General features: G+C 64.2%; 95 protein-coding genes, 4 tRNA genes, 3 rRNA genes, 6 pseudogenes and 1 riboswitch (2 of these 109 running past the window's edge). Of the genes and pseudogenes, 56 read left to right on the forward strand and 52 right to left on the reverse strand.

The window, feature by feature from the left end; all coding sequences use genetic code 11:
• From AB870_RS16880 to AB870_RS26460, 5 genes and pseudogenes are all read left to right on the forward strand, one after another.
• Positions 1-294, forward strand: partial view of an acyl-CoA thioesterase/bile acid-CoA:amino acid N-acyltransferase family protein gene (locus AB870_RS16880; protein WP_047905600.1) — the final stretch only. It extends 1,098 nt beyond the left edge of the window; 294 of the gene's 1,392 nt are visible here — the last part of the coding sequence; its start codon lies beyond the left edge, outside the window; the stop codon is at positions 292-294.
• Positions 291-827 carry a CMD domain-containing protein gene (locus AB870_RS16885; RefSeq protein WP_047905601.1) on the forward strand — a complete coding sequence of 179 codons (537 nt, stop codon included), beginning with the start codon at positions 291-293 and terminating at the stop codon, positions 825-827. The genes AB870_RS16880 and AB870_RS16885 overlap by 4 nt, the downstream gene beginning before the upstream one ends.
• Positions 824-1,420: a peroxidase-related enzyme gene (locus AB870_RS16890; protein ID WP_047905602.1), complete on the forward strand. Its 597-nt coding sequence runs from the start codon at positions 824-826 to the stop codon at positions 1,418-1,420. The genes AB870_RS16885 and AB870_RS16890 overlap by 4 nt, the downstream gene beginning before the upstream one ends.
• A gap of 295 nt (positions 1,421-1,715) precedes the next feature.
• The gene (gene aac(6') / locus AB870_RS16895) at positions 1,716-2,192 is read left to right on the forward strand and encodes an aminoglycoside 6'-N-acetyltransferase (RefSeq protein WP_047905603.1); all 477 of its coding nucleotides are present in this window, start codon (positions 1,716-1,718) and stop codon (positions 2,190-2,192) included.
• Positions 2,193-2,390: 198 nt separating this feature from the next.
• Positions 2,391-2,644 (forward strand): annotated as a pseudogene (locus tag AB870_RS26460) (integrase core domain-containing protein); the annotation flags it as partial.
• Positions 2,645-2,976: 332 nt separating this feature from the next.
• Here AB870_RS26460 and rrf read toward each other — a convergent pair.
• The 5 genes from rrf to AB870_RS16925 form a co-directional block, all read right to left on the reverse strand.
• Positions 2,977-3,089: ribosomal RNA gene (rrf, locus tag AB870_RS16905) — 5S ribosomal RNA — on the reverse strand.
• Positions 3,090-3,216: 127 nt separating this feature from the next.
• Positions 3,217-6,094: ribosomal RNA gene (locus AB870_RS16910) — 23S ribosomal RNA — on the reverse strand.
• 300 nt (positions 6,095-6,394) lie between these two features.
• Positions 6,395-6,470: transfer RNA gene (locus tag AB870_RS16915), tRNA-Ala, on the reverse strand.
• 111 nt (positions 6,471-6,581) lie between these two features.
• A tRNA-Ile gene (locus tag AB870_RS16920) sits at positions 6,582-6,658 on the reverse strand.
• A 64-nt stretch (positions 6,659-6,722) separates the two neighbouring features.
• Positions 6,723-8,255: ribosomal RNA gene (locus tag AB870_RS16925) — 16S ribosomal RNA — on the reverse strand.
• The 16S, 23S and 5S rRNA genes sit together here with 2 tRNA genes alongside, the layout of an rRNA operon.
• A gap of 622 nt (positions 8,256-8,877) precedes the next feature.
• On the opposite strand from AB870_RS16925, the gene AB870_RS16930 reads away from it, so the two are divergent.
• Positions 8,878-9,888 (forward strand): serine/threonine protein kinase, encoded by a 1,011-nt coding sequence (locus tag AB870_RS16930; RefSeq protein WP_047905604.1) that lies wholly within the window; start codon positions 8,878-8,880, stop codon positions 9,886-9,888.
• Positions 9,889-9,975: 87 nt separating this feature from the next.
• Here the strand turns inward: AB870_RS16930 and AB870_RS16935 are convergent, their stop codons facing one another.
• Entirely contained in the window at positions 9,976-10,386 is a 411-nt protein-coding gene (locus tag AB870_RS16935; RefSeq protein WP_237169969.1) for a metal-dependent hydrolase, read from the reverse strand.
• Positions 10,387-10,796: 410 nt separating this feature from the next.
• Here AB870_RS16935 and AB870_RS16940 point away from each other — a divergent pair, with 410 nt between their 5' ends.
• From AB870_RS16940 to AB870_RS16960, 5 genes and pseudogenes are all read left to right on the forward strand, one after another.
• Positions 10,797-11,525 (forward strand): transporter, encoded by a 729-nt coding sequence (locus AB870_RS16940; RefSeq protein ID WP_047905605.1) that lies wholly within the window; start codon positions 10,797-10,799, stop codon positions 11,523-11,525.
• Between the two features lie 186 nt (positions 11,526-11,711).
• A tRNA-Met gene (locus AB870_RS16945) sits at positions 11,712-11,788 on the forward strand.
• A 277-nt stretch (positions 11,789-12,065) separates the two neighbouring features.
• Positions 12,066-13,085, forward strand: coding sequence for an IS110 family RNA-guided transposase (locus AB870_RS16950; RefSeq protein ID WP_047905322.1), 1,020 nt, complete (start codon positions 12,066-12,068; stop codon positions 13,083-13,085).
• 288 nt (positions 13,086-13,373) lie between these two features.
• A pseudogene (locus tag AB870_RS16955) lies at positions 13,374-14,200 on the forward strand (class I SAM-dependent methyltransferase).
• Positions 14,201-14,488: 288 nt separating this feature from the next.
• On the forward strand, positions 14,489-15,028 hold the full coding sequence (locus AB870_RS16960; RefSeq protein ID WP_047908333.1) for a cysteine hydrolase family protein: 540 nt from the start codon (positions 14,489-14,491) through the stop codon (positions 15,026-15,028).
• On the opposite strand, the gene AB870_RS16965 is transcribed toward AB870_RS16960, so the two are convergent.
• Both AB870_RS16965 and AB870_RS16970 read right to left on the reverse strand, forming a co-directional pair.
• Positions 15,002-16,018 carry a bifunctional helix-turn-helix transcriptional regulator/GNAT family N-acetyltransferase gene (locus tag AB870_RS16965; protein ID WP_047905606.1) on the reverse strand — a complete coding sequence of 339 codons (1,017 nt, stop codon included), beginning with the start codon at positions 16,016-16,018 and terminating at the stop codon, positions 15,002-15,004. The two genes, AB870_RS16960 and AB870_RS16965, sit on opposite strands and share 27 nt — an antisense overlap.
• A gap of 163 nt (positions 16,019-16,181) precedes the next feature.
• On the reverse strand, positions 16,182-17,546 hold the full coding sequence (locus AB870_RS16970; RefSeq protein WP_047905607.1) for an aminotransferase-like domain-containing protein: 1,365 nt from the start codon (positions 17,544-17,546) through the stop codon (positions 16,182-16,184).
• Positions 17,547-17,660: 114 nt separating this feature from the next.
• Between AB870_RS16970 and AB870_RS16975 the strand changes: the two genes are divergently transcribed.
• The gene (locus AB870_RS16975; RefSeq protein WP_047905608.1) at positions 17,661-18,140 is read left to right on the forward strand and encodes a PaaI family thioesterase; all 480 of its coding nucleotides are present in this window, start codon (positions 17,661-17,663) and stop codon (positions 18,138-18,140) included.
• 65 nt (positions 18,141-18,205) lie between these two features.
• On the opposite strand, the pseudogene AB870_RS16980 reads toward AB870_RS16975, so the two are convergent.
• Together AB870_RS16980 and AB870_RS16985 are read right to left on the reverse strand one after the other, a co-directional pair.
• Positions 18,206-18,769: pseudogene (locus AB870_RS16980) on the reverse strand (autotransporter outer membrane beta-barrel domain-containing protein); the annotation flags it as partial.
• An 8-nt stretch (positions 18,770-18,777) separates the two neighbouring features.
• Positions 18,778-19,110 (reverse strand): hypothetical protein, encoded by a 333-nt coding sequence (locus AB870_RS16985; protein ID WP_237170141.1) that lies wholly within the window; start codon positions 19,108-19,110, stop codon positions 18,778-18,780.
• A 308-nt stretch (positions 19,111-19,418) separates the two neighbouring features.
• On the opposite strand from AB870_RS16985, the gene AB870_RS16990 reads away from it, so the two are divergent.
• Together AB870_RS16990 and AB870_RS16995 are read left to right on the forward strand one after the other, a co-directional pair.
• A complete protein-coding gene (locus AB870_RS16990) occupies positions 19,419-19,760 on the forward strand; it encodes a zinc ribbon domain-containing protein YjdM (RefSeq protein WP_047905611.1) in 342 nt (113 codons plus the stop codon).
• Between the two features lie 262 nt (positions 19,761-20,022).
• Positions 20,023-20,283 (forward strand): hypothetical protein, encoded by a 261-nt coding sequence (locus tag AB870_RS16995; protein ID WP_047905612.1) that lies wholly within the window; start codon positions 20,023-20,025, stop codon positions 20,281-20,283.
• Between the two features lie 43 nt (positions 20,284-20,326).
• On the opposite strand, the gene AB870_RS17000 is transcribed toward AB870_RS16995, so the two are convergent.
• The 7 genes from AB870_RS17000 to AB870_RS17030 form a co-directional block, all read right to left on the reverse strand.
• Positions 20,327-21,493, reverse strand: a complete 1,167-nt coding sequence (locus AB870_RS17000; protein WP_047905613.1) for a CmpA/NrtA family ABC transporter substrate-binding protein — start codon at positions 21,491-21,493, stop codon at positions 20,327-20,329.
• Between the two features lie 57 nt (positions 21,494-21,550).
• The gene (locus AB870_RS17005) at positions 21,551-22,177 is read right to left on the reverse strand and encodes an ANTAR domain-containing response regulator (RefSeq protein ID WP_157112370.1); all 627 of its coding nucleotides are present in this window, start codon (positions 22,175-22,177) and stop codon (positions 21,551-21,553) included.
• Positions 22,178-22,375: 198 nt separating this feature from the next.
• Positions 22,376-23,143, reverse strand: a complete 768-nt coding sequence (gene cobA / locus AB870_RS17010; RefSeq protein ID WP_047905614.1) for a uroporphyrinogen-III C-methyltransferase — start codon at positions 23,141-23,143, stop codon at positions 22,376-22,378.
• A 48-nt stretch (positions 23,144-23,191) separates the two neighbouring features.
• Positions 23,192-25,921 carry a nitrate reductase gene (locus AB870_RS17015; RefSeq protein WP_047905615.1) on the reverse strand — a complete coding sequence of 910 codons (2,730 nt, stop codon included), beginning with the start codon at positions 25,919-25,921 and terminating at the stop codon, positions 23,192-23,194.
• Positions 25,922-25,958: 37 nt separating this feature from the next.
• Positions 25,959-26,330 carry a nitrite reductase small subunit NirD gene (gene nirD / locus AB870_RS17020; protein ID WP_047905616.1) on the reverse strand — a complete coding sequence of 124 codons (372 nt, stop codon included), beginning with the start codon at positions 26,328-26,330 and terminating at the stop codon, positions 25,959-25,961.
• 10 nt (positions 26,331-26,340) lie between these two features.
• Positions 26,341-28,800, reverse strand: coding sequence for a nitrite reductase large subunit NirB (gene nirB / locus AB870_RS17025; RefSeq protein WP_047905617.1), 2,460 nt, complete (start codon positions 28,798-28,800; stop codon positions 26,341-26,343).
• A 334-nt stretch (positions 28,801-29,134) separates the two neighbouring features.
• Complete coding sequence (locus AB870_RS17030) at positions 29,135-30,304, reverse strand: acyl-CoA dehydrogenase family protein (RefSeq protein ID WP_047905618.1); 1,170 nt, start codon at positions 30,302-30,304, stop codon at positions 29,135-29,137.
• A 211-nt stretch (positions 30,305-30,515) separates the two neighbouring features.
• On the opposite strand from AB870_RS17030, the gene AB870_RS17035 reads away from it, so the two are divergent.
• From AB870_RS17035 to AB870_RS17055, 5 genes are read left to right on the forward strand one after another with little or no spacing between them, the layout of a single operon-like run.
• Positions 30,516-30,989, forward strand: coding sequence for a MarR family winged helix-turn-helix transcriptional regulator (locus AB870_RS17035; protein WP_047905619.1), 474 nt, complete (start codon positions 30,516-30,518; stop codon positions 30,987-30,989).
• Between the two features lie 3 nt (positions 30,990-30,992).
• Positions 30,993-32,996 (forward strand): FUSC family protein, encoded by a 2,004-nt coding sequence (locus AB870_RS17040; RefSeq protein ID WP_047905620.1) that lies wholly within the window; start codon positions 30,993-30,995, stop codon positions 32,994-32,996.
• The gene (locus AB870_RS17045) at positions 32,993-33,202 is read left to right on the forward strand and encodes a DUF1656 domain-containing protein (RefSeq protein WP_047905621.1); all 210 of its coding nucleotides are present in this window, start codon (positions 32,993-32,995) and stop codon (positions 33,200-33,202) included. The genes AB870_RS17040 and AB870_RS17045 overlap by 4 nt, the downstream gene beginning before the upstream one ends.
• Positions 33,199-34,188, forward strand: a complete 990-nt coding sequence (locus AB870_RS17050; protein WP_047905622.1) for an efflux RND transporter periplasmic adaptor subunit — start codon at positions 33,199-33,201, stop codon at positions 34,186-34,188. Before AB870_RS17045 ends, AB870_RS17050 begins: the two co-directional genes overlap by 4 nt.
• Positions 34,189-34,205: 17 nt before the next feature.
• Complete coding sequence (locus AB870_RS17055) at positions 34,206-35,693, forward strand: efflux transporter outer membrane subunit (RefSeq protein ID WP_047905623.1); 1,488 nt, start codon at positions 34,206-34,208, stop codon at positions 35,691-35,693.
• Positions 35,694-35,964: 271 nt separating this feature from the next.
• On the opposite strand, the gene AB870_RS17060 is transcribed toward AB870_RS17055, so the two are convergent.
• The 4 genes from AB870_RS17060 to AB870_RS17075 all read right to left on the reverse strand — a co-directional run bounded on the left by AB870_RS17060 (position 35,965) and on the right by AB870_RS17075 (position 39,616).
• Positions 35,965-36,228, reverse strand: a complete 264-nt coding sequence (locus AB870_RS17060; protein ID WP_047905624.1) for a DUF4148 domain-containing protein — start codon at positions 36,226-36,228, stop codon at positions 35,965-35,967.
• 409 nt (positions 36,229-36,637) lie between these two features.
• The gene (locus tag AB870_RS17065) at positions 36,638-37,546 is read right to left on the reverse strand and encodes an autoinducer binding domain-containing protein (protein ID WP_084663811.1); all 909 of its coding nucleotides are present in this window, start codon (positions 37,544-37,546) and stop codon (positions 36,638-36,640) included.
• A gap of 6 nt (positions 37,547-37,552) precedes the next feature.
• On the reverse strand, positions 37,553-38,446 hold the full coding sequence (locus AB870_RS17070) for a LysR family transcriptional regulator (RefSeq protein WP_047905626.1): 894 nt from the start codon (positions 38,444-38,446) through the stop codon (positions 37,553-37,555).
• Positions 38,447-38,662: 216 nt separating this feature from the next.
• Complete coding sequence (locus AB870_RS17075) at positions 38,663-39,616, reverse strand: LysR family transcriptional regulator (RefSeq protein ID WP_047905627.1); 954 nt, start codon at positions 39,614-39,616, stop codon at positions 38,663-38,665.
• Between the two features lie 201 nt (positions 39,617-39,817).
• Here AB870_RS17075 and AB870_RS17080 point away from each other — a divergent pair, with 201 nt between their 5' ends.
• Positions 39,818-40,417, forward strand: coding sequence for a nitroreductase family protein (locus AB870_RS17080; protein ID WP_047905628.1), 600 nt, complete (start codon positions 39,818-39,820; stop codon positions 40,415-40,417).
• 100 nt (positions 40,418-40,517) lie between these two features.
• Here AB870_RS17080 and AB870_RS17085 read toward each other — a convergent pair whose 3' ends face one another.
• The 3 genes and pseudogenes from AB870_RS17085 to AB870_RS17095 form a co-directional block, all read right to left on the reverse strand.
• Positions 40,518-41,981 (reverse strand): efflux transporter outer membrane subunit, encoded by a 1,464-nt coding sequence (locus tag AB870_RS17085; RefSeq protein WP_084663813.1) that lies wholly within the window; start codon positions 41,979-41,981, stop codon positions 40,518-40,520.
• 143 nt (positions 41,982-42,124) lie between these two features.
• Positions 42,125-45,223: pseudogene (locus tag AB870_RS17090) on the reverse strand (multidrug efflux RND transporter permease subunit); the annotation flags it as partial.
• Between the two features lie 2 nt (positions 45,224-45,225).
• On the reverse strand, positions 45,226-46,563 hold the full coding sequence (locus tag AB870_RS17095) for an efflux RND transporter periplasmic adaptor subunit (protein WP_237169971.1): 1,338 nt from the start codon (positions 46,561-46,563) through the stop codon (positions 45,226-45,228).
• 177 nt (positions 46,564-46,740) lie between these two features.
• Between AB870_RS17095 and AB870_RS17100 the strand changes: the two genes are divergently transcribed.
• Positions 46,741-47,613: a LysR family transcriptional regulator gene (locus tag AB870_RS17100; protein ID WP_047905630.1), complete on the forward strand. Its 873-nt coding sequence runs from the start codon at positions 46,741-46,743 to the stop codon at positions 47,611-47,613.
• 169 nt (positions 47,614-47,782) lie between these two features.
• Positions 47,783-48,454, forward strand: coding sequence for an ankyrin repeat domain-containing protein (locus AB870_RS17105; protein ID WP_047905631.1), 672 nt, complete (start codon positions 47,783-47,785; stop codon positions 48,452-48,454).
• On the opposite strand, the gene cobF is transcribed toward AB870_RS17105, so the two are convergent.
• The 4 genes from cobF to AB870_RS17125 are packed head-to-tail and all read right to left on the reverse strand — an operon-like array spanning position 48,424 to position 52,012.
• Positions 48,424-49,194 carry a precorrin-6A synthase (deacetylating) gene (cobF, locus tag AB870_RS17110; protein ID WP_047905632.1) on the reverse strand — a complete coding sequence of 257 codons (771 nt, stop codon included), beginning with the start codon at positions 49,192-49,194 and terminating at the stop codon, positions 48,424-48,426. The genes AB870_RS17105 and cobF overlap by 31 nt on opposite strands.
• A complete protein-coding gene (gene cobM, locus AB870_RS17115; protein ID WP_047905633.1) occupies positions 49,191-49,937 on the reverse strand; it encodes a precorrin-4 C(11)-methyltransferase in 747 nt (248 codons plus the stop codon). Before cobM ends, cobF begins: the two co-directional genes overlap by 4 nt.
• A 33-nt stretch (positions 49,938-49,970) precedes the next feature.
• Complete coding sequence (locus AB870_RS17120; protein WP_084663819.1) at positions 49,971-50,783, reverse strand: cobalt-precorrin-6A reductase; 813 nt, start codon at positions 50,781-50,783, stop codon at positions 49,971-49,973.
• Positions 50,780-52,012 carry a bifunctional cobalt-precorrin-7 (C(5))-methyltransferase/cobalt-precorrin-6B (C(15))-methyltransferase gene (locus AB870_RS17125; protein ID WP_047908337.1) on the reverse strand — a complete coding sequence of 411 codons (1,233 nt, stop codon included), beginning with the start codon at positions 52,010-52,012 and terminating at the stop codon, positions 50,780-50,782. Before AB870_RS17125 ends, AB870_RS17120 begins: the two co-directional genes overlap by 4 nt.
• A 347-nt stretch (positions 52,013-52,359) precedes the next feature.
• Here AB870_RS17125 and cobG point away from each other — a divergent pair, with 347 nt between their 5' ends.
• The 4 genes from cobG to cobJ are packed head-to-tail and all read left to right on the forward strand — an operon-like array spanning position 52,360 to position 56,829.
• Positions 52,360-53,751, forward strand: coding sequence for a precorrin-3B synthase (gene cobG / locus AB870_RS17130; RefSeq protein WP_237169972.1), 1,392 nt, complete (start codon positions 52,360-52,362; stop codon positions 53,749-53,751).
• Positions 53,748-54,374: a precorrin-8X methylmutase gene (locus tag AB870_RS17135; RefSeq protein WP_047905635.1), complete on the forward strand. Its 627-nt coding sequence runs from the start codon at positions 53,748-53,750 to the stop codon at positions 54,372-54,374. Before cobG ends, AB870_RS17135 begins: the two co-directional genes overlap by 4 nt.
• Positions 54,374-55,105, forward strand: coding sequence for a precorrin-2 C(20)-methyltransferase (locus tag AB870_RS17140; RefSeq protein WP_047905636.1), 732 nt, complete (start codon positions 54,374-54,376; stop codon positions 55,103-55,105). Before AB870_RS17135 ends, AB870_RS17140 begins: the two co-directional genes overlap by 1 nt.
• On the forward strand, positions 55,102-56,829 hold the full coding sequence (gene cobJ / locus AB870_RS17145) for a precorrin-3B C(17)-methyltransferase (RefSeq protein WP_237169973.1): 1,728 nt from the start codon (positions 55,102-55,104) through the stop codon (positions 56,827-56,829). The genes AB870_RS17140 and cobJ overlap by 4 nt, the downstream gene beginning before the upstream one ends.
• 114 nt (positions 56,830-56,943) lie before the next feature.
• Here the strand turns inward: cobJ and AB870_RS17150 are convergent, their stop codons facing one another.
• The 4 genes from AB870_RS17150 to cobW all read right to left on the reverse strand — a co-directional run bounded on the left by AB870_RS17150 (position 56,944) and on the right by cobW (position 63,729).
• Positions 56,944-57,501: a vWA domain-containing protein gene (locus AB870_RS17150; RefSeq protein WP_237169974.1), complete on the reverse strand. Its 558-nt coding sequence runs from the start codon at positions 57,499-57,501 to the stop codon at positions 56,944-56,946.
• A gap of 131 nt (positions 57,502-57,632) precedes the next feature.
• Positions 57,633-58,718, reverse strand: a complete 1,086-nt coding sequence (locus tag AB870_RS17155; protein WP_047908340.1) for a magnesium chelatase ATPase subunit I — start codon at positions 58,716-58,718, stop codon at positions 57,633-57,635.
• Between the two features lie 59 nt (positions 58,719-58,777).
• Complete coding sequence (gene cobN / locus AB870_RS17160) at positions 58,778-62,581, reverse strand: cobaltochelatase subunit CobN (protein WP_047905637.1); 3,804 nt, start codon at positions 62,579-62,581, stop codon at positions 58,778-58,780.
• Positions 62,582-62,607: 26 nt separating this feature from the next.
• Complete coding sequence (gene cobW / locus AB870_RS17165; protein WP_047905638.1) at positions 62,608-63,729, reverse strand: cobalamin biosynthesis protein CobW; 1,122 nt, start codon at positions 63,727-63,729, stop codon at positions 62,608-62,610.
• 164 nt (positions 63,730-63,893) lie between these two features.
• Positions 63,894-64,190, reverse strand: a riboswitch (cobalamin riboswitch).
• A 220-nt stretch (positions 64,191-64,410) separates the two neighbouring features.
• On the opposite strand from cobW, the pseudogene cobA (AB870_RS27460) reads away from it, so the two are divergent.
• The 5 genes and pseudogenes from cobA (AB870_RS27460) to bluB form a co-directional block, all read left to right on the forward strand.
• Positions 64,411-65,136, forward strand: a pseudogene (gene cobA / locus AB870_RS27460) (uroporphyrinogen-III C-methyltransferase); the annotation flags it as partial.
• A 129-nt stretch (positions 65,137-65,265) separates the two neighbouring features.
• Positions 65,266-65,610, forward strand: a complete 345-nt coding sequence (locus AB870_RS27465) for a cobalamin biosynthesis protein (RefSeq protein WP_335645737.1) — start codon at positions 65,266-65,268, stop codon at positions 65,608-65,610.
• Positions 65,597-66,199: a cob(I)yrinic acid a,c-diamide adenosyltransferase gene (gene cobO / locus AB870_RS17175; RefSeq protein WP_047905639.1), complete on the forward strand. Its 603-nt coding sequence runs from the start codon at positions 65,597-65,599 to the stop codon at positions 66,197-66,199. Before AB870_RS27465 ends, cobO begins: the two co-directional genes overlap by 14 nt.
• Before the next feature lie 2 nt (positions 66,200-66,201).
• Positions 66,202-67,509: a cobyrinate a,c-diamide synthase gene (locus AB870_RS17180; RefSeq protein WP_047905640.1), complete on the forward strand. Its 1,308-nt coding sequence runs from the start codon at positions 66,202-66,204 to the stop codon at positions 67,507-67,509.
• On the forward strand, positions 67,493-68,146 hold the full coding sequence (gene bluB, locus AB870_RS17185; RefSeq protein WP_047905641.1) for a 5,6-dimethylbenzimidazole synthase: 654 nt from the start codon (positions 67,493-67,495) through the stop codon (positions 68,144-68,146). Before AB870_RS17180 ends, bluB begins: the two co-directional genes overlap by 17 nt.
• A gap of 47 nt (positions 68,147-68,193) precedes the next feature.
• Here the strand turns inward: bluB and AB870_RS17190 are convergent, their stop codons facing one another.
• A complete protein-coding gene (locus AB870_RS17190) occupies positions 68,194-69,468 on the reverse strand; it encodes an MFS transporter (protein ID WP_047905642.1) in 1,275 nt (424 codons plus the stop codon).
• A 382-nt stretch (positions 69,469-69,850) separates the two neighbouring features.
• Here AB870_RS17190 and AB870_RS17195 point away from each other — a divergent pair, with 382 nt between their 5' ends.
• Positions 69,851-70,330, forward strand: coding sequence for a carboxymuconolactone decarboxylase family protein (locus AB870_RS17195; RefSeq protein WP_047908342.1), 480 nt, complete (start codon positions 69,851-69,853; stop codon positions 70,328-70,330).
• Here AB870_RS17195 and AB870_RS17200 read toward each other — a convergent pair.
• From AB870_RS17200 to AB870_RS17210, 3 genes are all read right to left on the reverse strand, one after another.
• The gene (locus AB870_RS17200) at positions 70,323-71,336 is read right to left on the reverse strand and encodes a LysR family transcriptional regulator (protein WP_047908343.1); all 1,014 of its coding nucleotides are present in this window, start codon (positions 71,334-71,336) and stop codon (positions 70,323-70,325) included. The genes AB870_RS17195 and AB870_RS17200 overlap by 8 nt on opposite strands.
• A gap of 89 nt (positions 71,337-71,425) precedes the next feature.
• The gene (locus AB870_RS17205; RefSeq protein WP_047905643.1) at positions 71,426-72,304 is read right to left on the reverse strand and encodes an RNA polymerase sigma-70 factor; all 879 of its coding nucleotides are present in this window, start codon (positions 72,302-72,304) and stop codon (positions 71,426-71,428) included.
• A gap of 51 nt (positions 72,305-72,355) precedes the next feature.
• A tRNA-Arg gene (locus AB870_RS17210) sits at positions 72,356-72,432 on the reverse strand.
• A 196-nt stretch (positions 72,433-72,628) separates the two neighbouring features.
• Between AB870_RS17210 and rocD the strand changes: the two genes are divergently transcribed.
• Complete coding sequence (rocD, locus tag AB870_RS17215) at positions 72,629-73,846, forward strand: ornithine--oxo-acid transaminase (RefSeq protein ID WP_047905644.1); 1,218 nt, start codon at positions 72,629-72,631, stop codon at positions 73,844-73,846.
• A gap of 32 nt (positions 73,847-73,878) precedes the next feature.
• On the opposite strand, the gene AB870_RS17220 is transcribed toward rocD, so the two are convergent.
• Entirely contained in the window at positions 73,879-74,208 is a 330-nt protein-coding gene (locus AB870_RS17220; protein WP_047908344.1) for a DMT family transporter, read from the reverse strand.
• Positions 74,209-74,441: 233 nt separating this feature from the next.
• Between AB870_RS17220 and alaC the strand changes: the two genes are divergently transcribed.
• Complete coding sequence (gene alaC / locus AB870_RS17225) at positions 74,442-75,659, forward strand: alanine transaminase (RefSeq protein WP_047908345.1); 1,218 nt, start codon at positions 74,442-74,444, stop codon at positions 75,657-75,659.
• Between the two features lie 79 nt (positions 75,660-75,738).
• On the opposite strand, the gene AB870_RS17230 is transcribed toward alaC, so the two are convergent.
• From AB870_RS17230 to AB870_RS17245, 4 genes are read right to left on the reverse strand one after another with little or no spacing between them, the layout of a single operon-like run.
• Positions 75,739-76,152 carry a PPC domain-containing DNA-binding protein gene (locus AB870_RS17230; protein ID WP_047905645.1) on the reverse strand — a complete coding sequence of 138 codons (414 nt, stop codon included), beginning with the start codon at positions 76,150-76,152 and terminating at the stop codon, positions 75,739-75,741.
• Positions 76,149-76,685, reverse strand: a complete 537-nt coding sequence (locus AB870_RS17235; protein WP_047905646.1) for a PPC domain-containing DNA-binding protein — start codon at positions 76,683-76,685, stop codon at positions 76,149-76,151. Before AB870_RS17235 ends, AB870_RS17230 begins: the two co-directional genes overlap by 4 nt.
• Positions 76,682-78,259 (reverse strand): acyl-CoA synthetase, encoded by a 1,578-nt coding sequence (locus AB870_RS17240; RefSeq protein WP_157112371.1) that lies wholly within the window; start codon positions 78,257-78,259, stop codon positions 76,682-76,684. Before AB870_RS17240 ends, AB870_RS17235 begins: the two co-directional genes overlap by 4 nt.
• 20 nt (positions 78,260-78,279) lie before the next feature.
• A complete protein-coding gene (locus AB870_RS17245; protein WP_047905648.1) occupies positions 78,280-79,446 on the reverse strand; it encodes an acetyl-CoA acetyltransferase in 1,167 nt (388 codons plus the stop codon).
• Positions 79,447-80,175: 729 nt separating this feature from the next.
• Here AB870_RS17245 and AB870_RS17250 point away from each other — a divergent pair.
• From AB870_RS17250 to AB870_RS17260, 3 genes are all read left to right on the forward strand, one after another.
• A complete protein-coding gene (locus AB870_RS17250; RefSeq protein ID WP_047905649.1) occupies positions 80,176-81,195 on the forward strand; it encodes a TRAP transporter substrate-binding protein in 1,020 nt (339 codons plus the stop codon).
• A gap of 15 nt (positions 81,196-81,210) precedes the next feature.
• A complete protein-coding gene (locus AB870_RS17255) occupies positions 81,211-83,073 on the forward strand; it encodes a TRAP transporter large permease (protein ID WP_047908346.1) in 1,863 nt (620 codons plus the stop codon).
• Positions 83,074-83,167: 94 nt separating this feature from the next.
• Positions 83,168-83,923, forward strand: a complete 756-nt coding sequence (locus AB870_RS17260) for an SDR family NAD(P)-dependent oxidoreductase (RefSeq protein WP_047905650.1) — start codon at positions 83,168-83,170, stop codon at positions 83,921-83,923.
• 87 nt (positions 83,924-84,010) lie between these two features.
• On the opposite strand, the gene AB870_RS17265 is transcribed toward AB870_RS17260, so the two are convergent.
• Complete coding sequence (locus AB870_RS17265; RefSeq protein WP_047905651.1) at positions 84,011-84,955, reverse strand: LysR family transcriptional regulator; 945 nt, start codon at positions 84,953-84,955, stop codon at positions 84,011-84,013.
• 182 nt (positions 84,956-85,137) lie between these two features.
• Between AB870_RS17265 and AB870_RS17270 the strand changes: the two genes are divergently transcribed.
• Together AB870_RS17270 and AB870_RS17275 are read left to right on the forward strand one after the other, a co-directional pair.
• Positions 85,138-86,457, forward strand: coding sequence for a sigma-54-dependent Fis family transcriptional regulator (locus tag AB870_RS17270; protein ID WP_237169976.1), 1,320 nt, complete (start codon positions 85,138-85,140; stop codon positions 86,455-86,457).
• A 1,005-nt stretch (positions 86,458-87,462) separates the two neighbouring features.
• Positions 87,463-88,626 (forward strand): porin, encoded by a 1,164-nt coding sequence (locus AB870_RS17275; RefSeq protein WP_047905652.1) that lies wholly within the window; start codon positions 87,463-87,465, stop codon positions 88,624-88,626.
• Between the two features lie 143 nt (positions 88,627-88,769).
• On the opposite strand, the gene AB870_RS17280 is transcribed toward AB870_RS17275, so the two are convergent.
• Positions 88,770-90,293, reverse strand: coding sequence for a type 1 glutamine amidotransferase (locus AB870_RS17280; RefSeq protein WP_047908348.1), 1,524 nt, complete (start codon positions 90,291-90,293; stop codon positions 88,770-88,772).
• Positions 90,294-90,700: 407 nt separating this feature from the next.
• On the opposite strand from AB870_RS17280, the gene AB870_RS17285 reads away from it, so the two are divergent.
• On the forward strand, positions 90,701-90,982 hold the full coding sequence (locus tag AB870_RS17285) for a YkvA family protein (protein WP_047905653.1): 282 nt from the start codon (positions 90,701-90,703) through the stop codon (positions 90,980-90,982).
• 77 nt (positions 90,983-91,059) lie between these two features.
• On the opposite strand, the pseudogene AB870_RS17290 reads toward AB870_RS17285, so the two are convergent.
• The 3 genes and pseudogenes from AB870_RS17290 to AB870_RS17300 all read right to left on the reverse strand — a co-directional run bounded on the left by AB870_RS17290 (position 91,060) and on the right by AB870_RS17300 (position 93,352).
• Positions 91,060-92,033: pseudogene (locus tag AB870_RS17290) on the reverse strand (quinone oxidoreductase family protein).
• A 34-nt stretch (positions 92,034-92,067) separates the two neighbouring features.
• Positions 92,068-92,511 carry a methylglyoxal synthase gene (locus tag AB870_RS17295; protein ID WP_237169977.1) on the reverse strand — a complete coding sequence of 148 codons (444 nt, stop codon included), beginning with the start codon at positions 92,509-92,511 and terminating at the stop codon, positions 92,068-92,070.
• A gap of 61 nt (positions 92,512-92,572) precedes the next feature.
• The gene (locus tag AB870_RS17300; protein WP_047905654.1) at positions 92,573-93,352 is read right to left on the reverse strand and encodes an SDR family oxidoreductase; all 780 of its coding nucleotides are present in this window, start codon (positions 93,350-93,352) and stop codon (positions 92,573-92,575) included.
• A 215-nt stretch (positions 93,353-93,567) separates the two neighbouring features.
• On the opposite strand from AB870_RS17300, the gene upp reads away from it, so the two are divergent.
• Positions 93,568-94,218 carry a uracil phosphoribosyltransferase gene (upp, locus tag AB870_RS17305; RefSeq protein WP_047905655.1) on the forward strand — a complete coding sequence of 217 codons (651 nt, stop codon included), beginning with the start codon at positions 93,568-93,570 and terminating at the stop codon, positions 94,216-94,218.
• 41 nt (positions 94,219-94,259) lie between these two features.
• Here upp and AB870_RS17310 read toward each other — a convergent pair whose 3' ends face one another.
• Both AB870_RS17310 and AB870_RS17315 read right to left on the reverse strand, forming a co-directional pair.
• Positions 94,260-95,177: a DMT family transporter gene (locus AB870_RS17310; RefSeq protein ID WP_047905656.1), complete on the reverse strand. Its 918-nt coding sequence runs from the start codon at positions 95,175-95,177 to the stop codon at positions 94,260-94,262.
• A 115-nt stretch (positions 95,178-95,292) separates the two neighbouring features.
• Positions 95,293-96,765 carry a helicase HerA-like domain-containing protein gene (locus tag AB870_RS17315; RefSeq protein ID WP_047908350.1) on the reverse strand — a complete coding sequence of 491 codons (1,473 nt, stop codon included), beginning with the start codon at positions 96,763-96,765 and terminating at the stop codon, positions 95,293-95,295.
• Positions 96,766-97,284: 519 nt separating this feature from the next.
• Between AB870_RS17315 and AB870_RS17320 the strand changes: the two genes are divergently transcribed.
• The 15 genes from AB870_RS17320 (at position 97,285) to AB870_RS17390 (ending at position 112,389) form a co-directional block, all read left to right on the forward strand.
• Positions 97,285-98,010, forward strand: coding sequence for a YebC/PmpR family DNA-binding transcriptional regulator (locus AB870_RS17320; protein WP_047905657.1), 726 nt, complete (start codon positions 97,285-97,287; stop codon positions 98,008-98,010).
• A 1-nt stretch (position 98,011) separates the two neighbouring features.
• Positions 98,012-99,289 (forward strand): phosphoribosylamine--glycine ligase, encoded by a 1,278-nt coding sequence (gene purD, locus AB870_RS17325; RefSeq protein ID WP_047905658.1) that lies wholly within the window; start codon positions 98,012-98,014, stop codon positions 99,287-99,289.
• Positions 99,290-99,583: 294 nt separating this feature from the next.
• Positions 99,584-100,492 carry a mechanosensitive ion channel family protein gene (locus AB870_RS17330; protein WP_047905659.1) on the forward strand — a complete coding sequence of 303 codons (909 nt, stop codon included), beginning with the start codon at positions 99,584-99,586 and terminating at the stop codon, positions 100,490-100,492.
• A 188-nt stretch (positions 100,493-100,680) separates the two neighbouring features.
• Complete coding sequence (hemF, locus tag AB870_RS17335; RefSeq protein ID WP_047905660.1) at positions 100,681-101,616, forward strand: oxygen-dependent coproporphyrinogen oxidase; 936 nt, start codon at positions 100,681-100,683, stop codon at positions 101,614-101,616.
• A 13-nt stretch (positions 101,617-101,629) separates the two neighbouring features.
• Positions 101,630-102,379 carry a nicotinate-nucleotide adenylyltransferase gene (locus AB870_RS17340; RefSeq protein ID WP_047905661.1) on the forward strand — a complete coding sequence of 250 codons (750 nt, stop codon included), beginning with the start codon at positions 101,630-101,632 and terminating at the stop codon, positions 102,377-102,379.
• 63 nt (positions 102,380-102,442) lie between these two features.
• Positions 102,443-102,904 (forward strand): ribosome silencing factor, encoded by a 462-nt coding sequence (gene rsfS, locus AB870_RS17345; RefSeq protein WP_047905662.1) that lies wholly within the window; start codon positions 102,443-102,445, stop codon positions 102,902-102,904.
• A 23-nt stretch (positions 102,905-102,927) separates the two neighbouring features.
• The gene (gene rlmH, locus AB870_RS17350) at positions 102,928-103,398 is read left to right on the forward strand and encodes a 23S rRNA (pseudouridine(1915)-N(3))-methyltransferase RlmH (protein ID WP_047905663.1); all 471 of its coding nucleotides are present in this window, start codon (positions 102,928-102,930) and stop codon (positions 103,396-103,398) included.
• A gap of 229 nt (positions 103,399-103,627) precedes the next feature.
• Positions 103,628-104,959, forward strand: a complete 1,332-nt coding sequence (ugpB, locus tag AB870_RS17355; protein ID WP_047905664.1) for a sn-glycerol-3-phosphate ABC transporter substrate-binding protein UgpB — start codon at positions 103,628-103,630, stop codon at positions 104,957-104,959.
• A 136-nt stretch (positions 104,960-105,095) separates the two neighbouring features.
• The gene (gene ugpA, locus AB870_RS17360; RefSeq protein WP_047905665.1) at positions 105,096-105,992 is read left to right on the forward strand and encodes a sn-glycerol-3-phosphate ABC transporter permease UgpA; all 897 of its coding nucleotides are present in this window, start codon (positions 105,096-105,098) and stop codon (positions 105,990-105,992) included.
• Positions 105,989-106,834: a sn-glycerol-3-phosphate ABC transporter permease UgpE gene (gene ugpE, locus AB870_RS17365; protein ID WP_047905666.1), complete on the forward strand. Its 846-nt coding sequence runs from the start codon at positions 105,989-105,991 to the stop codon at positions 106,832-106,834. The genes ugpA and ugpE overlap by 4 nt, the downstream gene beginning before the upstream one ends.
• Before the next feature lie 2 nt (positions 106,835-106,836).
• On the forward strand, positions 106,837-107,931 hold the full coding sequence (locus AB870_RS17370; RefSeq protein ID WP_047905667.1) for a sn-glycerol-3-phosphate import ATP-binding protein UgpC: 1,095 nt from the start codon (positions 106,837-106,839) through the stop codon (positions 107,929-107,931).
• 4 nt (positions 107,932-107,935) lie between these two features.
• Positions 107,936-108,721 (forward strand): glycerophosphodiester phosphodiesterase, encoded by a 786-nt coding sequence (ugpQ, locus tag AB870_RS17375; protein WP_047905668.1) that lies wholly within the window; start codon positions 107,936-107,938, stop codon positions 108,719-108,721.
• Positions 108,722-108,892: 171 nt separating this feature from the next.
• Positions 108,893-109,537: a Maf family protein gene (locus AB870_RS17380; RefSeq protein ID WP_237169978.1), complete on the forward strand. Its 645-nt coding sequence runs from the start codon at positions 108,893-108,895 to the stop codon at positions 109,535-109,537.
• A gap of 43 nt (positions 109,538-109,580) precedes the next feature.
• Entirely contained in the window at positions 109,581-111,050 is a 1,470-nt protein-coding gene (rng, locus tag AB870_RS17385; protein ID WP_047905670.1) for a ribonuclease G, read from the forward strand.
• 25 nt (positions 111,051-111,075) lie between these two features.
• The gene (locus AB870_RS17390; RefSeq protein ID WP_047905671.1) at positions 111,076-112,389 is read left to right on the forward strand and encodes a cation diffusion facilitator family transporter; all 1,314 of its coding nucleotides are present in this window, start codon (positions 111,076-111,078) and stop codon (positions 112,387-112,389) included.
• Between the two features lie 93 nt (positions 112,390-112,482).
• Here AB870_RS17390 and rfbC read toward each other — a convergent pair whose 3' ends face one another.
• The 4 genes from rfbC to AB870_RS17410 form a co-directional block, all read right to left on the reverse strand.
• The gene (rfbC, locus tag AB870_RS17395) at positions 112,483-113,031 is read right to left on the reverse strand and encodes a dTDP-4-dehydrorhamnose 3,5-epimerase (RefSeq protein ID WP_047905672.1); all 549 of its coding nucleotides are present in this window, start codon (positions 113,029-113,031) and stop codon (positions 112,483-112,485) included.
• 61 nt (positions 113,032-113,092) lie between these two features.
• Positions 113,093-113,980 (reverse strand): glucose-1-phosphate thymidylyltransferase RfbA, encoded by an 888-nt coding sequence (rfbA, locus tag AB870_RS17400; protein ID WP_047905673.1) that lies wholly within the window; start codon positions 113,978-113,980, stop codon positions 113,093-113,095.
• Positions 113,977-115,071: a dTDP-glucose 4,6-dehydratase gene (gene rfbB / locus AB870_RS17405; protein ID WP_047905674.1), complete on the reverse strand. Its 1,095-nt coding sequence runs from the start codon at positions 115,069-115,071 to the stop codon at positions 113,977-113,979. The genes rfbA and rfbB overlap by 4 nt, the downstream gene beginning before the upstream one ends.
• Before the next feature lie 29 nt (positions 115,072-115,100).
• Positions 115,101-115,343 carry the end of a peroxidase-related enzyme gene (locus AB870_RS17410; protein ID WP_084663827.1) on the reverse strand. Its footprint extends 339 nt past the window's final position, so only the last 243 of its 582 coding nucleotides appear in the window; the start codon falls outside the window, past its right edge — the gene reads right to left on this strand; its stop codon occupies positions 115,101-115,103.

Consider the following 115,343-nt stretch of genomic DNA (forward strand, 5'->3'; position numbering starts at 1 on the left):
GATGGCTCGTGGCCATCGAGCCTTTACTCGCGAATGGTGACGGAGCGGCTCGCGGCGCATGGACATCCGCACGCGGTCGAGCATCTCGACTTCGACCATGCGGGGCATGCCATCGTGTTCCCGTACGTGCCCACGACGCAGCTCGTGTATGCCCATCCCGTCTCCGGCAAGATCAGCACCGGCGGCGGCGAACCGGACGCCAACGCCTTTGCCGACGAGCGTTCGTGGGCGGCGGTGCAGGCATTCCTCGCGCAGGCTGTCGCCGCGCGCGCCCCATCACAAGGACAATCATGACCGTCAGTACTCAATACGATATCGCCAACGATCTCGTCGACCGTGTCGCTGGTTTGGCGCCGGGCTCGGCAACGCATACGTTGCGTCACGCGCGCGACAAGGTTGCCGCCGCCACGCAGGGAAGCTACGAAGGGCTGTTCGATCCAGCGCTGGAGGGTATTACGCTCGTGGAGCGTTTGCTCGTCGCGTTGTACGCGAGCCGGTTGACGCCGTCTGCGTCTCTCGTCGCGCACTATCGCGCGGCGTTGGCCGAGCATGACGTCGACGCTGTGCAGTTGAAGGCTGTCGAATCCGGTTCGCCGGAGGATGTGGCCGATGCGCGGTTGCGCGCAATCCTGACGTTTACGAAGACGCTGATCGAGAACCCGGTGGCTGGCGACAAGGCCGCGTTGCACAAGCTACCGGCCGCGGGTCTGACGACACCGGCGGTCGTCGCATTGGCGCAACTGATTGCGTTCCTGTCGTATCAGACGCGTCTGGTCGCGGGTCTGCAAGCCCTAAAACAACTGGCGCCTCGGGAGGTGACGGCATGAGCGAAATCATCCGTTCGCATGGATTCACCAACGAATCGCTCGACTGGGATGCCTGGCTCGACGTGGTCGAACTCGACAAGGCGACGCCGGAGCAGGTAGCGGTGCTGGAGGAGAGTCATCCGAAAGCGAAGACGTCGGATTATTACCTCTTCCTCGTGCATCAGCCCGAGATCCTTCGTCAACGCTCGGCGGCGTTCAACGCAATCATGTATGCGCCGGGTGGCATGCCGCGTGCGGAGCGCGAGCTGTCGACGACGGTTGTGTCGCGAATCAATGGGTGCGTGTATTGCGCGTCGGTGCATGCGCAACGTTTCGAGCAATTGGCCAAGCGCAACGACGTGATCCGCGAAGTGTTCGACGATCCGCGCACGGCCGGTACGACGCCGCGTGAGAAAGCCATTGCGCAGTTCTCGATTGCGTTGACGGAGACACCTGGCGAGGTACGTCCGGCGCAATTGCAGACGCTGCGCGACGTTGGACTGACGGACGCGGAAATCCTCGATCTGATTCATTCCATCGCCATTTTCGCCTGGGCGAATCGGTTGATGCTCAATCTCGGGGAGCCAGTGTTTCCCGGGACCGTGGCAGCCTGATGCCGGGTCCATCAGAAGTGGCAAACGTTGGCCGGCATTGCCGTTGATCGCACGGATGCATTGAAGAGAAAAGCGCGGCCTGCCTGGACCGCGCTTTTTTCATTCATCGGTCTGCGCGCCGTGCTTCGATGCGCGGAGAGTTTGCGAATCGCCCCGGTCCCGGAGTCGACGGGAACGGGATATCGGCGGCAAGGCCCGTTTGAAGCCACGTGAATCGTCTGCGCGATTCCCCGAACACATCCAAACCGATGGTGTACGCTTGAGCGGGTTCGCCCGATCCCGGTAGATATCTGAAATGACGCTCAATTCGGTCACCATCCATCCTGTCGAATCCCGTGATGTAGCCCGTTGGGGCTCGCTCAGGCACCGCCTCTGGCCCCACGCGTCGCCGACCGAACATGAACGGGAGATCATGGAGATGCTGTCGGAGCCGAATCGCTATGCGGCGTTCATCGCGATCTCGCAGGAAGGTCGGACGGTGGGATTTGCCGAGGCATCGATACGACGCGATTACGTCAACGGGTGCGACACGTCGCCGGTGCTGTTTCTTGAAGGCGTTTACGTCGCACCCGATGCTCGCCGTCGGGGCATCGCGAAGGCGCTATTCAAAAGGGTCGAGCACTGGGGCACCCTGCGTGGATGCGAAGAATTCGCCTCGGATACCGATGTGGCCAACACTGACGTCCAAGCATTGCACCGGGCACTCGGCTTCGAGGAGACCGAACGCGTGGTGTTCTTCCGAAAGCGCACGCTAAAAAGTACGTCCGCTTGAGTCAGTGGGACGCCGCCCGCCTGACCTTGTCGTGCGTCTGCCAGTCAACCGAATGTTTGCGTGCATGACCAGCATGACAAAAGCATGCTACCCACGCTGAAGCCGAAGAGGAACGACGTCGACGGCTTAAACGCGAGGCATCACTCACTGCCTCCGAAAGCGCGTGTGCTCGGGCAGTTGCGGCAACGAGGACGATGTCCCAATCTGATTCAGGGGAATAACGGACCGGAGTTCGTCAGCAAGGCGCTCGATGCCTGGGCGCACGAACATGGCGTCAAGCTGCAGTTCATTCGTCTAGGCAAGCCAGTGAAAACGCGCACATCGAAAGCTTCAACGGCCGACTGCGCGAAGAATGTTTGAACCAGCATGCGTTCGTCGGTCTCGACGATGCACGCAAGCGAATCGAAGCCTGGCGCACTGACTACAACTCGGTGCGCCCACATAGCGCTTAGGGCAACTGGCGCCGGACCAATTCCGGCAACTGCATCAACTGACAACCGGTGAGCCCACTAACTTACGAATGGCATACTCGAAGGGGTAAGGTCAGCGCCGGACCAATTCCGGCAATTGCATCAACCGACAACCGGTGAGCCCACTAACTTACGAATGGCGTACTCGAAGGGGGAAGGTCACCGGACTCTAAAGCCCAACGCTACTGAAGACGGGGGGATGTCGCCCTCATGACGCCCCCCCAACAACAGGCGCCTAGCGATGACGTAAGAGGAAGGGATGTCGCAAAGCAAAAACCCCTTGCTACGGGAGTAGCAAGGGGTTTTTAAGGGGAGCCTGACGATTACCTACTTTCACACGGGAATCCGCACTATCATCGGCGTGGAGTCGTTTCACGGTCCTGTTCGGGATGGGAAGGGGTGGTTCCAACTCGCTATGGTCATCAGGCATAACTTGTATGTTCTGCTGGCCTGGGGCCAACAAAACCAATTCGGAAGAAGCGTAGTACAACACATGTGGGTTGTGAGTTGTATCGGCACATCGATACTCACACCAGGAAAAACACACTGGTTATAGGATCAAGCCTCACGGGCAATTAGTATCAGTTAGCTTAACGCATTACTGCGCTTCCACACCTGACCTATCAACGTCCTGGTCTTGAACGACCCTTAAGGGGAATCGAGTTCCCAGGGAAGTCTCATCTTAAGGCGAGTTTCCCGCTTAGATGCTTTCAGCGGTTATCTCTTCCGAACATAGCTACCCGGCGATGCCACTGGCGTGACAACCGGTACACCAGAGGTTCGTCCACTCCGGTCCTCTCGTACTAGGAGCAGCCCCCTTCAAACTTCCAACGCCCACGGCAGATAGGGACCAAACTGTCTCACGACGTTTTAAACCCAGCTCACGTACCTCTTTAAATGGCGAACAGCCATACCCTTGGGACCGGCTACAGCCCCAGGATGAGATGAGCCGACATCGAGGTGCCAAACACCGCCGTCGATATGAACTCTTGGGCGGTATCAGCCTGTTATCCCCAGAGTACCTTTTATCCGTTGAGCGATGGCCCTTCCATACAGAACCACCGGATCACTATGACCTGCTTTCGCACCTGCTCGACTTGTCAGTCTCGCAGTTAAGCACGCTTTTGCCATTGCACTATCAGCACGATTTCCGACCGTACCTAGCGTACCTTCGTACTCCTCCGTTACACTTTGGGAGGAGACCGCCCCAGTCAAACTGCCTACCATGCACTGTCCCCGATCCGGATTACGGACCTAGGTTAGAACCTCAAACAAGCCAGGGTGGTATTTCAAGGACGGCTCCACAGAAACTAGCGTTCCTGCTTCAAAGCCTCCCACCTATCCTACACAGACCGGTTCAAAGTCCAATGCAAAGCTACAGTAAAGGTTCATGGGGTCTTTCCGTCTAGCCGCGGGTAGATTGCATCATCACAAACACTTCAACTTCGCTGAGTCTCGGGAGGAGACAGTGTGGCCATCGTTACGCCATTCGTGCAGGTCGGAACTTACCCGACAAGGAATTTCGCTACCTTAGGACCGTTATAGTTACGGCCGCCGTTTACCGGGACTTCAATCAAGAGCTTGCACCCCATCATTTAATCTTCCGGCACCGGGCAGGCGTCACACCCTATACGTCCACTTTCGTGTTTGCAGAGTGCTGTGTTTTTATTAAACAGTCGCAGCCACCAGTTTATTGCAACCCCTTCACCCTTCTGGCGCAGGCCAGTCAAGCTACAAGGGCGTACCTTATCCCGAAGTTACGGTACCAATTTGCCGAGTTCCTTCTCCCGAGTTCTCTCAAGCGCCTTAGAATACTCATCTCGCCCACCTGTGTCGGTTTGCGGTACGGTCTCGTATGACTGAAGCTTAGAGGCTTTTCTTGGAACCACTTCCAATTGCTTCGCGAACAAGTTCGCTCGCCCCACAGCCTTGAATTACGCGCCCGGATTTGCCTAAGCGCCTTCTCCACTGCAGGGACCGGGACTTCCAACACCCGGACAACCTTCCGCGATCCGTCCCCCCATCGCATCATACGACGGTGCAGGAATATTAACCTGCTTCCCATCAGCTACGCATCTCTGCCTCGCCTTAGGGGCCGACTCACCCTACGCCGATGAACGTTGCGTAGGAAACCTTGGGCTTACGGCGAGGGGGCCTTTCACCCCCTTTATCGCTACTCATGTCAGCATTCGCACTTCTGATACCTCCAGCATCCTTTACAAGACACCTTCACAGGCTTACAGAACGCTCTCCTACCATGCGAGCAAGCTCGCATCCGCAGCTTCGGTATATTGCTTAGCCCCGTTACATCTTCCGCGCAGGACGACTCGATCAGTGAGCTATTACGCTTTCTTTAAAGGGTGGCTGCTTCTAAGCCAACCTCCTGACTGTTTTAGCCTTCCCACTTCGTTTCCCACTTAGCAATATTTAGGGACCTTAGCTGGCGGTCTGGGTTGTTTCCCTCTTGACACCGGACGTTAGCACCCGATGTCTGTCTCCCGTGATTGCACTCTTCGGTATTCGGAGTTTGCTATGGCGAGGTAATCCGCAATGGACCCCTCAACCATGACAGTGCTCTACCCCCGAAGGTGATACACGAGGCACTACCTAAATAGTTTTCGGAGAGAACCAGCTATTTCCAAGTTTGTTTAGCCTTTCACCCCTATCCACAGCTCATCCCCTAACTTTTCAACGTTAGTGGGTTCGGTCCTCCAGTACGTGTTACCGCACCTTCAACCTGGCCATGGATAGATCACTTGGTTTCGGGTCTACACCCAGCGACTGGACGCCCTATTCGGACTCGCTTTCGCTACGCCTTCCCTATTCGGTTAAGCTCGCCACTGAATGTAAGTCGCTGACCCATTATACAAAAGGTACGCCGTCACCCCTTACGAGGCTCCGACTGTTTGTATGCATGCGGTTTCAGGATCTATTTCACTCCCCTCCCGGGGTTCTTTTCGCCTTTCCCTCACGGTACTGGTTCACTATCGGTCGATTACGAGTATTTAGCCTTGGAGGATGGTCCCCCCATCTTCAGACAGGATTTCACGTGTCCCGCCCTACTTTTCTCAAGCTTAGTTCCACACCAGGGTTTTCTCATACGGGGCTATCACCCACTATGGCCGGACTTTCCATTCCGTTCTGATAACACCGGTGCTAAATCTTGAAGGCTGGTCCCATTTCGCTCGCCACTACTTTGGGAATCTCGGTTGATTTCTTTTCCTGCAGCTACTTAGATGTTTCAGTTCGCCGCGTTCGCTTCGCTAGACCTATGGATTCAGTCTAGGATGACCTAAAAGGCCGGGTTTCCCCATTCGGACATTTGTGGATCAATGCTTATTTGCCAGCTCCCCACAACTTTTCGCAGGCTATCGCGTCCTTCATCGCCTGTAATCGCCAAGGCATCCACCACATGCACTTATTCGCTTGACCCTATAACGAGTGCGTCTCTCGACACATCCTTCATAGGTTGAGTATTCGCGTTGTGCCGTATTCCAAGTCATCTTTCGATCACTTTAAATACTGGTTGATACAATCACAACCCGTACAATTTCCACGCGCCATCTCTAACGCGCTTCCGTTGTACTACTTCTTCTTCCAAATTGTTAAAGAACAAATACTGCATGACATTGCTGTCATTCAAAAGCATTCACAGAACGCGTACTCACCACAGGGGGATTGACTACAGACGTAAAGCGCTTTTGACTGACATCGATGTGAGATCCAAGGTGTTGGTGGAGGCAGACGGGATCGAACCGACGACCCCCTGCTTGCAAAGCAGGTGCTCTCCCAGCTGAGCTATGCCCCCCAAATCAGTCTGATGCGGCGTTACAAAAAACCTTGCATACCGGTGTATGCCGCGGCTTTTTGTGCCTTGCCTCAGCCAGATTTCTTTCTACCAGACATCGGTGGAAAGAGTTGGTGGGTCTGGAAGGACTTGAACCTTCGACCCCCGCCTTATCAAGACGGTGCTCTAACCACCTGAGCTACAGACCCGACTTAGATCTACGCAGTCAACAACCGATAAGCGTGAGCACTCAACTTCCAGTGCATGCTCTAGAAAGGAGGTGATCCAGCCGCAGGTTCCCCTACGGCTACCTTGTTACGACTTCACCCCAGTCATGAATCCTGCCGTGGTAAGCGCCCTCCTTGCGGTTAGGCTACCTACTTCTGGCAAAACCCACTCCCATGGTGTGACGGGCGGTGTGTACAAGACCCGGGAACGTATTCACCGCGACATGCTGATCCGCGATTACTAGCGATTCCAGCTTCACGCAGTCGAGTTGCAGACTGCGATCCGGACTACGATCGGTTTTCTGGGGTTAGCTCCACCTCGCGGTTTGGCAGCCCTCTGTACCGACCATTGTATGACGTGTGAAGCCCTACCCATAAGGGCCATGAGGACTTGACGTCATCCCCACCTTCCTCCGGTTTGTCACCGGCAGTCTCCTTAGAGTGCTCTTGCGTAGCAACTAAGGACAAGGGTTGCGCTCGTTGCGGGACTTAACCCAACATCTCACGACACGAGCTGACGACAGCCATGCAGCACCTGTGTTACGGCTCTCTTTCGAGCACTCCCGCCTCTCAGCAGGATTCCGTACATGTCAAGGGTAGGTAAGGTTTTTCGCGTTGCATCGAATTAATCCACATCATCCACCGCTTGTGCGGGTCCCCGTCAATTCCTTTGAGTTTTAATCTTGCGACCGTACTCCCCAGGCGGTCAACTTCACGCGTTAGCTACGTTACTAAGGAAATGAATCCCCAACAACTAGTTGACATCGTTTAGGGCGTGGACTACCAGGGTATCTAATCCTGTTTGCTCCCCACGCTTTCGTGCATGAGCGTCAGTATTGGCCCAGGGGGCTGCCTTCGCCATCGGTATTCCTCCACATCTCTACGCATTTCACTGCTACACGTGGAATTCTACCCCCCTCTGCCATACTCTAGCCTTGCAGTCACGAATGCAGTTCCCAGGTTGAGCCCGGGGATTTCACATCCGTCTTACAAAACCGCCTGCGCACGCTTTACGCCCAGTAATTCCGATTAACGCTCGCACCCTACGTATTACCGCGGCTGCTGGCACGTAGTTAGCCGGTGCTTATTCTTCCGGTACCGTCATCCCCCCGAGGTATTAACCCAGAGGATTTCTTTCCGGACAAAAGTGCTTTACAACCCGAAGGCCTTCTTCACACACGCGGCATTGCTGGATCAGGCTTGCGCCCATTGTCCAAAATTCCCCACTGCTGCCTCCCGTAGGAGTCTGGGCCGTGTCTCAGTCCCAGTGTGGCTGGTCGTCCTCTCAGACCAGCTACAGATCGTCGCCTTGGTGAGCTTTTACCTCACCAACTAGCTAATCTGATATCGGCCGCTCTTGTAGCGCGAGGCCCAAAGGTCCCCCGCTTTCCTCCTCAGAGCGTATGCGGTATTAATCCGGCTTTCGCCGAGCTATCCCCCACTACAAGGTACGTTCCGATATGTTACTCACCCGTTCGCCACTCGCCACCAGGTGCAAGCACCCGTGCTGCCGTTCGACTTGCATGTGTAAGGCATGCCGCCAGCGTTCAATCTGAGCCAGGATCAAACTCTTCAGTTTAAACCTGTTACTGTTTTCGGTCTTTCGCGATACATCGCTAGAACCGGTCGCTCTCAAAGTATGCTGACAAGTTAATTTCTTAACTTACCTATTACTATGTGAGCCTCAATAAATTTAAAGCTTATCTGCCGAAGCAGACGCACCATTCATCGAGTGCCCACACTTATCGGTTGTTCAATTTTTAAAGATCAATCGCATCGAACTTCGCTTCGTCGCCGACTTACCGCGCCGTCGCTTCGTTTTCTGCGTCGCTGCATCAGCAGCAGAGAAGTGAGATTATGTCGCAGCCTCTCGTCGTCGTCAACAGTTTTTTTCGCCTTCATCGCTCGTCGCTCTCGCAACTCACCAGCCCCAAAACCGCCAACCACCGGGCTTTTCGGCCCGTCGCATCAACCTCGCCGCCGCTTTCGCTGCGTCGCCGTCGTTGCGAGAGACGAGATATTAATGACCTTCGCCCCATCGCGCAAGTCCTTTGTGAAACTATTTTGACGATGCCGCATTTTCTCGCGCTCCGGGCCGCGCAGTGGCAGGTCTCTATAGAAGAGGGAAAAAGCGCCGCCGCGCTTTCGCTGCCGTGCACATCTCCACACCGGCATCGCCGCCTTTGGGCACAATAGCGCGCATGAACACAGATCTGCCTCACGACGCCTCCGAGCAAGCACATCCCTTCGCCGCTCTGCTGCCCGACACGGTCATCTCTGCCGTCGAGCAACTGGGAAGCTATAGCGACGGTCGCCTGCTCGCGCTCAACAGTTACGAGAACCGCGTCTATCAGATAGGAATGGAAGACGGTCACCCACTGATCGCCAAGTTCTATCGCCCCGAGCGCTGGACCGATGACGCCATCCTCGAAGAACACGCATTCACGCAGTCTCTCGCGCACAACGAGATCCCTGTCGTCGCCCCACTGGAAATCAACGGCCGAACGCTGCACCACTTCAACGGCTTCCGCTTCGCCCTCTTCCCACGACGCGGCGGCCGCGCGCCCGAGCTTCAGGATCCGGACACGCTCAACTGGCTCGGCCGCTTTCTGGGGCGCATCCATGCACAGGGTGCCATCCAGCCGTTCCGCCATCGCCTCACACTGGACATCGATACCTATGGTCGGGCGGCGGTCGACTATCTGTGGACGAACGACTTCATCCCGGTCGACTTGCGCGACGCCTGGCGCAGCATCGCCGACCTTGCCCTTACCGGCATTGCGCGCGCATACGAACGAGCGGGGGATGTCCGGCAACTGCGCGTTCACGGCGACTGTCACGGCGGCAACGTGTTGTGGACCGACGCCGGGCCGCATTTCGTCGACTTCGACGACACTTGCATGGCCCCCGCGATGCAAGACCTCTGGATGCTGCTCTCCGGCACACGCGCCGAGATGACTGTCCAATTGGACGAAGTCCTCTCCGGTTACGAAGACTTCGCCGACTTCAATCCGCGAGAACTCCATCTGACGGAAGCATTGCGCACGTTGCGCCTGCTGCATTACAGCGCCTGGCTCGCGCGACGCTGGGACGACCCGGCGTTCCCCGCCGCCTTCCCCTGGTTCAACACACAGCGCTATTGGCAGGACCGTATCCTGGAACTACGCGAGCAGGTTGCGCTAATGGACGAACCGCCGCTCGCCTGGCGCTGAAAGCCTTTCGCCCGGGGGCGGTATGTCGACGACGCTACGCCAATCGGGGACGTCGGCCCCGAGCAAGCCAGGCGCCCCTTAGCCCTCTCACCACCATCGCCACATCGCGAACGCAAGCGCCGCCGCCACGCACCACTCGGCGGCGGACCCTGTCGTGACATGAAGCGGCGAGCGAAAGCGAGTCCGAAGAGGCCAGCACAGCGGCACACCGGAGGGCGTCAGCCAGTCCGCCAGCAAGTGCGACAGGTATCCGGCACACAGCGCGAGCATCCAGGGCGGCACGCGACCCCATCCGTAAAGACACGCGACGATCGCAAACGCCGGTAATAACAGGGAATGCGTCAGGCCGCGGTGCCCGAAGACATGGGATATCGCAAGCGACAGAGGCGCCACGCGCCGCCCCAGCATACTTTTCGGATGATCGATATCGGGCAGCAACGCGCCAACCAGCGTCAACGGCCATGCGTGAACGCTCGCGGCCCAACCGGTACGATGCATCAGCCAAGTCGCGCCGATACCGAATATGAGATGACTTCTGGCTTGCATGGAAAGATACGAGTCGACGCGCGAAGACATTCGAATCCGCACAAAAGGGGGCGAAGTCTACCACCGCATATCGAACGCGGCTCGCGCGCAGCCATCGGGCATCACCACATCAAAAACAAATCCGCAACGCCCTTTGCGCAGCACCGCGAGCACAGAGGCAAATACGACGCCAATACAACGCCAATACAACGCCAATACGACACGTTCGCCCGCCCTCGTCCCGCCTTTCGACATGATTCGATTGACGGCGTCATATGCGAACTTTACGATCCGCCCGACCGGTCCATAGCGTCGCGATTCCCCGTTCGTTCGCCGCGAGACGAGCCGAGGTCGACAAGCAAAAAATCCCGCAGGAGTTTTCGATGAAGAAGTTTCTGATGTTGGCCGCAGCGATTATGCCGCTCGCCGCGCATGCTACGAATCCGCTCGTCACGGATGACACGGGCACGCAGGATACGGGCAACTGGCAGTTGGAACTCAATAGCGAATGGATAACGCTGCCGACATCGCGACAGCAGCAATGGACCAACACACTGACCTATGGGGTACTGCCCGCGCTCGACGTGGCCATTCAGGCGCCCTACCAACGCAGCCGTCCGGACGGCGACGGCTGGACCAGTGGCTTCACCGACCTCCAGCTGCAGGCCAAATGGCGCTTTCTCGAAGGCGAGCAATGGAGTCTCGGCCTGAAACCATTCGTCACGCTCCCGACGGCAAGCCAGGATCGCGGCCTCGGCAACGGGCGCGCCACGACCGGCGCCAACCTGTTGATGCAATATACGCTCGATCGCTGGACGTTCCTCGCCAACGCCGGCTACACCTGGAACAACAACAGCACGGGCAACCGGCAGAGCCTGTGGAATGTATCAACGGCCATGCTTTTCAGCGTGACGGAGGAATTGCGGCTCGTCGGCGATATCGGCATGGCAACGAACCCCGACAGCACCACGCAGACCAAGCCCGCGTATGCGCTCGTCGGCGCCATTTACAGTCCGACGAAGGACCTCGATCTGGACGTCGGCTACAAGCGCGGCCTGAATCCCGCCTCCCTCACGCATTCGGTTCAGGCCGGGGTAACGATTCGCTGGTAAGCGTCGCCCGCCCTGTCGCCGGAAGTGGGAGCCAACGACAGGCCGGGACGTACGCAGCGCGTTGCGACCCGCGCGGGACGCGAGAAATACGCACACGACGCGCATGAATTTCGAGCACCCCTTAAATTTAATGTCATAAATTCTTGACACGATGCGCAGAATACCCGTATTATTCTTCTTCTCAGACGCGGGGTGGAGCAGTCTGGCAGCTCGTCGGGCTCATAACCCGAAGGTCACAGGTTCAAATCCTGTCCCCGCAACCAAATACGGAAAGCCCGTTGATCGCAAGGTCAACGGGCTTTTGTCATTCCCGGCGCCATTCGGTGTCCCTGATTACGCGCCGTTCGGTACACGTCACGAAGTCTCTCCCAGCATCTAGAATTCAGGAAGCGTCGTCGCGGCCTTTGACAGGGAGAATGAAATGAACGCGTCCCACCCCGTGACCGAGTGAGCAAAGGAAGGTGGATCCTCACGGGCCAACGGCATCGATGTGCCCAAAGTGGAAAATACGAAGTTTTCCAAAGCAACCGGAGGATCCGAGTGAATTGTACGGCAGTGGGTGTAGACATCGCGAAAAGTGTGTTCCAAGTGCATTACGTCGATCAGGAAACTGGCGAGATCGTGAACAAGCCGATCAAGCGGGCAAAGTTCCTTGAGCATTTTGCGAACCGAGCGCCGTGCCTGATCGGGATGGAAGCGTGCGGTGGTGCGCACCACTGGGCCCGGCAACTCGCGAAGCTGGGCCACGAGGTGAAGCTGATGCCGGGGGAGTTCGTAAAGGCTTTCAACATCAGGAACAAGAGCGATGCGGCTGATGCGAAGGCGATCTGGCTGGCCGTGCAGCAGCCGGGCAAGCCGGTCGCAGTAAAGACCGAAATGCAGCAAGCCATGCTGGGGCTGCACCGGATGAGACAGCAACTGATCAAATTTCGCACGATGCAGATTAATGCTCTGCGAGGGCTGCTAACGGAATACGGTGAAGTGATGGGCAAGAGTCGGGCGAAGCTCGATAAGGAAATACCCGCTGTGCTCGAACGGATTGCGGAGCGTTTGCCTGCCGTGCTGATCGATACGTTTCGCGCGCAGTGGAACGGACTGGAGAAGCTTGATGAGCAGATCGCTGAGATCGAGCGTCGGATGCGCGAGTGGAAGAAAGAGGATAAGGCGGTCAAGGCCATCAGCGAGATTCCCGGTGTTGGATTACTGACGGCAACAGCAGCTGTCGCGATGATGGGAGATGCGAAAGCGTTCAGTTCGGGACGAGAGTTTGCCGCGTGGGTTGGGATCGTGCCGAAGCAGACGGGTTCGGGCGGCAAGGTGAACTTGCATGGCATATCAAAGCGCGGCGACACATATCTGCGCACCCTGCTGATTCACGGTGCACGATCTGTGCTGACGCATGCGAAAGAGCCCGGTGAGTGGGTCGAACAAATCCAGAAGCGGCGGCCAAAAAATGTCGTAATCGTCGCGTTAGCCAACAAGATGGCGCGAACGATCTGGGCAGTTCTTGCCCATGACCGGCAGTACCAGAAGGGATACGTGAGCGTGAAACCCGTCTAAACGGGCAGCGCTTGCGTAGAGGATTAACGTTTAAACACAGGGTGAACGTCGAAAGGTTGCGCAGCAATCGAGTGTGATGACAAGCCAGGTAGGACCGGGACTCGCTAAACCTGAATGATGCCTCGAGCTTTGAGCTCGCCGGGAGAATGAGGTGCGAGTCAGCGAATTTCATAGGGGCCCGCAGCGACTGTACCGACTGCATCGAGGCCGGATATAGAGCTGCAGCCCATCCTGTCTATCAAAACACGCGAAAACTGTTGCAAACGGGACGCGTTCATATAGCGCATCATGTCCGACCACGACAAGGTATTCGCCGGTTCGATCCCGAAGTGTTACGACACGCTGATGGTGCCGCTGATCTTCGAGTCATACGCCGAAGAATACGCCGAAGACACGGCAAAACTGATCGCCGCGAGTTCGCCCGCCGCAGTGCTGGAGACGGCCGCCGGCAGCGGTGCCGTTACCCGCGCGCTCGCGCCCCGGCTCCCGGCGCATACGCGTTATGTCGTTACCGATCTCAACGCGCCGATGCTTGACTACGCCGCGAGCCGCCAACCTGCCGACGAACGCATCGAATGGCGGCAGGCCGACGCGCTTGCCATTTTCCCTTCGATGCGGCGTCCTTCGACCTCGTCGTCTGCCAATTCGGCGCCATGTTCTTCCCCGACCGAACGCAAGGCTTCGCACAGGCGCGTCGTGTGCTGAAGCCCGGTGGACGTTTCGTCTTCAGCGTCTGGGATCGCATCGAGGAAAACGAGTTTGCGGACGAAGTCGCTCGCGCCGTCGCCGCGTTGTTCCCCGACGATCCTCCGCAATTTCTCGCCCGCACGCCGCATGGCTATCACGACGTCGAGCGCATCCGTGAGGATCTGACGCGCGCCGGATTCTCCGACATCCACATCGAGACACACGCCAGAACAAGTCTTGCCGCTTCGGCGCGCGATGCGGCCATCGCATACTGTCACGGCACGCCGCTGCGCAATGGAATCGAAGCGCGCGATGCCGGGTCGTTGCCCGCAGCGACGCACAGCGCAACGCAAGCGATTGCGGCACGTCACGGCAACGGCCCAGTGAGCGGGAAAATACAGGCGCATGTCGTTGTGGCGGCAGGATAGCCAGGGTGCGTACGCCCTGACACAGTGGCCAGACAAAGCCCGGCAGACTTCAATGCAGATGCGAGATGCCGAATACCGAATGCAAACGGCGAACGCCGGACAGCGAATCCGGTAACCGCGCCCATGCTAGAGTCGCCCCATGCAGGTCCAGCGTCCCGCTCCCTGAACCTTCCGCTACTGCACCCGCTTATGTCCGCTTTCCCCGAAGGCAGCACCGCAGATTCGAACGCCCGCCAATACGACGCGCCCGGCACAGCGATCCTCCCGGCGAAAACCGCATTGATCGTCATGCATTACCAGACGGATATCCTCGCGTTGTTTCCGAGCGCCGCACCAGCGCTGCTGGCCAATACCCGTGCGCTATGCGACGCCGCCCGTCTCAGCGACATCGGCGTCTACTTCGTCAAATTTCACTTCAGCGCAGGTTATCCGGAGATCAGTCCGATGAACCGGAACGGACAGGGTGTCAAACGCCTCGGGCGCTTCGTCGACGACTGCATCTCGCCGGAACTCGGCCAACGGGCGGACGAGCCGCTCATTCTCGCTCACCGCGCCAGCGCATTCTTCGGCACGGATCTGGAGGTGCGGCTTTCCGGCAAAGGTATCGACACGCTCATCATGGCCGGCATTGCATCGACGGGCGTGATGCTTTCGACCGTGGCCTACGCGAGCGACGCCGACTATCGGCTATTCACCGTCAAGGATTGTTGCTACGACCCCGATCCGGTCGTTCACGATCGGCTGTTCGCGACGGCGTTCGACTCGCGCACAACGGTGCTCACGCTGGCCGACGCGTTGGCGCTAGTCGGCCGACGCGACACGCAGTGAGTCCTCGACGCCGGGCTCGCCCCTCCCTCTGAGACGGCAAAACCGCTGCTCCGTGACTTTCGTCCCCCATTGCTCGCCCTCGAATGCTTCCGCGAGGCGGAAGCCGAACGATTCGTACAGGTGGCGTGCCGCATCGAGTCCTTTGAACGTCCAGAGGTACGTCTCATGAAACCGCGCATCGACGAACGCCATGGCGTTGGACATGAGACGTCGCCCGACGCCCGTGCCGCGCAACACGTCATCGACGATGAACCATCGCAGATGAGCGACTCCCGTCTCGAGATTCCCGTCGATGGCCAGCGACGCGAGGGTGCGATCGTTCTCGACGTAAAGCCATAACGCCTTGCCCTCGGCCGGCAAAGCACCGGCAAATTCCGCCAGCCCCATGGCAACCTTTTTCTCGAAGAACGCACCGAAGCCCCAGTGCTGCGCGTAGTAGCGCGCATGAAGACTCGCGATGTCCCCGATACAGCCGGGCCGATAGCCCTGCGTGATCTGCGACGCGATCTGCGCATCGGTATCGCGCTTCGAAGCGTTGTCCTGCGCGAGCGCGTCCGCATATAACGCCAGGGAACGGACCAACGCCGCCTGATCGGCGGGCACGATGCGCCGCAACGCGCTGGACACCTGATCCGTGGCGTAACGGTCGATCTTTTGGCGCAGCTTTTGTCCCTCCTCGGTCAGATAAAGCTCGGAGGCGCGGGCATCGTCGTTCGCTGTCACGCGCCGCACGAGCCCGCTGGCTTCGAGCTTCGCGATCTGGCGGCTCGTATTGGATTTATCGAGACGCAGGATATGGCCGAGGTCCTTGGCACCGATGCCGGGCGCGGCGCCGATTTCGATGATGGCGTGCACGGCGGACGGCGCAAGATCGCTATCGGCCAACGTGGTACGCATGAAGCCGAGTTCGCGCACCAACCGGCGGGAGAAGTCGCGGAGTTCCAGAATCTCTGCGTCACGGGGCTTACCGGGGATGTCGACAAAATCCATAGGTCATCTCACAGGAGGTGTACCGGTCACGCGGAGAGCGAAGACTGCACGCGTCGGCCAGCCGGGTATCAGTTGCGACACAAAATGCTAGTTGCGGCACGCAACCAATATAGTTGCGATTCGCAACTTAGGCAAGCACCGCGTTGCCTCGTCATTGCCCCGGTCACTCCACAGGAAACCGTTCGATCACCTCACGAACCGCCGTCAATACGGGCTCGACCTGCTCGTCGGTCATCGAACTGAGCCCGAGACGAAGCGCATGCGGCGCGTGGCGTGTCGTGGCATACGCCTGCGCCTTCGACACGGCGATACCACTTGCGGCAAGGGCAGATGCCACCCGATCCATGCGCAGGCCTTCCGGTAGGGGCAACCACAGAAACAACGACGAGGGATGCGCCACCACCTCCATACCGCGCAACACCTTCCGCGCGACGGCCTGGCGCCGTTTCGCGCTCTCGCGCTGGCGCTCCTCCTGACGCACGATGTCCCCGCCCGCCATCCATCGCGTGGCGATGGCCGTCACCAGGCTCGGCAGACTCCAGTACGTCGCGCGAATCACCCGCATGAGCGCCCCTGCGTGGCTCGCCGGCGTCACGACATGGCCGAACCGCAGCCCCGTCGCCACACTCTTCGAAATGCTCGCCACGTGAAATGTCCGCTCCGGCGCGAGTGTCACGACCGATGCCGGCGCATCGTCCACCAGATAGGCATACGTTGCGTCTTCGACGATCAGGCAGTCGTAGCGACGTGCGATATCTACCAGACGCCGACGCTGCGCCTCGTTCAACACCCCGCCGAGCGGATTGTGCAAGGTCGGCATCGTGTAGATCGCGCGCACCGCGTGATGACGACACGTCGCTTCCAGGGCATCGAGATCCGGGACGCCCTCTGCGAAGGGCACCGGCTTTAACGTCAGTCCCGCGAGCGACGCCGTCATTCGGAAGCCGGGATACGTCAACGCGTCGACGGCCACCGCATCGCCGGGGCGCAGCGCCGCTCGGACCACGACATCGAGTCCCTGTTGCGCGCCGCCCACGAGGAAAACGCGCTCGCCGGGCACGTCGATTCCCCGCGTGTCGCGCAAGTACGCCGCGACGATCTCGCGCTCGTGCCGGCGCCCGCCGGGCGGCTGCTGATGCAGCAACGCACTGAGATCGCCCGCCGTCGTGAGTTCGCGCAACGTCGAGCGCAGCAGTTCGCTGCGATCGGGCCACGACGGATGGTTGAACGACAGGTCCACCGCACTGGAACTCAGCCGCGCCTCGTCGTCGACGTCCCACTCGCGCTGCATCGGACGGTCGCGCACGAACGTCCCCCGCCCGGTTTCCCCGACGACCAGTCCGAGATCGCGCAGCTTCGCGTAGACCTTCGTGGCCGAGGCGACGGCGATGCCATATTGCGCCGCGAGCTTGCGGTGTGTCGGCAGCGCCATGCCCGGCGGGAACGCACCGCTGCGAATGTCGTCGGACAAACGCGCGACGAGCGCGGCCACAGGCGACGTGGAGGAGGCTGACGAGGTGGGCGACATCGACGAAAGGGGCGAAGGGACGAAGGGACGAAAGAACTGTACCTAGGACAATTTCTTGATTGTCCGATTCTAGGCGACGACACTGAGCGGAGCAAATAACCACCGAGGCCTGCCATGTCCGCCACCCCACTCCCGGTCCTGAACTACCTGCGAAGCCAGCTCGACGGCACACTGCGCGGCGACGAGACGATCCACATGCGTTACCCGACGGCAATCTCGCGATTCCTGGGCTTTCGCATCGTGGAGATCGGTGAAGCATCGGCGGTCATCGAATTGCACGCACGCACCGACCTCCACGGCAACCAGCAGGGCACCGTGCACGGCGGCCTGCTCTGCGAGCTTGCAGATGCCGCCATCGGCACCGCACATTCCACGCTCATGGTCGAGGGCGAAACCTTCACCAGCATCGACCTGAAGGCCACGTTCCTGCGTCCCGTGTGGGAATCGCGTCTGCTCGCGCACGCATGGGCAACGCACCGCGGGCGCACCGTCTCCCACTATCAATGCGACATCGAGCGCGACGACGGCAAAGTCGTTGCACGCGTGGACAGCGCCGTCATGACCTTGCGCGGCGACCACGCCAAGGGCCGATAAGCCACCATGCCCGGCGACCTTGCGATCGACGGGCCATGACGTTGACCTTCCGGTCGGACGCCGACTCAGAACGGCGCAGTCAATGTCAGGCGCAAACCCTGTTGCAAGCCGCCCATGCCCGTCGGCACGCTGTCGTCCAGGCCGAACAAGAACCCCCCGGTACGCAGCTTCGTGCCGGCACCGACCTGCACACGGTCGCTGCCGTACGGGCTGCCCGGCACGAAATACACCGGTCCGCTCGCCGCGATATCGGCATACGCCAGCCCGGCGAGGCTCTGTCCGTTGAAGTCGTGCTGCAACTCAACGCGGAGGTAGGGAGAGAACGTGCCGAGGCGTGTCGCCTTCGCAAAGCCCGCGCGCACGCCCAGGGTTCCGGAAAGCGTGTTCACGTTCTGCTTGAAGTACGTGAGCGCGTTGAGTCCCGCGCCGGTCTCGCTGTACTGATCGAGTGTGGAGCGTGAGGCCGTCAGGCGTCCGTAGGGCGAGAACAGCCAGTCGTCTGTGCGGTATTCGTAACCGGCGGACAACGAACCGAAGCACTGCTGGCCGTTGCGCTTGCCGCGCGCGAAGTCGTTCGCGTCGGTTACCCAGCGGCGCGAATCGAAACCGAGCGTACCGAAGCCTGCGACGGCAAGGGTCAGATACCTCCGAGCAAGTCGTGGGAATCGAGAATCGCGTACGCGATTTCGGGACGCGCATCGAGGCAGCGCCGGATGGCGGCGGGAATCGCGGAGCGGGTCTTCCGGCAGAGTCCCGGCTGTGCGTCGAGTTGGATGATGATGCCGCGCAGCGTTTTGACTTCGTTCGGGCCGGGCGAAATTCGCAACCGGATGCCGAGTTGCGCGTGCATCAGGCCGATGACGCGATTCAGGTCGGCGTAACTGGAAATCGCTTCGATCCGTGCAATCAGCCGCTTCTCCTCCGTCTGCGTGAGCCTCAGGATGCGGCGGTCGCCATGCGGATCCTGCATGAGACTTTCCCGCTCGCAAGTGCAGGCACCGGGCGGGCATTCCGTACGGATGACAATCTGGATCTCGGCGGCCATGACGAGAACAGCGATGGAGTTGGAGGTCGTTTGGGAGGAGCGCACAGGTGCTCACACAGGCGGTCATTGTCGCCCCGGGCAGTATCGCCTGAGCGACGCCGCCGTTCCATTAGGGATTTCAACCGAGGCCGGCGGCCGCCCCCGGCGCCTGAGCCAACGCAAACGGGACCCGCGCGCCGGGCGTTATACTCTCGCGCTCTTAACGCCTTTGCTTCCCCCGAGGAACATGCCAGATGAGCACACTGCCCCCTTGCCCGAAATGCCATTCCGAATTCACGTATGAAGACGCCGGCATGTACATTTGCCCGGAATGCGGCAACGAATGGTCGGCGCAGGCCGAAGCGTCCGCCGAGCCGGCCGCGCGTGTCTACCGCGATTCGACCGGTGCGATCCTGCAAAACGGCGACACCGTCACCGTCATCAAGGACCTGAAACTCAAAGGCGGCGGCGGCACGATCAAGATGGGCACCAAGGTAAAGAACATCCGCCTCGTCGACAGCGACCACGACATCGATTGCAAGATCGACGGTTTCGGCGCCATGAGCCTGAAGACGGAGTTCGTCAGGAAGGTGTGATCCGGTCTGTCCCGTCGCGGGACGTTTCCCCCGATTCCTCCCACTTTGCGCAAGAAACGCTTTCCGTTTCGCGCGTTTATCGAATGGCGGCCGGTCCCTACACTGTCACGCATGCAGTGAGACGGGAGGAGACGCCCGCCAACAAGGAAAAACCGGCGCACATCGGTGCGCCGGCGCACATCGGTGCGCCGGCTTCCGTGAAGCCCCCCAACCGTCTCCAGCAGGTGCGTGCTCACCCACGCCCTATCCACACCCGACGGCCATGAAAAAGAAGATTGCTTTAGCGGCGTTTCTCGCAGTGCCCGGATCGTTTGCGATCCTGGCGCTCGCCTGTCTGCACCCCGTTCTGCGCCGCGAACTGGCGCGCGCCGCCGGTCTCGAGCCCGTCTTTGCCAACGTCTCGCGCCAGGTCGTGCTGCTCGCCCTCGTCTATCACCTGAACCTGCATCATCGCCATCGTGAACATGCCCTGCGCGCCTGCCTCGCGGGCGGCGGCACGGACTGCGACGCCTTCGCGCAGTAAGCACGCGGCACGTTCATCGCGGTCATCACGCCTATCACGCCCATCACGCCCGAATGGCGAACCCGTCGACGTAAGCCCGCAGATCCGCGGCGCTCGCGGTGTTCCAGATCCTGCCGTCGCACAACGTTTCACTCCCGGGCGGCGGTGCGACCGGCACGCCCTCGGCCCGCGCCGCCGCCTCGAACAATGCCGTGTGATTGACCGCGGCCGCCGTGTGCGCAGCCTGCGCGAGCGCGTCGTCCCCGACCATCCCCCAACGACGATACTGCGAGATGAACCACATGCCGTCGGCGGGATGCGGGTAATTCACCGCACCGTCGTCGAAGAAGCTCACCGGCAGCAATGCATGCCGCCCCCGCAAGCGCCCGAAATCGCCCAGCAATCGCGCCGCGATGAGATCGCGCGGCGCACCGACCCATGCCGGTTCGGCCAGCCAGCCAGCCGCCTCCGCCCGGTGCCCCGGCATGTCGAGCCAGCGGCAGGCGCTCAGCAGGGTGCGCACCAACGCCAGCGCCGTCTTCGGATAACGCAGGACGAAATCCCGCCGGCAAGCCAGCACCTTCTCCGGATGGTTCGGCCAGATGTCGCTGGACACCGCGACCGTGCGTCCGAGTCCGCGTGCCTGCGCAACGGCATGCCACGGCTCACCGCAGCAAAAGCCGTCGAGCCCGCCCTCCTCCATCGCCGCCACCATGTGGGCGGGCGGAATCACAATGCTGGTAATGTCCGTGAGCGGGTCGATGCCCTGCGCCGCAAACCAGTAGTTCATGAACATCGCGTGCGTGCCCGTGGGGAAGGTCTGCGCGAAGACCGGTCTACGACCGAGCGAGGCCAGGGCAGCGCGCAGGTCTGCGGTATCGGCCAGCGCGCCGGCCAGCGACGGCGTCACCGTCACCGCCTGTCCGTTGCGATTCAGCACCATGAGCACCGCCATGTCCTCGCGTGGGCCGCCGATCCCCAGCTGCACGCCATAGACCAGCCCGTAGAGGGAATGCGCCGCGTCGAGTTCGCCGGTGAGCAGCTTGTCGCGAATGGCCGCCCACGACGACTCCCGGCTCAGCTCCAGCGTGAGGCCATGCTCGTGCCCAAGCTCCAGACGCTTCGCCACGACCAGTGGCGCCGCGTCCGATAGCGCGACGAACCCCACGCGCAAGTGACGCTTCTCCGGCGCCTCATACGCCTCATGCGTCTCGTGCGCCTCGTGCAACATACGCTCCGGCAACGGCGCGCCGGAAGCCAACCATGATGACGTCGACATGAGCAGTGTCTATCCCAGTAATTCGGCAATCGAGACGAGCTGACGCGCCACCTCGACGAGCTTCTCGCCCTGATCCATCGCCCGCTTGCGCAGAATGGCATACGCCTCCTGCTCGGAAATCCTGCGCCGGTCCATGAGCAGCCGCTTCGCACGGTCGATCAGCTTGCGGTCGGCCAGTTCGCTCTCGGCCTTCGCCAGCCGGGCCCGCAGTTTCTCCTCGTGGGCGAAACGCGCCAGCGCGACTTCGAGAATCGGTGCGAGCCGGTCGGCTGCCAGCCCTTCGACAGAGTACGCCGTCACGCCCGCATCCACGGCCGCGCGAATGAGCGACTGATTACCGTCGGCAGAGAACATCAGCACCGGGCGCGGCGCCGCCGCGTTCATGACCGCCAGTTGCTCCAGCGTGTCTCGCGACGGCGATTCGGTATCGATGATGACCACATCGGGCCGCTCGCTCTCGACCACACGCGGCAAGGCCTGCGGTTTGGCGACTTCGGCGAGCATCTCGCAGCCCAGACGCGCGAGCGCCGCGCGCAATTCGCCGATCGGTTTGTCGGTGTCCGTGACGAGGAGCACGCGCAGCACGCCCGAAGCGTGAGCCGGACGCGATGCGCCCGCCGCGGCGGGCGTGGCCATAACAGGCTCGGCGGCGACCGGTGTCGCCGAAGCCGTTGTCTTGCGGGAAGGAGCGGCCGGTGGATCGATCTCCCCGGCATCCGGTGTTTTCGGCAAGTTTGGTGAGGGCCGACACAGTCGGCCAGTCGGTGAAGAATCCGTTCTCGAAGCGCCTGGCGCTCAGTATAGGCACTGAATAGGTACTGCCGATACAACGCGTCAGGCCGCCCGCGCGATGACATCCTCGCGTTGTTGTCGCGTCGTTGCAGCGTCCATCGCCGCTTCAGCGACCGCGCCGCCCACGAGGAGGATGGCAGGACTGGCGAAGCCGCCCGCCCGCACATCGGCGGCCAGCCGGCCCAGCGACGTCACCATGCGGCGTTCCTGCGGCGTGCCCGCCCACTGGACAATGCCCGCCGGCGTGTGGGCATCGAGATGCGCGAGCAGCGCAGCGCTCAGTGCCTCGACCCGATGCAGTCCCATGTAGATCGCCAGCGTGGTACCGGTCGCGGCGAGCGCCGCCCAGTTCGGCGCACTGCCGTCCTGCCGGTGCGCGGTGACGAAGGTCACGCCCGCACAATGATCGCGATGCGTCAGCGACATGCCGAGGCCGGCCGCCGCCGCAAAGGCTGCCGACACGCCGTTGACGATCTCCACCGGCACGCCCGCGCGCCGCAGTGCCGTCATCTCCTCGCCCGCCCGGCCGAACATCAGTGCGTCGCCGCCCTTGACCCGCACCACATGCGCGCCGCATTTCGCGAACCGGCACATCATTCGTTCGATGAAAGCCTGCGGCGTGGAACGGCACCCGCCGCGCTTGCCCACGGCAATCACGCGTGCCTGCGGCGCGAGCGTGGCGATCTCCGGATTCGCCAGATCGTCGATGAGCAGCACATCGGCCTCGCCGAGCACGCGCGCCGCGCGTAACGTGAGCAGATCGAGTGCGCCGGGGCCGGCACTGAGCAGCGTGACTTTGCCTTGCTTCATGATCGTTCTCCCTTGATTCCTCAATGCTTCCGGTGTCGCCCATGCCGGTCATGCCGCGCCTGTCACTGCCGGCGTCGCCGCACTCGTTTGTGCAGCCATCGCCATCGCGTTGCACATGCGCTGCAACTCCGGCACGCACGAGCCGCACACCGTGCCGCAGCCAAGCGTCGCCTTGAGTTGCGCGACGTCCGCGCCCGCCGCGATAGCTGCGTCGATGCTCGATGCCGCCACCGCCTTGCACTGGCACACCGTCCGGTCGCGCGGCGCGGCCGGGCCGCTATCGGCCACGAAGACCGCGTGGCGCGCGCGCGTCCACGGCAACGCTGCGCTCACCCGCGCCAGCAGCGACATCGATCCCGCCACATCCGCTTCGCTGCCCGCGACCAGCACACCGTCGATGAGCGCCCCGCGCCAGGCCACGCGCTTGGTCGTCGCCCGACGCGCATCGCGGTACTCCAGCAGCGACGCATCGCGCGGCAGCGCCAACGCCGTATGCAACCGTTCGAGCCAGTGGGCATCGGCTTCGACGTCGGCGGCCGTCACGACGATACGGTCGTCGCCCTCCAGACGTACCGCCGCGAACCTGCGCCCGGCAAGCAGCGGCTGCACCGCGGCGTGCAAGGCAAGCGCATCGCCGCGTCGCACTGCCGCCACGCGCCAGGGCAGTGTGAGCGGATCGACCCGCACCGCCGCGTGCTTCAGCTCCGGCTGTCTCGAATACGGATCGACGGCATTCGTCGTGGTGTCGTTCACGCCACCGCCGCCGAGAAACTGGCCGCTCCAATGCATCGGGACGAAGACCGTGCCCGACGCGACCTCGTCGTTCACCGTCAGCGTCAGCACGCGCTCCGCGCGCCGGCTCGACAACCGCACGAGGTCCCCCGCGCGCAGACCACGACGCGCCGCGTCCGCCGGGTGCATCGTCACGGCCGGCTCCGGTGCGTGCTCGAACAACTGTCCTACGCGGCCCGTGCGGCTCATGCCATGCCACTGATCGCGCAGGCGCCCGGTAATCAGACGCAGCGGATGCCGCGCACTGATCGGCTCGGCGACCGGCTGGTAATCGAAGGCGTGGAATTTGGCGCGGCCGTGCGCGGTAGCGAACACACCATCCTCATAACGACGGGCGGCGCCGTGTGCCGCCCCCGCCGGGAATGGCCACTGCTGCGGCCCGCTCGCGTCGAGCAACGCATAGTCGATGCCGCCGATATCGAGATCGCGGCCGAGCGTGAGCGAGCGATGCTCGTCGAAGATCGCCTCGATGGACGTAAACGCGAACGGCTCGGGCGGCACACCTAGCTTCGGCGCAAGACGCCGCGCCACTTCGCCGGCGATCCACCAGTCCGCGCGCGCGTCGCCCGGGGGCGCGAGCGCCGCACGCACGCGCGAAATCCGCCGCTCCGAATTCGTGACCGTGCCCGCCTTCTCACCCCAGCTGGCAGCGGGCAGCAGCACGTCGGCGTACGGCACCGTGTCCGTCTGGTGAAACGCTTCCTGCACGACAACGAACTCCGCGTTCGCGAGCGCCTCGCGCACCCGCGCGCTGTCGGGCATCGAGTGGACCGGGTTCGTGCACACGATCCAGATGGCCTTGACGCGTGCGTCGCGCACGGCATCGAACATTTCCACGGCCGGCAGGCCGGGCGTGTCCGAGAGTCCCTGCACGCCCCAAAGCTGCTCGACCTGTGCACGGTGCGCCGCGTTGCCGATTTCGCGATGTGCGGCGAGCATGGTGGCAAGACCGCCGACCTCGCGTCCGCCCATGGCGTTCGGTTGCCCGGTGAGCGAGAACGGTCCCGCGCCGGCACGTCCGATTTGCCCCGTCGCCAGATGCAGATGGATGAGTGCGAGGTTCTTCTGCGTGCCATGGCTCGACTGGTTCAGCCCCATGCAGTAGAGCGACAGCGCCGCCGGACTCTCGCCGAACCAGTCGGCGGCCTGCCGTAACGCAGACTCCTCGATACCGCAAATGTCCGCAACGAGTTGGGGCGGGTAGGCGCGCAGTGTCTGCTTGAGCGCGTCGAATCCCTCGGTGTGAGCATCGATGTAGCGACGGTCGATGCGCCCTTCCCAGATCAGGTGATGCAGCATGCCGTGAAACAGCGCGACATCGGTGCCCGGCACGATAGGCAGATGCAGGTCGGCCATCGCGGCGGTATCGGTACGGCGCGGATCGATCACGATCCAGCGAATCGACGGATCGGCCGCCCTGGCCGCCTCCAGACGGCGGAACAGCACCGGATGCGCATACGCCATATTGCTGCCCGCGAAGATCACCGTGCGGGCGGCTTCGAGATCTTCGTAGCACGTGGGCGGGCCGTCCGCGCCGAACGCCATCTTGTACGCGCTCACCGCGCTCGACATGCACAGGCGGGAGTTGGTATCGATGTTGTTGGTGCGCACCAGCCCTTTGGCGAGCTTGTTGAAGACGTAGTAGTCCTCGGTGAGCAACTGACCCGATACGTAAAACGCCACCGCGTCGGGCCCATGGCGGCGGATGACCTCGGCAAAGCGCGACGCCACGGTGTCGAGAGCGGCGTCCCACGTCGCGGGCGTGCGCCCGGCATCTCGCGAGACGCGTATCTCGGGCGTCAGCACACGACCGGCAAGCGACTGCGCGGTGAGCGGCAAGGTCATGCCCTTGCTGCACAGCCGCCCGTAATTCGCCGGATGCGCCGGGTCGCCCCGCACACCGACGATGCGCTCGCCGTCGCTCTCGACGAGCATGCCGCAACCGACGCCGCAGTAACAGCAGGTGGTTTGCGTGATGGTTGTCATGGGCAGGCTCCGGCCGGATTCGATCGGCTGACGCCAGTCAGGCAGTCACGCCGCCGAGCGTCTCGGCGGCACCGCTGCCCGTCGTCTCGTCGAACGACAGGTACACCTCACCGGCGTCGATCCGCACCGGAAAGCGCCGCGCGCAGCCGATATCCGGCGCACACGCTTCGCCCGTCGTCAGACCGATGTTCCAGGCGTGCAGCGGACACGTCACCTTCTCGCCGTGCACAATGCCTTGCGAGAGCGCGCCGCCCTTGTGCGGGCACCTGTCGCGTAACGCGAAGACGCTGTCGCTCTCGGTGCGAAACAGGGCGATGTCGCCGCCCGCATGCGTCAGCACGCGCGTGCCCAGACGCGGAATCGCATTCACGGCGCACACATGCAGCCAGATCGGTTGGGTTGGGGCCATGACGGTCTCCTCAGGCAGTCGTGATTTCGGCAGCCGGCGCACTCGCCACCGTAAGCGGGCGGTACTCGTTGGCCTGCGTGCCGTCGATGCGCGCCTGCCACGGGTCGGGCAGGCCATCGAGCGAGAACAGCAGGCGCTCGTACAGCGCACGGCGATTCGCCGCATCGCTCACCACCTTCTGCTTCACGTAGTCAAGGCCCACACGGTCGATGTAGTGCACGGTACGGTCGAGGTAGTAGGCCTCCTCGCGATACAACTGGAGGAATGCGCCCGTGTATTCCTTGACCTCCTCTGCCGTCTTCACCTTGACGAGGAACTGCGCCACTTCGGTCTTGATGCCGCCGTTGCCGCCGACGTACAACTCCCAGCCCGATTCGACCGCGATGACGCCGACATCCTTGATGCCGGCTTCGGCGCAGTTGCGCGGGCAACCCGACACCGCCAGCTTCACCTTGTGCGGCGACCACATGTTCGCGAGCATGGTCTCCAGGTCGATGCCCATCTGCGTGCTGTTCTGCGTGCCGAAGCGGCAGAACTCGCTGCCCACACACGTCTTCACCGTACGGATCGATTTGCCGTAAGCGTGACCGGACGGCATGCCCAGATCGCGCCAGACGTTCACGAGGTCCTCCTTCTTCACCCCGAGCAAGTCGATACGCTGACCGCCCGTGACCTTGACCATCGGAATCCGGTACTTGTCGGCCACATCCGCGATACGGCGCAGTTCGCTCGCATTCGTCACGCCGCCCTTCATCTGCGGAATGACGGAGAACGTGTTGTCCTTCTGGATGTTGGCGTGCACGCGTTCGTTGACGAAGCGGCTTTGCGGGTCGTCAACGGCCTCCTTCGGCCACGTGCTGAGCATGTAGTAATTGAGTGCCGGACGGCACGTCGCACAGCCGTTCGGCGTGCGCCATTCGAGGAAGTCGAAAGCGGCACGGTGCGTAGTCAGGCGGTGCTCGCGCACGGCGCGGCGCACGTCGGCATGCGACAGGCCGGTGCAGCCGCACACGGCCTTCTCTTTCGGCGCCGCATCGTAAGTCGAACCGAGCGTGCTCATCAGAATCTGTTCGCACAGGCCGGCGCACGAACCGCACGAGCTGGCAGCCTTGGTGTGCTTCTTCACCTCGTCGAGCGTGAACAGGCCCTTCCCGGTGATCGCCTTGACGATGGTGCCCTTGCACACGCCGTTGCAGCCGCAGACTTCGTCGGTATCGGCCATGGCGGATGCGCGGTTCTGCCCCTGCGTGCCGACGTCGCCCACGCTCGACTCGCCGAACATGATGCGCTCACGCAGTTCGCCCAGCGTGCGCCCTTCTCGCAGCAGCTTGAAGTACCACGCGCCATCGGCCGTATCGCCATACAGGCAAGCGCCGACGAGCTTGTCGTCGCGAATCACAAGCTTCTTGTAGACGCCGCTGGCCGGGTCCGAGAGCACGATCTCCTCGGTGCCTTCGCCGCCGAGAAAGTCGCCTGCGGAAAACAGGTCGATGCCGGTGACCTTGAGCTTCGTCGAGAGCACCGAACCTCGATAGCTGCCGATGCCCATGAGCGCGAGGTGGTTCGCGCACACCCTGGCCTGCTCGAAGAGCGGCGCGACGAGACCGTATGCCACACCGCGATGGCTTACGCACTCGCCCACGGCGTAGATGCGCGGGTCGTAGGTTTGCAGCGTGTCGGACACGACGATGCCGCGCGCGCAGTGCAGGCCGGCGGCTTCGGCGAGCGCGGTGTTCGGGCGGATGCCGGCCGCCATCACCACGAGATCCGCCGCGATTTCCTCGCCGTTACCGAACTTCACGGCACGCGCGCGGCCGTGTTCGTCGCCGAGAATCTCCGAGGTCTGATGCGACAACCGGAAGGCCAGTCCGCGCGCTTCGAGCGACTGTTGCAGCAGCTTGCCCGCGGTGCAGTCGAGCTGACGTTCGAGCAGCGTGGACGCCAGATGCACGACGGTGACATCCATGCCGCGCAGCTTCAGGCCGTTGGCCGCTTCCAGCCCGAGCAGTCCGCCGCCGATCACCACCGCGTGACGCTTGACCTTCGCCGTCTCGATCATGATCTCGGTGTCGCGAATGTCGCGATAGCTGATGACACCGTCGAGATCCCGGCCCGGCACCGGGAGGATGAACGGAGTGGAACCGGTGGCGATGAGCAGACGGTCGTACGGCGCTTCGGTGCCGTCGGCACAACGCACGACGCGGCGCGGGCGGTCGATCTGCGTGACCTCCTTGCCCAGATGCAGCGTGATGCCCTTTTGCGCGTACCAATCGAGCGGATTGAGCACGATGTCCTTGAAGGACTGCTCGCCCGCGAGCACCGGCGAGAGCAGGATGCGGTTGTAGTTCGGGTGCGGCTCCGCGCCGAATACGGTGATGTCGTATTGGTCCGGCGCGATCTCAAGCAACTCTTCGAGCGTGCGGATGCCGGCCATGCCGTTGCCGATGACGACCAGACGAGGTTTGCCCATGCTGTCTTCTCCTGTTGCACCGCCCGAATCGCGCGCGGCGCCCGAAAAACAAAACGGCGTCCGTCCATGCCGAAGCACGGAGGGACGCCGTTGTCCTGAGGGTGCGTTGCGGGCGCTCCCGCCCGACGCCGCACCTGAATTCGTTGCCGGCGACGCCTTTGCCGCTGGCGTTATTGCTAACGCAACAAGCGTGCCAGGCAGGGCATTACCCCGGGCAAGGCGTTGCCGGACAAGGAGAAGACGGAAATTTGTCTATGGGAATCGTCCGAGAGTGGAACGAAATCTGCCGCACCGCACCAGTGCACGACGTGACGCCATCGCGCCACGCGCACCATCATGAGGCCTGCATCAGGGCGCGCCCGATGATGAGTTGCTGAATCTGCGTGGTGCCTTCATACAGCCGCAGCAGACGCACGTCGCGATAAAAGCGCTCGACCTTGTACTCGTTGATGTAGCCCGCGCCGCCGTGCACCTGCACGCCACGGTCGGCCACGCGCCCGGCCATCTCCGTACAGAAGAGCTTCGCACAGGAAGCGCGCATGCTGACGTCGGCATCGCGCGTGCCCGCGGGCTTCGCGTCGTAGCGCGCGGCGCAGTCCTGCACCATCGACCATCCGGCATAGAGTTCGGCCTGACTGTCGGCGAGCATCGCCTGCACCAGCTGAAAGTCGCCGATGCGCTGGCCGAACTGCTTGCGCTCGCGCGCGTACGCCACCGACTCGTCGAGAATGCGCTGCGCCATGCCGCACGCGAGCGCCGCCACGTGCAGACGCCCGCGGTCGAGCACCTTCATGGCCGTCTTGAAGCCTTGGCCTGCCACGCCGCCGATCACGTTCGCCGCCGGCACGCGCGCGCCTTGCAGCACGACGTCGCAAGTCCTGGTGCCGCGTTGCCCCATCTTCCGGTCCGGTTTTCCCAGCGACAGGCCCGGCGTGTCGGCCGGCACGATGAACGCGGAGATGCCCCCCGCGCCCTCGCCTCCGGTGCGCGCCATCAACGTGAACGCCCCGGCGCGCGGCGCGTTGGTGATGAAACGCTTCACGCCGTCGATGACATAGGTGTCGCCGTCGAGCACGGCCCGCGTCTTGAGCGCGGCGGGGTCGGACCCGGCATCGGGCTCCGTGAGCGCGAAGGACATGATCAGTTCGCCGCTCGCCACGCGCGGCAGCAGATCGCGTTTCTGCGCGTCGGTGCCGTCCATCAGAATGCCCTGCGAGCCGATTCCCACGTTCGTGCCGAACACCGAGCGAAACGCCAGCGACGTCTGCCCGAACTCGTAGGCCACGCGCACTTCCTGAGCCATCGACAGGCCGATGCCGCCGAACGCTTCGGGAATCGACAGACCGAACAATCCCATTTCCTTCATGTCGTCGACGATGGCGGCGGGCACGTCGTCGTTCGCTTCCACGTCGTCCTCGGCGGGCACCAGCCGCTCGCGGATAAAGCGTTGCACGGCGGCGAGCAGCAATTCGAACGATTCGCGATCCAGTCCCTTCGATGTCATCGGGCGTCCCTTGAAATATGTCGTAACACTTGTCTGCCAGGCGGCCGTCGGCCGCGCGAGTCTCGCTATCTTACCCGCGCACCCCGGCGCCAGGCGCGCCGCGCATGGCTGCGCACGATTTTCCGCGCGCATCCTTCCCATCATTTCCGCGCGTTGGGCAACAGTCCATTAACTAGCATCCTAATTATTAGTTAACATATAATCTTTCACCATGACCTCCTTGGAATCGCTCCGCTTCGTGTTCACCAGCCATTTGTTGCTGGCGGGCAAACAGTGGCGTCAGTTATCGCAGGGCGCGATCGTCGAATACGGAATTTCCGCGGCGAGCGCAGGCCCGTTGTTGTTCATCCGCCGTCTTGGCCAGGGTGTGCGTCAGGTCGAGCTTGCCGAGTATGTCGGTCTCGAAGGCGCGTCGCTCGTGCGCCTGCTCGATCAGTTGTGCGCCGCCGGGCTGGTGGTGCGTGAAGTCGATGCCAGCGACCGCCGTGCCAACGCGCTGCGTCTGACCGCGGCCGGCGATGCGCTCGCCGGGAAGCTCGAACTCGAACTCAGTCAATTGCGCGCCAAGGTATTCGCGAACATCCCCCGGGAAGATTTCGAGGCGGTGTTGCGCGTGTTCGATACGCTCAACCGCGCGGCCGACCCGGAGGGGTCCATGCTCGCGATGGAGCTTCCCAAGAAGTAAACCGTGCTTACCTGGCCATCCTCACGCGACTGGATTTTTTCGATCAAGGCGTTCCTCGCCTCGATGCTGGCGCTCTACATCGCGCTCGCTCTCGGCCTGCCGCGCCCTTACTGGGCGATGGCAACGGTCTACATCGTTTCGCATCCGCTCACCGGCGCGACGCGCTCCAAGGCGCTGTATCGCGTTCTCGGCACGCTGCTTGGCGCCGCCGCCGCCATCGCCTTCGTGCCCGCGCTCGTCGATACCCCCGAACTGCTGATGGCCGCCGTCGGCGTCTGGACGGGCACGCTGCTCTATATCTCGTTACTGCATCGCTCGCCGCGCAGCTATGTGTTTCTGCTCGCGTCGTACACGCTGCCGCTGATCGCCTTGCCTGCGGTGAATACGCCGTCGGGCATTTTCGATATCGCCATTGCGCGCGCCGAAGAGATCATTCTCGGTATCGTGTGCGCGAGCGTGGTCGGCGCCGTGATCCTGCCCACGAGCGTGGCCAAAGTGTTGCACGACCGCTCGTCGCGCTGGCTCGTCGACGCCGCGCGCTGGACCACCGACATGCTCTCCGCGGATCCGGAAGGCAAGGCCACGCGCCACATGAGCCGTCACCGCATGGCGGCCGACATCCTCGCGCTCGACCAGCTGATCAGCCAGTTGTCCTACGACGCCGACACGTCCGAGCGGGTGCGCGACGCGCAGGAACTGCGCGGACGCATGACGATGATGATGCCGGTGCTCTCGACGGTGGCCTCGCTCGTACACGCGCTGCGCCGACACCCGAAGGGCGCGCCCGAAGCGCTCGAAGCGAAGATGGCCGAGGTCGTGGCATGGCTGCGTCGCGGCGCCCCCTCGCCCGCGCCCGCCCACCTGCTCAAGCCGCCGCATTCCGCCGGCGAGGCCTCGGACTGGTACGGCGCACTGGTCGCGGCAACGGAAGACCGTCTACGCTCGCTGGTGCAGCTCTGGCAGGATTGCGCCTCGCTGCAACGCCGGTTCGGTCAGCCGGACGGCGCCCCCGAATGGGTCCCCGCCTTCCCATACTGGCAACTGGGCGGCGCGCGCCACTACGATCACGGCCTGTTGTTGTTCTCGACCGTCTCCGCCGCGCTATGCACGTTCCTCATGGGCATGGCCTGGGTCTACACCGGCTGGAACGACGGCGCATCCGCCGTCTCGCTCGGCGCAGTCGCCTGTTGCTTCTTCGCGGCGATGGACGAGCCCGCACCGTTCATCCGCTCGTTTTTCTGGGCGACGGCGGTGTGCGTGGTGTTCGCGGCCGTCTATGTCTTCTTCATTCTGACGAACGCGCACGACTTCGGTCTGCTCGTCGCTCTCTTCGCCGTGCCGTATCTGCTGCTCGGCACCTTCATTCCGCAGCCGCGCTTCACCATGGTTGCGATGCTCGTGGCCGTGAACACTGCGAGTTTCGTCGGCATTCAGGGCGGATACAGCGCCGACTTCCCGGCTTTCTTCAACAGCAACCTTGCAGGTCTCGCCGGGGTGCTGTTCGCCCTGCTGTGGACGTTGCAGACGCGCCCGTTCGGCACGCGCGTGGCCATGCGCCGCCTGATCCATTCGAGCTGGCGCGACATTGCGAAGAATGCGGTGGGACGCTCGGTCAGCGAGCACAACCGCCTGCGTGCGCGCCTGCTCGACCGGCTGGGGCAACTGGTGCCGCGTCTGGCGGCAAGCGAGAGCGAGACATCGAGCGACGGCTTCACGGAAGTGCGCGTCGAGCTCTCGGCCCTCGCATTGCAACGCGAACTGCCGCATCTGAATCCATCGCAGCGCCATGCCGTCGAGGCCGCGCTTACCGACGTGGCGCGCTTCTATCAGGCGCGTCTCGACGACCCGGCGCGCCAACCGGACGCCACCACGCTGCAAGACAAACTGCTGGGCGCGGTGCGCTCGCTTGTGGCCCATAGCGATCAGACTTCGCGCAGTGCGCGCGCGTCGCTCATGGACATCCACGTCGCGCTGTTCCCCGCCACCACAACCGGGAGTGCTCAATGAGCGGCGAAATCGACATCTACGGCGTCTTCGTTCCGATGCTGCTGGCCCTGATGGTCGTGGCCTTCGTGCTCACGGGCGCGTTGCGCTTCGTACTCGCACGCATCGGCTTTTACAAGCTCGTCTGGCACCGTTCGTTATTCAACCTTGCTGTGTACATCATCGCGCTGGGCGGCATCGTCGCCATTGCGCGCGCCTGTCAACCATGAAACTGAAACTTCGCTCTCTGGGCCCCGTCGTCCTGACGCTTGCCGTCTCCTGCGTCGCGATCTACGTGCTGCTGCATCTGTGGGACTACTACACCGTCGCCCCGTGGACGCGTGACGGCCGCATTCGTGCCGACATCGTGCAGGTCGCGCCCGACGTGTCCGGTCTCATTACCGATGTCGAAGTCAAGGACAACCAGCAGGTCCACCGTGGCGATCTGCTGTTCGTCATCGACCGCGATCGGTACACGCTCGCGGTGCAGCAGGCCGAAGCCAACGCCGCCGCGCAACGCGCCTCGCTCGCGCAGGCGCGTCGTGAGAACGCGCGCAATCGTCAGTTGACGGAAGTCGTCGCGAAGGAAGTCGTCGAAGCCGGTCAGGCGAAAGTCGAGTCTCTCGAAGCCGCCGTCGCGCAGGCCGACGCCGCCGTGCGCCTCGCCAGACTCAACCTCGAACGCACGCGTGTGCTCGCACCGGCAGACGGCTACCTGAACGATCGGCTGCCGCGCGTGGGCGACTACGTGAGCACGGGCCGTCCGGTACTGTCGATGGTCGATGCCAACTCGCTGCATGTCGAAGGGTACTTCGAGGAAACGAAGATGCGCGGCATCCATATCGGCGACAAGGTGGAGATTCGCCTGATGGGCGAGCACCATGTGCTGCACGGCCACGTGCAAAGCATCGTGGCCGGCATCGAAGACCGCGACCGCACCAGCGGCGCGTCGATGCTTCCGAACATCAACCCGACGTTCAACTGGGTACGTCTCGCCCAGCGCATTCCGGTGCGTATCGCGCTCGACGACGTGCCCAAGGACATGCGCCTCGTTGCCGGCCGCACGGCGACGGTGAGCGTCGTGCAGGACAAAGACCCGAGCGGCAAGCCGAAAGCGGCATCGCAATCCGGCGGCGCAACGCCCGCGAAGGCAACGTCGCTGGCCGCCGGGCCGCAAGGCGACGCGCGCACTGCACAGGCGGGAGAGCGCCAGTGAAGCCGCGTTTTCTCCTGATGAGCGCCGTGGCCGCCGCTGCCGCGCTCGTCGCCGGATGCACGACGGTCGGCCCCGATTATCACCTGCCGGATCGCGCGGCGATGCGTTCACCCGAGGCGAATGGCGCACTTGTCGACGGCTCGCAACAAGCCGTGGCGAACGCCGTCTCCATCGAGGCGGTGCCCGAAGACTGGTGGAAACTGTACGACGATCCCAAGCTCGACGCGCTCGTGAGGCAGGCGCTCGCCGCCAACACGAACGTGCGGGTGGCGCTTGCGAACGTGCAGCGCGCCGTGGCGATGTATCACGAAGTGGAATCGGAGAATCTGCCGCAGGGCGGCGTGCAGGCCGAGGCGCTGCGCGCCCAGATTTCGGGCGAGAGTCTTCTGCAGGAAGAGAAACTGCCGGTGGCCAACCTCGCGGTCGCCACGCTCGGTATTTCGTATCAGATCGATTTCTTTGGCAAGCTCGCACGTGCCGACGAAGCGGCACTCGCTGCCGCGCAGGCAAGTCAGGCCGCGCTGGACGTCGCCCGTGTGAGCGTGGCGGCCGAAACCGTGCGCGCATACCTGCAAGGCTGCGCCGCCAATCATGAATACGACATCGCCAACGAACAACTGAAGTTGCAGGAGCGCAGTGTCGCCATTACCCGCAAGCTCGTCGACGCCGGTCGCAACCAGCCGACCGATCTGCTGAGGGCACAGGCGCAGGCGGACACGCTGCGCGCCGCGCTTCCCCACTTCCGCGCGCAGCACGAAGCCGCTGCCTATCGGCTCGCCGTGATGCTCGGCAAGGTGCCCGGCACGCTCGACGCCGACGCGGCGCAATGCCGTCGCATCCCCCAACTCGCGCAACCGCTGCCGCTCGGCGACGGCACCGCGCTACTCAAGCGCCGCCCCGACGTGCGCCAGGCCGAACGCGAACTGGCGTCGGCCACGGCCAGGATCGGTGTGGCAACCGCGGATCTTTACCCGTCGATCCGTATTGGTGCGTCGATTGGCGCGAACGGGTTGCTGGAACACTTCGGGCAAGGGCGTACGGAACAGTGGACGCTCGGGCCGATGATCTCGTGGTCGCTACCGACCAACGGCGTGCGTGCGCACATCAAGGGTATGGAAGCCGGTGCGGACGCCGCGCTCGCGCATTTCGACGGCGTCGTGCTCAAGGCAGTACAGGAAACGAAAACGTCGCTCTCCGCTTACCTGCGCGAATTGCAGCGTGACGCGGCGTTGCGCGATGCTCGCGACAAATCGCGCGCCGCCGCCGAGCAGAATCACAAGCTCTATCAGGCAGGACGCGCGCCATATCTGACCAGCCTCGACGCCGAACGCACGCACGCGAGTGCGCAAGCGGCCCTGGCAGCGTCGGAGACGCAGGTCGCGATGGATCAGGTGAACCTGTTCCTGGCACTGGGAGGCGGATGGCAATCGAGCCATTCCGGTGCGGGCGCGCATGACGACGTGCCGAACGAATCCCACGCCGAGAGCGCCACGCACCCACATTGAAATTGGGCCGACGGCGTCTTCGTGACGCTGGCCCTCCAGAAACACACAAGCCCCGTCGGGAGGGAATCCTCGGGCGGGGCTGTGGCAAATGATGCACGCGGGCATCGTGGGAACCGTCGCCACGATAGGCGCGGCGCGGGCAGATTCATGACGGAATCCGGCGGGGCCAGCGCGAATCGGGGTGCGGTTTGGGTACAGCTTGAATACGACCTGGGTACAACTCGAACAACGGCATCGACAATCCGGCAGGCTTGCCGAACGTCAGACTGCCTTAGTTTGCCATCGGGGCCTGCGGAACAGCGGCGTGCCGCGCAGCTTCAATTTCGGCCGTACGTTTTTGCAACTGCACCGACTGCTCATAGGTGTACGGGAAATTGAATTCCGTCACCGGCGAAAGACCAAGCTCGCGTGCGGCTTGCAATTCGGCACGCACATGTTCACGGGTCACACCACTCGATTGATCGGCAGCAAAAGCCGAGGCGGCGACAGCGCTCAGGCCAACCAGCGCAACGGCAGCCAACAGGTTCTTGTTCATGGAAAACTCCTTTTATCGTTCATGTCTTGGTCAGGGAAGCGAAAACCGCTAACCAATCAGTTTTCGCCCTGAGTAAATTATAGTTTTCCCCTAGAAATGAACCAGCCGCAAAGCGACAACACACTGTTTCGGAAATGGTGTGAAATCGGCTGAATCCGGCATCGAAATGTCTCGAAAACGATGCAAAGCAGGCCTGAAGCGAACCCGGCGCAAATTGTGAAATAGCGCAGCGCGCCCGATGATTCCGCTATTTCATCTGGTGAGAATCGACGAAGCGTCGCGGGTGAAAAACGAGTATGCCGGCCATCGAAAATCGCAAGCAAACAGCAGCGCGTGAGCGCTAATCAAAAGCGCTCACGGCCAACCGATGAATCGCGGAAATTTCGAGAGGAAAACCCCGAACGGAACGTCAGGGCGAAATCAGGCCGGTGCTGATCGCGGCGGCAATCGCCTGATGCCGGTTGACGGCGCCCAGTTTGCGCTTGGCGTTATTGATGTGAAACGTCACGGTGTGCTCGGAGATTTTCAGAATCAAACCGATTTCCCAGGCCGTTTTGCCGCGTGCCGCCCACAGCAGACTTTCGATCTCGCGCGGACTGAGCTTGCCGGTGCTTCGGCTCGCCACCCATTGCATGTCCAGTTGCTGAATCGCCTGATGGAAATATAACGCCGTCAGATAGATCTCCCCGATCATGCGTGCTTCGAGTTCGGCCGATTCCTCCGGCGATTTCCCCGTCGCGGCGCTGAATATCGCGCGCTCGCCCGCCGCCCCATAGATCGGAATCGACACCCCGCAGCCCAGTCCGTGCGCACGTGCGTCCGCGAAGATCGGATGGGGGCGCTTTTGCGTCAGGAACGTTCGCCAAAGGATCGGCAGCGGCGACAGATTCGCCGCCACGAGCACCGGGTCCACTTCGGCGTATCCCGCACTCTGATAACGCTCGATCCAGGCCGGCGGAAATGTCGTGAAGATATGACGGCTCGGCAAACCTTGCGCGGAAATGAACTGATCGTCCATCTGAAACGCAGCGGCCTCGCGTTCACGGCGCGGCAATAGCGGGGCATAGAACAACGCATCGTATTCCAGCGTTTGCGTCAGTTTCTGAAACTCGGCGTCCAGCGCCTCGACCGACCGGGCACCTAGCAGCCCCTCGTATCGATAAAGATTGTGATGCATTGCGAGTTGCACGTTCTCAATAATTGCCGGTGGAATGCCGATATTCGCGCATTGTAGTCTGAGCTTTGCCCTTTGCGGGGAGTAAATTTGCCCAATAAAACAACAATGCCATTTCACGTGGAGTGCGAATGATTTTCGCATTGAATTTCACACGTCGCAGCCCAATGCCTCCAATGCCGACAGGACTTTTCGCAATCCCGGCGTAAGCGGTTTATCTTTCCGCACGACGATCGCCAGCGTTCTGGATAATGCCGGCGTCAGTGCAGATATACGCAATCCGCGGCGGCAATGAACCGCGTTGACCGACATGCGCGGCACGATGCCATAGCCCAGGCCGGCAGCCACCATCTCCTTAATAGCCTCGATACTGCCCAACGCCATCACGGGGCGCACGCGCAGTCCCGCCTGCAGGAACCACTCGTCGATCAGCAGCCGCGTGCTGCTGCCGGCTTCGAACGCGACCATGGGCGCGGCGGCCAGCGCGTGCGGTGAGAGTTCCTGCGCCCATTCGCGATCGCCCGCCGGTGCGATGGCAACGAAGTCGTCGCGCAAGACCGGTTTGACGTGCAGGCTGCGCCCAGCAGCGGGCAGCGTGACCAGACCGATGTCGAGCCGGTTCTCCGTCACGGCGCTCACGACGTCGTCCGTGTTGCCGGTGCTCACGCGAATGTCGAGCGACGGGTAGCGTTTGCGCATGGCGCGCAGCATCGGCGGCAGCAAATGGATGCACGCGGTGGCGCCCGTGCCGATTGCGACTTCGCCCGCAACGCCGCGTGCGTGGCTCGTGAGCGCCTGCATGGTGTCTTCGACGGCGGCGTCGATGCGGCGCGCATGCTCCAGCAAGCTCTGCCCCGCCGAGGTCGGCTTGAGCCGCTTGCCGACACGCTCGATGAGTCTGACGTTCAGGCGCTGCTCCAACTGGCGGACTTGAAGGCTCACGGCGGGCTGCGACAAATCGAGGCGAGCGGCGGCCGCGGAGAAACTGCCCGCGTCGATCACCTCGGAAAATGTGTGAAGCTGATCCAGATTCAGGCGACGCATCCCAAAGTTTTCCTTATGAACCGGATAAGATGCCAAGACTTTACCAAGAGATGGACCCGGCCCACCATGCAGCTGCGTTGCCAACGCGCGACGCCTATGCACACGCGCTCGGCACGTTGCTCACGCCGGCATTTGCGCTCGCGGCCGTCGCGGCGGGGGGATACACCGTGGCACGCGAGCGTTTGGGCAACAACGCGATTTTGGGCGTTTCGCTGGTTATCGGCCTGCTGATTGCGGTAGCTGCGCTATCGCCGCGGCGTCTGGCGCCGCGAGCACCTGCTCGACAAACGCCCGGAGAAACTCGATCCACGTCTTGACCTTCGCATCGAGATAGCGTCGCGAGGCGTAGAGTGCATACACGTCCGTTCCCTGCAATTCGTATTCGGGCAGCACACGAACGAGCGAGCCGTTGCGCAATGCCGCCAGCGCGGAAAGCAGGGGCACCGGGGCCACGCCGCAACCGCTCACAAGCGCCGCCGTCAGCGAGTCCGCGGTATTGACTCGCAGGCGCGCCTGCGGAATCGGCAACTTCACCGGGCCGCCCGGCCCGTCGAAAAGCCAACGCTCCACGGTGTAGTGCGGCGCGTTCAGCCTGACGCGCGTGTGCTGCGCCAGAGCGTCGAGCGAGGCGGGCGTTCCGTGCTCCGCAAGGTATTGCGGCGAGGCGCACAATACCGACGCCATGCGGCAAATACGCGCCGATACCAGTCCGGAGTCCGGCAGTTGCGACGCCGCCAGACGCAGCGAGACGTCGATGTTCTCCTCCAGCAGGTCGGGTACGCGCGAGGACAACAGCAGGTCCGCCTCGACGTCCGGGTACTGCTCCAGAAAACGCGCCAGCGCGGGAACCACGAATACCTGTCCGAAGCTCGCGGGCGCGTGCAGGCGCAGTGTGCCGCTTGGTGCGGCGCTCGCGGCGCCGGCCTCGGCCTCCGAGACATCCACCAACGCGATGATGTCCCGGCAGCGGGCCAGATAGCGCCTGCCCGCGTCAGTGAGCGCAAGCTTGCGCGTCGTGCGATGCAGCAAGCGGGTTCGCAGGTGCGCTTCAAGCTCGGAAATGGCCTTCGATACTTGAGGCGTGGTCATGTCGAGCGCGCGGGCGGCCCCGGCAAAGCTGGCGCCGTCGGCCACGCGCACGAAGATCCGCATGTTCTTCAATGTGTTCATGACCCCGGATGATATCGCCAGGTGATATGGACATGCGCCGATATTGGTTGGGATCGGGCCGCGCACACGGTATCCTAGCGGCCCGCTCAGGCTCAACCGGGCGCTTATTCGACGACACTCCGCGGAACACCGCCGTACCCGCCGGAGACCGTCGCAGGTTTCCGTATCCCGTATCTTGCCATTTGCCCACGAGACATTCGCATGACCGATATCAACACCCGTCAGGCCGACCACCCGATCGACCCGCAGTTCGTCGCCCGCTGGTCGCCCCGTGCATTCAAGGATGAAACGATTCCCGAAGCCACGCTGCTGTCGTTCTTCGAAGCGGCCCGCTGGGCCCCGTCCGCCTACAACGCGCAGCCGTGGCGCTTCGTGTTCGCCCGCCGCGGCACGCCGCATTGGGAACAATTCGTCGGCTTTCTCAACGAGTTCAATCAGAGTTGGGCAAAACATGCCGCCGCCATCGTCCTCGTGATTTCGAAGTCGACACTCACGCCCCCGGGCAGCGACAAGGAAGTGCCCGCCTCGACCCATAGCTTCGATGCGGGCGCCGCGTGGGGTTACCTCGCGCTGCAAGCCTCGCTCTCGGGCTGGGCGACGCACGGTCTGGCCGGCATCGAGCACGACAAGATCCGCAACGAACTCGATCTGCCGTCGAAGTACAAGATCGAAGCGGCCATCGCCATCGGACGTCCGGGCGGCGACGTGAACGCCCTGCCCGAAGGTCTGCGCGCCCGCGAAGTGCCGAGCCCGCGCGAGCCGCTCGCCAGGATCGCATCGGAAGGCCGCTTTGCGTTCTGAGCCCGTTCGCATGACGTAAGCGCCAGCGCATGAAAAAACCCCGCCGGGTCGCTCGATCCGGCGGGGTTTCATTTGGTGCCCGACACGCGGCGATGCGGCCTCAGGACGCCTCGGTCTGCGGTGTCCAGCCGCCCCCCAGCGCGCGGTACAGCGCCACGTGGTTGATCAGCACACGCTGCTTCACGTCGATCAACTGCTGCGCCGCCTGGAACTCGCTGCGTTGCGCGTCGAGCAATTCCAGATAGCTCGCCACGCCGTTCGCATAGCGACGTTGCGCCAGGTGCAGCCGCTCGCGCTCGCCGTCCGACACCCGCTTCTGCGCTTCGAGCTGGCGGGCGAGCAGTTGCTGCGCCGCGAGCGCGTCGTTGACTTCGGTGAAGGCCGTCTGAATGGCGCGCTCATACGAGACCACCGCCATTTCCTTGCGCACGTTCGCCAGATTCAGCCCCTGAATGTTGCGTCCGCCTTCGAAGATCGGCACGGTGATCTGTGGCAGAAACGACCACACTCCGGTGCCCGCACCGAACAAGTCGGAAAAGCGTGAACTGGCCGTGCCAATCTCCGTCGTCAGCTTGATGGACGGGAAGAACGCCGCGCGAGCTGCGCCGATGTTGGCATTCGCGCCGCGCAGCCTGGCTTCGGCCAGACGAATATCCGGACGGCGCATCAGCAGCGACGACGGCAGCCCGGCGGCGACCGGCACGACGAACGCGCTGTCGAGCGACGTCTGCGTGTACGGCCGCGTGGCCACGTCGCCGGTCAGCACCTGCAACACGTGCACGATCTCGCTGCGTTGACGCTCACGCTCGGCAAACGCGGCGCGCGCTACCTCGACCTGCGTCGTCTCCGTGTTGAGATCGAGACCGTCGATCAGTCCGCGCTCGGCGCGCAGACGAATCACCTTCATGCCCGCCTCGCGCGCTGCCAGCACCTTGAGCGCGTAAGCGCTCTGCTCGTTGGCGGCAATCAGACCGATGTACGCTGTCGCGACTTCCGCCACGAGGCTGACCTGCGCGGCGCGTTGCGCCTCTTCGCTCGCCAGATACTCCTGCAATGCGGCGTCACGCAGACTGCGCACGCGCCCGAAGAAGTCGAGCTCGAACGCGCTCACGCCCACGATCGCCCGCACGTCGTTCGCGACATATCCGCCCGGCATACTGCTCGTGCCCTCGGGCAGTCCGGCCGAGCCGGAGTAGCGCTGACGGGAGAACGCGCCGCCCGCCTGCACGCCCGGCAGCAGATTCGCACCTTCGATGCCATACAACGCCCGAGCCTCCTGCACGCGCAACGACGCGAGACGCAGATCGCGATTCTGTGCAAGCGCCTTGCGAATCAGCCCCTGCAATTGCGGATCGGTGAAGACCTCCGCCCAGTCCGCCTGCGCCGAAAGCGGGGCGGCGAGCGCGAGTTGTGCGTCGCCGCGCGGCGGCACGGCTTCGTAGGTTGTGGGCACCGGCGCCGCCGGACGCTCGTAAGTCGGCGCGAGCGTACATCCGCCAAGCAGTGCAAAGAAGCACGCCGCGCCAATGGTCATCCCGCGCAGGCGGGCTCGAAACTTCGTCATACCTTCCCCTCGACAGCCGGTGCAGCGTCACGCGGCGCATGGTGACCCTCACCGCCCCGATCACCGTCCTTGCCGTCCTTGCCGTCCTTGCCGTCCTTGCCGTCCTTGCCGTTCCTTCCATGCACTCCATCCCGCCCCGGGTTGCCGCGCTTGTGCGGGCGACGCACGAAGCGGCCGACGATCAGGAAGAACAGCGGCACCAGAAAAATCGCCAGCACAGTGGCCGTCACGATCCCGCCGAGCACCGCGACACCGATGGCGCGCTGCGCCCCCGAGGCCGGCCCCGACGCAATGGCCAGCGGCACCACGCCGAAGCCGAACGCCAGCGAGGTCATGACGATGGGACGCAGACGCAGGCGAGCCGCTTGCACCGCGGCCTCAAGCCACCCCATGCCCTGCTTCGTCAGATCATTGGCGACTTCCACGATCAGAATGGCGTTCTTCGCCGACAGACCGATGGTCGCGATCAGCCCCACCTTGAAATAGATGTCGTTGGGCATGCCGAGCAGACTGACCGCACCAAGCGCGCCGATCACGCCCAGCGGCACGACCATGATGACCGCCGCCGGGATCGCCCAGCTCTCATAGAGCGCCGCGAGCGCGAGGAACACAACCAGCACCGACAATGCGAACAGCATCGGAGCCTGCGCGCCCGAGTCACGCTCTTCGAGCGACTGACCGCTCCACTCGTAACCGATGCCGGCCGGCATCGCGGCCATCAAGCGCTCCATGCGGGCCATGGCCTCGCCACTGCTCCTGCCAGGCGCGGCTTCGCCCTGAATCGTGAACGAGGGATAGCCGTTGTAGCGCTTGAGCTGCGGCGAGCCGAGCTTCCACTGGAGCGTGACGAAGGCCGAGAGCGGCACCATCTCGCCATTGGCGTTGCGCACGCGCAGATTGCCGACATCTTCCGGACTCACGCGCTGACGCCCATCCGACTGCACCAGCACGCGGCGATTTTCCGCACCCAGCATGAAGTCGCCCACGTAATCCGAGCCGAACATCGTCGCGAGCGTGGTATTCACGTCGTCCATGCCGACCTGGAGCGCTTCCATTTTGCGGCGGTCGATGCTCACGTCGACCTGCGGCACGTCGCCCTGGCCGGCGAAAATCACGTTCTTGAGCACAGGGTCCTTCGCCGCCTCGCGCAGCAGGTCGTCACGCGCCGCAGTGAACACCTCCTTGCCCACCCCCGCGCGATCCTGCAAACGCAGGTTGAAGCCGTTCGACGAGCCGAGTTCCGGCAGCGCCGGGCTGTTCATCGCAATCATCATGCGATCGGGCTGACCGGCAAACTTCTCGTTGACGCGATCGACAATGGCATTCACGCCGTCATGCGTGGACGTGCGTTCGCGCCAGTCCTTGAGCGTGACGTACAGCATGCCGCCGCCCGGCCCCGCGCCGAACTCGTTCCATCCGCCCAGCACGAACACGTGTTTGACCGGCTCGTTCTGCATCAAATAGTGCTCGATGCGCTTGAGCGCCGTCATCGCTTCGGGCAACGTGGCCCCCTGCGGCTCCGACGCCATCACCATGAAGCTGCCTGTGTCCTCCTCCGGAATGAAGGCGGACGGCAGGCGCATGAACGCCAGGGGCACTGCGACCAGCACCAGACCGTACACCAGCATCGCGCGCCACGGGCGACGCAGCGTCTTGTCCACCGAGCGCGTGTAGCGCTCGGTCCCCACCGCGAACGTGCGGTTGAACCAGCCGAAGAAGCCGCGCTTCTCGTGATGGTCCACGGCAATCGGACGCAGCAGCGTGGCGCACAGCGCCGGCGTGAGCGAAAGCGCAAGGAACGCCGAGAACCCGATGGAGACCGCGAGCGTTACGGCGAACTGCCGGTAGATGTTGCCCACGGCGCCGGAGAAGAACGCCATCGGCACGAACACCGTCACCAGCACCACCGTAATGCCCACGATGGCTCCGCTGATCTGCTGCATCGCCTTGACCGTGGCGGCGTAGGGCGTGAGCCCCTCCTCGACCATGATGCGCTCGGTGTTCTCGACCACGACGATAGCGTCGTCCACCAGAATGCCGATGGCGAGCACCATGCCGAACATCGTCAGCGTGTTGATCGAGTAGCCGAGTCCCAGCAACACGCCGAACGTGCCGAGCAGCGCGACCGGCACGACGAGTGTCGGGATCAGCGTGGCGCGCAGGTTCTGCATGAACAGATACATCACGAGGAACACGAGCACGATGGCTTCGAGCAGCGTCTTCACCACCTTCTGGATCGAGACCTTCACGAACGAGGCAGTCTCGTAGGGCATCTGATATTCGACACCCGCCGGAAACAGCTTCGCCTGCTCGTCCATCACCTGACGCACGGCCTTCATCACCTCGACGGCGTTCGAGCCTGCCGCGAGCTTGATGCCCATGGCGGTCGCAGGCATGCCGTCGACGCGTGCCGAGTAGTTGTAGTCGGACGCGCCCAGTTCCACGCGCGCCACGTCGCCCAGCCTGATGGCCGAGCCGTCCGCACGCACGCGCAGCGGAATGTTCGCGAACTCCTCCGGTGTCGACAACGCGCTGTCGGAGACCACGTTGGCGTTGATGGGCGCGGACGCCGGAGTCGACCCCGCACCGAGGTCGCCGATGGTCACACGCGCATTGTAGGCACGCACCCTGGACACGATGTCCGACGCGCCAAGGTCGAGCGCCACGAGTTTCGCGGGATCCGGCCAGATGCGGATCGCCTTCTCGGTGCCCCAGAACTGCACCTGACCGACGCCGGGCACGCGCTTGAGCTGGTTCATCACCTGCGACGCGGCGATCTCGCCCAGATCGAACTCGTCCACGGCCGGGTTGCGCGAGGACAGCGTGACGACCATATGGATGTTGTCGGCGGCCCGCTCGACCTTCACGCCATAGCGGCGCACGACTTCGGGCAGGCGCGATTCGACCGTCTTCAAACGGTTCTGCACTTCAACCGCCGCCAGATCGAGGCTGGTGCCCTGGCGGAACGTGAGGTTGACGGACGATTCGCCGTTACCGCTCGTGGCCGACGTATACATCAGGCCGGGCGCGCCGTTCATCTGACGTTCGATGATGGCCGTGACGGAATCTTCGACCACCTTCGCCGAAGCGCCCGGGTAGCTGCTCCACACGCTCACCATCGGCGGCGCGATGTCCGGGTATTGCGCCACCGGCAAAGCCCGGATCGCGAGCACGCCCACGAGTGTGATCATTAGCGAGATCACCCAGGCAAAGACCGGGCGATCGATAAAGAAACGAGCCATTGTCAGTGCGTCTCCGCTTGGGAGGCCGGACCGGCGCGCGCAGGCTCGACCGGTGCAGCGTTGTTTTGCGTTCCGGTGCCGGGCGTCCTGTCGGACGTATTGCCGGCGGTATTGCCAGAGGCATTGCCGGAGGTATTTCCGGACGTTTTGGCGGACGTTTTACCCGTCCCCGCCGCGGCGCCGGCGTCCGCCTTGATCCTGACCTGCATGCCGTCCGAGAATTGCGCGACGTTCTGCACGATCACGTGCTCGCCGCCCTTGAGGCCTTCCGTCACGAGCCATTCGCGAGCGTCGATCGCTTCGGCGCGAACCTTCCTGTCGTGGACCTTGCCCTGCGTATCGACAACGCGCACGATCGCGCCTTCGCCGGTGCGGGTCAGCGACTCGCGCGGCACCCGGACGACGTTCGGGTTCACCGCGCCCTGCATGCGCACCTGCACAAAGGCGCCGGGCAGCAACACACCGTCCGGGTTCGGCAGCAAGGCGCGCATGGCGATGGTGTCCGTACCGGGATCGACAGCCAGATCGGTGAACAGCAGCTTGCCGGGCAGCGCGTACTCACGGCCATCGGGCAGCGTCACATGAACCTGCGGCGCCGAGGCCTCGTTGCCATGCTGCAACTTGCCCGCGCGCAGGTCGCGCGTCATGGCGTACACCTGGGCAGCCGGCTGCGAGAAGTTCACGTAGATCGGATCGATCTGCTCCACGCGCGTGAGCAACGTGGGCGAGTCGAGGCCGACCAGCGCGCCTTCGGTGACTTCGGCGCGGCGCACCCGTCCGGCAATGGGCGACGTGACGCTCGTGTAGCCGAGGTTGAGTTCCGCCTTGCGCACTTCCGCGCGCGCGGCGAGCACTTCGGCGCGCGTACGCGCTTCGGCCGCACGCGCTTCGGCATCTTCCCGGGCGCTGATTGCATGCGATTCGAGCAGACCGCGATAGCGCTCGATCTTGTCGCGCGCCGAATCGTGTTCGGCCTGCGCCTTCGCGAGCGCGCCACGCGCGGCGTCGAGCGCGGCGGATAGCGGCTGCGGGTCGATGCGGAACAGCACTTCGCCCCGGGCGACCGTCTGCCCTTCCCGATACTTGCGCTCGACGATCACGCCGCCGGCCCGCGCACGCACGTCGGCACTGCGGTAGGCCTCCAGACGTCCAGGCTGCCGGGTCGTGAGCGGTTCCGCGCGACGCTCGACCGTGCGCACGACGGCCTCCGGCGTGGCGTCCGCCGTCTCTTTCTTGCCACGCTCCGAACAGGCGGAGAGCAGGACAACGCTGGCGATCAGACCGGTGGATACACCAGTCAGTACTCCGAAACGGGTTCGGCAATCGATTTTCGATGACATGTAAGTACGTTTGATTTACGACATCCGGTCAGGGGTGTCGAAGCCGCGTTCGGTGCGCGGCGTCGAGCGATGGCTGGCGCGATACGCCAGCGATGGGAGAACCGGGGGGCAGAGAAGCGCGATTCTGCCGTGAAAACCATGTTAGAAAAAGTTGGAACCTATCTATAGAATGGATGAATGAACTGGACCATAGAACAATTACGCTACTTTGTGGCGGCAGCGGAAGAAGGCTCGATATCCGCTGCCGCCCGTCGTCTGGGCAAGGCGCAGTCGGCGGTGAGTACGGCGATTTCGCTGCTCGAAGCCGATTTGGGATTTGAACTATTCGATCGCAGCCGTCGCAATGCGCGCCTCACCGATCAGGGCGAGGTCATGCTCCTCGAAGCCAAGGAACTGCTGCGCCAGGCCGAAGGGCTCAATCACCGGGCGAACGCGCTGGCATTCGGCGAGCAGCCTCAGTTGTCCCTGGCGCTCGACGAGGCGCTGCCATACCAGGCCGTCAGCGAACTGGTGCGCGACCTCGCCTATCAGTTCGCGTATCTGGAACTGACACTGCTTAACGGCACGTCGACGGAAGTTGCCGAATACGTGGAAAAGCAGCGCGCGGACATCGGCTTTCACGTGGATCGCGGCGCGATCTCCTCGGCGTTGGGTCACAAGTATGTCGGCTCGGCCGTGCAGGGCGTCTTCGTGGCGGGCGACCATCCTCTGGCGTACCGCGATCAGGTCACGCGCGGCGATCTCGCCAAATATCGGCAGATTCTGTTGCAGATGGACGACATCACACCGCTGCAACTGAGCCCATCGATCTGGCGCGCCGACAGTTCGTACGTCATCGCCAGCATGGTCGTCGACAAACTCGGCTGGGCCGTGCTGCCCATCGATATTGCGGAATACGAAGATCTTCACGAGCTTCGCTGCGACGATCTCGGATTACCTCAGCTTCCTGTGCGAATGCTATGGCGCTTCGGTCGCGAGCCGAACGACGTGATGCGCTGGTGCGAAGCGCGCTTTGCCGAGTTGTTGCGCGCGAGTACCAACGAAGCCTGACAGCATGGCAAGGCAGGGGGGCGCGCATGCGGGTAAAGGAATGCCCGGGCCGCGAACCGTCGCCCGGACCATTTGTCGAACTGCCACACGACCGGGTTGGATTGACGTCACGGTGTGCGCGATGCCCCATGACACGGGCATCGCGCGGCATCGGAATGGAGAGGCCGGGATGGCAAAACCTTCGAAGACCGCATGGTTCAATGCTGCAAGGAAGTGGGATTGCGGCACGGTCGCCGCATTATTGGGCGATGTCCCCGAACTGATCGCCGCCGTCGATCCGAAACATCGCACGGCGCTGCATCTGGCATGTTCGGTGCGCCCTTCCGAGACGGGCGGGCTGTTCGAGCCAAATGGCCTGAAAACGGTCGAAACCCTCCTCGACGCGGGCGCGGCACTGGAGCACGTTGTCCCGATGCCCGGGAATGAAGGCGATTTTCAGGCGACGCCACTCTGGTACGCCGTCGCGCACGGCGAAAACCGCCCGCTGGTGGAATTCCTGCTACGGCGCGGCGCGAACCCGAGCTATTCGCTGTGGGCAGCCGTGTGGCGCGACGACGACGCAATGTGCCGTTCGCTGCTCGAATTCACGCCGTCGCTGAATCTGCGCCTCCATGGGGAGACGCCGATGTTTTATGCGGCACGACTGCAACGGCTGGCAACGCTGCGCCTGCTGATCGACGCCGGCGCCGATCCGTCGATTGCCGACGACCGCGGGCGCGATTGCGTCGACATCGCCCGGGAGCGCCGGCTGCCGAGCGACATCGTGGAAATGCTTGAAGCCCTGCGCGAACGAGTCATTGCAGCGGACGATCACTCGGTATCGCGCCGCCGCAGCAAATAGGTATCCATGATCCAGCCGTGCGTGCGACGCGCCTCGTCGCGCACGCGCTCGATCTCGTCCATGACGTCGCGCAGCGGCCCCGAGATGAGAATCTCGTCGGGCGTGCCGACGTACGCGCCCCAAAAGATTTCAAGCGCTTCGTGTGCGAGACGCTTGTACGTGTGCTTCGCATCGAGCATCACGACGACAGTGTCCACGCCCGCGGGGAACCCATCGGCGATGCCGCGGGCGTTGGTAATCTCGATGGACTTGCCGATCCGGTTCAACGGGATGCGGTGCCGTGCGGCCAGTGCCTGCACACTGCTGATGCCGGGAATCACGTCGAACGCGAAAGTGTGGTTCCCCTGCGCACGGATGGCATCGAGAATGCGGATTGTGCTGTCGTAAAGCGACGGATCGCCCCACACGAGAAACGCACCGACTTCACCGTCTTGCAGTTCGTCCGAAATCAGACGCTCGTAGATCTGCTGCTTGTCGCGGTTCAGTTCGTCGACGGCCGTTCGGTAGTCGGCGTCCGATTCGTCGCGACGACGCTCGGGGCTCGTCGCCTGCACAATGCGGTAGTCGCGATCCGTAACGAACCGCTCGACGATGTGCTTGCGCAGCGCGATCAGCTTTTCCTTCGCTACGCCCTTGTCCATCACGAAGAACACGTCGGCGCGGTTCATCGCCTCGATCGCCTGCACCGTTACGTAATCGGGATTGCCGGCACCGATGCCGATCACCAGGAGATGCTTCATGTCCCGATCTCCCGATGCCGCGCGCTCGCATACAGCGACGAGTCGACGAAGCCTTCGGCCGCGAGTACCCGTCCCACGAGAATGAGCGCCGTGCGCTCGATACCAGTCTGTCCGACCTTCGCTTCGATGTCCGCCAATGTGCCCGTCATGCGCGTCTCGTCCGGCCAGCTGGCGCGGTACACCACGGCAACCGGACAGTCGCTGCCGTAATGCGGCGTCAGCGTCTGGACAATGCGCGCAAGATGCCGCACACCGAGATGGATCGCCATCGTCGCGCCGTGGCGCGCCAGATCGCTCAGCGCTTCGCCCTCCGGCATCGGTGTCCTGGTCGCGTATCGTGTGAGAATCAGCGTCTGCGAAATGCCCGGAAGCGTCAGTTCGCAACCCAGCGTCGCGGCACATGCCGCGGTGGCCGTCACCCCCGGCACGATCTCATAGGGAATGCCCAGCGCACGCAGACGCCGGATCTGCTCGCCGATGGCACCGTACAGCGACGGATCGCCGGAATGCACCCGGGCCACGTTCTGCCCCCGGGCATGCGCGTCGGACAGCAGCCCGACAATGGCGTCGAGATCGAGCTCGGCCGTGTTGACGACACACTCGGCGCGGTGGCCGTCGAGCACCTCCGGCGGCACCAGCGACCCCGCATACAGAATCACGGGAGAACTGCGAATCAGGCGCTGGCCTTTCACGGTGATCAGTTCGGGATCGCCGGGGCCGGCGCCAATGAAATAAACCGTCATGCTTCGTTCCCTCGTCTGGCGGGCTGAATGTAATTAGCGCGTGCCACGTCGCCCTCCCCCGTTCTCACTGTTCTCACTGTTCTCACTGTTCTCACGGCTCTCATTGGTCTTGCCCCTCCCCCCACGGCGCACCGCATCGAGCGCGGCCAGCAACGCCGCGCCGGTCTCGAACGCGCGATCCGTGTCGATTTCCGGCGGGCGCGCCAGCATGACCACCGGCAAGCCCCGCTCGCGTGCGATGTCGAGTTTGGCCTCGGTCGCCGCACCGCCGCTGTGCTTGCTGACAACGACATCGATCTCGTGCTGCGCGAACAGCACGCGTTCGCTCTCGTGGGTGAACGGGCCACGCGCGCCGATCACGGTCGCTTGCGCGTTACCCGGATGATCGTCGAGGCAGCGCACGACCCAGCGCTGGTGTGCCGGAATCGCGTCGAGATGGCCGAGTGGCTCGCGCCCCATCGTGAATAACGGACGCGAGAAACCCGCCAGCGCCTCGCACATCGCGGGCCAATCCGGCACGAAACGCCAGTCGTCGCCCGGTTGCGCCTGCCATGGCGCGCGCCGCAGCGACCACACCGTCACACCGGCCAGCCGTCCGGCCGCCACCGCGTTCGCGCTCATTTTTGCCGCGTAGGGATGCGTGGCGTCGATGATCAGTTCGATGGCTTCGTCGTCGAGATAACGCGCAAGGCCTTCGCTGCCGCCGAAGCCGCCAACGCGCACGCGGCAAGGCAGGTCGCCGGGCACGCGGCCAAGGCCCGCGAGACTGTAGACGTCGTGCCCATCGAGTCGACGCGCAATCTTCAGTGCGTCGCCCGTGCCGCCCAGGAGCAACACACGTTTCATGACGTGGCACCTTCGCCGGGCGTCGCTGGTTTGACCACCTCCAGCAGCGTAATCGGCAACGCTGCCCGCCAGGTGTCGAAGCCCCCCAGCGGCTGCGCTTCGCTGATCGCCAGACGCGTGAGCGTGCCGCCGTGCCGCTCGCGCCAGGCGGTCAATACCGCTTCGCTTTGCAGCGTTACCGCGTTCGCGACGAGGCGCCCCCCGGGACGCAAGTGCGTCCAGCATGCGTCGAGCACGCCCGGCGCGGTGACGCCACCGCCGATGAAGATGGCGTGAGGCGCGGCGAGCCCTTGCAAGGCGTCGGGCGCACGTCCCGCGACCAATGTCAGCCCGGGCACGCCCAACGCGTCGCGGTTATGCGCGATGAACGCCTGACGCGCAGGCGACGATTCGATGGCGATGGCGTGGCAAGCCGGATGCGCGCGCATCCATTCGATGCCGATCGAGCCGCAGCCGGCGCCGACGTCCCAGAGCAGCGCGCCGGGATGCGGGGCCAGCCGCGACAGCGTGATGGCGCGCACGTCGCGCTTGGTCAACTGACCGTCGTTGACAAAGGCATCGTCGGGCAGGCCGGCGGTGAGCGGCAACGCGCGCCCTGCGCCGGGGTCCGCCGCGCAAGTGAGCGCGACGAGGTTGAGGGCTTCGACCTGCCGGTCGCCCCAATGCCGTGCGGTGGCATCGATGCGACGCTCGTGCGGCCCGCCCAGCGACTCGAATACGCTCATGGACGTTGCGCCAAAACCATTGGCACACAGCAGCGCCGCGACGTCCGCCGGCGACGCGCCGTCGCGGCTCAGAACCAGCAGTCTCGCGCCCTCGCGCAAATGCGCATTCAACGCGGCCAATGGCCGGCCGACCAGCGAGACGGCAGGTATGTCCTGCAACGCCCAGCCCAGCCGCCCCGCGGCAAGCGACAGCGACGAGGGCGCACCGATCACTTGCATTTCGTTTGCCGGAATGCACCGGGCCAGTGTCGCACCGACGCCGAACAGCATCGGATCGCCGCTCGCGAGCACGCACACCGGCCTGCCGCGCCACCCATGCACGGCATCGACGTCGAACGGTTTGGGCCACGGTTCGCGCCGCGCGCGAATGCGGCCCGGCAGCATCGACAGGTGACGCGGCGCACCGGTCACGATCTCGGCGTCCAGCAATGCCCGGCGGGCATTCCGGCTCAGACCGGCGAACCCGTCCTCACCGATGCCGATCACTGTCAGCCAGGGGGGCATTGCATCGCCGGTCATCATCCTCGGTCCTCTTTTCGCGGCCTGCAAAATCGCGGCCGAAAATCGCAAAGCAGGCATAATACCGCTTTGCCGAAACCGCTCGGGCGATTGTCGGTACGGGGGCAACTTCGCCGGCATTTTGGGGGCTTCCGGCCGGAGATCCCGGTGAGGCCGGGGCCGATAGACGAAGTGACGGCCGGATTGACAGCCTTTCTTCGGCCGGAGCTGACAATGCGCCGCCCACCGCAGCCGTTCCCGCCATTCATCGAACCTTGGATCACGCCGCTTTTCTCTCGAATCCTTCGCGTCCCGCCGCGCGAGCATCCGCCTGCCCCGCACTCGGACGCATCGTGACGAGTCGCGACGGCGGGTTGTGCCGGGTCAAGCTGCCCGGCGGGAAACTCAGCGCGGCGCAGGCGCTCGCCATCGCGCATGCCGCCGAGACGTTCGCCAGCGGCGTCCTCGAACTGACGAACCGGTCCAATCTTCAACTGCGCGGCGTACACGACGATGCGCAAGCGCACCTGACCCGGCAACTGATCGACGCAGGTCTGGGGCCGCGCGTGCAACATGACCGGAACGCGCTCCACGACCCGGCCGGCACCTCTTGCATTGCCCATCGAACGGCGGTCGCCGACGACGTGCGCAACCTGATGCTCAGTCCTGCCGCGGGCGTCGACGCCGGCGCGCTGTTCGACACGACGGCGCTCGCCGACACCCTCCTCATCCGTCTGGAGAACGAACCGCGCTTCGCCGCACTCTCGCCCAAGGTCTCGGTGCTGCTCGACGGAGGCGAACGGCTCGCCGCGCTCGACCATCCGCACGACGTCTGGCTGTCGCCAATGTCACCCGGGACCGGCCGCGAACCGATGTTCGTGTTCGGTCTGGCCGGCGCACCGGGCATGACGTTCGCCCAGGCGCTTGGCGCCGTTCGGGCGTGCGACGTCCCGGCGCTGGTGCACGCGTTGCTGTGTAATTTCATCGACCTCGCCGACGCGGGCGACAAACGCATGCGCGATCTGTTGCGCACGCATCGCGCGAACGACGTGGCGAATCGCGCAGCGGCGCACGCCGGCGTGACGCTCCATCGCAACGCCGCCGTCGACGCATGGCGACGCACGCCCGCCGACCCGCTGCGCCGGTTCGGCGCATGGCCGCAGCGCAACGCCGGCCTGTGGCACGTGGGGGCGCAAGCGCCGCTCGGCCGCCTCGATGCCGCAACGTTGCGTGCCCTCGCCGACCTCGCCCGCAGCTATTCTCCAGGCGGTATCCGCGTGACGCCGTGGCAAGGCGTGATGCTGACCGACGTCGCGCATTGCGACGTCGCAGCCGTTGAGCAGGCGTTCGATCGTCTGAACTTGATTCGCAGCGCGCAAACGCCGCTGGGCCGTCTCATCGCCTGTGCCGGATCGACAGGATGCGCCAAGGCGTTGTCGGACACGAAAGCCGATGCCCGCGACCTCGCCGGGCGTCTGAACGAAAGCGTGGAAGTGCATCTGAGCGGCTGCGTGCGCTCGTGTGCGGCTGCCCATCGCGCGCCGTGGACGCTCGTCGCCGTCGCGCCGGGGCGATACGACCTGTATCGGCACCCTGCGGCGTCCCTCGCCATCGCCGGCACCGCCGAGCCCGCCGGCCGGCGCCAGGCCGATGCCGGGCGCTTTGGCGAGCGCATCGCCACCGATATGCCCCTCGAAGCGATTGCGCTTCGACTGAACTCGCAAGACCGGATTGCCCAGCCATGATTGATTACGTCCGCGACGGACAAGCCATCTACCGCGAATCGTTCGCCACGATCCGTGCGGAAGCCGACCTTTCGCGCATTCCCGCCGATCTCGAAAAGCTCGCCGTGCGCGTGATCCACGCGTGCGGCATGGTCGACATCGTGCACGACCTGCACTTCTCCGAAGGGGCGGGCGTCGCCGGGCGCAACGCGCTGCTTGCCGGCGCACCGGTCCTGTGCGACGCCAACATGGTCGCGCATGGCGTCACGCGCGCGCGGCTGCCGGCCGCGAACGAGGTCGTGTGCACGCTCACGCACCCCGGCGTGCCGGACCTCGCACGCGCCATGGGCAATACCCGCTCGGCGGCTGCGCTCGAACTGTGGCGTCCGATGCTCGCGGGCAGCATCGTCGCCATCGGCAACGCGCCGACGGCCCTGTTCCATTTGCTCGACATGCTCGATCGTGGAGCGCCGCGTCCTGCGCTCATTCTCGGCTTTCCCGTCGGCTTCGTCGGTGCGGCCGAATCGAAGGCGATGCTCGCCGCCGACAGTCGCGGCGTGCCGTATGTGACCGTCTCGGGCCGCCGTGGCGGCAGCGCCATGGCCGCCGCCGCCATCAACGCTCTGGCATCGGAAATCGAATAATGACCATCTCCGGAAAGCTCTACGGTATCGGTGTCGGTCCGGGAGACCCCGAGCTGCTGACGCTCAAGGCGCTGCGCCTGTTGCAAGCCGCCCCCGTGGTCGCGTATTTCGTGGCGAAGGGCAAGAAAGGCAATGCATTCGGCATCATCGAAGAGCATCTGCTCGACGCACAGACGCGCATGCCGCTCGTCTATCCGGTCACGACAGAAGTCCTTGCACCGCCGCTGTCCTACGAGACGATCATCGCCGATTTTTACGACACGGCCGCCGCGCTCATTGGCGAGCACCTCGCGGCGGGACGCGACGTGGCCGTGGTCTGCGAAGGCGACCCGTTCTTCTACGGTTCGTACATGTATCTGCACGACCGGCTGGCCGAGCAGTACCCCGCCGAAGTCGTACCGGGTGTTTGTTCGATGCTCGGGGGTGCGGCCGTGCTGGGCACGCCGCTCGTCTATCGCAACCAGAGCCTCGCCGTGCTTTCCGGCGTCCTGCCCGAAGACGAATTGCGTCGCAAGCTGGCCCACGCCGATGCCGCGGTCATCATGAAACTCGGTCGCAACTTCGACAAGGTACGCCGCGTTCTCGACGACCTCGGTCTCGCAGGCCGCGCCCGGTATGTCGAACGGGCGACGATGCACAACCAACGCATCGTGCCGCTCGAAGAAGTCGATCCGAGCGCATCGCCGTACTTCTCGCTTCTGGTCGTGCCGGGCCAGAAGTGGCAGGGATGAGCGCGATGTCCGTCACTTTCGCCGCCCCCGCCATTGTGGTACTCGGTCGCAGCGCGCTCGACACGGCACGACGCCTTCGGGCAAGCTTGCCGAAAGCCACCCTCCACGGTCTGACGGCGCGTGTCGGTGACGACGTCGACGTGCCCTTCACCGAACTCGGCGCTCATCTTCAGTCGCTCTACGCGCAGGGCACGCCGATCGTCGCGCTATGCGCTGCGGGTATCGTCATTCGCTGCGTGGCGCCGATGCTGAGCAACAAAGGGACCGAACCGCCCGTGCTCGCCGTGGCCGAAGACGGCAGCGCGGTGGTGCCGTTGCTTGGCGGATTGTCGGGCGTCAACGTATTGGCTCGCCAGATCGCCCGCACGCTGGGCATTGCCCCCGCGATCACGACGAGCGGCGAACTGCGCTTCGGCACGTGCGTGCTCAATCCCCCCGAAGGCTACGTGCTCGCCGATCTGGCGCAGAGCAAACATTTCGTCTCGGATCTGCTGGCCGGAGAGTCGGTGCGCATCGAAGGCGATGCGCCATGGCTGCGCGACGCCGACCTGCCGCGTGCCAGCACCGCCGCGCGCACGATTCGCATCACGCCCCGCATCGGCGACGGCGATCGCGAAACGCTCGTCATTCATCCGCGCAGCCTGCTCGTTGCGCTCACACGGGCAGACGGCGTCGGCGCACAACAGGTGCGGGACATGCTGTCGGCGCAGGGTCTCTCCGCCCTTGCGCTGGCAGTGCTCGTCGCGCCGCTTTCGCTCATGGGCCATGCGGCCATCCGGACGATGGCGCACGAACTTGGCGTGCCGCTGCGCTTCGCGGCATTCGACCCGGCGCAGGTAGACGACTGGCTGACGACAATGCTTGGCAGTGACGTCGACATTCGTCATGACGAGCGTGGCATGGCGCTCGCACTCGCCGGCGCGCCCCTCGACCCGACGCAAATCGGCCGCGCGCGCGGCACGCTGAGCGTGATCGGCCTCGGCCCGGGCAACGCCGGACTGCGCGTGCCGGAAGCGAGCGCCGCGCTCGCGGCGGCAACCGACATCCTCGGCTATGCCACTTACGTCGCCATGGCCGGGCCGTTCCGCGACGACCAGACGGTGCACCCCACCGATAACCGCGAGGAATTGATGCGGGCGCGCCATGCGTTCGAACTTGCGTGCGAGGGCAAGCACGTAGTGGTCGTATCCTCGGGTGACCCGGGCGTATTCGCCATGGCCAGCGCCGTGCTCGAAGCGCTCGACCTGAGCGACGATCCCGCGTGGAAAGCCGTCGACCTGCGCATCGTGCCGGGCATCTCGGCAGCCATGGCAACGGCCGCATGCGCCGGTGCACCGCTCGGTCACGACTTCTGCATGCTTTCGCTGTCGGACAACCTGAAGCCGTGGGACATCATCTGCGAGCGCCTGCGACATGCGGCGCAGGCGGATCTCGTCATGGCGTTCTATAACCCCATCTCCCGGGCGCGGCCGTGGCAACTCGGCGAAGCGCTCGACATCGTCAGGCAATGGCGCGCACCGCAGACCCGGGTCGTACTCGGGCGCGACATCGGACGCCCCGGCGCAACGCTCGTCAACACCACGCTAGGCGAGCTACGCCCCGAGCAGGTCGACATGCGCACGATGGTCATCATTGGTTCTTCGACGACCCGGGGCATCGACGGCGGCCCGAACGGGGAGTGGATCTACACGCCGCGCTGGTACGGTGAAGCGCCCGGGCGTTGATGCCGGGTTACGTTCCCCCCCTCGGATCATTCCGGAACATGCGGGACCATAGCGGGCCATGGCGGATCATGGCGGATCATGGCGGATCATGGCGGACGGGAAGCGTGCCTGACGCTACACGTGCTGCGCAATGTCGTCCAGACGCAGGGACTCGGCATGCCATGCGCGGGCGAGCCGTTCGCTACCGCCCAGCGCGATGCGTCCCTGCTCGCAGTTCACCACGACAACGCGATCCGCCGCGGCGGGCCTGGGCGCAGCGTCGTTCGTCCGCCCATCCGTAAGCAGCCACAACACGCGGACTTGCGACGCCCGCCGCTGCTTCGCCCGGTCCAGCAATCGTGACGCGGCCGCGACGCCTGCTGGGAACGGCGTCGCGCCACCGCCCCCGATCGGCTCGATCCAGCGCTCGTTCCACCAGCGCGGCACCGCGGGACCGAACAGCACCTGCGCGCGGTCTCCGCCGAAGCGGATCAGCGCCACCTCGGCTCGCGCACGTGCCAGCCGGTCGAAGCTGTCGAGCAGCCAGCCCTTCGCCTGCGCCAGACTGCCGAGCATCGACGCCGAGCCATCCAGCAAGAAGCAATGCAACTCGCCGCCCGGCGCTTGCTCGTCGGCATAGCGCAGATGCGTCCTGTCGAGCTTGTGCGGCCCTTTGCGCACGAGCGTCGGCACCCATGCGATACGGCCAATACCGCGCCCCGGCTCTGGAGCCGTACCGCGGCGCCGGGTTCGCCCGGTTTGCCCTGTGTCGCACAACCATCGAGAACCGCCGGACACACCGGCGGGGGCATCCCCCCGATGGCTCAGCGTTTTTTTGACGTCAGCGCAACGACGCCCTTCACGCGTGTCGTGCCCGTCGCCTCCGGCGGCAGGTAGCCCCAGTCGCAAGCATCGTCGCCGCAGGGCGGCGCCGCGCTCCCCGAGGGCCGGGAGTCCGGCTCGCGCGCATGCGGTGCCGGGCTATCGGTGTCCGGGGGCAACGTCGCGGACGATACTGTCGCCGGCGCACGCCGACGATGGCGCAGGACCAGATCGGCCACGCGCTCGACGTGTCTGCGCGCGACGGACAGTTTGGGTGACGATGGCAGCGACGGCGACGCCTCCAGCGCTGCCAGGGCTCGTGCCGCACGCAGCATGATGAGATCGGCGCGCATGCCATCCACCTGCGCGTCGATGCACAACGCGCTCACCGCGTCATGCACGTCGTCGTCGATCTCGACGGTGGACAATGCCGCGCGCGCGTCGAGAATACGCTGGCGTTGCTGCGCCTGCGCCTGCGCGTACCGCTCGTGGAACGCCACCGGATCGAGATCGAAAGCCATACGCGTGCGCACGATCTGCTGGCGCACCTGCGGGTCGAAGCAATTCTCCAGCGCAACCATCAGGCCGAAACGGTCCAGCAACTGCGGCCGCAATTCGCCCTCTTCCGGATTCATCGTACCGACGAGCATGAAACGCGCGGCATGCCGATGCGACACGCCGTCGCGCTCCACGACATTGATGCCGCTCGCCGCCACATCCAGCACGACATCCACGAGCGAATCGGCCAGCAGGTTCACTTCGTCGACGTACAACACGCCGCGATGCGCCCGCGCCAGCAGGCCGGGCGAGAATTTCACGCCGCCGCCGCGCAGCGCCTCGTCGATGTCGAGCGCACCGATCAGGCGCTCCTCGCTCGCGCCCAACGGCAGCGTCACGAACGGGCAATCGGGCAACAGGCCGGCGAGCGAGCGCGCCGCCGTCGATTTCGCCGTGCCACGCGGGCCGCTCACGAGTACGCCGCCAATCGATGGATCGACCGCCACGAGCAGCAGCGCCTCGCGCAGCGACGACTGGCCGACCAGCGCGGTCAACGGAAACGGCGCAGCCGGGGCGGCCGGTTCCGGAATGAGGTCCGGAATGAGATCAGGAATGGGCACGGGGATGGACTCCGGCACGGGGCTCGACGTCACGACATTCTCCTTTCGATTTCCCGCCCTGCGGCCAGGAGATGGTTTTCGATCTGCTCACGATAGGCACCGGGCGATTGCCACAGGCCGCGACCGATCGCCTCGAGCAAACGCTCGCACACGCCACGCAGCGCATGCGGATTGTGACGCTGCATGAACTCACGGGTGTCGGCGTCGTTCAGGCATGCGTCGGTCACCATGCCGTACTGATGGTCCGAGATTACGCGCGCGGTGGCGTCGTAGCCGTACAGGTAGTCGACCGTCGCCGCAATTTCCGCCGCCCCCTTGTATCCGTGACGCTTCACTCCGGCGAGCCATTTCGGATTCACGACGCGCGAGCGGATCACCCGCGCGATTTCCTCGGTGAGCGGGCGCACCCGGGGCGCGCCGGGATGGCTGTGGTCGGCGTGATACACCGCAGGTTGCTGCCCCGAGAAGTGCCGCACCGCCGCGGTCATGCCGCCCTGGAACTGGTAGTAATCGTTCGAGTCGAGAATGTCGTGCTCACGATTGTCCTGATTTTGCAAGACGAGGTCGATGGCCGCGAGCCGCGTCGCGAACACGCCATGCGCCCGTTCCCCGGCACTGGTCTGCGCATACGCATATCCGCCGGACTGGCGATAGGCCTGCGCGAGATCCTCGTCCGTTTGCCATGAACCGTTGTCGATCGTTTCCTGCAGTCCGGCGCCGTACGTCCCGGGCTGCGACCCGAACACCCGCCAGCCCGCGCGCTTTCGCGCCTCGGCGGCGTCCAGTCCGCGCGCGATCCACGCATCGCGCTCGCGCATCACCCGGGCGCGAACCGGATTGATGTCCTGCGGCTCGTCGAGTTCGGCAACGGCCTGCACGGCCGCGTCGAACAAGTGCATCACGTTCGGGAACGCATCGCGAAAGAACCCGGACACCCGCAGCGTGACGTCGATACGGGGGCGCTCCATGCCGCCTGGCGGCAGGATTTCGAAGTCCGTCACACGGTGACTGCCTGGCGCCCATTTCGGGCGTACGCCAAGCAGCGCGAACGCCTGCGCAATGTCGTCGCCACCAGTGCGCATCGTGGCCGTGCCCCAGACCGACAAGCCGACGGCGCGCGGATAGTCGCCATGGTCCTGCAAGTGGCGCTCGATCAGATGGCGCGCGGACTTCACGCCCAGCGCCCAGGCCGTCTGCGTGGGAATCGCGCGGGTGTCCACCGAGTAGAAGTTGCGTCCGGTCGGCAGGACGTCGGGACGCCCGCGCGACGGCGCACCGCTCGGCCCCGGCGGCACGAAACGGCCTTCGAGACCTCGTTTGAGATGGCGCAACTCCTCGCTGCCGCACGCATCGAGCGCGGGCAGCACTTCGTCCCGCGCGCGGGCCAACACCTCGCGCGTGGCCGGGAGCGCCTGCGTGGCGGTGTCGAGCGACGCCGTCCCTTCACTCGCCAGCATCTGTAGCAGGCGTGCGCCCAGCAACTCCAGCCGCTCGCGCGTATCGCCCTGATGGCGCCACGGCGCATCGCTCACGCACGCGAGCAATGCCGGGCGCGGCCCAGTCCACGGCGTCGCCGCTTCGGCGCCAAGCGGATCGAACCCGCCATCGATCCGCAAGTCTTTCGCCAGCGCGTCGATCAGACCCGCGTCGCGCCCCTGTCCGGCACGCACCGGAAAGCGCATCAGCGCGAGCAACGTGTCGCAACGTTCGCGCCCGGTCGGCGAGCGTCCGAAAATATGAAGTCCGTCACGAATCTGCGTTTCCTTCAACTCGCACAGCCACGTGTCCACGCGCGTGAGTAATTCGTCTTCCGCTTCCTGACCGCTCGGCGCGTCGAGACTCAACTCCTCATGCAGACGATGCCGCACGATAGTCTCGAGAATCGTGCGGCGTAGCAGTTTCGCGCGACGCATGTCGACCATCAGGGCGTCGTAATACTCGTCGACCTGGCGCTCCAGATCCTGCAACGGACCGTATGACTCGGCGCGCGTGAGCGGCGGCATCAAGTGGTCGACGATGACGGCCTGCGCGCGGCGTTTCGCCTGACTGCCTTCGCCGGGATCATTGACGATGAACGGGTACAGGTGCGGCGTCGGCCCGAGCGTGAGATCCGGCCAGCAACGGTCCGACAGCGCAACACTCTTGCCCGGCAGCCATTCGAGGCTGCCGTGCTTGCCCACATGTACGACGGCGTCCACGCCGAACGTATGCCGCAGCCAGAAGTAGAACGCCAGATAGGCGTGCGGCGGCACCAGTTCGGCGTCGTGGTAGCTCGCGTAGTCGCCATCGACCCGCGAACGCGAGGGCTGAATGCCGACGAAGACGTTCCCGCATCGCCAGCCGGCGATCATGAAACGCCGCTGACGTAGCGTCGGGTCCCGATCCGCCGGTCCCCAGCGCGCGTCGAGCGCCTCGCGTACCGGGGCGGGCAGCGTCGCGAATGCCGCCAGATAATCGTCAAGCGCATAACTCTGAAACGCCGGTCGCAGCGCGCGCATGCCGGGATCGTTGGTCACACCTCGGGTCAACCGCGCCATCAATGCGTCGCCGTCGGGCGGCAGTTCGTCGACGCGATAACCCTCGTCGCGCAGCAGCGTCAGAATCCCGAGCACCGATGCCGGTGTGTCGAGGCCGACACCGTTGCCGATGCGCCCTTCGCTCGCCGGGTAGTTGGCCAGCACCAGCGCGAGTCGCTTCTGCGCGTTGGGTTTCTTGCGCAGCAGGCACCAGCGACGGCTCAGTTCCGCAACGAATTCGACACGCTCCGGATCCGGCTGATAACGCACGACGTCGACTTCGGTGCGTGAGCAACGGTAGTCCAGCCCCTTGAAGCTGATCGCGCGCGTAATGATGCGGCCATCGACCTCGGGCAACGCAACGTGCATGGCGATGTCGCGCGAATTCAACCCCTGATTGTCCTCGACCCAATCGTCGCGGTTGCCCCCGCTGAGAATGACCTGCAATACCGGGGCGTCGATGCCGAAGCCCTGCGCCAGGCGCGGATCGTGCGGCGTCGACGTCGAAAAAGCCGTGGTATTGAGCACGAGCGAGACATCGTGCGCGTCGCAAAGCCGTTGCACGACGTCGCAACTCAATGCGTCCTTGAGCGAGGTGATCGCAATCGGCAGCGGGTTCAGGCCCCGCGCGGCGAGCGCATCGATCAGGGCGTCGAACACGCGGGTATTGGCCGCCTGCAAATGCGCGCGATAAAAGAGAATCGCGACGACAGGCGCGCCGGCCTGCCAATCGGCATGCCAGTCGGCCATCGCCGGGTGATGGTTGTGCGGATGATAAAGCGCCGCATTCGGCACGGCGAGCGGCAGCGGCGGTTCCTCGCCCCACCCCAGCGCCTGCCACGCGATGGCCCGCAGGAACGCTTCGGCGTTGACCGGGCCGCCCTGACGCAGATAGCGCCACAAACGCGCGCAGAACTCGGGGCTCGCCGTGCTCAACGCCGTGAGATTCGGGTCTTCCTGCAAGTCGCCCGAGAACATCACGAGCATTTGCCCACGACGCTGTGCCAGCGCGACGATCTGCTCGATGCCGTACGGCCAGTACGCCTCGCCGCCGAGATGATCGACCACCACCACGCGCGCATGCCGCAAGACATCCTCGACATAGAAATCGACCGACGCCGGTTGGCGCAGATACGTGACATTGGCGAGCCGCAGACTTGGGAAATCGTCACCGAGGCGCTCGACCACGCTCGCCAGCAGCGACAACGTCGTGTCGGCGGAACTGAGCACGACGATGTCGGCAGGCTGCTGGTCGATGCGGATCACACCGGCCGCGTCGTCGACGAAGCCGCCGGGGACTGTGCGTAGCAGATGCATGCGAGGCGTCGTCCGGGGGGCGTGCGTCAGGCCGTCGCGACGGGCGAGATCGCGCGCAGTGCGGCGTCGAACTCGCGCTGAAGCGCGTCGGCGTCGAGATCTTCGCCGATCAGCACGAAGCGGCTGCCGCGCACGTCCGCCGCGCGCCAGTGACGGTCGAAATAGCTGTCGAAACGCTGGCCCACACCCTGCACGACAAGGCGCATCGGCGCACCGGGCAAGGCCGTGAAACCCTTCGCACGGTAGATCGTGTGATGCTCGACCAGTTGACGCAACGCCGCGATGATCGTCTCGCGCGATGCGGACGCGCCCAACGCGTCCAGAGCGTCGGAGGCCTGCGTCGACACGCAGACCATGACCGAATCGAACGCGTCGTGGTGATGGTCGGCGTCGTCCGCCGAGCCGTGGTGATCGTGGCGCTGGTCGATGGTTTGCTCGGACGCCGAGTTCAGGCCGAGCAGCACACCCAGGTCGAGGTTGCCATTGCTGGCGGGCACGATCTTCACGTGCGCGGGCAACGCCTCCCGGATCGCCGCCGATACGCTGGCCTGCGCCGCCTCGTCGAGCAGATCGGTCTTATTGAGGACGACGAGATCGGCTGCACTCAGTTGATCTTCGAACAGTTCGTGCAGCGGCGACTCGTGATCGAGGTTCGGGTCGGCCTTGCGCTGCGCATCGACGGCGTCGGGATTTTCGGCGAATTGCCCGCTGGCCGCCGCAGGACCGTCAACGACCGTAATGACCGCATCAACGGTGAAGCCATTGCGAATCGACGGCCAGTTGAAGGCCTGCACCAGCGGCTTGGGCAGCGCCAGCCCGGAGGTTTCGATCAGCACGTGGTCGATCCGGTCGCGTCGCTCGTTGAGCGCTTCCATCACCGGGAAGAACTCCTCCTGCACGGTGCAGCACAGGCAGCCGTTGGCCAGTTCGAACAGTTGGCCCTCGGTCTCCCGGCCGTTCTCGTCGCAGCCGATGCCGCAGCCCTTGAGAATCTCGCCGTCGATGCCAAGCTCGCCGAACTCGTTGACGATCACGGCGACGCGCAGGCCGTTGTTGCCGGACAGGATGTGACGCAGCAGCGTGGTCTTACCGCTACCGAGGAAGCCCGTAATCACGGTCACGGGGATCTTGCGCATGGAACTCGACATGGAAGCAAAGCGTAGTCGCACGCCTGACCCCGCCCGGCACCGTCGTCGGTACGGCGCGCGGCCCGCCCGGCAGGACGCGACCGTGCCGCCGCCGGCGGCTGCATCGGAAAAACGGAGAAAGCGTGACAAAGCTGAGGGTTTGACTGCACACCGCCTACCCGCAGTGCCAATCGTCTTCTCCGGCCGGTATCCGGGCTGACGAAACGGCCGCTTCACCTTCCCACGCCGCCATCGAAGGCTGTTGCGCAGTGGTCTCGCCCCTTGAAACAGATGAAACACCTGCGGGGTTGAAGACGGCCCGGCACCGCATGACTGCGGCGCCTTCGTTTTACCGTTGCGGGGGCAGCACAGGCTGGAGCGTCGCGTCGCACGACTTGCGCGTGGTCGCGCCGCTCTCCTGTTTCCCGTTTAACTGCGCGCACGGGAACATGCGCGCGAGCACCAGATTAGCCGCGAGTGTAGGTGCCGGATACCGCTGCGTCAAGGCAGCGAACGGGCAAACGCCTGTGGTATGCTCGCCACCAGATTTTTTCATCCCCCTGTGAGACGTTGCAGTGCATCGAGTCATCGTCCTGGCCCCCCTCCGGCGGCATGTCCCTCCCGGATGCCGGGCATCGTTCTCGCATCCCCTCGTCACATGAACGCCGGCCTTCAGGTCCATCGTCACGCACGAGGTCCCCAATGAGTGCCACGAGCCACGAGCGCCGCGCCTGGCTGATCGGCGCCGGGCCGGGCGACGCCGAACTCATCACTGTCAAGGCCATGCGGGCGCTCGCCGTCGCGGATGTCGTGCTGGTGGACGACCTCGTGAATCCGGACGTGCTCCTCATGGCCGGGCCACAGGCACAGGTCGTCCACGTCGGCAAGCGCGGCGGACATGCCTCCACCCCGCAACGCGAGATCATCGAGCTGATGCTCGCGCACTTGCGCGCCGGCCGCAGCGTGGCGCGTCTGAAGGGCGGCGACCCGTTCGTTTTCGGACGCGGCGGCGAAGAACTGCTGGCCCTGCAAGCCGAAGGCGTTGCCGTGGAGATCGTCAACGGCATCACCGCCGGCATTGCTGCGCCAACGACGCTCGGCATTCCCGTGACGCACCGGGGGCTGGCGCAGGGCACGATCTTCGTGACGGGGCACGGCGCGGGCGACGACGAGCCGGATTGGCAGGCGCTCGCCGCCGCGGGCCTCACGCTCGTCATCTACATGGGCATCCTGCGTCTGGAAGACATCGCGAATCGCCTGTTGCAAGCCGGGCTGGCGCCGTGCACACCGTGTGCCGCCATCGAGTCGGCGACGTTGCCGGCGCAGCGTCACGTGCTTGCCACGCTGAACGCCCTGCCCGCCAAGGTCCGGGCCGCCGGCATCGGCTCGCCATCGATTATCGTGATCGGCGAGGTGGTCTCGCTGGCGCATACGTCCGACTCTGCCGGCCCGAAGCCTGCCATCCCGAAGCGTGCTGTCCCGATCGCCGCGGTACGGCCGCTGAGTGTCGGCATCGGCTTCCGGCAGGGTGTGACGGCCGAACAGATCGAGGCCGCCGTGCGCGCGGCGCTGGGGTCACGCACGCTGGCGGAAGTCGGCGCGGTGGCAACGCTCGACAGAAAGGCCGCCGACCCCGCGCTCGTCCGTTTCTGCGAGCATCACGGCCTTGCCTTGATAGGATGCGCACCTGCGGATATCGAAACGTGTCTGGATGCCCATCCGCAGTTGCCACGTTCGAACACCGTTTACCAACACACCGGCGTGCACGCCGTCTGCGAGCCCTGCGCATTGCTGGCCGCGTCGGGCGGCACGTTGCTTGCCGCCCGGCATATCGGCGATGGCCTGAGCGTCGCCATCGCCACGAAAGCGCCAATGGAGTCACGACACGATGAAGACCGATAGCGAATCCCACCTGCGCATGACGCAGCGACGCCGCGAGGGACACGAAAAGAAGCAGGCCGCAGCGACGACCGAAAAGGGCCTTCTCATCGTGCACACCGGCAATGGCAAGGGCAAGAGCACCGCGGCGTTCGGCATGGCGGTTCGCATGCTGGGCCACGATCAGCGCATCGGTGTCGTGCAGTTCATCAAGGGCGCATTGCACACGTCCGAGCGCGACTTTCTCGGCAGCCATGCCCGATGCGACTTCGTCACGATGGGCGACGGCTACACGTGGAATACGCAGAACCGCGACGCCGACATCGCGACGGCGCGCAAAGGCTGGCAGGCGGCCGTCGACATGATCGGGAGCGGCAACTACAAGATGGTGATTCTCGACGAACTGAACACCGTGCTGAAGTACAAGTATCTGCCGCTTGAGGAAGTGCTCGGCGTGCTCGGCGCACGCGGCGAGATGCAGCACGTCGTCGTCACCGGCCGGCACGCGCCGGACGAGCTGATCGAAGCGGCGGATCTCGTCACGGAGATGCGGCTCGTGAAGCACCCATATCGCGAGCAGGGTGTGAAGGCGCAACAGGGCATCGAGTTCTGATCGTGGCCTCGTGCCCCGCGTTGTTCATTGGCGCTCCGGCGTCGGGTCAGGGCAAGACCACGGTCACCGCCGGGCTGGCGCGACTGCATCGAGACCAAGGACGTAAGGTCCGGGTCTTCAAGACCGGCCCCGATTTTCTCGATCCGAAGATTCTCGAGCGCGCGAGCGGCGCCCCCGTGCAGACGCTCGATCTGTGGATGGTGGGCGAAGCGCAATGCCGGCAACTGCTGGCCGAGGCGGCGCAAACGGCCGACCTGATCCTCATCGAAGGCGTGATGGGATTGTTCGACGGCACCCCGAGCAGCGCGGATCTTGCGACGACGTTCGGGATCCCGGTCGTCACCGTGATTTCGGCGAAGTCGATGGCGCAGACGTTCGGTGCAATCGCCTCGGGTCTCGCGCACTATCGCCCCGGACTACCGACGTACGGCGTACTGGCGAATCACGTCGGTTCGCCGCGCCATGCACAGTTGCTGCGCGAAGGCATGCCAGCGGATATTGCATGGCTGGGGCACCTCGGCACGTCCGACCGGATGACCTTGCCCGCGCGGCACCTCGGCCTGCATCAGGCGCACGAAATCGACCGGCTCGACGAGCGCATTGCCGCCACCGCCCGCGCCTTGGCCGAGACGGCGCTGGCGGCGTTGCCGCCGGCCATCGCCTTCGAAGCGCCGCCGTCGCCCGCATTGGCCCAGGATCGTGAAACGCTCAAGGGCATGCAGATCGCCGTGGCGCGCGACGCGGCCTTCTCGTTCGTCTATCCGGAGAACATCCGTCTGTTGACGTCGCTGGGGGCGAACGTGACGTATTTCTCGCCCTTGGCGAACGACGCGCTGCCGGCGGCGGCCGACGCTCTCTTCCTTCCTGGCGGCTACCCCGAATTGCACGCAGCGACGCTGGCCGCGAACACGCGCAGCGCCAGCAGCATTCGCGCGCACGCGGCCGCGGGCAAGCCCGTCGTCGCGGAGTGTGGCGGCATGCTTTATCTGCTGGAGCGGCTCACGGATGCATCGGGCATCTCGACGCCCATGCTTGGCGTGCTGCCCGGTCATGCAACGCTGCAAACGCGCCTTGCCGGTCTCGGCATGCAGGAAGTGGCGACGCCTCGCGGCACGTTGCGAGGTCATACGTTTCATTACACCAGCATGGCCACGCCCATGACGCCGGTCTGCCACGCCCGGCGTGCAGGCAGCGACACGCCGGGCGAACCGGTATTTCGCGTAGGCGCGACGGTCGCGACCTATCTGCATGGCTACTGGCCGTCGAACCCGGCGCTCACTGCGGCACTTTTCCATGGCACAGCCTTTTAGCGAATCCGAGCGCGCCGCCGTCTACCGCGTGATCCACGAACGGCGCGACATGCGCCATTTCGTGCCGGCGCCCGTCGATTCCGGCGTTCTCGCGCGCCTGCTCGATGCGGCGCACCATGCCCCCAGTGTCGGCTTCATGCAACCGTGGCGAATCGTGCGGGTAACGTCGCCCGCCCTGCGCGCATCACTGCATGACGCAGTCGAGCGCGAACGGCTGAAAACCGCCGATGCACTGGGCGAGCGCCGCGACGCGTTCATGAAGCTGAAGGTCGAGGGCATGCAGCAATGCGCCGAGATCCTGGTAATGGCGTTGATGGACGGGCGCGAGCGCCATGTCTTCGGACGGCGCACGCTGCCGGAGATGGATCTGGCATCGGTCTCGTGCGCGATTCAGAACCTCTGGCTGGCCGCTCGCGCGGAGGGCCTGGGCGTGGGCTGGGTCTCGCTCTTCGATCCGCAGGACGTCGCCCGGCTGCTGCACATGCCCTCAGGTGCCAAGCCGGTCGCCATTCTCTGCCTCGGCCACGTCGCGGAGTTCTACGGCGCCCCGATGCTGGAGATCGAAGGATGGGCGGCGCGCGCGCCCCTGGAAACGTATGTGTTCGAGAACGCGTGGCCGCAGCAAGCCTCGGAATGAGACCGGGGCCGGTGGACATCCGGCCGGCGGGGTTTCGCTGCCGTTGCTCAGCGCTGCGCGGACGGTTCGCGGGCGGCGTTCCCGAGTGCCGGCTTCGACGTCGCGCCCCGGCGCCCCGCCCGATACAGAAGTGTCGCGACGATCGACAGATTGAGCAGGTTCCAGGCAATGCCGTTGAGGAATGCCGCCCGGTAGCTGCCGGTCAGATCGAACACGGCTCCCGACATCCAGCCGCCCAGCGCCATGCCCACCAACGTGGCCATGAGCACCGTACTCACACGGGCACCCGCCTCGGACGCCGGAAAGTACTCCCGCACCACAATCGCATACGCCGGGACAATACCGCCCTGAAACAACCCGAACAGCGCCGAGACGACATACAGCGATCCCAGCCCGTCGAAGGGGAGGAAGAGCAACAGTGCGACGCACTGGAGTCCCGCGCCGAGCAGGAGCGTGCGCAGGCCGCCGATGTAATCGCAGATCACCCCGGAAACCAGCCGGCTGACGATCCCGAACCCAAGCATCAGCGCGAGCATCCGTGCGCCGCTTGCCACGCCGTAACCGAGGTCGCCGCAATAGGCGACGATATGCACCTGCGGCATGGCCATCGCCACACAGCAGGCGATGCCCGCCACGCATAGCAGCGCCTGCGCCCCGCCTTTGTTCATGCCGAAGGGCCGCTCGGAGACCATCGCCATCGCCCGGGGCGAACGAGTCACACCGACCGGGATCGCCGGCGGCCCGGCCCGCATGAGCAGCGCCAGCGCGAACATCGTGACGCCGCAAAAAACGCCGAGCTCGATGTAAGTCTGACGCCAGCCATGATGCGCGACCAGAAACTGAACGATGGGCGGCCATATCGCGCCGGAAAGATAGTTGCCGCTGGCGCACACGGCGACCGCGGCACCGCGCCGGCGAACGAACCACGAGGTCGTGTCGGCAATGAGCGGCCCGAGCGTCGTCGAACTCCCCATCGCGCCGATGAGCAGCGCGTGTATCGCGGTGAAGCCGATAATGCCGGATGCAAATCCGCTGGCGATATAGCCCACCCCCAGCGCGACGGATCCCACCAGCAGCGGACGCATCACACCGTAGCGATCGGCCATGCGCCCCATCACGATGCCGCCGAGCGCGAATCCCAGCATCATGAACGTGTAGGGCAGCGACGCCTGGGCGCGCGCAATCCCGAAGTCCGCCTGTACCGCAGGCAACACCACCGAGACGATATACATGCTGCTGCTTCCCACCGTCATGATGAGCAGCGCGACGATGAGTCGAAAAACGGCGTAACGGGAATCCGGCAGGTGAGCGGACTGCGACATGGCGTCTCCGGGGCACGCTCATTCGAATTGAGCTGTTGGCTTGGACTTTCGAGCGCCACGCTCCGGCGCGGTGTGGCGCGGTGTGGCGCGGTGTGGCGGCCGATATCGGAATATTACATGGCATGGGAAGAAACGAGTGCCGGAATCCGTTGGCTGTCCGAGGTATGCGAAGGCCGCGGCAACACACGCCGCGACGCTCACACACTCAGGCACTCAGGCACTCAGGCGCTTGCGCCACTATTGTCGCTTTCGACGCAACATCGTGCGCCCGTCGCCGGAACTTCTGCCGCATCGCACTCGGCACTACGATAGCGAGGTTGTCAAAGCCCGTGCGTCCCCGCAACGCCTTTGCGAGGCGCATCACCCTTTCGAGGATGCCATCATGAGTCAACGTCTGAATGCCTTCGCGCAATCGCCCGAACTTTTCAAGAAATACGTCGAATTCGGCCTGCTACTGAAATCCGGCGCCATCGAGGCGTCCATTCTGCATCTGGTCGAAATCCGGGCGTCGCAGATCAACGGCTGCGGTTTCTGTCTGGATATGCACGTGAAGCAGGCCAGGATCGGTGGCGAGCGCGAACTGCGTGTGCACCACGTGGCGATCTGGCGCGAATCCACGCTGTTCTCGCCGCGCGAGCGCGCCTGCCTGGCCTGGACCGAAGCGCTCACCACCCTGCCCCCGCACGGGGTGCCCGACGACGTCTATGAGTTCGTGCGCGCCGAACTTTCCGAAAAGGAAATCTCGGACCTCAGCTTCGCGATCATGGCGATCAATGGCTGGAACCGTCTGAACGTCGGCTTCCGCACCGAACCGGGCTCTGCCGACAAGGCGTACGGTCTGGACAAGGCCAATCTCAACTGAGCAGGTCCAACGCCCGGATGCGCTCCGTCATGTAATCGATGAACGCGCGCATACGGGCAGGCAAATGCTGACGGCTCAGAAAACACAGATAGTGGCCGTAGTCGTCGGGCGCGTGACGCGGCAGGCAGGCGACGAGCGTGCCTGCCCGCAGATGCCGGCTTACCTGATGATCGGCCAGTTGCGCGATGCCGTGGCCGTCGAGCACCGATTGCAGCACCAGATCGGCATCGTTGAAGGTCAGCATGGCGTTCGGCGCGAACTTGCGCAATTGCCCGTCCGACTTGAATTCCCATTCGTACAGACGCCCCGAGCCCAGCCGCAGATTCACACAGCGGTGATCGGCAAGCGCCTCGATACTGCCCGGCAGACCATGTCTGGCGACATAGCCGGGCGAGGCGCACAGCAGCATCTGCATCGGAATCACCTTCCTGGCGATCACCCGGCTGTCTTCCATACGACCGTTGCGAAAAGCGATGTCGACACGCTCGGCGGCGAAGTCGGCCGGACTATCGTCAAGCAACAGTTCGATCGAGATATTCGGATACGCTTCGCGAAAGCCCGCCAGCAGCGGCGCGACGACCTGGCGTCCGAAGCTCACGGGAGAGCTGACGCGCAATTGCCCTGATGGCGGCCCCTCGCGCAGCTCCCGGATATCGTCGAGCGCATGAACGATGCGGGCGACGCCCGGATGGCACTGATCGTAAAAACGCTGGCCTTCGGTGGTCAGCACGGTGCGGCGGGTCGTGCGCACGAAAAGCCGCACGCCCAGCTGCGCTTCGAGCTTCTGGACGCTGCGGCTGATCGCCGAACGGCCGATGCCCAGCCGGTCGCCAGCCCTGGCAAAGTTGCCTTCGGCCGCCACGGCAAGAAAGGCCACGACTCCCGCATAACTTGCGGCAAAGCTCTCGGCGAGCGAGTCGGCGCGAGGGGCGGAAAATGGTGCGGAAGCCGGCACTGAAGCCGGCGCTGGGAACGTGGACGCAAGCGTGGAGCGGGATGTCGACATCATGGCGAAGCCGCAATTGGTTGACCTTACCCTCAAGACGGCCCAACCGATCGTTTTGTGACATCCCGCGTGAAATATTTTTTTGCGCGTCAGCGCCGTGCCATGTCCGCGGCGATTCGCGCGAGCTTGTCCGGATTGCGTTGCACCAGCACCCGGGTCAGACGCTCGCCGTCCGTCTCGTAAGACTGCACGGATTCAAGCTGCCCATCGAGATAGCGCAGCAGTGCCCACTGTCCGTTGACCTGAACCATCTCGACGCGCATCGCATCGCCATACCGCCGTTTTCCCGCGTAGAACAGTTGGGCAAGACGCTTTGCGCCGACCAGACTGCGGAAGCTCGGGATCTTGCCGCCGCCGTCGCCAATGAGCTCTGCCTGATCGCTCAGCAAGGCATGCAGGCCGTGGAAGTCGCTGCGCTGAATCGCGTCGGTGAAGGCTGTGAGCAGGCGATGCAGCGTTGCGCGCGGGACGGCGTCTCGCGGCGTGCCGTCGCGCAACTGCTGTCTCGCACGCTTGACGAGCTGGCGCACGGCGGCTGGCGTCTTTTCCAGCGTCTGCGCGATGTCGTCGTACTCGGCGTCGAACACGTCGCGCATCAGAAACGCTGCCCGGGCATCGGGCGAGAGGCGCTCCAGCGTGTACAGGAACGCCACGGAGACATCGTCGGCGAACTCATGCGCCTGTTCGGGGGTCTCGGGCGCCGACATCAGCATCGGTTCGGGCAGCCAGACCCCGGTATAGGTTTCTCGCTCGATCTTGACGGCACGCAGGCGGTCGATGGACAGGCGTGTGGTCGTGGTGACCAGCCACGCTTCGGCGTTCTCCACCGCGCCTTGGTCGCTGCCGTGCCAGCGCAGCCACGCTTCCTGCACCACGTCTTCGGCCTCGGCCACGGCGCCGAGCATGCGGTACGCAATCGCAAACAGGCGAGCGCGGTGACGTTCGAACGAAATCGCGGAATCGGTCATGGGCATGGAGACGAGGATGGGAGTGAGGTATCGCGAAACCCCTCGATTCATTGGCCTGCCCAGAGGGATTCGAACCCCCGACCGTCGGCTTAGAAGGCCGATGCTCTATCCAACTGAGCTATGGGCAGTGCACGTTGGCAGCGAGCGAGTATCGCCGCCGGAAAGCCCCCGACGCAGCGCAACGACAAATCTTTACGCCACAGCCGGGTAGCCGGTGATTATAGCGCACGCGCATGCCAGTTTCATCGGCGCGGTTTCGGGAGTTGTCCCCCTTTGCGCGCCGTCGCGTTCGCAACTAGACTCCATACGTGGAGGAACGCGCTCATGAACGAGATCGAACGCGAACAACGCTTTGGTGCGCACAACTACTCGCCCCTGCCGGTCGTGCTCTCGCATGGCAAGGGCGTCTGGGTCTGGGACGTCGAAGGCAACCGCTACCTCGACATGATGAGCGCCTATTCCGCCGTCAGCCACGGCCATGCGCATCCGAGACTGGTTGCCGCGCTCACTGCACAGGCGCAGCGCCTCGCCGTCGTCTCCCGGGCCTTCTATACCGACCGCCTCGGCGCCTTTCTCGAACGGCTGTGCGACCTCACCACCCTTGGGGGCGCCCTGCCCATGAATACCGGTGCGGAAGCCGTCGAAACCGCCATCAAGGCGGCGCGGCGCTGGGGATACAGCGTCAAGCGCATTCCCGCCGGGAAGGCCGAGATCATCGTCGCCGACGGCAATTTCCACGGACGCACCACCACCATCGTCGGCTTCTCCTCCGAACCCGCCTACCGCGCCGATTTCGGGCCGTTCGCCCCCGGCTTCGTTCGCGTGCCCTTCGGCGACATCGACGCGCTACGCGCCGCCATCACACCCAACACCTGCGCCGTGCTCTTCGAGACGATTCAGGGCGAGGGCGGCATCGTCGTGCCGCCCGAGGGCTTCCTGCGCGGGCTGCGCGCGCTTTGCACCGAGCAGAACGTCCTCATGCTACTCGATGAGATCCAGTCCGGACTCGGACGCACCGGACGCTGGTTCGCCTATCAGCACGAAGGCATCGTGCCCGATGGCGTCATGCTCGGCAAAGCCCTCGGCGGCGGCTTGCTGCCCGTGTCCGCGTTCGTTGCGAGACGCGACATCATCGATCTGTTCGAACCCGGCAGTCACGGCTCGACATTCGGAGGCAATGCGCTTGCAGCCACCGTCGCGCTCGAAGCGCTCGACGTCATGGCCGACGAAGATCTGCCGGGCCGAAGCGCCGAGATGGGGGAATATCTGCTCTCGCGCCTGCACGCGATTCACTCGCCGCTCATTCGGGAAGTGCGCGGCCGCGGTCTGTGGGCCGGCATCGAGATCGACCCCGCACGCGCCGACGCCCACGATCTGTCGATGCGGATGCTGCGCCGTCGCGTGCTCGCGAAGGAAACCCGCTCGACCGTGCTGCGCCTCGCCCCGCCGCTGGTCATCGAACGCGCCGAGATCGATATGTGTATCTCGGCACTCAAGGCCGTGCTGGCCGAAGCCGAATCGGAAGCGGAATCTCAAGCCTGAGTCGCGCCTCGACGCCGGCTGCCATATCAGTGTCAATGCGCCGACGATTTCGACCACAGGTTCATCACCAGCACGCCAGCGATGATGAGCGCCATGCCGAGGATGGCCGGGGCGTCGAGCTTCTGCCCGAACATCACGCGCGAGGCAATGGAGATGAGCACGATGCCCAGGCCCGACCACATGGCATAGGCAATGCCCACGGGAATCGTGCGCAGTGTGAGCGACAACATGTAGAACGCAATGCCGTAGCCGGCGACGACCAACGCAACCGGCCCCACACGGGTGAAACCCTCCGACGCCTTGAGCGCCGACGTCGCGATCACTTCGGCCACGATCGCCACGAGCAGATACAGATACGCCATCGTCACTCCTTTCACTCGGTTGGCCGTCCGCCCCGCGCGGACACGACGGGCGCTCATCATAACCGACGCCTCTTGTGCATCTCTTCCTGCATTCGCCGATCCATGCCACATCGCATCGCGCAAATATCGCTTGCCTAAGCGTTCGACGTCGCGCTACAGTCGCCGTCACGGTGTGGCCAGCACACCGGCGTCGCTCGGACGGTTCCGGGCGCTTACGTTCCAGGATGCATCCCATGTCCAGCTCTCAGGGCTCGCGCAGCTTTGCGCGCATCAATCGTCTTCCCCCGTACGTTTTCAATATCACCGCCGAACTGAAGATGGCGGCACGGCGTCGTGGCGAAGACATCATCGATCTGTCGATGGGCAATCCCGACGGTGCCACGCCACCGCATATCGTGAACAAGCTCGTCGAAGTCGCACAACGTCCCGACACGCATGGCTATTCGACCTCGCGCGGCATTCCGCGCCTGCGTCGCGCGATCACCCGCTGGTACAAGGATCGATACGACGTCGAACTCGATCCCGAGCGCGAGGCCATCGTGACCATCGGCTCGAAGGAAGGCCTGGCGCACCTGATGCTCGCCACGCTGGACCAGGGCGACACGGTGCTCGTGCCCAATCCGTCCTATCCGATTCACATCTACGGCGCCGTCATCGCGGGTGCGAACATCCGTTCCGTGCCGATGACGCCGGGCATCGATTTCTTCACCGAACTCGAACGCGGCATCCGCGAGAGTCACCCGAAGCCGAAGATGGTGATTCTCGGCTTCCCGTCGAATCCCACCGCTCAGTGCGTCGAACTCGAATTCTTCGAGCGTGTGGTCGATCTCGCGCGCAAACACGACATTCTCGTGGTGCACGATCTGGCTTACGCCGACATCGTCTACGACGGCTATCGGGCACCGTCGATCATGCAAGTGCCCGGCGCGCAGGACGTATGCGTCGAATTCTTCACACTGTCCAAGAGCTACAACATGGCCGGCTGGCGTATCGGCTTCATGGTCGGCAATCCGGAACTGGTCGCGGCGCTCGCGCGCATCAAGAGTTATCACGACTACGGCACGTTCACCCCGGTGCAGGTCGCCGCCATCGCCGCACTCGAAGGCGACCAGACATGCGTCGGGGAAATTCGCGAGCAGTATCAGCGCCGCCGCGACGTGCTCTACAAGGGCCTGACCGAAGCCGGCTGGACGGTCGATCTGCCGAAAGCATCGATGTACATCTGGGCGCGCATCCCGGAACCGTATCGCGCCCTCGGTTCGCTCGAATTCGCGAAGAAACTGCTCGCGCAAGCCAAGGTGTCGGTCTCGCCGGGCATCGGCTTCGGCGAGTACGGCGACGAATACGTGCGCTTCGCGCTGATCGAAAACGAATCGCGCATCCGGCAAGCCGTGCGCGGCATCAAGCACATGTTCCGTGAAGACGGACTGGTGCAGCCGGCGGGCGCATAGTTCGTCGGGAACTCGACGACGCAGCACAAAAAAGGGGGGCGCATCGATTGCGCCCCCCTTCTCGTGACCGGCGTCGCGCTCAGGCCGGCAACCACTCCTGCAACGTCACCTCGATGGTGATGAACGAAAGATTGCCACCGCGCACGAAACGCCCGGCGAACATGCGGCCGTCGGTATCGGCCACCATGCCGTGCAGCGTGGGCAATTCGTTCGACGCATCGGGCCTCGCGTCCACCTCACCGAACACGTTGAGGATCTCCACACCGGGACCGCTGACCAGCTGTTCGCGCCAGCCGTCACCCGCACGAAACGCGAGGCGCGCGTCGATCAGGCTGCCGACGGCGCCGCGCACGATGGCACGGGCGATCCCATGCTCGGCGCACAGCGCCTCGATGCTTTCCGTCAGATCCTGATTCGGCTTGAGCCGCGCCACCACCAACCGGCCCAACGTGCCATTTTCGATGGCGACGGGAATCTCCAGCGCCGCGCTCATGAGAGACTTCCCGCCACCGGACGCAACAGATGAAACCGCGTTTCCTCGTCGTCCCCCGTCACATAACCGCCGTGCTCGAACAGACACAGGCGGATCACCACAGGCTCGTCCCCGGCCCAGGTGTGATCGAGAATCAGATGGCCGCCGTGCAACTCGCCCGACGGGTCGGAGAACCCCGCATGGCAATGCAGCAGCGTTGCGCCGTCGGACGTGCGGCCCACGGTGAGCGAGCCGCCGATCAGATCGACCTCGCGCAACTCGTCGACCGGCGCCCCGTACCCGAAGGGACGCTCCGCATCCGTCGTGTTCTCGATCATGTGGTACCGCAGACCGCGTGCGGTACCCGCACAGAAACGCCCGACGCCGCCGCCGTACGCATAGCGGGATAACGCCGCGCGTATGGACTCGCCGAGATTCGCACCAGACCGGATCGTCACGCGCAGTTCGTGCTGCCCGCTCAACACACAGTCTTCCACACGGGGTAACGTGGGGACACCTGCATGTCGATAGACCCGTGAAAGCGCAGGTTTCATAGTCGATAGTCTCCTTGCTCTTCGAGCATCGTCTTGATTTGCTTTTTCACGATCTTGCCGTAGCCCGACTTGGGCATGGCACTCCAGAACACGAAGCGGCGCGGCCACTTGTAGCGGGCAATACGCGCTTCGAGATGCCCGAGCAGTTCATCGGCCTGTGCGGCCATGCCTTCCCGGGCGACCACCACCGCGAGCCCGCTCTCGCCCCACTTGGGGTCGGGCACGCCGAGCACCGCGCACTCCGAAACACACGGATGTGTGAGCAACGCTTCCTCGATCTCGCGCGGATAGACGTTCGAGCCGCCCGAGATGTACATGTCGGACGCCCGCCCCGTGATGTACAGGAATCCCTGTTCATCCACGTGCCCCAGGTCGCCGGTGTGGAACCAGTCGTCCTTGAAGGCCTTTGCGTTGGCGTCCGGATTGTTGTGATACCCCATGAAGACGGCCGGCCCGCGCACGCAAATCTCGCCCGACGCGAACGCCGGCTGACGCTGCCCGTGCTCGTCGAGAATCGCCACCTCCATGCCCGTGCGCGGCAAACCGCAGGTGCCCACGCGGGCATCCGGCGCGTTGTCGTCGTCGCTATGCAGCCACGGCGGCAGCACCGTGATGTTGCCCGTCACTTCGCCAAGGCCGTAGTACTGCACCAGCACGCGACCGAGCTTTTGCAACGCGTATTTCTGGTCGGCGCGATACATCGGCGCGCCCGCGTAGATCACGAAGCGCAGCGAACTATGATCGTAGCGGTCGACGGCCGGGTCCTCGACAAGCATCTTGACGATGGTGGGGACCGTGAACATGTTGTCCACGCGATGGCGCTCGATCGCCTGCCACACCTGCTCGGCGTCCATCTTCTCGCCCGGGAGCAGCACGCTGGCCGCCCCGCGCGCCGTGTTGACGATGGCGTGAATGCCGGCGCCATGCGAGAGCGGCGCCACGACCATCGAACGGCTGCGATACGTAATGCCCGGCATCAGATCCGCGAGGTGATTCGTGACCACGAACGCCATCTGTCCGTGCGAAAGCACACCGGCCTTCGGATGTCCGGTCGTGCCCGACGTGTAGAAGAACCACAGCGGATCCTCGTACTCGACCTCTTCCTCGTAACCCGGCGCGCCCAGATGTTCGGCCACCAGCGTCTCGTAATGCAATTCGCCTTCGCGCGGTGCGCCGATCGAAATCACATGGCGCAGCGCCGGGGACGCGGCGCGCACCGCGTCGACATGACCTTCGAAACCGGCGTCGTAAATCATCGCGCAGGCACCGCTCGACTGCCCCAGATAGGCGGCTTCGGGGGCGGTGATGCGGAAGTTCGTCGGCACCCACACGGCGCCGAGGCGAAACGCGATCCATGCGCTTTCGAAAATCGGCAGGTTGTTGCGCGAATGCACCAGTAGCTTGTCGCCTTTGCCGACACCGAGCTTGCGCAGGGCGTCGACCGCCGCATTCACGCGGGCGTCGATCTCGCCCCATGTCGTGACCTTGTCACCGACGATGAGGCCGGGCTCGTCCGGATGACGGCGGGCGACGTCGGCCAGCAGTCGGCCGAGATTCATGACCTTCTTGAGCATCTCTCGTCTCCTGTATGCACTCAGCGTGCTTCGAGAATGCTCACGTAGTTCGCCACCGCCGCGCCGCCCATGTTGAAGACGCCCGCGAGCTTGGCGTTCGGGATCTGCATCTCCCCGGCCGTGCCCGTCAATTGCATCGCCGCCATCACGTGCATCGACACACCGGTCGCGCCGACCGGATGCCCCTTCGCCTTCAGGCCACCCGACGGATTGACCGGCAGCAGCCCGTTCTTTTCCGTCAGCCCTTCAGCCAGGACATTCGCGCCCTGCCCCGGCTTCGCCAGGCCCATCGCCTCGTACTCGATCAGTTCGGCGATGGTGAAGCAATCGTGCGTCTCGACCAGCGACAGATCCCTGAGCGAAACCCCGGCAACGCCCAGCGCCTGGCGCCACGCGTGCTGACCGCCCTCGAACGCGAGCGGATCGCGCCGCGAGAGCGGCAGGTAATCGTTGACCTGCACCGCCGCGCGAAAGCCGACCGACTTGGGCATGGTGCGCGCGACGTCCGCCTTCGAGATCACGAGCGCTGCCGCCCCGTCGGAGACCATCGAGCAGTCCGTGCGCTTGAGCGGACCAGCCACGAACGGGTTCTTCTCGGAGACGTTGCGGCAAAAGTCGTAGCCGAAATCGCGGCGCATGTGCGCGTACGGATTCACACTGCCATTGCGATGGTTCTTGGCGGCGATACGCGCGAGGGCATCGGACTGATCGCCGTAACGCTCGAAATACGCCTGCGCGATGGTCCCGAATACGCCCGCGAACCCCCCGGGGATTCCGGCTTCCTCACGTGCATACGAACACTTGAGCAACACCTCGCCGACCTGCGGCGTGGCGAGCTCCGTCATTTTCTCGAAGCCGATCACGAGCACATGCGTGGCTTTGCCCGCTTCGATCGATTGCAGTCCGCCATGCACGGCAGCCGATCCCGTGGCGCACGCATTCTCGTAACGCGTGGCCGGCTTGAAGCGCAGCCCGGAAATGCGGTTGAAGACGAGCGAGGACGGGAAGTCCTGATACAGGAAACCGCCATTGAAAGTGCCAACGTGAATCGAATCGATCTGTTCGGGCGAAAGGCCCGCATCGTCGAGTGCGGCCTGAGCGACGTCGGCCAGCAGGACTTCGGCGTCGACGTTATCGAGTTTGCCGAACTGGGAGTGGGCCCAGCCGGTAAGGCATGCAGCAACCATGAAGTGTCTCCGGAAAAATGGGGTCATCCAGACTCCGGTGAGCAATTTCGATGCCAGCCCCGTGTAGCGCGACTGCGCGGACATTACGGAATATTACGGAATGCTCCGCAGTGCCGGATCTTTCACATCGACGGCTCGGTCAGTCGTCGTTGCGAAGTCGATGTCTTTCCTGCGCTTGTGGCGCTTTCGCAATTGACGCAAGCGTAAAGCGGGATTTGCCGCCGCATCAAGTGAATTTTGCATCGCGCCGGGTGAGCGCCGTTTGCTGTGCCGCAACAAGAAAACGCATCGCGCAACGGCTGCGACACCTGTCGCACCTTGCTCACCCGGCGATGCGACAGGTGTCGCAGGCCGAGCGCCAAATGCGACAGGTGTCACACCGGCGTCTTTTCGTCTATCCGGCCCCGATTCGCACATGCAGCAAAACGCACGGCCCGCGGCAAACCGGCTGCAAAGCCTTGCCTCGCCTGACGAACGGCGCTCCGGAGCACTCGCGAACGGAACACGGGATTTCACTAATGCTTAACAACGTAAGGGTTTTCCCGTTCGGGCACCGAACTGGCATTCGATTTGCGTAAGATTACCTAGCCACTTGCGAGCCGAATGTTCGGACATAGCGAAACGCTCGCGCATCGCCTTCCGAGTTGGCCGGGACATTGCAAGGCAGCACGCTCGCATGGCCCGAGCTTCAGACGCAGTCACAAACCTATAAACAAGGAGACATGCAGTATGAGCACCATGGATCGCCGCCACTTCATCAAGGTCGTGGCCGCCACATCGGCAGCTGCCGCTACGGGGTTGTACCAGACGCAAGCCCACGCTGCAGAATTTACGTTGAAGTTTGCCAACAACCTGCCTGTCAGCCACCCGATGAACATCCGCGCCAAGGAGATGGCGCAGAAGATCGCGGAGCAATCGAAGGGCCGCGTCGACTTCCAGATCTACCCGAACAACCAGCTCGGCTCCGACAGCGACATGCTCAGCCAGATCCGCTCGGGCGCGATCGACTACTTCACGCTCTCGCCGCTGATTCTCGGCACGCTCGTGCCGGCCGCGCAGATCTCGGGCGTGGGCTTCGCGTTCAAGGACTACAGCCAGGTGTGGGCCGCCATGGACGGCGATCTCGGCAAGCACGTTCGCGGTCAGATCGCGAAGACGACGGTGTTCGCGTTCGACAAGATCTGGGAGAACGGCTATCGCCAGATCACCACGAGCAGCCGTCCCATCAATTCGCCGGCCGATCTCAAGGGCCTGAAGATTCGCGTGCCGACCAGCCCGCTGTGGACGTCGATGTTCCGCGCGTTCGATTCGTCGCCCACGTCGATCAACTTCGCCGAAGTGTATTCGGCCTTGCAGACCCACATCGTCGAAGCGCAGGAAAACCCGCTGGCCCTGCTGACCACGGCCAAGCTCTACGAAGTGCAGAAGTACGTGTCGATGACGAACCACATGTGGGACGGCTTCTGGTTCCTGGCCAACAAGCAGAAGTGGGACAAGCTGCCGAAGGACTTGCAGGACATCGTCACCGCCAACGTCAACGCTGCCGCCGTGGCGCAGCGCGAAGACGTGCGCAAGCTCAATGAGGGCGTGACCGCCGAACTCAAGCAGAAGGGTCTCGTGTTCAATGCACCGAACAACGAGCAATTCCGCGAGAAGCTGCGCGCGGCGGGCTTCTATGCCGAATGGCACAAGAAGTTCGGCGACGAAGCATGGGCCATGTTGGAAAAGTACACTGGGAAGCTCGCGTAAATGGAAACGTTGACGATGACGGCCGAGCCGACGCACGCGCTCGCCCGCCTCTTCTGCCACGTCAACCGCGCGGTGATGAAAGTCACCGAAGCGGCTGCCGTGCTGCTGGTGGTGGCGGAGACTTTCATCCTGCTCGCGGGCGTGGTCTCGCGTTACGGGTTCGACAATCCGCTCACGTGGTCGGACGAACTCGCGCAGATCCTGTTCATCTGGCTGTCGATGCTCGGCGCCGTCCTCGCCCTGGACCGGGGCGAGCACATGCGTCTGTCCGCCATCGTCAACAAACTTCCCGCTGCATGGCGCGACTGGTTCCAGACCATGGCCGCGCTCACGGTATGCGTGTTCGTCGCCCTCATCATCATGCCGGCGTACACACATGCCATCGAACAGATGGACATCACCACACCCGCGCTGGAAATTCCTGACGGGCTGCGCGCCGCCGCCCTTCCGGTGGGCGCGGCGTTGATGCTCATTGCCGCGGTCTCGCGCATGGCGCGCTGCTCCAGCATGCGTCAGTTCGGCCTCGGCGTGCTGTTCGTCGCGGCACTCGGCGCTGCCCTCTGGCTCGGTCGTCCGACGCTCATCGCCATGGGCAACTACAACCTGCTGATCTTCTTCGTGCTGATCGTCGGCGCGTGCGTGGCAGGCGGCATTCCGATCGCGTTTGCCTTCGGAACGGCCACCCTGGCGTATCTGGCGCTCGTGACCGACGCCCCGTTGCAGATCGTCGTCAGCCGTATGGACGAAGGCATGTCGGGCCTGGTGCTGCTGTCGGTACCGTTGTTCGTGCTGCTCGGCGCGCTCATCGAAATGAGCGGGCTGGCGCGCAGCCTGATCGAATTCATGGCCTCGCTGCTCGGACACGTGCGCGGCGGCCTGCAATACGTGCTGCTCGGGGCGATGTTCCTCGTCTCGGGAATCTCCGGCTCGAAGGCCGCCGACATGGCCGCCGTCGCCCCGGCGCTCTTCCCCGAGATGCAGCGTCGCGGCTCCAAACAGGAAGACCTCGTCGCGCTGCTGTCGGCGACCGGAGCCATGACGGAGACGATCCCGCCGAGTCTCGTCCTCATCACGATCGGTGCCGTATGCGGCGTGTCGATCACCGCCCTGTTCGTCGGCGGCCTGCTCCCGGCGGTCATCGCAACGCTCGCCATCGTCGTGGTGTGCTTTGCCCGCTCGCGCAAGGAAGCGCCGAACGCGGCACGCCGTGCACCGTGGGGCGTGATCGACAAGACGTTCATCGTCGCGCTGCCCGCCCTCGCCCTGCCGATTCTCATCCGCACGGCCGTGATCGAAGGCGCTGCCACGGCAACGGAAGTCTCGACCATCGGCATTGCCTACACGATCGTCATCGGCCTGATCGTTCACGCTTTCAAGAAACATCTGAACTTCAAGCGTCTGTATCCGCTGCTCACCGAGACGGCGGCCCTGTCCGGTGCGATCCTGCTCATCATCGGCATGGCGACCGCCATGGCGTGGGCGCTCACGCAATCGGGCTTCTCGGCGAAGCTCGTCAGCCTGATGCACGGCGTGCCCGGCGGCCAGGTCGGCTTCCTGCTCATCTCGGTGGTCGTATTCATCGTGCTGGGCAGCGTGCTCGAAGGGATTCCGGCCATCGTGCTGTTCGGCCCGCTGCTGTTTCCGGTCGCGCGCTCGCTCGGCATCCACGACGTGCACTACGCCATGGTGGTGATCCTGTCGATGGGCATGGGCCTGTTCGCACCGCCGCTCGGTGTCGGATTCTACGCCGCGTGCGCCATCGGCAAAACGTCGCCCGACAAGGTGTTCAACCGGATGTGGACCTACATGGGCGCCCTGCTCGTCGCCCTGCTCGTCGTGGTCTTCATCCCCTGGATCTCGATCGGTTTCCTGAAGTAACGCAAATCACTTAACGGTTTCACCGACGGGCTCCGCCGCTTTGCGGGCGGCGGGGCCCGTGCTGTAACTATCAGTAAATTTAGGAGTCCATAGCATGACTGAGAAGGTAGCAGTAGTCACGGGTGGGGGCATGGGCATCGGTGCCGCCATCTGCGAACGTTTGGCAAAGGATGGCATGACCGTGGTCGTCGCCGATCTGAACGAAGGCGCGGCAACGGAGACGGCGGCAGCACTCAACGCCTCCGGCGGCAAGGCCTGGGCGCTGGGCATGAATGTGGGCGAGGAGGCGTCGATTGCCGACGGCTTTTCTCAGATCGCGAAAAGGCATGGACGCTGCGACGTGCTCGTCAACAATGCCGGCATCGCCAAGACGTATCCGTTTCTCGACTATCCGCTCGACCACTGGCATCAGGTGATGAATGTGAACCTCACGGGCACGCTGCTGTGCGGGCAGCACGCGGCGCGACTCATGCGCGAACAGCGTTGGGGACGCATCGTCAATCTGGCTTCGGTGGCGGGCATTCTGGCCAGCGCGGGGCGCACGGCTTACGGCACGTCGAAGGCGGCCGTGATCGGGCTCACGCGTCAGATGGCCATCGAACTCGCGCCGTTCGGCATTACCGCCAACGGCATTGCCCCCGGTCCGATCGACACGCCGCTCACGCAGGTGCTGCATTCCGACGTGTCGCGTCGCAACTACACACAGACGACGCCGCTCGGGCGCTACGGGCAACCGGCCGAGATCGCGGGTGCGGTGAGCTTCCTCGCATCGGACGACGCTTCGTATGTGACCGGGCATATTCTGCCGGTCGATGGCGGTTTCGTTGCCGCCGGGATTCTCGAAATCTGACGTCGCACACTGGCGCCGCCGCGCCTGCGCATTGACGCGTCATCCGGGCGCCACTCACCCGGCAGACTTCCTTCCCTCCCCCAACGCCTACCGAAGGCTGGTGTCCGGCAGATCGGGCACCAGCCGTGCGCCCGGCGCGCGCTGCATCTCCCGCCACACGCTGCGCGCGTTCTCAACGAACGTCGCCACGCACGGATTGTGATTGTCACGGCTCCATAACAGCGCCACTTCGGCCACGGGAGCGTTCCTGAGCGGCTTGAACACCGCGTTGCCCGACGCGCTTGCACTGCTCATCGACATAGGCACCATCGCCACACCCAGTCCTTCGCCAACGAGGTTGATGATGGTCTGCTGCAAGTTGGTTTCGAGCCGGATATGCGGCGAGAATCCCGCGCGGCGACAATGCGTGACGATCAGGTCGTAGACGAGGGGCGCGATCTCGCGCGGAATGCTGACGAACGATTCCTCGGCGAGTTGCGTGGCGTCGAGCACGCGCACCTTGGCCAGCGGATGCGTGCGCGGAATCACCGCCACCATCTCCTCGCGAAAGACGGTCGCCGTATCGAGACCGGTCAGATCCTCGGGACGGTACATGATGCCCACGTCGGTCTGTCCGGCGCGCACGGACTCGGCCAGCAGATTCGGCAGCGTCTCCGCCAGTTTCATGTCGACGCGGGAGAATGCGGCGGCGTAGGTACGCGTGAGCGCCGGGAGAATGTTGTAGGCGGAAGACATCATGAAGCCGACGGTGATCGCGCCGTCTTCCCCCCGACTCGCCGCCACCACGTTGCGACGTGCGCGGTCGACCGAATTGAGGATTTCCACCGCATCCTGATAAAAGCGCGTGCCGGCCCGTGTGAGCCGCACGCTGCGGTTCGTGCGCTCGAACAACTGCACGCCCAGTTCGGCTTCCATCAACGCAATCTGGCGCGAGAGCGGCGGCTGAGAGATGTGCAGTTGCTGGGCCGCGCGGCCGAAATGCAGCGTCTGCGCGAGGGCCACGAAATACTGAAAATGGCGCAGTTCGATCATTTGATACCCCAGAGGTATTATTGACGCATCAATATTGTATTGGATGTTATGACTCGACGGTCGTATCCTGCTTTGGCGGTTGGCCACCCGAGCCGGTCGCGACATAAAGAGACGTCAGGAATCGCCAGGCCACAAGCCACCGACGGCGCCCCTTTCGTACCAATACGAGAAGGAGACAAGTCATGCCCGCTCACCTCGCCGTAGCGCACGCCCCCGCTCGACCTGTCGGCCACGCCAGCCCCCGCGGCGCGGCCAGTGCCAACACCGCATTCAGCAACATTGCCGCCCTCGCCGAGCGCATCGTGCGCGTACCGCCCGCCTCGGCCTCCGTGTCGTCCCCCGCGACACTTCAGGCGCTTCGGTTGCGTCCCGATTACCTGGCCATCGACGATCTGTGCGGCACCGACGCCCGCATGCGCGATTTGCTTGCGCGCGGCAAACGCTTCATCGATCGCGGTCTGCCCGTGCTGATTCTCGGCGAGACGGGAACGGGCAAGGAATTTCTCGCGCGGGCGTTGCACGCGTATAGCGAACGACGCTCGCAATCGTTCGTCGCCATCAACACGGCGTCGTTGCCGGAACATCTCGTCGAAAGCGAATTGTTCGGTTATCAGCGCGGCGCATTCTCGGGCGCGTTGCCCGGGGGCATGAAAGGGAAATTGCAGCAAGCCGACGGCGGCACGCTCTTCCTCGACGAGATCGGCGACATGCCGTATGCGTTGCAGACTCGTTTGCTACGCGTGCTATCGGAGCGGGAAGTCACGCCGCTTGGCGCGAGCCAGCCCGTGCCGGTCGATGTGCAGCTGATCTGCGCGACGCATCAGGATCTCGCCAGCGCCGTCGCACAGGGAACGTTCCGCGAAGACCTCTACTACCGGATCGCCGTCGGTGTCCTGACGTTGCCCACGCTGCGCGAGCGAGACGACAAGCCGGAGCTCATCGCCCGCATGCTGTGCGACGAATGGCCCGGACTGCGTGTCGACCAGGCGCTGGCGCGGGTATCGCCCGACGCACTTTCCCGTCTGCTCGCGCACGCCTGGCCGGGCAATCTGCGTCAGATGCGTGCCGCATTGCGTTACGCGTGCGCCGTAATGAGCGGCGAGCTGCTGTGCGCGAACGACTTGCCGCCGGAGTTCTTGCAGACACGCGCCGCACACGCGGCACGGGCGCCGCAGACAATGCGTGCGTCGACGCCGCGACATCGCGAAGACGACATGCACATGCGGGAGGTGAACGGCGAGGCGTCGGCGCACGACGCGAAGACGATGCCCCGGGCAACGGCGCTTCGTGCGTTGCCTGCCGCGCATGCCACACAAGACATGGGGCAGGACCCGGAGCGCGAACGCATTGTGCAGGCGCTTGCACAACATCGCTGGAACATCTCGGCGGCGGCGCGCTCGCTCGGTTTCTGTCGCGCGTCGCTGTATCGCAAGCTCAAGCAGTTGAGCATTCCGCACGTGCGCGATTGTGGTGAAGCGCTCACGACCGGTCACTTTGCCTAGTGCGTGCGTTGCGTCGAATGGTGCCGACGAGAAACGTGGAGAAAGATTGCGAACAACAATCGCGGACAAAAATCACAGACAAAAAAAAGCGCGGCCGATAAGGCCGCGCCAAGGTTTGGAGACTTTTCACTCAACGCAAAAGTCTACTTCTCGCGGAACGTAGTATAGGTCTGCCACCCGAAATCATTGTCATCATTCGACGCAATGAATTATTTGGCGACTCGCAATAGTCCGTAAAACCCCATAAATAAAGCACTTTTCGGCACGCGACGAATTCAGGTGCTTGCCAACATCTCAGAATTCACTCATTACGCGCGTGTACGCATCCCATATGACAGGCGCATGGCAGCGCACTGACACGGGCATGTGCGGCGACCGCCCGATTCGCTTGTTCCGAACTCGTCGCTATTTATATGGCAGCGACGATCGACGGATAACGCTCACCTTATTGCGCGCCAACCCACGTCGGCTCCTCTCGCGCCACCTCGATCAACGACACAGAGTGACGCCGCTTGCCGCCGACTGACGTTGACCTCCGCGTGCCCGCGCCGGCGTGGGACTTCTGACGGATGCGTCATGTGCGCGACGTCATCACTGCGCGCGTTCTCACATCGACGGAACCAAAACAAAACATGCTTGTCGCGCGCAAAACGCGCGCTGGCCATGCTTCGCGCGCGCTTTTGCCAGCACGTCACACTGTGTCCCAAGCGCAACACACGTCGCTTGCAGGGCGATTTCTCGCCTACGCTTAATCAGGCCAATCCCTTGCCAGACAATGCTTTACGACGCGCTTCGCACATTCTTTTCATATCTGAAATAGATTCTTGCGGATTCTGAAATAGGCGGGAGTGACACCGGCTCATACACTGCCCCCTGTCAACAGAGCAGTGCCGATAGCTGTTCGGGTCCGCGAGTGACACATCGTCACCTCGACATGTTCTGTTTCGCCGCGTTCTGTTTACACGCGAATTCTGCGATTCGTGTCACGTTACTGGAGCTTAAACCATGAAAAAAACTCTTCTTGCCGCGGCCGTTGTCGGCGCGTTCTCGATGACCGCGCACGCGCAAAGCAGCGTCACCCTGTACGGCTTGATCGACGCCGGCATCGCTTACACGAGCAACTCGACGAACACCGTTGGTGCTTCGGGTTCGAAGAACTTCCGTGCAACGAGCGGCCTGGTCAACGGCAGCCGTTGGGGCCTGAAGGGCTCGGAAGACCTGGGTGGCGGTAACAAGGCCATCTTCGTGCTGGAAAACGGTTTCTCGATCAACAATGGTCAGTCGGGCCAAAACGGCCGTATGTTCGGTCGCCAAGCCTTCGTCGGTCTGCAAAACGACAAGTTCGGCGCTGTGACGATCGGCCGTCAGTACGACTCGCTGGTTGACTACCTGGCACCGCTGACCCTGAACGGTTCGTCGTTCGGCGGCACGATCGCTTCGCACCCGTATGACAACGACAACACGAACAATTCGTTCCGTGTGAACAACTCGGTCAAGTACTCGAGCGCCAACTACAACGGCCTGACCTTCGGCGGCCTGTATGGCTTCTCGAACAAGGCCGGCGACTTCGCCAACAACCGTGCATTCAGCGCTGGCGTGAACTACGCAAACGGCCCGTTCACGGTGGCTGCTGCTTACTTGGAGCGTCAAGGCAATCCGGGTAACAACAACGGCTCGGGCGCAGTCGACACGTCGACTGGCGGTGACTCGGTGTTCCAATCGTCGAAGCAACGCGTTTGGGGTATCGGTGGTAACTATGCCTTCGGCCCGGCAACGGTCGGCCTGGTGTACACCCACACCCAACTGCAAGGCCTGACGGGTCTGAACTACAACAGCACCGCTGTGTCGTTCGCCAACGACGGTCTGAAGTTCGACAACTTCGAAGTCAACGGTCGCTACATGCTGACCCCGGCAGTCTCGCTGTCGGCCGCGTACACGTACACGATGGCCAAGCAGGATTCGACGGACAAGAAGCCGAAGTTCCACACCGTTACGCTGCAAGCCGACTACCGTCTGTCGAAGCGCACCGATGTGTACCTGACGGGTTCGTACCAGCACATCTCCGACAACGAAGGCACGGGTCTGGCGGCCGGTGTCGGCGCTGCCGGCGGTATGTCGTCGACCAGCTCGCAAACCGTCGTCGGCACGGGTATCCGTCACCGCTTCTAATCCAGGCGGCGTGAACACCGGTGCGGTTTGCCGGTGTTCCTGACACGAAAATGGCAGCCTCACGGCTGCCATTTTTTTGCATCGAAGGTGCGCAGCGGTGCAACGCGCGATATCGCACGCCGCACCGCTGCGCCCGGTTCACATCAGAAGCGCGTCTCGCGCGCGGCGCGCAGGAAGTTGTCCAGCACCGGCGTGCAATCGAGAAACTCCGGTCCACCCGCTCGGTGGAATTCCGGGTGCCACTGCAAGCCCATCACGAACGGTGCCTTGCGATAGCGAATCGCTTCGACCACGCCGTCTTCCGCACACACGGCCTCGACGCTCAGATCGCGCCCCAACGTCTTCACCGACTGGTGGTGAATCGAGTTGACGATCGGCACGTCGAGCGGCGCGAGCATCTGCGCAAGCGACGAGCCTTCGGGGAAGGTCAGCGTGTGGCGGTTGTGTTCGTATGTCTCGGTGACGTGCGGAATCGCCTCGGGCAGATCCGTCGCAATGTCCTGGTGCAGCGTGCCGCCGAACGCCACGTTAATCAGTTGGCAACCGCGGCAGACACCCAGAATCGGCTTGCCCTGCTCGACGAATTCGTGCAGAAGCTCAAGTTCGTACATGTCGCGCATACGATCGCCCTGCCATTCGTGACGCGTGGCCACTTCCGAATAGGTCAGCGGCGAGACGTCCGCCCCGCCCTGCAAGACCAGACCGTCGAGATGCTTCGCATAATCGTGCAGACGGATATGGCTCGGGTGGAGCAGCCCTTGCGTGTCGACGGTCGGAATCATGAACACCAGCACGTCGCGCGACATCACCCAGTGTGCGATCGATTCTTCGAGGTATTGCAGCGTTTTGCTGCGCAAACCCTTGGCGCCCGGCTCGGGGTGAAAGATGCGTGCCGAGATGCCGATTTTCAGCGTGCGCTGCGTGATGCGCTGGCCGGCGCGATCGTACCAGGCACGCAGGCGCGCCGACATGATGCGACGCAGAACCGACCAGGGCGAATCGCCCGCCTGCAAGTACGACGGCTGACCGCCCATCGATGCCGGGCTGCCCGGACGCGGCGCCCCCGCACCGAATGACGGTTGATGCGGCGGCTCACCACCGCCACCCGCACCGCCTGCCCCACCCGCGCCACCGGTCGTCCGCGCTTCGTCGATGTTTCCGCCCGCGCTGCCGAGACCGGCCGCTTTGACGTCGTCGGCGGTTTTCGGCGCAGACGCGCCAATCGGATTACGGTCCGAAGCGACTTCGGCAGCCGACGTCTGCCCCGCCGGTTTCGCCGCGGGCGCGGTGGACGTGGCGGATGTCGCGGACGTAGCAGGCTTTTCCGCCTTCGCATCGGCCGAACCGGACACTTCCGTCGGTGGCACCGGACGCGTCAGCGTATCGGGATTCGGCGGCATGCTGGCCGAACCTTCGGCCGTCCCCGCGACGGGCTTGGCCGTCGGGCGCGGCGTCTGGGGCGTGGCCGGCTCGACGTAGTCGGACGAGCGCGTCGCCGGCGAATCCGCAGGCGATCCTCCCGCTTTCGCGGCACCGGATGCCGATGGGGCCGACGATGGTGACGCGGCAGAAGGCGCCGCGGGTGTTGGCGAAGGTGCGGGCTTGCTCGTATCGGACTCGGGCTTGGACGGCGGCTGCGGCGATTTCGGATCTTGAGCGTCGGTCATGATGGCTTTGAAATGCGTCCTGAAAAAGATCGTGAGGACGAAGGGGAAAGAGGGATTGACCACGTCGGCCCGGGAATTATCCCGCCGGCACCATCGCGCCGCAACCGCCAGCGCGAAAACGTCGGCGCTCCCGGGGGCATCGCAACCTCATCGCCGGGCGCGCCTCGCAAAAGCGATGAAACCGTCCCGCCCGTCCGATGTCGAATGTGCTGGTCACGCGACGGACGCGTTCCGCTGGCCGGCGGCACGGCATGGCCCCGCTGCGGCGAATCGCACCGCCGACGCGTATAATCCGGACATGTTGAACGGCGTTCGTCGCACATTGAACACGAATTGCGCGATGTTAACGTCGTTCACGAGAACTTGCTTGCCCGTCCGGCGAGCTTATTGGCATCAGGAGTCTGCAAGTGAAGCGTTTTCTTCGTCTGTGGCAGGTCGCCCGTCACGACTTCCGTGTGCTGTGGCACGCGGCCCGCGATCCGCGACGTCCGCGCTGGCTTTTGCCCGCCGTCGTGTTGCTCGCGCTCTACCTGCTCAGCCCCATCGACCTGATTCCCGACTTCGTGCCGGTGTTCGGGTTGCTCGACGATGTCGTCGTGATCGGCATGGTCATCCACTGGCTCATCAAGCGTTTGCCGGTCGACGTGCGTGAAGACGCCCGGGCTCACGTGTTCACGCAGCGCGCCTGACGGTCGAACGCCCGGGTGCAACAAAAAAGGGACGCTTCGGCATCCCTTTTTTTTCGTCCGCTCCCGTCGCCGCGGACCTACGGCATGAGCAAGGTCGAGCCCGTGGTCTTGCGCGACTCCAGATCGCGGTGCGCCTGCGCGACATCGGCCAGTGCGTAGCGCTGATTCACTTCGATCTTGACGATTCCCTTGCTGACCACGTCGAACAACTCGTTCGCCGTGGCTACCAGATCGGCGCGCTTGGCGGTGTAGTTGAACAGCGTTGGGCGCGTGAAGAATAACGAACCGCGCGAGACAAGATCGCTGGTGTTGATTTGCGTGACGGGACCGGAAGCGTTGCCGAAGTTCACCATCATGCCCAGCGGACGCAGGCAGTCGAGCGAGCCGGTAAAGGTGTCCTTGCCGATCGAATCGTAGACCACCGGAACGCCTTCGCCGCCAGTGATTTCCTTCACCCGCTCGACGAAGTTCTCACGCGTGTAGACGATCGGGTGATCGCAGCCATGCCGGCGCACGAGCGCTGCCTTTTCCTCCGAGCCGACCGTGCCGATTACCGTCGCACCGAGCGCCTTCGCCCATTGGCAAACGATCAGGCCGCCCCCCCCGCGGCCGCGTGAATCAGGATCGTGTCGCCCGGCTTCACGGCATACGTGCGGCGCAGCAGGTACTGTGCCGTCATGCCTTGCAGCATCATGGCAGCAGCCTGATCGTCGCTGATGGCGTCGGGCAGACGCACCAGCGGTGCGGCCGGCATCACTCGCGCCTGCGAGTACGCGCCGCATGGGCGGCTCGCATACGCCACGCGATCGCCCGGCTTGACATGGGTCACGCCTTCGCCCACGGCTTCGACCACCCCGGCCGCTTCCATGCCCAGACCGGCGGGCAGCGGTTGCGGATACAGGCCGGTGCGGAAATATACGTCGATGTAGTTCAGGCCCACCGCCTGATGGCGCACGCGCGCCTCGCCCGGACCGGGTTCGCCGACTTCGACATCGACCCACTTCATCACTTCCGGGCCGCCGTTCTGTTCGATACGAATGGCTTTGGTCATCGTCAATTTCTCCCTCTATGCGTTGTGTATGTCGTCACGGGTTCGTGGTCAGACGCACGATCAGTTGCTCCAGCAGCAGCCGCGCCGTCGCACTGTTCGTGGCGCACGGTACGTTGTGCACGTCGCAGGCGCGCACCAGCGCGTTGATATCGGGTTCGTGCGGTTGCGGCGTCATGGGGTCGCGCAGGAACAGCACCATGTCGACGCGCCCCTCCGCCAGTTGCGCGCCGATCTGCAAATCGCCGCCATGCGGGCCGGAGAGCATGCGCTCGACGTCGAGTCCAAGCTCGGTGGCGATGCGCCCGCCTGTGGTGCCGGTGGCCACGAGCCGGCACTGGCGCAGGACGTCGACATAGTCGCGCGCGACCGCCAGGATCTCGTCTTTCTTCTTGTCGTGGGCGATGAGTGCAATTCGAACTGCCGGAACTGCCGGAACTGCGGGAACCGTGGCAGCGGCAGGCACTTTCGGTACTGTCATTGATGCAATCCCCGAGCGTGGTATGGATGAGGGTGAATACGATGGATTGCCGGATGACGCATCAGAACGTGCCCGGATAAGCACCGCCGTCGATCAGCACGTTCTGGCCGGTGATGTATCCGGCCTTCGCGCTGCACAGGAAGGCGCAGGTCGCGCCGAACTCGTCCGGCTGGCCGAAGCGGCGCGCGGGAATTGCCGCCGCGCGTTTGGCCCGCGTGTCCTCGACACTCTGTCCGCTCTTCGTCGCCGACGCCTGCATGGTCGCCGTCAGACGATCCGTGTCGAACGCTCCCGGCAGCAGATTGTTGATGGTGACGTTATGCGCCACGGTCGTGCGGGCAATGCCTGCGACGAAGCCCGTGAGGCCCGAACGCGCGCCGTTGGACAAACCGAGGATGTCGATGGGGGCCTTCACGGCAGACGACGTGATGTTCACGATACGCCCGAACCCCCGCGCGATCATGCCGTCCACCGTCGCCTTGATGAGTTCGATGGGCGTGAGCATGTTGGCGTCGAGTGCACGGATCCAGTCGTCGCGCTGCCAGTGGCGGAAGTCGCCCGGTGGCGGGCCGCCCGCGTTCGTCACGAGGATGTCGGGCTGCGGGCACGCGGCCAGCGCCTGGGCACGGCCTTCGGGCGTGGTGATGTCGCAGGCCACGGCGCTCACGTTCACACCGGTGGCTGCGCGGATTTGGTCGGCAGCGGCGTTCAGTGCGCCGGCAGTGCGCGCGACGATCACGACATTCACGCCGGCGTCGGCCAGCGCCTGCGCACAGGCGCGCCCCAGCCCCTTGCTCGCGCCGCACACCAGCGCGGTGCGGCCCTTGATTCCCAGATCCATGGTCAGCCTTCAAGACAAGTGATGCGTTGGTCGAAAGACAGCTGTGCAGCGGTCTTTGCAGCGATTCTAAGGGAATCGTGCACGCGCCGCTGCAAGCGCGCGGCCGGGCCGGGGACCGAAACCCGGACCGGCCTCGCCCGCATCGGCTAAAATCGCGGCCATGCGCGCCATACCGCGACACTCCGATCCGGTGGCCCAGCCTCACATTGCCTGCCATGAAACAAGACACCCGATTCCCGAATCTCTTCATCTGCGATCACCCGCTGATCCAGCACAAGCTCTCGCACATGCGCGACAAGGAAACGTCGACGCGCACGTTCCGCGGCCTGCTGCGCGAGATCACCCTGCTCATGGGCTACGAGATCACACGCGATCTGCCGCTCACGACCGAGCGCATCGACACGCCAATGGTGGCAATGGACGCCCCCGTCATCGCCGGCAAGAAGCTCGCCATCGTGCCGGTGCTGCGCGCCGGCGTCGGCATGAGCGACGGCCTGCTCGATCTGGTGCCGTCGGCGCGCGTCGGCCACATCGGCGTGTATCGCGACGAACAGCATCGTCCGGTGGAATATCTCGTACGCCTGCCGGACGTGAACGACCGCCGCTTCATTCTGTGCGACCCGATGGTCGCGACCGGCTACTCGGCCGTTCACGCCGTGGACGTGTTGGTCAAGCGCGGCGTGGCGCAAGAGAACATTGCGTTCCTTGCGCTCGTGGCCGCACCGGAAGGCGTGAAGGTGCTGCACGACGCGCACCCTGGCGTGAAGCTGTACGTCGCGTCGCTCGATGAGCGCCTGGACGACCATGCGTACATCATTCCGGGACTGGGCGATGCGGGCGACCGCCTGTTCGGCACCAAGAACTGATAGCAGGACGCCCCTGTCTCCGAGCTGCCCCGCGCAGCAACTTACACGCGCTTGCGCCGGGTAGCCATCGCCACACCGATGGCCGCCAGCACCATACCGCCCCACGCCAACGGCGGCATGTGTTCGCCGACCATCAGCCACGCGGCGAGCGCCGCAGCGGGCGGCACCAGGAAGAACAGCGCCGACACGCGCGACGCCTCACCGCGCCGGATCATCGCCAGCAACAGCGAAATCGCCACGATCGAGTTGCCGATCACGAGATAGACGAGCGTGAGCCCGAGTTGCCATGTCCAGTCCACGCGCATCGGCTCAAGCCACCACGCGAGCGGCAACGTCGCGGCAAACCCGACGGCGTACTGCACGAGATTCGACGTCACCGGGTGCTGTCCGAGGCCGAAGCGCTTCTCGTACAGCGTGCCGCAGGTGATGGCGCCCAGCGCCACGAACGTGAGCAGCAAGCCCAGCGCAGAGGTTGCCTCCACCGCCGAGCGCGCCACGATCACGAGCGCCGCCCCGGCCAGCCCCAACCCCAGCCCGATCCAGTTCAGGCCGCTCACGCGCTCGCCCACCAGGCGCGGCACTGCCAGCGCCACGAGAATCGGTTGTAGCGACGTAATCAGCGCCACGCTCCCCGCCGACACGCCGAGCCGCAGCGCCAGGTACGTCATGCTGAAATACAGCGCCTGAATCAGCAGGCCGATCACAACGAGGTGCCCCCACGCTGCGGCCGTCTTCGGCAACGGCGGGCGCATGAGCGCCGCCAGCGGCGCGAGCAGCACCAGCACGAGGCCGTAGCGCAAGGCGAGAAAGGTCAGCGGATCGGCGTAATCCAGACCGATCTTGGCGACGGTAAATCCGACTGACCACAGGAACAGAAAGATGAGCGGTGCGGCACGCAGCCACAACGGATCGTGTGCGACACCGGTGCGTACCGGCTCCAGCGAAGATTTCAGGGACATCGGTAAGTGGAGGGTCCTTTTCCTTTTTGTTGCGCGACAGGCGCGATGCCGGCGGCGCGCGCCGCAGCGCCGCAGTGCGGCGGCATCGACCGATGCACCGCCTTCACCTTCAACCTTACCTGCGCTTGCTGCCGCCCAGAATGCTGCCCAGCACGCCGCGGACGATCTCACGTCCCAACTGGCTGCCCACCGTGCGCATGGTGCTCTTGACCATCGCTTCGACCGGGGTGTCCTTGCTACGCGAGCCGCCCCTGCCGCCGAGCAGGCCGCCCAGCGCATCGAGCAGACCGCCGCCTGACGGGGCAGATGGGGTGGACGGGGCAGACGGGGGGGTACCGTCCGGCGCGGGGGTGCCGTCGGGCTGCCGCGCCTGCGTGCGTCCGACGAGTTTTTCATACGCCGACTCGCGATCCACGACCTTTTCGTACACGCCCGCGACGAGCGACGCCGCCAGCAGCGCGGCGCGCTCCTGCGGCGTAATCGGCCCAATGCGCGACGCGGGCGGCGCGACGTACGCACGCTCGGTCACGGCAGGGCGTCCCTTCTCGTCGAGCAGCGACACCAGCGCCTCACCCACGCCTAACTCGCCGATCACCGTCTCGATGTCGAGCGACGGATTCGCGCGCATGGTCTGCGCCGCCACTTTCACCGCCTTCTGGTCGCGCGGCGAATACGCGCGCAAGGCATGCTGCACGCGGTTGCCCAACTGACCGAGCACGGTATCGGGCACGTCGACCGGATTTTGCGTCACGAAGTACACGCCCACGCCCTTCGAGCGAATCAGGCGAACCATCTGCTCGATGCGTTCGAGCAACGGCTTGGGCGCTTCGTTGAACAGCAGGTGCGCCTCGTCGAAAAAGAAGACCAGCTTGGGTTTGTCCGGGTCGCCGACTTCCGGCAGCCGCTCGAACAGCTCGGCGAGCAGCCACAGCAGGAACGTGGCGTAAATGCGCGGGGCGGCCAGCAACTTGTCGGCCGCGAGGATGTTGACCACGCCGCGTCCCTGCGCATCCGTCTGCATGAAGTCCTCGATGTTGAGCATCGGCTCGCCGAAGAACTTGTCCGCGCCTTGCTGCTCCAGCGTGAGCAGGCCGCGCTGAATCGCGCCGATGGAGGCGGCCGAGATGTTGCCGTACTGGGTGGTGAAGCTCGACGCGTTCTCGCCCACGTGCTGGAGCATGGCGCGCAGGTCCTTGCTGTCGAGCAGGAGCAGACCATTGTCGTCGGCGATCTTGAAGACAAGGTTGAGTACGCCGGTTTGCGTCTCGTTCAGGCCCAGCAGCCGCGCCAGCAGGAGCGGGCCGAGATCGGAGACGGTAGCGCGCACGGGGTGGCCCTGCTCGCCGAACACGTCCCACAGCGTGGCCGGGCTGCCGTGCCAGTCGGGCGTATCGAAGCCGAGATTGGCGATGCGCTCCCTGAGCTTGGGTGTTTCCACACCCGGCTGGGTAATGCCGGTCAGATCGCCTTTCACGTCCGCCAGAAAGACCGGCACGCCGATGTCGGAGAACGCTTGCGCGATGACTTGCAGGGTGACGGTCTTGCCGGTGCCCGTGGCACCCGTGATGAGCCCGTGGCGGTTGCCCATGGCAGGCAGCAGTCCCAAAACATGCTGCGCGTTGCGCGCGATCGCGAGCGCCTCACCGGCATCGTGAGCCGGCCTCGCTGTGGCGACGCCGGTGGCCGCCGCGGGGGGTGCCGCGGACGGTGCCGCGGGTGGAGCCGATGTATCGGCGGCGAGCGCCTGCGCGGCGGCGGCGGGCGGGGTGGACGGCGGCACTGGCGACGGCACGGGCTTCTTGGGCATGCGAGACCTCGGCGGTGGACACGGCGCGGGGCGTGACACGGCGCAGCAAACACCCGTGGCACGGTGCGGCGGCATGATAAAATTGCCTCCGATTATAGCGGCAGGTCCTGCCGCTCGGACTGTACCGTCCCGAAACGCCCGCGAGATCGCCCCGGTCCGTGCGAGGCGGCGGGGCGGCTGGACAATCGGCGCCCGCGACCCGGTGGTGGCGGGCGCTCCCGTTTCAACGGTTGGCCGCGCCGGACTGCGCGGGCCGGCAGAGCATACTTCGCCGCCACGCGCGGCACGACGGAGAAATTCATGGCGGGTCATAGCAAGTGGGCCAACATCAAGCACAAGAAGGCTGCGGCAGATGCCAAGCGCGGTAAAGTCTGGACACGTCTGATCAAGGAAATCACGGTCGCGGCCCGTCTGGGCGGCGGCGACGCCGACAGCAACCCGCGCCTGCGTCTGGCCGTGGAAAAGGCGGCTGACGCCAACATGCCCAAGGACAACGTCAAGCGCGCGATCGATCGCGGCGTAGGCGGTCTGGACGGCGCCAACTACGAAGAAATCCGCTACGAAGGCTATGGCATCAACGGCGCGGCCGTGATCGTCGACACCATGACGGATAACCGTGTGCGTACGGTGGCCGAAGTGCGTCACGCCTTCTCCAAGTTCGGCGGCAACATGGGCACCGACGGCTCGGTGGCGTTCCTCTTCACGCATTGCGGCCAGTTCCTGTACTCGCCGGAAACCCCGGAAGACAAGCTCATGGAAGTGGCGCTCGACGCCGGTGCCGACGACGTCATCACCAACGACGACGGCAGCTTCGAAGTCATCTGCCCGCCCAACGACTTCCAGGCCGTGAAGGAAAAGCTCGAAGCGGCCGGGCTGAAGGCCGAAGTCGCGGAGGTGACGATGAAACCGCAAACCGAAGTGATCTTCACTGGCGATGACGCCGTGAAGATGCAAAAGCTGCTCGACGCGCTCGAAAACCTCGACGACGTGCAGGACGTATTCACCAACGCCGTCATCGAGGAATAAGATGAAAATTCTGGTTGTCGGCTCGGGCGGCCGCGAACACGCGCTCGCCTGGAAGCTCGCCCAATCGCCGCGTATCCAACTGGTCTACGTAGCACCGGGTAACGGTGGCACCGCACTCGACGAGCGCCTGCGCAACGTCCCGATCAGCGATCCGAACGTGCTCGCCGAATTCGCCGCACGCGAAGGCATCGCGCTCACGGTGGTCGGTCCGGAAACGCCGCTCGCCGCCGGTATCGTCAACATCTTCCGCGCCCGCGGCCTGAAGATCTTCGGGCCGACGAAGGAAGCCGCACAGCTCGAATCGTCCAAGGACTTCGCCAAGGCGTTCATGAAGCGCCACGGCATTCCGACCGCCGATTACGAGACGTTCGCCGACGCCGCCGCCGCGCACGCCTACATCAACGCCAAGGGCGCGCCGATCGTCGTGAAGGCCGACGGCCTGGCCGCCGGCAAGGGCGTGGTCGTGGCGATGTCGATCGAGCAGGCGCACAACGCCGTGGACATGATGCTTGCGGACAACAAGCTCGGCGACGCCGGCGCGCGCGTGGTGATCGAGGAATTCCTGCAAGGCGAGGAAGCCAGTTTCATCGTGATGGTCGACGGCAAGAACGTGCTGCCGCTCGCCACGTCGCAAGATCACAAGCGCCTGCTCGATAACGATCAGGGCCCGAACACGGGCGGCATGGGCGCTTACTCGCCTGCGCCGATCGTCACGCCGCAAATCCACGCCCGCGTGATGCGCGAGATCATCATGCCGACCGTGCGCGGCATGGAGACCGACGGCATTCGCTTCACCGGCTTCCTATACGCCGGTCTGATGATCGACGCCGAAGGCAACGTCAAGACGCTCGAATTCAACTGCCGCATGGGCGACCCGGAAACGCAGCCGATCATGGCGCGTCTGAAGGGCGACTTCTCGGTGGTGGTCGAGCACGCCATCGCCGGCACGCTCGACAAGATCGAACTCGATTGGGACCGCCGTTATGCGTTGGGAGTGGTGCTCGCCGCTCACGGCTATCCGGACACGCCGCGCAAAGGCGACCGCATCTCGGAAATTCCGGCGCAGACCGACGATTGCGTGACCTTCCACGCCGGCACCCAGCTCGACGGCGACGTGCTCAAGGTCACCGGCGGACGCGTGCTGTGCGTGGTGGGCCTGTCCGATACGGTGCGCGGCGCGCAAAGCGTGGCGTATCAGACCGTCAATCAGATCAACTTCGACGGCATGCAGTATCGTCACGACATCGGCAACCGCGCGCTGGCGCGCAAGCCGGAATAAGTCGACAGGCGCCAACGCGTCAACGCGTCAACGCGTCTACGCGATTCGGGAACGACGGCCACGGCCCGGAAGACCCCACGTCTTCCGGGCCGTGGCCGTTTGGGCGGTTCGGGTGACGACAAATGCTTTGGGGGCCGTCACATCGTCGGCGCGCCGCGATTGACAAGCGCGGGCCAAATTGGCACGCTGGCGTCGCGTGGCACTGGAAGTTCACTCACCATTGCGCGCATCCGGCCAGCTCCGGCGGAATTCATGCGGTTTTCCCGACAGACCCCTCGCTCGACGGAGACTTACATGTTCGACCTCGATAAGCTGGTCAACGATTACCTGGTGCCGTTCGGCCTGAAGATCGTGATGGCCGTCGTCATCTGGATCGTCGGCGGCATCGTCATCAATCTGGCGGCGCGGCTGGTACGCGGCGCGATGACCCGCCGCCACATCGATCCCACCCTCGTTCGCTACACCGAGTCGTCGCTGCGCATCGCGTTGCGCATTGCGCTCATTCTGTCCATTCTCAGCGTTTGCGGTATCGAGACAACATCGTTCGCCGCCCTGCTCGCGGCTGCCGGCATCGCCATTGGCGCCGCCTGGTCCGGACTGCTGTCGAACTTCGCCTCCGGCATCTTCCTCATCGTGCTGCGCCCCTTCAAGACGGGAGACATGATCAGCGCGGGCGGTGTGACGGGCGTAGTCGAGGAAATCGGCCTGTTCGTCACTACGCTCACAACCGCGGACAACCTTCGCGTGTATGTCGGCAACACGAAAGTCTTCGGCGACAACATCACGGTGTACGACGCCAACGCCTACCGCCGGGTCGATCTCACCGCGCAGCTCGCCCATACCGTCGACGTGCAGGACGCCGTGGCGCGCCTGAAGGCACGCATCACGCAGATTCCGAACGTGGTCGACAAGCCCGGCGTGGACGTGGAAATCCTCGAATTCAACGCGTCCGGGCCGGTGCTGGCGGTGCGCCCGTACTGCCATAACCGCGACTACTGGCAAGTGTATTTCGACACCAACAAAGCCATTGCCGAAGTTGGCGGCACGGCGCATTGGCCGGTGCCGGCAACGCGCCAGATCCTTATGCCGCCGCCGGGCGTGCCGGGCGCACCCAACGCGGGCACCGGCGCCGTGCCGCCGATCGTGCCCGGCGCCGGCGGCACCGCCCCGGCAGGTACGCTGCCCAACGCTCCGGCCCCTTGAGGGCGCTCGCTCCGCCGCCCTGAAGCGCGGGCGGACGGCTGGCGCCGTGCCATTTGAGCCGCGGGCCGAAAGCTTGACGCAGGTCATGCGGGCGGCACGGGCTACGGCGCCCACTGCCCGCCTCACGTCACGTCCCGGTACAATCGCGGGTAAATTCGTCACAATTACCACGCAAGGGACGTCACAGAATGACAGCGCAAGACACCGCGCGAGCGCCGGATACGGCGGCGGTACGGACATATCTGCTCGGACTTCAGGACAGGATCGTCGAAACGATGGAGCGCCTGGATGGCAAACGCTTCTTCGTCGACGACTGGCAACGCCCGGCCGACGGCCCGCTGCGTGGCGACGGCCGTACGCGCGTGCTCGACGACGGCGACTTCTTCGAGCGCGGCGGTGTGAACTTCTCCCATGTGATCGGCGACAAGCTGCCCGCCTCGGCGAGCGCGTCGCGGCCCGAGCTGGCGGGACGCGGCTTCGAAGCCCTTGGCGTCTCGCTGGTGCTGCATCCGCGCAATCCCTACTGCCCGACCGTACACTTCAACGTGCGTATCCTGATCGCCACCGCGCCGGGCGAACTTCCCGCATTCTGGTTCGGCGGCGGCATGGACCTCACGCCCTACTACGCATTCGAGGAAGACTGCAAGCACTTCCACCAGACCTGCAAGGATGCGCTCGATCCGTTCGACCCGACTTGGTATCCGCGCTTCAAGACCTGGTGCGACGAGTATTTCTACCTTAAGCACCGGCAGGAGCCGCGAGGCATCGGGGGCATCTTTTTCGACGATTTCTCCGGTGGCGGCTTCGATACGGGCTTCGCGGTCATGCAAAGCGTAGGCGATGCGTTTCTCGACGCGTACATTCCCATCGTGGAGCGCCGCCGTGGCATGCCGTACGGCGAGCGCGAGCGCGATTTTCAGGCGCACCGCCGCGGCCGTTACGTCGAGTTCAATCTGGTCTGGGATCGGGGAACGCACTTCGGCCTGCAATCGGGCGGGCGCACCGAATCCATTCTGATGTCGATGCCTCCCGTCGTGAAATGGCACTACGACTGGAAGCCCGAGCCGGGCACGCCCGAAGCGAAGCTCTATACCGACTTCCTCGTGCGCCGCGAGTGGGTGTGAAGGCCGGGCGCGCATGACCGTCATCTCTTCTGCCGCGCCGGCAGCTTCAGCCACAACGCTCGCAGGCCCCGGCGCGCCGGCCCGTTCCCCGCGCCGCATCGGCGTGCTTGGCGGCACGTTCGACCCGATCCATATGGGTCATCTCGCGCTGGGCGCCCTCTTCGCCCGTACGCTCGACCTCGACGAACTGGTGTTGATGCCCGCCGGCCAGCAGCCACAGAAGCAGGGCAGCACCGCCGCCGCGCACCGGCTGGCGATGACGCGGCTGGCCGCGGAAGGCCTTGCGGCAGCGCTGGCCGCCTCCCATCCGTCGACGCAGGTGATCGTCAGCACCCGCGAGATCGAGCGTGCCGGACCGAGCTATACGGTCGACACGCTGCGGGAAATGCGGCGCGAAGCCGGGCCCGGCGCCTCGCTCTCGCTGCTTATCGGCTCGGACCAGCTGGTGCGGCTCGATACGTGGCACGCCTGGCGCGAACTGTTCGACTATGCCCACATCTGTGCGGCCGCACGCCCGGGTTTCAGTCGCGAGACGGCATCCGCGCCACTGCGCAAAGTCTTTGCCGAGCGGGAAAAGTCGGCGCTCGGGGTACAATCCACGCCATGCGGCGGCATCCTGATCGACGACTCACTGGCCGTCGACATTTCTGCCACCGAGTTGCGCGCCACGCTGGCGCACGCGCAGAACGCGGCGAAGCCCCCGGCAAATCTGCCCGAACCCGTGTGGCAGTACATCCGCGCGCAACACCTGTATCGCGCCTGACGGCCCGTCATCCGACTACCGGGACGCTGTCTTGCGCCCCCTGTTTCACCCAAAAAACGCACTATGGATATTCGTAAACTTCAGCGCCTGATCGTCGACGCCCTCGAAGACGTCAAAGCCCAGGACATCAAGGTGTTCAACACCGAACATCTCACCGCCCTGTTCGAGCGCGTGATCATCGCGAGCGGCACCTCCAATCGCCAGACCAAGGCGCTGGCCGCCAGCGTGCGCGACAAGGTCAAGGCCGCCGGCGGCGACATCGTCAGCATGGAAGGCGAAGACGTCGGCGAATGGGTGCTGGTCGACACGGGCGACGCCATCGTGCACATCATGCAGCCGGCGCTGCGCCAGTACTACAACCTCGAAGAGATCTGGGGCGAGAAGCCCGTGCGCCTGAAGGCCGCCGGCACCAAGGCCGGGGCGAAGGCGAGCGCGGAAGACGAAGAGAACGAAGAGGACGATGCTCAAGCGTCCGACGACGCCGTCAAGGCGCCCGCTCCCGCCCGCCGCAAGGCCAGCAAGTAAGACTCGCACGCGATTCTGTCGACATGCGTCTGTTCATCCTCGCAGTCGGGCACAAGATGCCCGGCTGGATCGAGACCGCCTTCGCCGAGTACGCCAAGCGCATGCCGCCCGAGCTGCGCATCGAACTCAAGGAAATCAAGCCGGAGCAACGCTCCAACTCCCGCACGGCCGAAACCGTGATGGCCGCCGAAGCACAGCGCATCGAGGCGGCGCTGCCCCGCGGCTCCCGCCTCGTATGTCTTGACGAACGCGGGCACGATCTCACGACCATGCGTCTGGCGCAGTCGCTCACCGGCTGGCAACAGGACGGGCGAGACGTCGCCTTCGTGATCGGCGGGGCCGACGGCCTCGATCCGGCACTCAAGGCGCGTGCCGATACCCTCATCCGCCTGTCCAGCCTGACGCTGCCGCACGGCATGGTGCGCGTACTGCTTGCCGAACAGCTCTACCGTGCGTGGAGCATCAACGCCAATCACCCCTACCATCGCGTTTGACGGACGGCTTCGCGCGACCTTCGCGCTCGCCTGCGGCCTTGCCGGACCCGTGACGCCGTCGCCTGTCAATCCCCGCACCGTACGGGCCTGCAACACCCGTTGTGCAACGCAAGTGGAAAAATCACAATGACGTGTTAGTCTACGCGGCGCTACACAGTTCGCACCGCGAACGAGCAGGGTCCGCTCACTCAAGGGACCCTCGACTTCTCGTGAACCCCCGGAGATTGGTATGAAGCAACCTTCCCTGCGCACCTTCGCCCTCGCCGGCGCGGGCGCCGCACTGGCACTCGGCATGAGCACGTCGGCCCTGGCCGCCACGGAGATCCAATTCTGGCATTCGATGGAATCGGCCCTTGGCGATCGCGTCAACCAGATTGCCGCCGACTTCAACGCATCGCAAAGCGACTACAAGATCGTCCCGATTTACAAGGGCAACTACGAGCAGGGTCTGGCCGCGGGGATCGCCGCGTTTCGTGCCGGCAACGCCCCGGCCATTCTCCAGGTGTACGAAGTGGGCACCGCCACGATGATCCAGGCCAGGAAGGCCGTGAAGCCCGTGTGGCAAGTCATGAAGGACGCCGGCGAACCGTTCGACGAGAAGGCTTTCGTGCCGACCATCGCGGGCTATTACGCCGACAGCAAGACCAACCATCTCGTGTCGATGCCGTTCAACAGCTCGACCCCGGTGCTGTACTACAACAAGGACGCCTTCAAGAAAGCCGGCCTCGACCCGAATACCCCGCCAAAGACCTGGGCCGACGTGAAGCACGACGCCGAGAAGCTCAAGGCATCGGGCATGTCGTGCGGTTTCACGATGGGCTGGCAAAGCTGGACGCAACTCGAAAACTACAGCGCCTGGCACGGTCTGCCGTTCGCGACGAAGAACAACGGTTTCGACGGCCCCGATGCCAAGCTCAGTTTCAACGGGCCGCAGCAAGTCAAGCACATCCAGTTCCTGGCCGACATGGCCAAGGCCGGCACGTTCACGTACGTGGGCCGCAAGGATGAAGTGACCTCGAAGTTCTACAGTGGCGACTGCGGTATCGCCATGACCACCTCGGGCGCACTCGCGAACATCGCCAAGTACGCCAAGTTCAGCTACGGCGTGGGCATGATGCCGTACGACGCCGACGTGAAGGGCGCACCGCAGAACGCCATCATCGGTGGCGCCAGCCTGTGGGTGCTCGCCGGCAAGTCGGCCACCGAGTACAAGGGCGTCGCCAAGTTCCTGAACTACCTCGCTTCGCCGGCCGTGGCGGCCAAGTGGCACCAGGACACCGGTTACCTGCCGGTGACGAAGGCCGCTTACGAACTGACCGAAAAGCAGGGCTTCTACACGAAGAACCCGGGCGCGGACACGGCTATCAAGCAAATGCTCAACAAGGACCCGCTGCCGTTCACGCGGGGTCTGCGTCTGGGCAACATGCCGCAGATCCGTACGGTGATCGACGAGGAACTCGAAGGCGTGTGGAGCGGCAAGCAAACGCCCAAAGCTGCACTCGACAAGGCCGTACAACGTGGCGACGACCTGTTGGCTCGCTTCGCGAAGCAAGGCAGCTAAGCCGCCGCGAACGCGCGAGCATGCATGTCATGCCGGGGCTTTTCCTGCATTCGGCACATGAATCGCGACGTTACAATGACACCACCCCGGCCCGCCTGAAACGCGGGCCGGATTGGTTTTTTTCGGTCACTACGTTATGGCGCACAACTCCAGAGAACGCCCTCGCTTCGGCACCGGCTGGCTGCCCTACGCTCTTGTAGCCCCGCAACTGCTCATCACCGTCGTCTTCTTCCTGTGGCCCGCGGGCGAAGCCCTGTGGCAATCGACTTCGACGCAGGACGCCTTCGGGCTATCGAGCGAGTTCGTCGGGCTCGCCAACTTCACGGCGCTGTGGGGCGATCCGCTCTATCTCGCCTCATTCCGCACCACGATGATCTTCAGCACACTGGTGACCGTGTGCGGTCTGGTCATCTCGCTACTGCTCGCCGCGATGGCCGACCGGGTCACGCGTGGCAAACGCACCTACCAGACACTCCTGATCTGGCCATACGCCGTTGCACCGGCCATTGCCGCCGTACTGTGGGCCTTTCTCTTCAATCCAAGTATCGGTCTGATCACCTACGGCCTCGCCAAATTCGGCATCGAATGGAATCATGCGCTCAATGGCGGGCAGGCGATGTTTCTCGTCGTGCTGGCGTCGATCTGGAAGCAAATCAGCTATAACTTCCTGTTCTTCTACGCCGGCCTGCAGGCAATTCCGCGCTCACTCGTGGAAGCCGCCGCAATCGACGGCGCCGGGCCGATACGGCGCTTCTTCGGTCTCGTGTTGCCGCTGATCTCGCCGACGACATTCTTCCTGCTCGTGGTCAATCTCGTGTACTCGTTCTTCGACACCTTCCCGGTGATCGACGCCGCGACCGGCGGCGGCCCGGGCCAGTCGACCATGACGCTGATTTACAAGATCTATTCGGAAGGCTTCAAGGGGCTCGACCTCGGCAGCTCGGCTGCCCAGTCGGTGGTGCTGATGGTCATTGTCATCGTGCTCACGGTCGTGCAGTTCCGCTTCATCGAACGCAAGGTGCAATACGCATGATCGAAAACCGTCGCGGCCTGGATATTTTCTGCCACGTCATGCTGATAATCGGCGTGTTGCTGGTGGTCCTCCCGCTCTATGTGGCGTTCGTCGCCGCTACCATGAACGAGAGCGAAGTCTTCAACGTGCCTTTGTCGCTGATCCCGGGCACGCATCTGTTCGAGAACCTCGCCACGGTTTGGGGGGCGGGCACGGGCAACGCCGCCATGCCGTTCGGCATGATGCTCGGCAACAGCCTGTTCATGGCACTGGTCGTGACGATCGGCAAGATTTCGGTCTCGATCCTCTCGGCCTTCGCCATCGTGTACTTCCGTTTCCCGCTGCGCAATCTGTTCTTCTGGCTGATCTTCGTGACGCTGATGCTGCCGGTCGAAGTGCGCATTTTCCCGACGGTTCAGGTCATTTCGAGCCTCGGGCTCATCAACACCTATGCCGGTCTGACAGTGCCGCTGATCGCGTCGGCTACCGCCACGTTCCTGTTCCGGCAGTTCTTCATGACGCTGCCCGACGAACTCGTCGAAGCTGCCCGCATCGACGGCGCCGGGCCAATGCGCTTCTTCTTCGACGTGGTCCTGCCGCTGTCGAAGACGAACATCGCCGCACTCTTCGTCATCACCTTCATCTATGGCTGGAACCAGTATCTTTGGCCAATTCTGGTGACCAATGCACCGGAAATGACAACCGCCGTGGTGGGGATCAAGAGCATGATCGGCAGCGGTGACACCGCCACCCAATGGCAACTCGTCATGAGCGCCACGCTGCTCGCCATGCTGCCGCCGCTCGCGGTGGTGCTGCTGATGCAACGCTGGTTCGTGCGCGGTCTGGTCGATTCGGAAAAGTAATCATGGCAAATCTCAAACTCCATAGCGTCAAGAAAACCTACGACCGGAACAACTACGTGCTGCACGGTGTCGACATCGACATCCAGGACGGCGAGTTCGTGGTCATCGTCGGCCCGTCGGGTTGCGGCAAGTCGACGTTGCTGCGCATGGTCGCCGGCCTCGAATCGGTCAGCGAAGGCAGCATCCTCATCGGCTCGCAGGTCGTCAATCAGCTGGAGCCGAAGGACCGGAACATCGCGATGGTGTTCCAGAACTACGCCCTGTATCCGCACATGGACGTGCGTCAGAACATGTCGTACGGCCTGAAGATTCGCGGCATCGACAAGAAGACCATCGACGAGCGCGTGATGACCGCGGCGCGCATTCTCGAACTGGAGCCGTTGCTCGCACGCAAGCCGCGCGAACTCTCGGGCGGCCAGCGTCAGCGCGTGGCGATGGGCCGTGCCATCGTGCGCGAGCCGGCCGTGTTCCTGTTCGACGAACCGCTCTCGAACCTCGACGCGAAGCTGCGCGTGCAGATGCGACTCGAAATCCAGCGTCTGCACAAACGCCTGAAGACGACAAGCCTGTACGTCACGCACGATCAGGTCGAAGCCATGACGCTGGCCGATCGCGTCATCGTCATGAACAAGGGCTACGCCGAGCAGATCGGCACCCCCACGGACGTGTACGAGCGCCCGGCGTCGCTCTTTGTGGCGAGTTTCATGGGATCGCCCGCGATGAACCTGCTCAAGGGGCGCGTCGATCCGGACGGCCGCACGTTCGAGGTCGAGGGCGGCCCGGCGCTGCGTCTGCCGCCCACGAGCATGGCGCACGCGAACCGCGAACTTGTCCTCGGCGTGCGTCCGGAACATCTGGTGCCCGCGGAACAGCAGAATGGCCTGGGTGCGTTCGCCGCCCAGACCAGCATCCAGGTCGACCAGCTCGAACTGCTCGGTGCCGACAACCTCCTGCATGGCCGCTGGGGCGACCAGCACGTGACGGTGCGTCTGCCGCACGAATTGCGCCCGGCCGCCGGGACCATCGTGCCGCTGGCGATCTCGGCCAAGGCGCTGCACCTGTTCGATCCGTCGACGGGCAAACGAGTCGAGGCATGACGCGATGAGCGACAGTTCCGCATCGACCCATTTGTGGCGCGAATGGCCATATCCGCGCATCGTATCGCACCGTGGCGGCGGCAAGCTGGCGCCGGAAAATACGCTCGCGGCGTTCGAGATGGGCGCCTCGCTCGGCCTTCGCATGGTCGAGTTCGACGCCAAGCTCTCGGCCGATAACGTCGTTTTCCTATTGCACGACGACACCGTCGAGCGCACCAGCAACGGGCATGGCGCCGCCGCACAGATGACCTACGCCGAGATCGAAAAACTCGATGCCGGTAGCTGGTTCGGGGCCGACGGGCGTTTTGCCGGTCAGGTCATGCCAACGCTGGCGCAGGTGGCGCAGCGGTGCCTGGCCCTGGGGCTGGCGGCCAACGTCGAAATCAAACCGTGCCCGGGCCGCGAAGTTGAGACGGGCAAGCGCGTCGCCGAAGCGGTCAGAACGCTGTGGGCGGGCCAGACCCCGCCGCCGCTGCTCTCCTCGTTCTCCTACGAGGCGCTCGAAGCGGCCGCCGCGGCTGCGCCGGAACTGCCGCGCGGGATGCTGTACGAGGCCGTGCCGGCGCATTGGCGCGACGACGCCCGCAAGCTGGCCACGGTCTCGCTGCATGCGAGCCATCGGTATCTCGACGGCCCGCAGGTTGCCGAGATCAGGGCGGCCGGCCTGCATATGCTCGTCTACACGGTCAACGAGCCGGCACGCGCGCGCGAACTGGCCGCGTGGGGCGTGGACGCCATCTGCACCGATCGCATCGACCTCATCGGCGCAGACTTTCTCGACCGCCTTTGAGGCGCGCCTGCCGGCATGACGTTGCGGTAAACCGCGGTGTGCCACGACAAGGCACAATCATCGGCACTGCAAGCCCCCGCCGCCCGCTGGCGGGGGCGCTCGCAAGGCGGCATAATAGGGCGTTCCCCTCGCCCAGCCCATCCAGCGGCCCGGTGCTCGCATTGCAGGTCCATGCAAAGACGTGTGCCGGGCTGGACGAATTCAAGTCAAGCCGCCATGCCGTACATCTATCTCGCGTCGCAAAGCCCCCGCCGTCAGGAACTGTTGCAGCAACTCGGCGTTCGTTTCGAGTTGTTGCTGCCTCATGCCGACGAGGACGCCGAAGCGCTCGAAGCCGTACTGCCTGCGGAGCCGCCCGACGACTATGTGCAGCGCGTCACGCGCGCCAAGGCGGAAGCGGCCGTTGCCCGTCTCGCCCGCGCCGGATTGCCGGGCGCACCGATCCTCGCGGCCGACACGACCGTCTGCCTGGACGGCACGATCCTCGGCAAGCCGTTCGACGACGCCGACGCCCGCGCCGTGCTCGCCCGCCTCTCGGGCACCCGTCACCGCGTGCTGACGGCCGTTGCCGTGTGCGCGCACGGACAGATTCATCAGGCGGTGAACATCTCGCACGTCTGGTTCCGCCCGCTGCGTCGTGAGGAAATCGAGCGTTACGTCGCCTCCGGAGAGCCGCGGGGCAAGGCCGGCGCCTACGGCATTCAGGGCAAGGCCGCCGAGTTCGTCATGCGCATCGACGGCAGTTATTCCGGCATCATGGGACTGCCCCTGTGCGAGACCGCCGCGCTGTTGCGTCAGGCGGGCGTTGACTTCTGACGCATACCGAAGCCCCAAGCATTTCGAGTCCGGTCGACACTTTATGAACGAAGACATTCTGGTCAACATCACGCCACAGGAAACCCGCGTGGCGCTCATGCAGCTCGGTGCCGTGCAGGAACTGCACATCGAGCGCACGCTCTCGCGCGGCCTGGTGGGCAACATCTATCTGGGCAAGGTCGTGCGCGTGCTCCCGGGCATGCAGTCTGCCTTCATCGATATCGGACTGGAGCGCGCGGCGTTCCTGCACGTGGCCGACATCTGGCATCCGCGCACCGGCAACGACACATCCGTGCCGCACCCGCAGCCGCCCATCGAAAAGACGGTTTTCGAGGGACAGACGCTGATGGTGCAGGTCATCAAGGACCCCATCGGCACGAAAGGCGCGCGTCTGTCGACGCAGATCAGCATTGCCGGGCGAACGCTCGTCTACCTGCCGCAGGAGCCGCATATCGGCATCTCGCAGCGTATCGAGAGCGAGGCCGAACGCGAGGCGCTGCGAAGCAAGATTCAGGCGCTGGTGCCCGTCGACGAAAAGGGCGGCTTCATCGTCCGTACGATTGCGGAGGACGCCGCCGACGCGGAACTGGCCAACGACATCGCCTATCTGCGCAAGTCGTGGCAGACCATTGGCGAGCAAAGCACACGTGTGCCGGCGCCCGCCCTGCTCTATCAGGATCTGAACCTTGCCCAGCGCGTGCTGCGCGACTTCGTGCATGAGGAAACGGGCAAGATCCTCGTCGACTCGCGCGAGACCTACCAGAAGCTCGCCGAATTCGCCACGACCTACACGCCGGCCGTGCTCGGCAAGCTCACGCACTACACGGGCGAGCGCCCGCTGTTCGATCTGTACAACGTGGAGACGGAGATCGAGCGGGCGTTGTCGCGCCGCGTCGATCTGAAGTCCGGCGGGTATCTGATGATCGACCAGACCGAAGCGATGACCACCATCGACGTGAACACCGGCGGTTACGTCGGGGCGCGCAACTTCGACGACACGATCTTCAAGACGAACCTCGAAGCGGCGCTGATGATCGCGCGCCAGTTGCGTCTGCGCAATCTGGGCGGGATCATCATCATCGATTTCATCGACATGGAAAGCGCGGAGCACCGCGACTCGGTGCTGGCGGAGCTGAAAAAGGCACTCGCGCGCGACCGCACCCGCATCACGGTCAACGGATTCTCTCAACTGGGTCTGGTGGAGATGACGCGCAAGCGCACGCGCGAATCGCTCGCGCACGTGTTGTGCGAGCCGTGCGCCGTCTGTCAGGGCAAGGGGCAGGTTAAGACGCCGCGCACGCTATGCTACGACATTCTGCGCGAAATCCTGCGCGAGTCTCGTCAGTTCAACCCGCGGGAGTTCCGTCTGATTGCCTCGCAGGAGGTCGTCGATCTGTTCCTGGAAGAGGAATCGCAACATCTGGCAATGCTGATCGACTTCATCGGCAAACCGGTTTCGCTGCAAGTGGAATCGTCGTTCCATCAGGAGCAGTACGACATCATTCTGATGTAAGCCCGTCAACGCCCGCCCCGACGCCATGCCCTACTCGAACTACGACAATCTGGCAGCATCGAGCGAGGCGCTCGACAAACACGCCGTCGCACGCCATTCGACCTGGGTCAGCATCTGGGTCAATATCGTGCTGACGACGGCGCAGATCGTCATCGGCCTGTTCGCCCGGTCGCAGGCGCTGATCGCGGACGGCATCCACTCGCTCTCCGACATCGTTTCCGACTTCGTGGTGCTCGCCGCGGCGCGCGGCAGCGCCCGCGCACCGGACGCCGATCATCCCTATGGGCACAGCCGCTATGAAAACGCGGCGTCGCTATTTCTCGGTGTGATCCTGCTCGCGGTCGGCGCGGGCATGCTGTGGCGAGGCATCGAGCGTTTGCTGCATCCGGAGGAAATTCCGGAGGTGCATGTCGTTGCGCTGGCCGTGGCCGTCGTGGTGCTGCTGAGCAAGGAAGGCCTCTTTCGCTACATGTTGCGCGCCGCCCAACGCGTGCGCTCCGCGATGCTCGTCGCCAACGCGTGGCATGCCCGCTCGGATGCGCTGTCGTCGCTCGTCGTCGCCTGCGGCATTCTCGGCAACCTCGCCGGCTATCGCATTCTCGATCCGCTCGCCGCCGCGCTCGTGGGATTGATGATCGGACGCACTGGCTGGAAGTTCGGCTGGAACGCCCTTCAGGATCTCATCGATCGCGGTGTGGACGACGCCACCACCGTCGCCATTCGCCAGCGTCTGCTCGACACGCCCGGCGTGCGTGCCATCGACGTTCTGCGCACGCGCCGCATGGGCGACGAGATCGTCGTGGACGTCCACATCCTCGTCGATGCGCGTCTTTCCGTCTCCGAGGGACACTACATTGCGGAGCAGGCGCGCGCTGCCGTCATGGGCGAGCCGCAGATTCTCGACGTTCTGGTGCATGTCGATCCCGAAAGCGACGCCAAAGGCACGGCATTGCAGCAATGGCCCGCCCGCGCGGTCGTTATCGGTGCCGCAGAACTGCTCTGCCGGGCCAACGCGCTCATGCTTCACGACGTCAAGTTGCACTATCTGAATAACGGTCTGGAAGCCGACGTCATCGTCGAAGGACTGAACGACGCGCGACATGCGGGCGCCGATATCGTGGGCGCCGGCGGCATGGAAGTCCCGTCGCAGACAGTCGCCGATGCGCTCGCCGCGCGCTTCGAGCCGTTGGGGCTGCGGTACGTTCGGGTGCTTCGGGTGACGGGCGAAACTTCGGCGACGTCGGCGCCGGTGCCGGTGCCGGTGCCGCCAACATCGAACGCGCCCCAAAGCGCACAAGACGCCGAAAGCGCATCGGCCACTGGCCCTTCCGCCGGTTGACGCAAAGGCAGCGGCGGCCGTTGCAGTGCGTCGCGGCGGTGCGTCGATGTGTGCCGACGCGTTCGACGTATGTGAAAAGCGTGAAAAGAGGGATCAGTCCTCGTGCCGGAACGCCGAGAACGGCATGCCCTGCCTGTCCTTGTCCGAGACGATCGGCTCGATACCGTCGAGCGGCCAGGGAATGGCCAGCGTCGGATCGTCCCAGCGAATGCAGCGCTCGAACTGCGGCGCCCAATAGTCCGTGGTCTTGTAGAGCACTTCGGCCGTGTCCGACGTCACCACGAAACCATGCGCAAAGCCCGCCGGAATCCACAACTGCTTCTTGTTCCCGGCACTGAGCACTTCCGCCACCCATTGTCCGAACGTCGGTGAGCCCTTGCGGATATCGACCGCAACGTCGTAGATCTCACCCTGTAATACGCGTACGAGCTTGCCCTGCGGTTGCCGGATCTGATAATGCAGGCCGCGCAGCACGCCGCGTGCCGAGCGTGACTGGTTGTCCTGCACGAACGTGATCGTTTCGCCGAGCGCGTCGTTGAAGCCGCGCTGATTGAAGCTCTCGAAGAAATAGCCGCGCGAATCGCCGAACACCTTGGGTTCGATCACGCACACGGCCGGGATGGCGCTGGGAGTCACTTGCATATCAATTACCGGTAAGAATCCATGATCGCGCGACGCAATGCCCGGAACCGCCCGAAGCGGTTCAGAACACCCGCTCGCGCAACATCGAGAGGAGATACTGGCCGTAGCCGGTCTTTGCCAACGGCTGCGCCAGCGTCTCGATGGCGGCCGCGTCGATCCATCCCCGTCGATAGGCAATTTCCTCGGGACACGCGACCTTCAGCCCCTGACGCGATTCGATCGTCTGGATGAACGTGCTGGCTTCGAGCATCGATTCGTGCGTGCCCGTATCCAGCCACGCGTAACCGCGCCCCATGATCTGCACGTTGAGCTTGCCGCGCTTCAGATACTCGTTGTTGACGTCGGTGATCTCAAGTTCGCCGCGCGCCGACGGCTTGATGGCACGCGCGATCTCGACGACGTCGTTATCGCAGAAGTACAGCCCCGTCACGGCGTAGCGCGACTTCGGTTGCGTCGGCTTCTCGATCAGTTCGATGGCACGGCCCGACTCGTCGAACGTCACCACACCGTAGCGCTCCGGATCGTTTACCGGATAGGCGAACACGGTGGCGCCGTCGGTCTGGCAATTGGCCGCACTGAGCAGCGCCGCGAAATCGTGGCCGTAGAACAGGTTGTCGCCCAGCACGAGCGCGCACGGGTCGTTGCCGATGAAATCCGCGCCGATCAGGAATGCCTGCGCCAGACCGTCGGGGGACGGCTGCACCGCGTACTGGATGTTCAGTCCCCATTGGCTGCCGTCGCCGAGCAATTGCGCGAAGCGCGGCGTGTCCTGCGGCGTCGAGACCACGAGCACGTCGCGAATCCCCGCCAGCATCAGCGTGGTCAGCGGGTAATAGATCATCGGCTTGTCGTAGACGGGAAGCAATTGCTTCGATACCGCCAGCGTCGCCGGATAAAGGCGGGTGCCGGAGCCTCCCGCGAGAATGATGCCTTTGCGTCTGGTCGTCATGCCACATCTCCTGCCGGGGCGGCCGAGGCGTCCCGATCCTGATAATGCGTTTCGATCCAGCGCTGGTACTCCCCAGACTGCACCTGACGCACCCACTCGCCGTTGGCGAGGTACCACTGAACGGTCTTGCGCATGCCGGTCTCGAACGTCTCGGCCGGGCGCCATCCCAGTTCGCGCTCCAGTTTGCGCGCGTCGATGGCGTAACGGCGGTCGTGCCCCGGACGGTCCGTGACGAACGTGATCTGCTCGGCATACGACTTGCCGTCGGCGCGCGGCGAGAGTTCGTCGAGCAACTGGCAGAGATGCTTCACGACCGACAGATTGTTCTGCTCGTTCCACCCGCCGACGTTATAAACCTCGCCCGGCGTACCCTTGCGCAGCACTTCCCGGATGGCCGAGCAATGATCGCCGACATACAACCAGTCGCGTACGTTGCTGCCGTCGCCGTAGACCGGCAGCGGCTTGCCAGCCAGCGCATTGGCGATGACCAGCGGAATGAGCTTTTCCGGGAACTGATACGGGCCGTAATTGTTCGAGCAATTGGTCGTGAGCACCGGCAGGCCGTACGTGTGGTGATACGCGCGCACCAGGTGGTCCGAGCCGGCTTTGGAGGCCGAATACGGACTATTGGGGGCGTACGGCGTGGTCTCGGTGAACGCGGGATCGGTCGGACTCAGCGAACCGTAGACCTCGTCGGTCGACACATGCAGAAAGCGGAATTGCTCGCGCGCCTGGCCGTCGAGCCCGCTCCAATAGGCACGCGCCGCTTCGAGCATCGTGAACGTGCCGACGACGTTCGTCTGCACGAAGTCGCCCGGCCCGTGGATGGAGCGATCGACGTGGCTTTCCGCCGCGAAATGCAGCACCGCGCGCGGACGATGCTCCGCGTACAGGCGCTCGAGCGCGGGCCGGTCGCAGATGTCGACCTGCGCGAAGCGATGCCGCGCATCGCGCTCCACGCTTGCCAGATTGGCAAGATTGCCCGCGTACGTCAGCTTGTCGATGGTCAACACCGGCTCGTCGTGTTGCGCGAGCCAGTCCAGAACGAAATTTGCGCCGATGAAACCGGCGCCGCCAGTCACGAAGATCATGGGTACGGAAATAGAATGTGGGGGCGTCCTTACGTGCGCGGCACGCGCCCCATCAGGAAAAATTCGTCGTTCGGCCGCATCGAAATGGCATTGGCGATGCGGTTGGACATGCCGAAAAACGCCGTGATCGCAGCGATGTCCCAGATGTCCTCGTCATGCAGGCCATGGCCGCGCAGCGCCGCGTAATCGTCGTCGTTCACTTCCTGCGAACGCTCGCAGACTTTCAGCGCGTAGGCCAGAATCGCCTTCTGGCGCTCGGTCAGGTCCGCCTT

The sequence above is a fragment of the Pandoraea faecigallinarum genome (assembly GCF_001029105.3).
Taxonomy (GTDB): Bacteria; Pseudomonadota; Gammaproteobacteria; order Burkholderiales; family Burkholderiaceae; genus Pandoraea; species Pandoraea faecigallinarum.

Bases quoted from the DNA above. Each gene is read 5' to 3' on its own strand.
- AB870_RS17045 (WP_047905621.1), top strand. From the start codon at position 32,993: ATGAGCGGCGAAATCGACATCTACGGCGTCTTCGTTCCGATGCTGCTG.
- AB870_RS16990 (WP_047905611.1), top strand. From the start codon at position 19,419: ATGAGCACACTGCCCCCTTGCCCGAAATGCCATTCCGAATTCACGTAT.
- alaC (WP_047908345.1), top strand. From the start codon at position 74,442: ATGTCCAGCTCTCAGGGCTCGCGCAGCTTTGCGCGCATCAATCGTCTT.
- AB870_RS16985 (WP_237170141.1), bottom strand. From the start codon at position 19,110: ATGCAGGATCCGCATGGCGACCGCCGCATCCTGAGGCTCACGCAGACG.
- AB870_RS17100 (WP_047905630.1), top strand. From the start codon at position 46,741: ATGAACTGGACCATAGAACAATTACGCTACTTTGTGGCGGCAGCGGAA.
- AB870_RS17080 (WP_047905628.1), top strand. From the start codon at position 39,818: ATGACCGATATCAACACCCGTCAGGCCGACCACCCGATCGACCCGCAG.
- AB870_RS17390 (WP_047905671.1), top strand. From the start codon at position 111,076: ATGCCCTACTCGAACTACGACAATCTGGCAGCATCGAGCGAGGCGCTC.
- hemF (WP_047905660.1), top strand. From the start codon at position 100,681: ATGACAGCGCAAGACACCGCGCGAGCGCCGGATACGGCGGCGGTACGG.
- AB870_RS17240 (WP_157112371.1), bottom strand. From the start codon at position 78,259: ATGCTCAAGAAGGTCATGAATCTCGGCCGACTGCTGGCCGACGTCGCC.
- nirB (WP_047905617.1), bottom strand. From the start codon at position 28,800: ATGGGCAAACCTCGTCTGGTCGTCATCGGCAACGGCATGGCCGGCATC.
- cobF (WP_047905632.1), bottom strand. From the start codon at position 49,194: ATGAAGCATCTCCTGGTGATCGGCATCGGTGCCGGCAATCCCGATTAC.
- AB870_RS17050 (WP_047905622.1), top strand. From the start codon at position 33,199: ATGAAACTGAAACTTCGCTCTCTGGGCCCCGTCGTCCTGACGCTTGCC.
- rfbC (WP_047905672.1), bottom strand. From the start codon at position 113,031: ATGCAAGTGACTCCCAGCGCCATCCCGGCCGTGTGCGTGATCGAACCC.
- purD (WP_047905658.1), top strand. From the start codon at position 98,012: ATGAAAATTCTGGTTGTCGGCTCGGGCGGCCGCGAACACGCGCTCGCC.
- AB870_RS17195 (WP_047908342.1), top strand. From the start codon at position 69,851: ATGAGTCAACGTCTGAATGCCTTCGCGCAATCGCCCGAACTTTTCAAG.
- AB870_RS17035 (WP_047905619.1), top strand. From the start codon at position 30,516: ATGACCTCCTTGGAATCGCTCCGCTTCGTGTTCACCAGCCATTTGTTG.
- rsfS (WP_047905662.1), top strand. From the start codon at position 102,443: ATGGATATTCGTAAACTTCAGCGCCTGATCGTCGACGCCCTCGAAGAC.
- AB870_RS17105 (WP_047905631.1), top strand. From the start codon at position 47,783: ATGGCAAAACCTTCGAAGACCGCATGGTTCAATGCTGCAAGGAAGTGG.
- AB870_RS17270 (WP_237169976.1), top strand. From the start codon at position 85,138: ATGCCCGCTCACCTCGCCGTAGCGCACGCCCCCGCTCGACCTGTCGGC.
- AB870_RS17340 (WP_047905661.1), top strand. From the start codon at position 101,630: ATGACCGTCATCTCTTCTGCCGCGCCGGCAGCTTCAGCCACAACGCTC.
- cobW (WP_047905638.1), bottom strand. From the start codon at position 63,729: ATGTCGAGTTCCATGCGCAAGATCCCCGTGACCGTGATTACGGGCTTC.
- upp (WP_047905655.1), top strand. From the start codon at position 93,568: ATGAAACAAGACACCCGATTCCCGAATCTCTTCATCTGCGATCACCCG.
- AB870_RS17075 (WP_047905627.1), bottom strand. From the start codon at position 39,616: ATGAACACATTGAAGAACATGCGGATCTTCGTGCGCGTGGCCGACGGC.
- AB870_RS17125 (WP_047908337.1), bottom strand. From the start codon at position 52,012: ATGCCCCCCTGGCTGACAGTGATCGGCATCGGTGAGGACGGGTTCGCC.
- AB870_RS17005 (WP_157112370.1), bottom strand. From the start codon at position 22,177: ATGGCCACGCCCGCCGCGGCGGGCGCATCGCGTCCGGCTCACGCTTCG.
- AB870_RS17000 (WP_047905613.1), bottom strand. From the start codon at position 21,493: ATGTTGCACGAGGCGCACGAGACGCATGAGGCGTATGAGGCGCCGGAG.
- ugpA (WP_047905665.1), top strand. From the start codon at position 105,096: ATGGCGCACAACTCCAGAGAACGCCCTCGCTTCGGCACCGGCTGGCTG.
- AB870_RS17135 (WP_047905635.1), top strand. From the start codon at position 53,748: ATGATTGATTACGTCCGCGACGGACAAGCCATCTACCGCGAATCGTTC.
- AB870_RS17245 (WP_047905648.1), bottom strand. From the start codon at position 79,446: ATGGTTGCTGCATGCCTTACCGGCTGGGCCCACTCCCAGTTCGGCAAA.
- AB870_RS17235 (WP_047905646.1), bottom strand. From the start codon at position 76,685: ATGAAACCTGCGCTTTCACGGGTCTATCGACATGCAGGTGTCCCCACG.
- AB870_RS17220 (WP_047908344.1), bottom strand. From the start codon at position 74,208: ATGGCGTATCTGTATCTGCTCGTGGCGATCGTGGCCGAAGTGATCGCG.
- AB870_RS17085 (WP_084663813.1), bottom strand. From the start codon at position 41,981: ATGACGAAGTTTCGAGCCCGCCTGCGCGGGATGACCATTGGCGCGGCG.
- cobN (WP_047905637.1), bottom strand. From the start codon at position 62,581: ATGCATCTGCTACGCACAGTCCCCGGCGGCTTCGTCGACGACGCGGCC.
- AB870_RS16960 (WP_047908333.1), top strand. From the start codon at position 14,489: ATGCATTACCAGACGGATATCCTCGCGTTGTTTCCGAGCGCCGCACCA.
- AB870_RS16970 (WP_047905607.1), bottom strand. From the start codon at position 17,546: ATGTCGCCCACCTCGTCAGCCTCCTCCACGTCGCCTGTGGCCGCGCTC.
- AB870_RS17055 (WP_047905623.1), top strand. From the start codon at position 34,206: ATGAGCGCCGTGGCCGCCGCTGCCGCGCTCGTCGCCGGATGCACGACG.
- rocD (WP_047905644.1), top strand. From the start codon at position 72,629: ATGAACGAGATCGAACGCGAACAACGCTTTGGTGCGCACAACTACTCG.
- AB870_RS16965 (WP_047905606.1), bottom strand. From the start codon at position 16,018: ATGGATTTTGTCGACATCCCCGGTAAGCCCCGTGACGCAGAGATTCTG.
- AB870_RS17300 (WP_047905654.1), bottom strand. From the start codon at position 93,352: ATGGATCTGGGAATCAAGGGCCGCACCGCGCTGGTGTGCGGCGCGAGC.
- AB870_RS16890 (WP_047905602.1), top strand. From the start codon at position 824: ATGAGCGAAATCATCCGTTCGCATGGATTCACCAACGAATCGCTCGAC.
- AB870_RS17255 (WP_047908346.1), top strand. From the start codon at position 81,211: ATGACGGCCGAGCCGACGCACGCGCTCGCCCGCCTCTTCTGCCACGTC.
- ugpE (WP_047905666.1), top strand. From the start codon at position 105,989: ATGATCGAAAACCGTCGCGGCCTGGATATTTTCTGCCACGTCATGCTG.
- AB870_RS17230 (WP_047905645.1), bottom strand. From the start codon at position 76,152: ATGAGCGCGGCGCTGGAGATTCCCGTCGCCATCGAAAATGGCACGTTG.
- cobJ (WP_237169973.1), top strand. From the start codon at position 55,102: ATGAGCGCGATGTCCGTCACTTTCGCCGCCCCCGCCATTGTGGTACTC.
- AB870_RS17095 (WP_237169971.1), bottom strand. From the start codon at position 46,563: ATGTCATCGAAAATCGATTGCCGAACCCGTTTCGGAGTACTGACTGGT.
- cobO (WP_047905639.1), top strand. From the start codon at position 65,597: ATGAAGACCGATAGCGAATCCCACCTGCGCATGACGCAGCGACGCCGC.
- AB870_RS16940 (WP_047905605.1), top strand. From the start codon at position 10,797: ATGAAGAAGTTTCTGATGTTGGCCGCAGCGATTATGCCGCTCGCCGCG.
- AB870_RS17275 (WP_047905652.1), top strand. From the start codon at position 87,463: ATGAAAAAAACTCTTCTTGCCGCGGCCGTTGTCGGCGCGTTCTCGATG.
- AB870_RS17070 (WP_047905626.1), bottom strand. From the start codon at position 38,446: ATGCGTCGCCTGAATCTGGATCAGCTTCACACATTTTCCGAGGTGATC.
- AB870_RS17320 (WP_047905657.1), top strand. From the start codon at position 97,285: ATGGCGGGTCATAGCAAGTGGGCCAACATCAAGCACAAGAAGGCTGCG.
- cobA (WP_047905614.1), bottom strand. From the start codon at position 23,143: ATGAAGCAAGGCAAAGTCACGCTGCTCAGTGCCGGCCCCGGCGCACTC.
- cobM (WP_047905633.1), bottom strand. From the start codon at position 49,937: ATGACGGTTTATTTCATTGGCGCCGGCCCCGGCGATCCCGAACTGATC.
- bluB (WP_047905641.1), top strand. From the start codon at position 67,493: ATGGCACAGCCTTTTAGCGAATCCGAGCGCGCCGCCGTCTACCGCGTG.
- nirD (WP_047905616.1), bottom strand. From the start codon at position 26,330: ATGGCCCCAACCCAACCGATCTGGCTGCATGTGTGCGCCGTGAATGCG.
- rng (WP_047905670.1), top strand. From the start codon at position 109,581: ATGAACGAAGACATTCTGGTCAACATCACGCCACAGGAAACCCGCGTG.
- AB870_RS17260 (WP_047905650.1), top strand. From the start codon at position 83,168: ATGACTGAGAAGGTAGCAGTAGTCACGGGTGGGGGCATGGGCATCGGT.
- AB870_RS16930 (WP_047905604.1), top strand. From the start codon at position 8,878: ATGAACACAGATCTGCCTCACGACGCCTCCGAGCAAGCACATCCCTTC.
- AB870_RS17330 (WP_047905659.1), top strand. From the start codon at position 99,584: ATGTTCGACCTCGATAAGCTGGTCAACGATTACCTGGTGCCGTTCGGC.
- ugpQ (WP_047905668.1), top strand. From the start codon at position 107,936: ATGAGCGACAGTTCCGCATCGACCCATTTGTGGCGCGAATGGCCATAT.
- AB870_RS17190 (WP_047905642.1), bottom strand. From the start codon at position 69,468: ATGTCGCAGTCCGCTCACCTGCCGGATTCCCGTTACGCCGTTTTTCGA.
- AB870_RS17205 (WP_047905643.1), bottom strand. From the start codon at position 72,304: ATGACCGATTCCGCGATTTCGTTCGAACGTCACCGCGCTCGCCTGTTT.
- AB870_RS16935 (WP_237169969.1), bottom strand. From the start codon at position 10,386: ATGCATCGTACCGGTTGGGCCGCGAGCGTTCACGCATGGCCGTTGACG.
- AB870_RS16885 (WP_047905601.1), top strand. From the start codon at position 291: ATGACCGTCAGTACTCAATACGATATCGCCAACGATCTCGTCGACCGT.
- rlmH (WP_047905663.1), top strand. From the start codon at position 102,928: ATGCGTCTGTTCATCCTCGCAGTCGGGCACAAGATGCCCGGCTGGATC.
- rfbB (WP_047905674.1), bottom strand. From the start codon at position 115,071: ATGATCTTCGTGACTGGCGGCGCCGGTTTCATCGGCGCAAATTTCGTT.
- AB870_RS17310 (WP_047905656.1), bottom strand. From the start codon at position 95,177: ATGTCCCTGAAATCTTCGCTGGAGCCGGTACGCACCGGTGTCGCACAC.
- AB870_RS17200 (WP_047908343.1), bottom strand. From the start codon at position 71,336: ATGTCGACATCCCGCTCCACGCTTGCGTCCACGTTCCCAGCGCCGGCT.
- AB870_RS16995 (WP_047905612.1), top strand. From the start codon at position 20,023: ATGAAAAAGAAGATTGCTTTAGCGGCGTTTCTCGCAGTGCCCGGATCG.
- AB870_RS17030 (WP_047905618.1), bottom strand. From the start codon at position 30,304: ATGACATCGAAGGGACTGGATCGCGAATCGTTCGAATTGCTGCTCGCC.
- AB870_RS17265 (WP_047905651.1), bottom strand. From the start codon at position 84,955: ATGATCGAACTGCGCCATTTTCAGTATTTCGTGGCCCTCGCGCAGACG.
- AB870_RS17280 (WP_047908348.1), bottom strand. From the start codon at position 90,293: ATGACCGACGCTCAAGATCCGAAATCGCCGCAGCCGCCGTCCAAGCCC.
- AB870_RS17140 (WP_047905636.1), top strand. From the start codon at position 54,374: ATGACCATCTCCGGAAAGCTCTACGGTATCGGTGTCGGTCCGGGAGAC.
- AB870_RS17250 (WP_047905649.1), top strand. From the start codon at position 80,176: ATGAGCACCATGGATCGCCGCCACTTCATCAAGGTCGTGGCCGCCACA.
- AB870_RS17295 (WP_237169977.1), bottom strand. From the start codon at position 92,511: ATGACAGTACCGAAAGTGCCTGCCGCTGCCACGGTTCCCGCAGTTCCG.
- rfbA (WP_047905673.1), bottom strand. From the start codon at position 113,980: ATGACGACCAGACGCAAAGGCATCATTCTCGCGGGAGGCTCCGGCACC.
- AB870_RS17060 (WP_047905624.1), bottom strand. From the start codon at position 36,228: ATGAACAAGAACCTGTTGGCTGCCGTTGCGCTGGTTGGCCTGAGCGCT.
- AB870_RS17380 (WP_237169978.1), top strand. From the start codon at position 108,893: ATGCAAAGACGTGTGCCGGGCTGGACGAATTCAAGTCAAGCCGCCATG.
- AB870_RS17065 (WP_084663811.1), bottom strand. From the start codon at position 37,546: ATGCGAAAATCATTCGCACTCCACGTGAAATGGCATTGTTGTTTTATT.
- ugpB (WP_047905664.1), top strand. From the start codon at position 103,628: ATGAAGCAACCTTCCCTGCGCACCTTCGCCCTCGCCGGCGCGGGCGCC.
- AB870_RS17015 (WP_047905615.1), bottom strand. From the start codon at position 25,921: ATGACAACCATCACGCAAACCACCTGCTGTTACTGCGGCGTCGGTTGC.
- AB870_RS17370 (WP_047905667.1), top strand. From the start codon at position 106,837: ATGGCAAATCTCAAACTCCATAGCGTCAAGAAAACCTACGACCGGAAC.
- AB870_RS17315 (WP_047908350.1), bottom strand. From the start codon at position 96,765: ATGGGCAACCGCCACGGGCTCATCACGGGTGCCACGGGCACCGGCAAG.
- AB870_RS16975 (WP_047905608.1), top strand. From the start codon at position 17,661: ATGTCCGCCACCCCACTCCCGGTCCTGAACTACCTGCGAAGCCAGCTC.
- AB870_RS17120 (WP_084663819.1), bottom strand. From the start codon at position 50,783: ATGAAACGTGTGTTGCTCCTGGGCGGCACGGGCGACGCACTGAAGATT.